This is a genomic window from Phenylobacterium sp. (genome assembly GCF_041913825.1).
Classification (GTDB): domain Bacteria; phylum Pseudomonadota; class Alphaproteobacteria; order Caulobacterales; family Caulobacteraceae; genus Phenylobacterium.
This window is the reverse complement of record NZ_JAYSEO010000006.1, coordinates 1-110,659: the sequence shown is the minus strand read 5'-3', so window position 1 is coordinate 110,659 and position 110,659 is coordinate 1. Positions and strand designations below refer to the sequence as shown.

Annotated in this window: 103 protein-coding genes, 1 tRNA gene, 1 pseudogene and 1 riboswitch (1 of these 106 cut by a window edge); of the genes and pseudogenes, 67 read left to right on the top strand and 38 right to left on the bottom strand. The window is 71.1% G+C overall.

Translation table 11 applies throughout. The features are described from left to right. The 5 genes from ACE3Q8_RS06440 to ACE3Q8_RS06420 form a co-directional block, all read left to right on the top strand. Window positions 1-333 carry the 3' portion of an SH3 domain-containing protein gene (locus ACE3Q8_RS06440; protein WP_374469428.1) on the top strand. It extends 213 nt beyond the left edge of the window, so only the last 333 of its 546 coding nucleotides appear in the window; the start codon falls outside the window, past its left edge; its stop codon occupies window positions 331-333. 86 nt (window positions 334-419) lie between these two features. Further along, a complete protein-coding gene (fabA, locus tag ACE3Q8_RS06435) occupies window positions 420-932 on the top strand; it encodes a 3-hydroxyacyl-[acyl-carrier-protein] dehydratase FabA (RefSeq protein ID WP_374469427.1) in 513 nt (170 codons plus the stop codon). A 27-nt stretch (window positions 933-959) separates the two neighbouring features. Further along, window positions 960-2,171, top strand: coding sequence for a beta-ketoacyl-ACP synthase I (gene fabB, locus ACE3Q8_RS06430; RefSeq protein ID WP_374469426.1), 1,212 nt, complete (start codon window positions 960-962; stop codon window positions 2,169-2,171). After that, window positions 2,168-2,362 (top strand): oxidoreductase-like domain-containing protein, encoded by a 195-nt coding sequence (locus tag ACE3Q8_RS06425; RefSeq protein WP_374469425.1) that lies wholly within the window; start codon window positions 2,168-2,170, stop codon window positions 2,360-2,362. Before fabB ends, ACE3Q8_RS06425 begins: the two co-directional genes overlap by 4 nt. A gap of 40 nt (window positions 2,363-2,402) precedes the next feature. After that, window positions 2,403-3,215 (top strand): enoyl-ACP reductase, encoded by an 813-nt coding sequence (locus ACE3Q8_RS06420; protein ID WP_374469424.1) that lies wholly within the window; start codon window positions 2,403-2,405, stop codon window positions 3,213-3,215. A gap of 25 nt (window positions 3,216-3,240) precedes the next feature. On the opposite strand, the gene ACE3Q8_RS06415 is transcribed toward ACE3Q8_RS06420, so the two are convergent. From ACE3Q8_RS06415 to ACE3Q8_RS06405, 3 genes are read right to left on the bottom strand one after another with little or no spacing between them, the layout of a single operon-like run. Then, window positions 3,241-3,852, bottom strand: a complete 612-nt coding sequence (locus ACE3Q8_RS06415; protein ID WP_374469423.1) for a TetR/AcrR family transcriptional regulator — start codon at window positions 3,850-3,852, stop codon at window positions 3,241-3,243. After that, window positions 3,852-5,471 (bottom strand): DHA2 family efflux MFS transporter permease subunit, encoded by a 1,620-nt coding sequence (locus ACE3Q8_RS06410; RefSeq protein WP_374469422.1) that lies wholly within the window; start codon window positions 5,469-5,471, stop codon window positions 3,852-3,854. Before ACE3Q8_RS06410 ends, ACE3Q8_RS06415 begins: the two co-directional genes overlap by 1 nt. Before the next feature lie 12 nt (window positions 5,472-5,483). Then, window positions 5,484-6,590: an HlyD family secretion protein gene (locus ACE3Q8_RS06405; protein ID WP_374469421.1), complete on the bottom strand. Its 1,107-nt coding sequence runs from the start codon at window positions 6,588-6,590 to the stop codon at window positions 5,484-5,486. 159 nt (window positions 6,591-6,749) lie between these two features. Between ACE3Q8_RS06405 and ACE3Q8_RS06400 the strand changes: the two genes are divergently transcribed. Next, window positions 6,750-8,000 carry a UbiH/UbiF/VisC/COQ6 family ubiquinone biosynthesis hydroxylase gene (locus ACE3Q8_RS06400; RefSeq protein ID WP_374469420.1) on the top strand — a complete coding sequence of 417 codons (1,251 nt, stop codon included), beginning with the start codon at window positions 6,750-6,752 and terminating at the stop codon, window positions 7,998-8,000. Window positions 8,001-8,003: 3 nt separating this feature from the next. Here ACE3Q8_RS06400 and ACE3Q8_RS06395 read toward each other — a convergent pair whose 3' ends face one another. From ACE3Q8_RS06395 to ACE3Q8_RS06380, 4 genes are all read right to left on the bottom strand, one after another. Then, window positions 8,004-8,225 (bottom strand): Trm112 family protein, encoded by a 222-nt coding sequence (locus ACE3Q8_RS06395; protein WP_374469419.1) that lies wholly within the window; start codon window positions 8,223-8,225, stop codon window positions 8,004-8,006. A gap of 9 nt (window positions 8,226-8,234) precedes the next feature. Beyond that, a complete protein-coding gene (locus tag ACE3Q8_RS06390) occupies window positions 8,235-8,897 on the bottom strand; it encodes an LON peptidase substrate-binding domain-containing protein (RefSeq protein ID WP_374469418.1) in 663 nt (220 codons plus the stop codon). Between the two features lie 17 nt (window positions 8,898-8,914). Continuing rightward, the gene (locus tag ACE3Q8_RS06385) at window positions 8,915-9,817 is read right to left on the bottom strand and encodes a tetratricopeptide repeat protein (RefSeq protein WP_374469417.1); all 903 of its coding nucleotides are present in this window, start codon (window positions 9,815-9,817) and stop codon (window positions 8,915-8,917) included. 70 nt (window positions 9,818-9,887) lie between these two features. Beyond that, window positions 9,888-10,418, bottom strand: a complete 531-nt coding sequence (locus tag ACE3Q8_RS06380) for a prolyl-tRNA synthetase associated domain-containing protein (RefSeq protein WP_374469416.1) — start codon at window positions 10,416-10,418, stop codon at window positions 9,888-9,890. A gap of 81 nt (window positions 10,419-10,499) precedes the next feature. Between ACE3Q8_RS06380 and ACE3Q8_RS06375 the strand changes: the two genes are divergently transcribed. Together ACE3Q8_RS06375 and ACE3Q8_RS06370 are read left to right on the top strand one after the other, a co-directional pair. After that, window positions 10,500-11,243 carry a DUF6065 family protein gene (locus ACE3Q8_RS06375; RefSeq protein ID WP_374469415.1) on the top strand — a complete coding sequence of 248 codons (744 nt, stop codon included), beginning with the start codon at window positions 10,500-10,502 and terminating at the stop codon, window positions 11,241-11,243. A gap of 87 nt (window positions 11,244-11,330) precedes the next feature. Further along, a tRNA-Gly gene (locus ACE3Q8_RS06370) sits at window positions 11,331-11,405 on the top strand. A 103-nt stretch (window positions 11,406-11,508) separates the two neighbouring features. Here the strand turns inward: ACE3Q8_RS06370 and ACE3Q8_RS06365 are convergent. The 3 genes from ACE3Q8_RS06365 to ACE3Q8_RS06355 all read right to left on the bottom strand — a co-directional run bounded on the left by ACE3Q8_RS06365 (window position 11,509) and on the right by ACE3Q8_RS06355 (window position 16,285). Beyond that, a complete protein-coding gene (locus ACE3Q8_RS06365; protein ID WP_374469414.1) occupies window positions 11,509-13,818 on the bottom strand; it encodes a methyl-accepting chemotaxis protein in 2,310 nt (769 codons plus the stop codon). 176 nt (window positions 13,819-13,994) lie between these two features. Next, window positions 13,995-14,459: a chemotaxis protein CheW gene (locus ACE3Q8_RS06360; protein WP_374469413.1), complete on the bottom strand. Its 465-nt coding sequence runs from the start codon at window positions 14,457-14,459 to the stop codon at window positions 13,995-13,997. Next, window positions 14,459-16,285 carry a methyl-accepting chemotaxis protein gene (locus ACE3Q8_RS06355; protein ID WP_374469412.1) on the bottom strand — a complete coding sequence of 609 codons (1,827 nt, stop codon included), beginning with the start codon at window positions 16,283-16,285 and terminating at the stop codon, window positions 14,459-14,461. Before ACE3Q8_RS06355 ends, ACE3Q8_RS06360 begins: the two co-directional genes overlap by 1 nt. A 520-nt stretch (window positions 16,286-16,805) precedes the next feature. Here ACE3Q8_RS06355 and ACE3Q8_RS06350 point away from each other — a divergent pair. Together ACE3Q8_RS06350 and ACE3Q8_RS06345 are read left to right on the top strand one after the other, a co-directional pair. Continuing rightward, window positions 16,806-18,479 carry an MFS transporter gene (locus tag ACE3Q8_RS06350; RefSeq protein ID WP_374469411.1) on the top strand — a complete coding sequence of 558 codons (1,674 nt, stop codon included), beginning with the start codon at window positions 16,806-16,808 and terminating at the stop codon, window positions 18,477-18,479. A 124-nt stretch (window positions 18,480-18,603) separates the two neighbouring features. After that, window positions 18,604-21,990: a PAS-domain containing protein gene (locus ACE3Q8_RS06345; RefSeq protein ID WP_374469410.1), complete on the top strand. Its 3,387-nt coding sequence runs from the start codon at window positions 18,604-18,606 to the stop codon at window positions 21,988-21,990. Here the strand turns inward: ACE3Q8_RS06345 and ACE3Q8_RS06340 are convergent, their stop codons facing one another. After that, window positions 21,991-22,620, bottom strand: coding sequence for a response regulator (locus tag ACE3Q8_RS06340; RefSeq protein ID WP_374469409.1), 630 nt, complete (start codon window positions 22,618-22,620; stop codon window positions 21,991-21,993). A 170-nt stretch (window positions 22,621-22,790) separates the two neighbouring features. On the opposite strand from ACE3Q8_RS06340, the gene ACE3Q8_RS06335 reads away from it, so the two are divergent. From ACE3Q8_RS06335 to ACE3Q8_RS06285, 11 genes are all read left to right on the top strand, one after another. Continuing rightward, window positions 22,791-24,116, top strand: a complete 1,326-nt coding sequence (locus ACE3Q8_RS06335) for a DcaP family trimeric outer membrane transporter (RefSeq protein WP_374469408.1) — start codon at window positions 22,791-22,793, stop codon at window positions 24,114-24,116. Between the two features lie 13 nt (window positions 24,117-24,129). Next, window positions 24,130-26,076 carry an acetate--CoA ligase gene (acs, locus tag ACE3Q8_RS06330; protein WP_374469407.1) on the top strand — a complete coding sequence of 649 codons (1,947 nt, stop codon included), beginning with the start codon at window positions 24,130-24,132 and terminating at the stop codon, window positions 26,074-26,076. Window positions 26,077-26,140: 64 nt separating this feature from the next. Then, a complete protein-coding gene (locus ACE3Q8_RS06325) occupies window positions 26,141-28,027 on the top strand; it encodes a M1 family metallopeptidase (RefSeq protein ID WP_374469406.1) in 1,887 nt (628 codons plus the stop codon). Window positions 28,028-28,355: 328 nt separating this feature from the next. Further along, on the top strand, window positions 28,356-29,972 hold the full coding sequence (locus ACE3Q8_RS06320) for an OprO/OprP family phosphate-selective porin (RefSeq protein ID WP_374469405.1): 1,617 nt from the start codon (window positions 28,356-28,358) through the stop codon (window positions 29,970-29,972). An 81-nt stretch (window positions 29,973-30,053) separates the two neighbouring features. Further along, a complete protein-coding gene (locus ACE3Q8_RS06315; protein ID WP_374469404.1) occupies window positions 30,054-30,917 on the top strand; it encodes a DMT family transporter in 864 nt (287 codons plus the stop codon). Between the two features lie 246 nt (window positions 30,918-31,163). After that, window positions 31,164-33,623 (top strand): nitrite reductase large subunit NirB, encoded by a 2,460-nt coding sequence (gene nirB / locus ACE3Q8_RS06310; RefSeq protein ID WP_374469403.1) that lies wholly within the window; start codon window positions 31,164-31,166, stop codon window positions 33,621-33,623. Continuing rightward, window positions 33,620-33,967 (top strand): nitrite reductase small subunit NirD, encoded by a 348-nt coding sequence (nirD, locus tag ACE3Q8_RS06305; RefSeq protein WP_374469402.1) that lies wholly within the window; start codon window positions 33,620-33,622, stop codon window positions 33,965-33,967. The genes nirB and nirD overlap by 4 nt, the downstream gene beginning before the upstream one ends. A 1-nt stretch (window position 33,968) precedes the next feature. After that, window positions 33,969-34,745 (top strand): uroporphyrinogen-III C-methyltransferase, encoded by a 777-nt coding sequence (gene cobA, locus ACE3Q8_RS06300; protein WP_374469401.1) that lies wholly within the window; start codon window positions 33,969-33,971, stop codon window positions 34,743-34,745. Between the two features lie 2 nt (window positions 34,746-34,747). Further along, window positions 34,748-35,581, top strand: a complete 834-nt coding sequence (locus ACE3Q8_RS06295; protein WP_374469400.1) for a formate/nitrite transporter family protein — start codon at window positions 34,748-34,750, stop codon at window positions 35,579-35,581. A gap of 103 nt (window positions 35,582-35,684) precedes the next feature. Further along, on the top strand, window positions 35,685-36,263 hold the full coding sequence (locus ACE3Q8_RS06290; protein ID WP_374469399.1) for an ANTAR domain-containing response regulator: 579 nt from the start codon (window positions 35,685-35,687) through the stop codon (window positions 36,261-36,263). Next, a complete protein-coding gene (locus ACE3Q8_RS06285) occupies window positions 36,260-37,351 on the top strand; it encodes a CmpA/NrtA family ABC transporter substrate-binding protein (RefSeq protein WP_374469398.1) in 1,092 nt (363 codons plus the stop codon). The genes ACE3Q8_RS06290 and ACE3Q8_RS06285 overlap by 4 nt, the downstream gene beginning before the upstream one ends. Window positions 37,352-37,364: 13 nt before the next feature. Here the strand turns inward: ACE3Q8_RS06285 and ACE3Q8_RS06280 are convergent, their stop codons facing one another. Both ACE3Q8_RS06280 and ACE3Q8_RS06275 read right to left on the bottom strand, forming a co-directional pair. Next, entirely contained in the window at window positions 37,365-37,949 is a 585-nt protein-coding gene (locus ACE3Q8_RS06280; protein WP_374469397.1) for a hypothetical protein, read from the bottom strand. 111 nt (window positions 37,950-38,060) lie between these two features. Next, window positions 38,061-38,462 carry an MAPEG family protein gene (locus tag ACE3Q8_RS06275; RefSeq protein ID WP_374469396.1) on the bottom strand — a complete coding sequence of 134 codons (402 nt, stop codon included), beginning with the start codon at window positions 38,460-38,462 and terminating at the stop codon, window positions 38,061-38,063. 110 nt (window positions 38,463-38,572) lie between these two features. On the opposite strand from ACE3Q8_RS06275, the gene ACE3Q8_RS06270 reads away from it, so the two are divergent. Further along, window positions 38,573-38,773 carry a KTSC domain-containing protein gene (locus ACE3Q8_RS06270; protein ID WP_374469395.1) on the top strand — a complete coding sequence of 67 codons (201 nt, stop codon included), beginning with the start codon at window positions 38,573-38,575 and terminating at the stop codon, window positions 38,771-38,773. On the opposite strand, the gene ACE3Q8_RS06265 is transcribed toward ACE3Q8_RS06270, so the two are convergent. The 3 genes from ACE3Q8_RS06265 to ACE3Q8_RS06255 form a co-directional block, all read right to left on the bottom strand. Next, complete coding sequence (locus ACE3Q8_RS06265; RefSeq protein ID WP_374469394.1) at window positions 38,770-40,002, bottom strand: argininosuccinate synthase; 1,233 nt, start codon at window positions 40,000-40,002, stop codon at window positions 38,770-38,772. The two genes, ACE3Q8_RS06270 and ACE3Q8_RS06265, sit on opposite strands and share 4 nt — an antisense overlap. A 71-nt stretch (window positions 40,003-40,073) precedes the next feature. Beyond that, on the bottom strand, window positions 40,074-40,355 hold the full coding sequence (locus ACE3Q8_RS06260; protein WP_374469393.1) for a hypothetical protein: 282 nt from the start codon (window positions 40,353-40,355) through the stop codon (window positions 40,074-40,076). A gap of 1 nt (window position 40,356) precedes the next feature. Further along, window positions 40,357-42,276 carry a potassium transporter Kup gene (locus ACE3Q8_RS06255; RefSeq protein ID WP_374469392.1) on the bottom strand — a complete coding sequence of 640 codons (1,920 nt, stop codon included), beginning with the start codon at window positions 42,274-42,276 and terminating at the stop codon, window positions 40,357-40,359. A 178-nt stretch (window positions 42,277-42,454) separates the two neighbouring features. Here ACE3Q8_RS06255 and ACE3Q8_RS06250 point away from each other — a divergent pair, with 178 nt between their 5' ends. Further along, window positions 42,455-43,255, top strand: coding sequence for an SDR family NAD(P)-dependent oxidoreductase (locus ACE3Q8_RS06250; RefSeq protein ID WP_374469391.1), 801 nt, complete (start codon window positions 42,455-42,457; stop codon window positions 43,253-43,255). Here the strand turns inward: ACE3Q8_RS06250 and ACE3Q8_RS06245 are convergent. Beyond that, complete coding sequence (locus ACE3Q8_RS06245; protein ID WP_374469390.1) at window positions 43,252-43,950, bottom strand: MarC family protein; 699 nt, start codon at window positions 43,948-43,950, stop codon at window positions 43,252-43,254. The genes ACE3Q8_RS06250 and ACE3Q8_RS06245 overlap by 4 nt on opposite strands. Window positions 43,951-44,047: 97 nt before the next feature. Between ACE3Q8_RS06245 and pyrF the strand changes: the two genes are divergently transcribed. Next, a complete protein-coding gene (gene pyrF, locus ACE3Q8_RS06240; protein ID WP_374469527.1) occupies window positions 44,048-44,737 on the top strand; it encodes an orotidine-5'-phosphate decarboxylase in 690 nt (229 codons plus the stop codon). Window positions 44,738-44,741: 4 nt separating this feature from the next. On the opposite strand, the gene ACE3Q8_RS06235 is transcribed toward pyrF, so the two are convergent. Then, a complete protein-coding gene (locus ACE3Q8_RS06235; protein ID WP_374469389.1) occupies window positions 44,742-44,936 on the bottom strand; it encodes a DUF1674 domain-containing protein in 195 nt (64 codons plus the stop codon). A gap of 87 nt (window positions 44,937-45,023) precedes the next feature. Between ACE3Q8_RS06235 and ACE3Q8_RS06230 the strand changes: the two genes are divergently transcribed. The 5 genes from ACE3Q8_RS06230 (at window position 45,024) to purH (ending at window position 50,966) form a co-directional block, all read left to right on the top strand. Next, on the top strand, window positions 45,024-45,452 hold the full coding sequence (locus tag ACE3Q8_RS06230; RefSeq protein WP_374469388.1) for a hypothetical protein: 429 nt from the start codon (window positions 45,024-45,026) through the stop codon (window positions 45,450-45,452). 18 nt (window positions 45,453-45,470) lie between these two features. Next, window positions 45,471-46,763, top strand: a complete 1,293-nt coding sequence (locus tag ACE3Q8_RS06225) for an RsmB/NOP family class I SAM-dependent RNA methyltransferase (RefSeq protein ID WP_374469387.1) — start codon at window positions 45,471-45,473, stop codon at window positions 46,761-46,763. A gap of 81 nt (window positions 46,764-46,844) precedes the next feature. Continuing rightward, window positions 46,845-47,510 (top strand): ribulose-phosphate 3-epimerase, encoded by a 666-nt coding sequence (gene rpe, locus ACE3Q8_RS06220; RefSeq protein WP_374469386.1) that lies wholly within the window; start codon window positions 46,845-46,847, stop codon window positions 47,508-47,510. A 19-nt stretch (window positions 47,511-47,529) separates the two neighbouring features. Next, a complete protein-coding gene (locus tag ACE3Q8_RS06215; RefSeq protein WP_374469385.1) occupies window positions 47,530-49,233 on the top strand; it encodes a heparinase II/III family protein in 1,704 nt (567 codons plus the stop codon). 30 nt (window positions 49,234-49,263) lie between these two features. Beyond that, window positions 49,264-49,347, top strand: a riboswitch (ZMP/ZTP riboswitch). Window positions 49,348-49,373: 26 nt separating this feature from the next. Next, window positions 49,374-50,966 (top strand): bifunctional phosphoribosylaminoimidazolecarboxamide formyltransferase/IMP cyclohydrolase, encoded by a 1,593-nt coding sequence (gene purH, locus ACE3Q8_RS06210; RefSeq protein ID WP_374469384.1) that lies wholly within the window; start codon window positions 49,374-49,376, stop codon window positions 50,964-50,966. Window positions 50,967-51,092: 126 nt separating this feature from the next. Here the strand turns inward: purH and ACE3Q8_RS06205 are convergent, their stop codons facing one another. Together ACE3Q8_RS06205 and ACE3Q8_RS06200 are read right to left on the bottom strand one after the other, a co-directional pair. Further along, window positions 51,093-55,955 carry an NAD-glutamate dehydrogenase gene (locus ACE3Q8_RS06205; RefSeq protein WP_374469383.1) on the bottom strand — a complete coding sequence of 1,621 codons (4,863 nt, stop codon included), beginning with the start codon at window positions 55,953-55,955 and terminating at the stop codon, window positions 51,093-51,095. 184 nt (window positions 55,956-56,139) lie between these two features. Next, a complete protein-coding gene (locus ACE3Q8_RS06200; protein ID WP_374469382.1) occupies window positions 56,140-57,279 on the bottom strand; it encodes an AI-2E family transporter in 1,140 nt (379 codons plus the stop codon). A gap of 221 nt (window positions 57,280-57,500) precedes the next feature. On the opposite strand from ACE3Q8_RS06200, the gene ACE3Q8_RS06195 reads away from it, so the two are divergent. Further along, complete coding sequence (locus ACE3Q8_RS06195) at window positions 57,501-58,955, top strand: helicase HerA-like domain-containing protein (RefSeq protein ID WP_374469381.1); 1,455 nt, start codon at window positions 57,501-57,503, stop codon at window positions 58,953-58,955. A 72-nt stretch (window positions 58,956-59,027) separates the two neighbouring features. Here ACE3Q8_RS06195 and ACE3Q8_RS06190 read toward each other — a convergent pair whose 3' ends face one another. Beyond that, the gene (locus tag ACE3Q8_RS06190) at window positions 59,028-59,810 is read right to left on the bottom strand and encodes an SDR family NAD(P)-dependent oxidoreductase (RefSeq protein WP_374469380.1); all 783 of its coding nucleotides are present in this window, start codon (window positions 59,808-59,810) and stop codon (window positions 59,028-59,030) included. 57 nt (window positions 59,811-59,867) lie between these two features. On the opposite strand from ACE3Q8_RS06190, the gene ACE3Q8_RS06185 reads away from it, so the two are divergent. Further along, window positions 59,868-60,287 (top strand): YkvA family protein, encoded by a 420-nt coding sequence (locus ACE3Q8_RS06185; RefSeq protein ID WP_374469379.1) that lies wholly within the window; start codon window positions 59,868-59,870, stop codon window positions 60,285-60,287. Here ACE3Q8_RS06185 and ACE3Q8_RS06180 read toward each other — a convergent pair. The 3 genes from ACE3Q8_RS06180 to ACE3Q8_RS06170 all read right to left on the bottom strand — a co-directional run bounded on the left by ACE3Q8_RS06180 (window position 60,262) and on the right by ACE3Q8_RS06170 (window position 63,148). Continuing rightward, window positions 60,262-61,194 carry a DMT family transporter gene (locus ACE3Q8_RS06180; RefSeq protein ID WP_374469378.1) on the bottom strand — a complete coding sequence of 311 codons (933 nt, stop codon included), beginning with the start codon at window positions 61,192-61,194 and terminating at the stop codon, window positions 60,262-60,264. The genes ACE3Q8_RS06185 and ACE3Q8_RS06180 overlap by 26 nt on opposite strands. Further along, window positions 61,191-62,054 carry an SDR family oxidoreductase gene (locus tag ACE3Q8_RS06175; RefSeq protein ID WP_374469377.1) on the bottom strand — a complete coding sequence of 288 codons (864 nt, stop codon included), beginning with the start codon at window positions 62,052-62,054 and terminating at the stop codon, window positions 61,191-61,193. The genes ACE3Q8_RS06180 and ACE3Q8_RS06175 overlap by 4 nt, the downstream gene beginning before the upstream one ends. A gap of 92 nt (window positions 62,055-62,146) precedes the next feature. Continuing rightward, window positions 62,147-63,148: an NADPH:quinone oxidoreductase family protein gene (locus ACE3Q8_RS06170; protein ID WP_374469376.1), complete on the bottom strand. Its 1,002-nt coding sequence runs from the start codon at window positions 63,146-63,148 to the stop codon at window positions 62,147-62,149. A gap of 138 nt (window positions 63,149-63,286) precedes the next feature. Between ACE3Q8_RS06170 and rlmN the strand changes: the two genes are divergently transcribed. The 3 genes from rlmN (at window position 63,287) to ACE3Q8_RS06155 (ending at window position 65,816) form a co-directional block, all read left to right on the top strand. Next, window positions 63,287-64,450, top strand: coding sequence for a 23S rRNA (adenine(2503)-C(2))-methyltransferase RlmN (gene rlmN / locus ACE3Q8_RS06165; protein WP_374469375.1), 1,164 nt, complete (start codon window positions 63,287-63,289; stop codon window positions 64,448-64,450). Window positions 64,451-64,552: 102 nt separating this feature from the next. Beyond that, window positions 64,553-64,981, top strand: coding sequence for a DUF350 domain-containing protein (locus ACE3Q8_RS06160; RefSeq protein ID WP_374469374.1), 429 nt, complete (start codon window positions 64,553-64,555; stop codon window positions 64,979-64,981). 1 nt (window position 64,982) lies between these two features. After that, window positions 64,983-65,816 carry a serine protease gene (locus ACE3Q8_RS06155; protein ID WP_374469373.1) on the top strand — a complete coding sequence of 278 codons (834 nt, stop codon included), beginning with the start codon at window positions 64,983-64,985 and terminating at the stop codon, window positions 65,814-65,816. Here ACE3Q8_RS06155 and ACE3Q8_RS06150 read toward each other — a convergent pair. Genes ACE3Q8_RS06150 through ACE3Q8_RS06140 form a run of 3 tightly spaced genes read right to left on the bottom strand, consistent with a single transcriptional unit; the run spans window position 65,813 to window position 69,519 of the window. Then, window positions 65,813-67,516, bottom strand: coding sequence for an MFS transporter (locus ACE3Q8_RS06150; protein WP_374469372.1), 1,704 nt, complete (start codon window positions 67,514-67,516; stop codon window positions 65,813-65,815). The two genes, ACE3Q8_RS06155 and ACE3Q8_RS06150, sit on opposite strands and share 4 nt — an antisense overlap. Window positions 67,517-67,547: 31 nt before the next feature. Further along, a complete protein-coding gene (locus ACE3Q8_RS06145; RefSeq protein ID WP_374469371.1) occupies window positions 67,548-69,086 on the bottom strand; it encodes a response regulator in 1,539 nt (512 codons plus the stop codon). A 49-nt stretch (window positions 69,087-69,135) separates the two neighbouring features. Next, a complete protein-coding gene (locus ACE3Q8_RS06140; protein ID WP_374469370.1) occupies window positions 69,136-69,519 on the bottom strand; it encodes a helix-turn-helix domain-containing protein in 384 nt (127 codons plus the stop codon). Between the two features lie 96 nt (window positions 69,520-69,615). Here ACE3Q8_RS06140 and ACE3Q8_RS06135 point away from each other — a divergent pair. From ACE3Q8_RS06135 to ACE3Q8_RS06120, 4 genes and pseudogenes are all read left to right on the top strand, one after another. Next, window positions 69,616-69,807: pseudogene (locus tag ACE3Q8_RS06135) on the top strand (response regulator transcription factor); the annotation flags it as partial. A 127-nt stretch (window positions 69,808-69,934) separates the two neighbouring features. Then, window positions 69,935-70,270 carry a hypothetical protein gene (locus ACE3Q8_RS06130; RefSeq protein ID WP_374469369.1) on the top strand — a complete coding sequence of 112 codons (336 nt, stop codon included), beginning with the start codon at window positions 69,935-69,937 and terminating at the stop codon, window positions 70,268-70,270. Window positions 70,271-70,465: 195 nt separating this feature from the next. Next, complete coding sequence (locus ACE3Q8_RS06125) at window positions 70,466-70,828, top strand: hypothetical protein (protein ID WP_374469368.1); 363 nt, start codon at window positions 70,466-70,468, stop codon at window positions 70,826-70,828. Window positions 70,829-71,085: 257 nt separating this feature from the next. Further along, a complete protein-coding gene (locus ACE3Q8_RS06120; RefSeq protein ID WP_374469367.1) occupies window positions 71,086-71,346 on the top strand; it encodes a hypothetical protein in 261 nt (86 codons plus the stop codon). Here the strand turns inward: ACE3Q8_RS06120 and ACE3Q8_RS06115 are convergent. The 5 genes from ACE3Q8_RS06115 to rsmI all read right to left on the bottom strand — a co-directional run bounded on the left by ACE3Q8_RS06115 (window position 71,315) and on the right by rsmI (window position 76,073). Beyond that, window positions 71,315-72,856, bottom strand: a complete 1,542-nt coding sequence (locus ACE3Q8_RS06115; RefSeq protein ID WP_374469366.1) for a YifB family Mg chelatase-like AAA ATPase — start codon at window positions 72,854-72,856, stop codon at window positions 71,315-71,317. The two genes, ACE3Q8_RS06120 and ACE3Q8_RS06115, sit on opposite strands and share 32 nt — an antisense overlap. Window positions 72,857-72,994: 138 nt before the next feature. Further along, window positions 72,995-73,942, bottom strand: a complete 948-nt coding sequence (gene gshB / locus ACE3Q8_RS06110; protein WP_374469365.1) for a glutathione synthase — start codon at window positions 73,940-73,942, stop codon at window positions 72,995-72,997. Between the two features lie 54 nt (window positions 73,943-73,996). Continuing rightward, on the bottom strand, window positions 73,997-74,812 hold the full coding sequence (locus tag ACE3Q8_RS06105; RefSeq protein WP_374469364.1) for a transglutaminase family protein: 816 nt from the start codon (window positions 74,810-74,812) through the stop codon (window positions 73,997-73,999). 20 nt (window positions 74,813-74,832) lie between these two features. After that, complete coding sequence (locus ACE3Q8_RS06100; RefSeq protein ID WP_374469363.1) at window positions 74,833-75,207, bottom strand: YraN family protein; 375 nt, start codon at window positions 75,205-75,207, stop codon at window positions 74,833-74,835. After that, a complete protein-coding gene (gene rsmI / locus ACE3Q8_RS06095) occupies window positions 75,204-76,073 on the bottom strand; it encodes a 16S rRNA (cytidine(1402)-2'-O)-methyltransferase (RefSeq protein WP_374469362.1) in 870 nt (289 codons plus the stop codon). Before rsmI ends, ACE3Q8_RS06100 begins: the two co-directional genes overlap by 4 nt. 78 nt (window positions 76,074-76,151) lie before the next feature. Here rsmI and ACE3Q8_RS06090 point away from each other — a divergent pair, with 78 nt between their 5' ends. Then, entirely contained in the window at window positions 76,152-77,378 is a 1,227-nt protein-coding gene (locus ACE3Q8_RS06090) for an aspartate aminotransferase family protein (RefSeq protein WP_374469361.1), read from the top strand. Here ACE3Q8_RS06090 and hemW read toward each other — a convergent pair. Both hemW and rdgB read right to left on the bottom strand, forming a co-directional pair. Next, complete coding sequence (gene hemW, locus ACE3Q8_RS06085) at window positions 77,375-78,520, bottom strand: radical SAM family heme chaperone HemW (protein ID WP_374469360.1); 1,146 nt, start codon at window positions 78,518-78,520, stop codon at window positions 77,375-77,377. The two genes, ACE3Q8_RS06090 and hemW, sit on opposite strands and share 4 nt — an antisense overlap. A gap of 27 nt (window positions 78,521-78,547) precedes the next feature. Beyond that, window positions 78,548-79,147, bottom strand: coding sequence for an RdgB/HAM1 family non-canonical purine NTP pyrophosphatase (gene rdgB, locus ACE3Q8_RS06080; protein ID WP_374469359.1), 600 nt, complete (start codon window positions 79,145-79,147; stop codon window positions 78,548-78,550). Between the two features lie 368 nt (window positions 79,148-79,515). Here rdgB and ACE3Q8_RS06075 point away from each other — a divergent pair, with 368 nt between their 5' ends. Beyond that, window positions 79,516-80,046: a DUF2975 domain-containing protein gene (locus ACE3Q8_RS06075; RefSeq protein WP_374469358.1), complete on the top strand. Its 531-nt coding sequence runs from the start codon at window positions 79,516-79,518 to the stop codon at window positions 80,044-80,046. Window positions 80,047-80,059: 13 nt separating this feature from the next. Next, a complete protein-coding gene (locus ACE3Q8_RS06070) occupies window positions 80,060-80,296 on the top strand; it encodes a helix-turn-helix domain-containing protein (protein WP_374469357.1) in 237 nt (78 codons plus the stop codon). 285 nt (window positions 80,297-80,581) lie between these two features. On the opposite strand, the gene rph is transcribed toward ACE3Q8_RS06070, so the two are convergent. Then, window positions 80,582-81,298 carry a ribonuclease PH gene (rph, locus tag ACE3Q8_RS06065; RefSeq protein WP_374469356.1) on the bottom strand — a complete coding sequence of 239 codons (717 nt, stop codon included), beginning with the start codon at window positions 81,296-81,298 and terminating at the stop codon, window positions 80,582-80,584. A 112-nt stretch (window positions 81,299-81,410) separates the two neighbouring features. On the opposite strand from rph, the gene hrcA reads away from it, so the two are divergent. From hrcA to ACE3Q8_RS06045, 4 genes are all read left to right on the top strand, one after another. Continuing rightward, entirely contained in the window at window positions 81,411-82,478 is a 1,068-nt protein-coding gene (hrcA, locus tag ACE3Q8_RS06060; RefSeq protein WP_374469355.1) for a heat-inducible transcriptional repressor HrcA, read from the top strand. A 22-nt stretch (window positions 82,479-82,500) separates the two neighbouring features. Continuing rightward, the gene (grpE, locus tag ACE3Q8_RS06055; RefSeq protein WP_374469354.1) at window positions 82,501-83,112 is read left to right on the top strand and encodes a nucleotide exchange factor GrpE; all 612 of its coding nucleotides are present in this window, start codon (window positions 82,501-82,503) and stop codon (window positions 83,110-83,112) included. Between the two features lie 181 nt (window positions 83,113-83,293). Further along, window positions 83,294-84,412 (top strand): DNA polymerase III subunit beta, encoded by a 1,119-nt coding sequence (gene dnaN, locus ACE3Q8_RS06050; RefSeq protein ID WP_374469353.1) that lies wholly within the window; start codon window positions 83,294-83,296, stop codon window positions 84,410-84,412. A 10-nt stretch (window positions 84,413-84,422) separates the two neighbouring features. Further along, the gene (locus ACE3Q8_RS06045) at window positions 84,423-84,995 is read left to right on the top strand and encodes a histidine phosphatase family protein (RefSeq protein ID WP_374469352.1); all 573 of its coding nucleotides are present in this window, start codon (window positions 84,423-84,425) and stop codon (window positions 84,993-84,995) included. Window positions 84,996-84,998: 3 nt separating this feature from the next. Here ACE3Q8_RS06045 and ACE3Q8_RS06040 read toward each other — a convergent pair whose 3' ends face one another. After that, the gene (locus ACE3Q8_RS06040; RefSeq protein WP_374469351.1) at window positions 84,999-85,304 is read right to left on the bottom strand and encodes a zinc-finger domain-containing protein; all 306 of its coding nucleotides are present in this window, start codon (window positions 85,302-85,304) and stop codon (window positions 84,999-85,001) included. An 84-nt stretch (window positions 85,305-85,388) separates the two neighbouring features. On the opposite strand from ACE3Q8_RS06040, the gene ACE3Q8_RS06035 reads away from it, so the two are divergent. Then, a complete protein-coding gene (locus ACE3Q8_RS06035) occupies window positions 85,389-86,342 on the top strand; it encodes an ABC transporter ATP-binding protein (RefSeq protein ID WP_374469350.1) in 954 nt (317 codons plus the stop codon). Window positions 86,343-86,357: 15 nt separating this feature from the next. Here the strand turns inward: ACE3Q8_RS06035 and ACE3Q8_RS06030 are convergent, their stop codons facing one another. After that, the gene (locus tag ACE3Q8_RS06030) at window positions 86,358-86,906 is read right to left on the bottom strand and encodes an N-acetyltransferase family protein (RefSeq protein ID WP_374469349.1); all 549 of its coding nucleotides are present in this window, start codon (window positions 86,904-86,906) and stop codon (window positions 86,358-86,360) included. A 79-nt stretch (window positions 86,907-86,985) separates the two neighbouring features. Here ACE3Q8_RS06030 and mutS point away from each other — a divergent pair, with 79 nt between their 5' ends. The 17 genes from mutS to trmB all read left to right on the top strand — a co-directional run bounded on the left by mutS (window position 86,986) and on the right by trmB (window position 106,153). After that, on the top strand, window positions 86,986-89,676 hold the full coding sequence (gene mutS, locus ACE3Q8_RS06025; RefSeq protein ID WP_374469348.1) for a DNA mismatch repair protein MutS: 2,691 nt from the start codon (window positions 86,986-86,988) through the stop codon (window positions 89,674-89,676). Window positions 89,677-89,743: 67 nt separating this feature from the next. Then, entirely contained in the window at window positions 89,744-92,560 is a 2,817-nt protein-coding gene (locus ACE3Q8_RS06020; RefSeq protein WP_374469347.1) for a [protein-PII] uridylyltransferase, read from the top strand. 76 nt (window positions 92,561-92,636) lie between these two features. Beyond that, entirely contained in the window at window positions 92,637-94,265 is a 1,629-nt protein-coding gene (murJ, locus tag ACE3Q8_RS06015; RefSeq protein ID WP_374469346.1) for a murein biosynthesis integral membrane protein MurJ, read from the top strand. Window positions 94,266-94,391: 126 nt separating this feature from the next. Next, a complete protein-coding gene (gene trpS / locus ACE3Q8_RS06010; protein WP_374469345.1) occupies window positions 94,392-95,426 on the top strand; it encodes a tryptophan--tRNA ligase in 1,035 nt (344 codons plus the stop codon). 37 nt (window positions 95,427-95,463) lie between these two features. Beyond that, window positions 95,464-95,943: a universal stress protein gene (locus tag ACE3Q8_RS06005; protein WP_374469344.1), complete on the top strand. Its 480-nt coding sequence runs from the start codon at window positions 95,464-95,466 to the stop codon at window positions 95,941-95,943. A 61-nt stretch (window positions 95,944-96,004) separates the two neighbouring features. Then, the gene (locus tag ACE3Q8_RS06000) at window positions 96,005-96,583 is read left to right on the top strand and encodes a NifU family protein (protein WP_374469343.1); all 579 of its coding nucleotides are present in this window, start codon (window positions 96,005-96,007) and stop codon (window positions 96,581-96,583) included. A 41-nt stretch (window positions 96,584-96,624) separates the two neighbouring features. Beyond that, a complete protein-coding gene (tsaB, locus tag ACE3Q8_RS05995) occupies window positions 96,625-97,251 on the top strand; it encodes a tRNA (adenosine(37)-N6)-threonylcarbamoyltransferase complex dimerization subunit type 1 TsaB (RefSeq protein WP_374469526.1) in 627 nt (208 codons plus the stop codon). Next, window positions 97,248-97,718 (top strand): ribosomal protein S18-alanine N-acetyltransferase, encoded by a 471-nt coding sequence (gene rimI / locus ACE3Q8_RS05990; protein ID WP_374469342.1) that lies wholly within the window; start codon window positions 97,248-97,250, stop codon window positions 97,716-97,718. The genes tsaB and rimI overlap by 4 nt, the downstream gene beginning before the upstream one ends. A 78-nt stretch (window positions 97,719-97,796) precedes the next feature. Continuing rightward, complete coding sequence (locus ACE3Q8_RS05985; RefSeq protein WP_374469525.1) at window positions 97,797-98,168, top strand: Fur family transcriptional regulator; 372 nt, start codon at window positions 97,797-97,799, stop codon at window positions 98,166-98,168. 87 nt (window positions 98,169-98,255) lie between these two features. Beyond that, window positions 98,256-99,620 carry a tRNA (N6-isopentenyl adenosine(37)-C2)-methylthiotransferase MiaB gene (gene miaB, locus ACE3Q8_RS05980; RefSeq protein ID WP_374469524.1) on the top strand — a complete coding sequence of 455 codons (1,365 nt, stop codon included), beginning with the start codon at window positions 98,256-98,258 and terminating at the stop codon, window positions 99,618-99,620. Then, window positions 99,617-100,585, top strand: a complete 969-nt coding sequence (locus tag ACE3Q8_RS05975) for a PhoH family protein (protein ID WP_374469341.1) — start codon at window positions 99,617-99,619, stop codon at window positions 100,583-100,585. Before miaB ends, ACE3Q8_RS05975 begins: the two co-directional genes overlap by 4 nt. Beyond that, window positions 100,582-101,067, top strand: a complete 486-nt coding sequence (ybeY, locus tag ACE3Q8_RS05970; protein ID WP_374469340.1) for an rRNA maturation RNase YbeY — start codon at window positions 100,582-100,584, stop codon at window positions 101,065-101,067. The genes ACE3Q8_RS05975 and ybeY overlap by 4 nt, the downstream gene beginning before the upstream one ends. Beyond that, window positions 101,054-101,956: a CBS domain-containing protein gene (locus ACE3Q8_RS05965; protein ID WP_374469339.1), complete on the top strand. Its 903-nt coding sequence runs from the start codon at window positions 101,054-101,056 to the stop codon at window positions 101,954-101,956. The genes ybeY and ACE3Q8_RS05965 overlap by 14 nt, the downstream gene beginning before the upstream one ends. Beyond that, the gene (gene lnt, locus ACE3Q8_RS05960; RefSeq protein ID WP_374469338.1) at window positions 101,953-103,527 is read left to right on the top strand and encodes an apolipoprotein N-acyltransferase; all 1,575 of its coding nucleotides are present in this window, start codon (window positions 101,953-101,955) and stop codon (window positions 103,525-103,527) included. The genes ACE3Q8_RS05965 and lnt overlap by 4 nt, the downstream gene beginning before the upstream one ends. A gap of 65 nt (window positions 103,528-103,592) precedes the next feature. Continuing rightward, entirely contained in the window at window positions 103,593-104,006 is a 414-nt protein-coding gene (locus tag ACE3Q8_RS05955; protein ID WP_374469337.1) for a helix-turn-helix domain-containing protein, read from the top strand. A gap of 126 nt (window positions 104,007-104,132) precedes the next feature. Beyond that, complete coding sequence (gene metK, locus ACE3Q8_RS05950; RefSeq protein WP_374469336.1) at window positions 104,133-105,353, top strand: methionine adenosyltransferase; 1,221 nt, start codon at window positions 104,133-104,135, stop codon at window positions 105,351-105,353. 125 nt (window positions 105,354-105,478) lie between these two features. Further along, window positions 105,479-106,153 (top strand): tRNA (guanosine(46)-N7)-methyltransferase TrmB, encoded by a 675-nt coding sequence (trmB, locus tag ACE3Q8_RS05945; protein WP_374469335.1) that lies wholly within the window; start codon window positions 105,479-105,481, stop codon window positions 106,151-106,153. Window positions 106,154-106,253: 100 nt separating this feature from the next. On the opposite strand, the gene ppa is transcribed toward trmB, so the two are convergent. Further along, window positions 106,254-106,793, bottom strand: a complete 540-nt coding sequence (ppa, locus tag ACE3Q8_RS05940) for an inorganic diphosphatase (RefSeq protein WP_374469334.1) — start codon at window positions 106,791-106,793, stop codon at window positions 106,254-106,256. Window positions 106,794-107,037: 244 nt separating this feature from the next. Between ppa and rimP the strand changes: the two genes are divergently transcribed. The 4 genes from rimP to ACE3Q8_RS05920 all read left to right on the top strand — a co-directional run. Further along, entirely contained in the window at window positions 107,038-107,583 is a 546-nt protein-coding gene (gene rimP, locus ACE3Q8_RS05935; RefSeq protein WP_374469333.1) for a ribosome maturation factor RimP, read from the top strand. A 15-nt stretch (window positions 107,584-107,598) separates the two neighbouring features. Beyond that, window positions 107,599-109,290 (top strand): transcription termination factor NusA, encoded by a 1,692-nt coding sequence (gene nusA / locus ACE3Q8_RS05930; RefSeq protein WP_374469332.1) that lies wholly within the window; start codon window positions 107,599-107,601, stop codon window positions 109,288-109,290. 148 nt (window positions 109,291-109,438) lie between these two features. Then, window positions 109,439-110,068 carry an RNA-binding protein gene (locus tag ACE3Q8_RS05925; RefSeq protein ID WP_374469331.1) on the top strand — a complete coding sequence of 210 codons (630 nt, stop codon included), beginning with the start codon at window positions 109,439-109,441 and terminating at the stop codon, window positions 110,066-110,068. Between the two features lie 84 nt (window positions 110,069-110,152). Further along, window positions 110,153-110,659: IF-2-associated domain-containing protein (locus ACE3Q8_RS05920; protein ID WP_374469330.1), on the top strand; the 507-nt coding region annotated here is incomplete at its 3' end.

Below are 110,659 nucleotides of genomic sequence, written 5' to 3'. Positions count from 1 at the left end.
CTGTGGGTCTACCGCGCACGCGGCCTGCCGGTGCAGGTGGTGGCCGAGACCAGCGAGTGGCGCAGGATCTGCGACCCGGACGGCGGCCTTGCCTGGGTGCACAAGCGCACGACGGATGGCCGGCGCAGCCTGATGAATCCCCGGCCCCGGCCGCTGGCCATCCAGCGCAGCCCCAAGCCGGGCGCCAAGGCGGTGGCCTACCTCAACGCCCGCTCGCTCGCCTCGCTCGTGCGGTGCGAGGACGGCTGGTGCAAGGTCAAGGCCGGGCGCGCCACCGGCTGGGTCCGGGAGGCCGAGGTCTGGGGGACCGCGGCGGCCCCGCAGTGCCGCTAGGCGGACCCCGCCGCCGTTCTCGGCCGTTGAGCGCCCCGGCGGGCTCTGCTACGGCCTGACCCCTTCGCAAAGCCACGGATCACAAGATGAGCGTCAAGGCCAAGGACCACTATAGCCACGAGGAGCTGCTGGCCTGCGCGCGCGGCGAGATGTTCGGGCCGGGCAACGCGCAGCTTCCGGCGCCGCCGATGCTGCTGTTCGACCGCATCATCCACATCGACGACAACGGCGGCGAACACGGCCTGGGCTATATCGAGGCCGAGTTCGACATCAATCCGAGCCTCTGGTTCTTCGACTGCCACTTCCTCGGCGACCCGGTGATGCCGGGCAGCCTGGGGCTGGACGCGCTCTGGCAGCTCGTGGGCTTCTACCTGGGCTGGATCGGCGGCAAGGGCCGCGGCCGGGCGCTGGGCTGCGGCGAGGTGAAGTTCGCCGGCGAGGTCACCCCCGACATCAAGCTCGTCACCTACAAGATCCAGATGAAGCGCGTGATCAACCGCCGCCTCGTCATGGGGATCGGCGACGGGGTGCTCGAAGCCGACGGAAAGCCCATCTACACCGCGCAGGACCTGCGCGTCGGCCTCTACCAGCGGGCGTAGATCCGCGGCGGAAACGGGGAAGGAAGAATGCGTCGCGTCGTCGTCACCGGGATGGGCATCGTCTCGTCCATCGGCAACAACACCAACGAGGTTCTGGCGTCGCTGCGCGAGGCCAAGTCCGGGATCTCGGCCTCTGCCGAGTTCAAGGAGATGGGTTTCCGCTGCCAGGTCCAGGCCGCGCCGCAGATCGACTGGGAGAGCCTGGTCGACCGCCGCGCCGCGCGGTTCCTCGCCCAGGGCACGGCCTACGGCCACATCGCCATGGAGCAGGCGATCGCCGACTCCGGCCTCGAGGAGTCCGAGATCTCGAACGAGCGCACCGGCCTGGTGGTCGGCTCCGGCGGCCCGTCCACCCGGGTGATCGTGGAAGCGGCCGAGATCACCCGCACCAAGGGTCCCAAGCGGATCGGCCCCTTCGCCGTGCCGAAGGCCATGAGCTCCGGCCCCTCGGCCACGCTCGCCACCTGGTTCAAGATCCGCGGCATCAACTATTCGATCTCGTCGGCCTGCGCGACCAGCGCCCACTGCATCGGCAACGGCTACGAGCAGATCCTGCTCGGCAACCAGGACATCGTCTTCGCCGGCGGCGTGGAGGAGCTCGACTGGACCCTGTCGAACATGTTCGACGCCATGGGCGCCATGAGCACCAACTTCAACGAGACCCCGGCCGTGGCCAGCCGCGCCTACGACCGTGACCGGGACGGCTTCGTGATCGCCGGCGGCTCCGGCATCGTGGTGCTGGAGGAGTACGAGCACGCCAAGGCGCGGGGCGCCAAGATCTATGGCGAGATCGTCGGCTATGCGGCCAATTCCGACGGCTACGACATGGTCGCCCCCTCGGGCGAGGGCGCGGTGCGCGCCATGCGCATGGCCATGAAGGGCGCCGGCGGCCGGACCATCGACTACCTGAACCCGCACGGCACCTCGACGCCGGTGGGCGACGCCAAGGAGATGGACGCGGTCCGCGAGGTGTTCGGCGACAAGGCTCCGCTGATCTCGTCCACCAAGTCGCTGACCGGCCACAGCCTGGGCGCGGCCGGGGCGCAGGAGGCGATCTACAGCCTCCTGATGCTCAACAACGGCTTCGCCTGCGAGAGCGCGCACATCGAGAACCTGGACCCGGCGTTCGAGGGCCTTCCGATCGTGCGCCAGCGCATCGACCGCGACCTGGAGACGGTGATGAGCAACTCCTTCGGCTTCGGCGGGACCAACGGCTGCCTGGTGATGAGCCGGGCGTGAGCCTGCCCCCGGGCGTCCCGCGCCGGCCCGAGCAGCCGGACGACGAGATGTGCTGCAAGCGCGGCTGCGACCCGTGCATCTTCGACTACTACGAGCGCGCCCTGGACCGCTGGGAGGCGAAGGTGCGCGCGCTCGGCCATGATCCGGCGCAGCTCGTCGCCTCCGGGTCGGGGGTGACACCGAAGGCCTGATCCGCCACAAACCGCCCACGAACCAGACGGGAGACGCCAAGTGGCCGACGACTATCAGATGCCGAAGGGCGACCTGATGAAGGGCAAGAAGGGGGTCGTCACCGGCGTGGCGAACCACCAGTCCATCGCCTGGGGCATCGCCCGCCAGCTCGCCGCCCAGGGCGCCGAGATCGCCTTCCTCCACCTGCCGGGCATGGAGCGCCGGGTGCAGCCGCTGGCCGACGAGATCGGCGTGAAGGTGCTGGCGCCGGTGGACGTTACGGACGACGCGGCCATGGACGCCGCCTTCCAGACGGTGAAGGACGCCTTCGGCGAGATCGACTTCTTCGTCCACGCCATCGCCTTCGCCAACAAGGACGAGCTGAAGGGCTCGTTCGTGGACAACACCACCCGCGAGGGCTTCCTGCGGGCGATGAACATCTCGGCGTTCAGCTTCGTGGACTGCGCGCGGCGCGCGGCGGCGATGATGCCCGAGGCCGGCGGCTCGATCATCACCCTCACCTACATGGGCTCGGAGCGGGCGATCCCGAACTACAACACAATGGGCGTGGCCAAGGCGGCGCTGGAAGCCGCCGTTCGCTACGCCGCCCGCGACCTCGGGCCGAAGGGCATCCGGGTGAACGCGCTGTCGCCAGGGGCCATGAAGACCCTCTCGCTGGCGGGCATCTCCGGCGGCCGCGGCATGCTGGCCAAGGGCCGCTCGCTCAGCGCCATGAAGGAGGACACCTCCATGGAGGGGGTGGCCGGCGCGGCGCTGTGGCTGCTGTCGGACCTCGGCAAGTCGACCACCGGCGAGTGCGTCCACGTGGACGCCGGCTTCCACATCATGGGCTTCTCGGAGGACGAGGAGTAATCCCTCATCCTCCGGCCGAGGCGGCCTACGCCGCGTAGGCCCTCAGGAACCGGCGCGCCGCCTCGCGGGCGATGAGGTCGGCCTTGGCGGTGTCGAGGCCGCGCTCGACGCCGAGCAGGGCGGCGGTCTGGTAGGAGCCGATGACCATGCCGGCGAAGAACTCGGCCGCCTGCAGCGGGTCGGGGCAGGCGAGCCGGCCGGCGCGGGTCTCGAGATCGAGGAACTCGGCGAGCTTCAGGCGCGACTGCAGCGGGCCGGCCTCGTAGACCGCCCGCGCCACCTCGGGGGCCTCCTCGGCCCCCAGGATGGCGGCCTTGAAGAAGCCCTGGCTGCGGTTCCCCTCGACCAGCTTCGCCAGCAGGATCCGCCCGAAGGCGGCGAGCGCCTGCGCCGGGTCGGCGATGCCCTCGGGCGTCTCCAGCGGCGCGGTCATCTCGTGCACGCGGCGGTCGCACAGCGCCCGCACCAGCTCGGCCTTCGAGCCGTAGTGGTTGTAGATGGTCTGCTTGGAGACGCAGGCCCGCCGCGCGATCTCCTCCATGGGGGCGGAGACCCCGCGCTCGCCCAGGACCTCGACGGCGGCGTCCAGGATGGCCTCGCTCTTGGCGAGGTCGATTTGTCCGGCGATGCGCGGCATCAGTGACCGCCCCCCGGCCCGGCCATGGACTTGCCCGGCCTGGCGAAGAAGGCCAGCACCATGGCCGCCCAGCAGCCCATGGCCAGGAAGGCGAAGGCGTCGCCGAAGCTGAGCACCGAGGCCTGCTTGTGCAGCAGCCCGCTGACCGCCTTGGCGGCCGCGCCCTCGGGGTTGGGCACGCCGTTGGCGGTCATGAGCTGGGTGATGCTCTCGAGCATGCCGCTGGTCGCCGGGTTGGCGGTGTTGGCCGCCGCCGCGATGTCGGCGTAGTGCACCGCCGTCTGGTGGCTGAGGATGGTCGATAGCAGGGCGAGGCCGATGGCGCCGCCGACGTTGCGGATCAGGTTAATCAGGCCCGAGGCGTCCTTCATCATGCTGACGGGCAGACTGGACACGCTCATCTGCTGGGCCGCGATCATCGCCACCATGGTGCCCAGGCCGCGGGCGACCTGCAGGGTGAAGAACTCGGCGAAGCCCCACTGGTCGGTGACCCTGACGCCGAGCTGGATCCCCCAGGCGGCCAGGGCGAAGCCGCCGACCATGGCGATCCGGGCGTCCACCGCCCGCACGATCCGGCCCGCCAGCGGGGCCGACAGGAACATGGTGAGGCCGGACACCAGCATGGTGTTGCCCACTTCCGCCGAGGAGAAGCCGCGGATGTTCCCGAGGAAGATCGGCATCAGGAAGGTGCCGCCGAACAGGCTGATCCCCGTGACGAAGGTCATGACGATGCCGAGCGAGAAGTTGCGGTCGAGGAAGGGCTTCAGCGAGACGATCGGCTGCCAGTAGGTGAGCTGCCGCCGGATGAACACGACGCCGGTGGTCGCGGCGGTCACCGTCAGCCACAGGATCACGTCGTCCTCGAACCAGTTCTCGCTGGCGCCCTCCTCCAGCACGTACTGCATGGAGAGCAGGAAGACGGTCATCAGGGCCAGGCCCCACCAGTCGATGCCCTTGGAGAGGCTGGGATCGCCCTTGTCGAAGTTGGCGTAGCGGCCGACCAGGAAGACCACCAGCAGGCCCACCGGCGCGTTGATGAAGAACAGCCAGCGCCAGCTGAGCTGGTCGGTGAGGTGGCCGCCGAGCGTCGGCCCGACCGTGGGCGCCAGGGTGACGATCAGGCCGACGATGACGTTGGCGGTCAGCCGCCGCTCGGGCGGGAAGACGGTCATGGCGGTGGCGAAGATCGGCGGGATCATCGCCCCGGCGAAGATCCCCTGCAGCGCGCGGAAGAAGATCATCATCGCGACGCTGGACGACAGGCCCACGGCGATGGAGGTCAGGATGAAGCCGATCACCGCGACCACGTAGAAGGACCGCGTCCCCCACATCTTGGTCAGGTAGGCCGTGAGCGGCATGATCACGACTTCTGCCAGCAGGTAGATCGTCTGAACCCAGCTGATCTCGTCGGCCGTGGCGCCGATGCCGGCCTGGATCTGGGTCAGCGAGCTGGCGACGATCTGGATGTCCAGAAGGGCCATGAACTGGCCGATGACCATCCCGCCGAAGCCGAGGAAGACCTTGGTCCAGTCGATCGCCTGGCCGTCCGCGCCCAGGTGGCTGGGCGCCGGCGCGGCGGGCGCCCGGGCGTCAGCAGGGGTGGCGGCGGCGTCGGTCACGGGCGTCGGGCCTTACTGGGCGGCGCCGCGGCGGGCGAACTGAGAGGGCATGACGCCGGCCTCGGCGAAGCTCGGGCCGGTGTTCTGGGTGACGCCCACCTTAACCTCCACCGAGAGGCCCGGCCGCAGGGCGCCGGCCAGCGGCTGGCTGCGATCGACGGCGATCTTCACCGGCAGGCGCTGGGCGATCTTGGTGAAGTTGCCGACGGCGTTCTCCACCGGGATCAGGGCGAACTCGGAGCCCGTGGCCGGGGCGAAGCTGTCGATCCGACCCTTGAGGGTCTGCTTGCCGAAGGCGTCGGCGCGGATCTCCACCGGCTGGCCGATGCGCAGGCGCGAGACCTGGGTCTCCTTGAAGTTGGCGACCACATAGGCGTCGCCGAGCGGCACCACGCTCATCAGGGCGCCGCCAGGGCGCACGTACTGGCCGATGCGGACGCCGCGGGCGCCGACCACGCCCGCCACCGGGGCGCGGATCTCGGTGCGGGAGAGGTCGATGCGGGCCTGTTCCACCGCCGCGCGGGCGGCGTCGGCCTGGGCCTGGGTCTGGGCGCGAGCCGAGCCCAGGGAGGCGGCGGTCCGGCGCTCGGCCTCGAGCGTCGCCTGGGCCTGGGCCACGGCGGCGGCGGCCTGCTGGTGGCTCGCGCGGGCGGTCTGGGCGCGCTGGGTGGAGACCCAGCCCTGCTGGGCGAGCTGGCCGTAGCGGTTGAGCTCGGCCTGCGCGAGGCCGGCCTCCGCCCGGGCGCTTTCCACGCCGGCTGCGCGCTGGGCGATCATCGCCTCCTCGAGCCGGGCCTTGTCGTCCACCTGGGCGACGGCGGCCTGCAGGGGCGCGGCGTTGGCTTCCGCCTGGGCGAGGCGGGCCTTGATGGTGGCGGGGTCGATGCGGACCAGGACCTGGCCAGCCTGCACCGGCTCATTGTCGTCCACCAGCACCTCGGCGACGTAGCCGTCCACCAGGGGCGCCACGGTCACCTTGTCGGCCTGGACGAAGGCGTTGTCGGTGGACTCGAACTTCTGCTTGTCGACCCACCACACCCCGCCGCCCACGGCCAGCGCCACGGCGGCCGCGCCGCCCGCCACGAGAGGAACCAGACGCTTCTTCGGCAGCCCCGCCATCACACACACACCTCAGGCAAGCGAAATCTGGACGCGAGAGTCCATCGTTCGCCGATCAGCTAGGCGCACGGGGTGTAAAGCGCAAGTGAAGATTGGACGAGACCGTCCAAGATTCCGCGGCGGCTGGACGCGGGCGGCCGTTCGTGGCGTATCCGCCACATGACCGAGCACGACGCCGACGTGATCATCGCAGGCGCGGGCATCGCCGGGGCGACCCTGGCGCTGTCCCTGCACCGGGCCGGGCTGAAGCCCGTGCTGATCGACCCGGTGGTGTTCGACGCCCAGCTCGCGCCCACCTTCGACGGCCGCGCCCACGCCATCGCCTTCGCCGCCTACCGCCAGTGGCGGGCGCTTGGCCTCGCGCCGGCCCTGGACCCGCACGCCCAGCGCATCGAGCAGATCCTGGTGACCGACGGCCGCTCGCCCGGCGCGGCGGCGGGCGACGGGACGCCGTTCTGGCTGCGCTTCGACGCCGCCGAGATCGCCGACCGCGCCGACGGCGAGCCCCTGGGCTACCTGCTCGAGAACCGCCACACCCGCGCCGCGCTGGCCGCGGCGATCGGCGAGGCCGGGATCGAGGTGCTGGCGCCCGCCCGGGTGGCGGCGGCGGCGTTCGGCCCGCGTGAGGCGGTCGTCACCCTGGCCGACGGCCGCCGGATCGCCGCCCCGCTGGCGGTGGGCGCCGAGGGCCGGGGCTCGACGCTCCGCGAGGCGGCGGGGATCAACACCATCGGCTGGGACTATCGACAGACGGGGGTGGTCGCGACGGTCCGCCTGGCGCGTCCGCACCGCGGCGTCGCCCACGAGTATTTCCTGCCCGAGGGGCCGTTCGCCATCCTGCCGCTCACCGGCGACCGGGCGAGCCTCGTCTGGACCGAGAGCGATCGCCGCGCCGCGGCGCTGAAGGCCGCCCGTCCGGAGGTCTTCCACGCCCACCTGCGCCGCCGGTTCGGCGACCACCTGGGCGAGGCCGAGGTGGAGGGGCCGATCTTCACCTATCCGCTCAGCCTGCAGCTCGCCGAGCGGTTCACCGGGCCTCGCGTGGCCCTGCTGGGCGACGCGGCCCATGGCGTGCACCCGATCGCCGGCCAGGGGCTGAACCTCGGGCTCAAGGGCGCCGCCGCGCTGGCCGAGGTGCTGGTCGAGGCCGCCCGACTGGGCGAGGACATCGGTTCGGAGGTGGTGCTGGAGCGCTACGCCGCCTGGCGGCGGTTCGACACCGTCACCCTCTCCGCCGGGATGGACGCCTTCGTCCACCTGTTCTCCAACGACAATCCGCTGGTGCGGCTGGCCCGCGGCGCGGGCATGGCGGCGGTCAACCGGATCGGGCCGGCGCGCCGGTTCTTCATGCACCAGGCCGGCGGCGCCGTGGGCGACCTGCCCCGGCTGCTGCGCGGCGAGGCGCTCTAGATCCTACTGATCCAGCTCACGGGCCTCTTCCGGCAGCATGATCGGCACGCCGTCTCGGATCGGGTAGGCGAGCTTCGCGCCGCGGCTCACCAGCTCGCCGCGGGCGCGGTCCAGCTCCAGCGGCCCGTGGGTCACCGGGCAGACCAGGATCTCCAGCAGGCGCGGGTCCACGTCCACCTCGACGGCGGGGGTCTCGGGCACGGCGGTGTCGGCGTGTTCGCTCATGGCTGGGCTTTACTGCACCGAGTGCCCGCCGTCATCGCCGTCCTCGAGGGCGTCGATCTCCAGCAGGGTGGTCAGAGCGTCGAACCGGCCTGAGAGGTCGGGGGCCTCCAGCAACGCCTGCTTCTCGGCAGGGTCGAACGGCAGGCCCATGGACAGGCTGTTGACCAGGGCTTCCAGCGGCGCGGCCGCCGCAGTCTCCCAGTCGATGTCGAGCTCGCGCCGGTTGAGGTAACGCTTGAGGGCGGTCGCGAACCGCTTGCGGGCGCTCTCCTCGGCCTGGGTGGCCTCGTCCTCGGCAAGATCCGCCTCGAAGCGGTCATAGACCGCGCGGACTTGGCGGTAGGGGGTCTTGAGGTTCAGCTCCGCGCCGGCCTCGAACCGGCAGATGCCGGTGAGCGTGATCAGATAGCGGCCGTCGGAGGTCTCGGCGTAGCTGGTGATCCGGCCTGCGCAGCCCACGTCGGCCAGGATCGGTCGCGTACGGTCGCCGCCCGGCTTCGTCTGGATCATGCCGACGATCCGGTCGCCCGCCATGACGTCGTCGATCATGTTGAGGTACCGGGGCTCGAAAATCTGCAGAGGCAGGTCGCCGCCGGGCAGCAGCAGGGCCCCGTCCAGCGGGAACACCGGGATCACCTGCGGCAGGTCGGCGGCGCGCCGGTAGGGCGCCATGGTCTTCCCCTTGCGCGTCAACTGAACAGGATCGCCGAGAGCCTGCGCCGGCCGCTCTTGGCGATCTCGGAGGTGGGACCGGCCGCCTCGAAGATGGTCAGGAGCTGCTTGCGGGCCGCCTGCTCGTTCCACTCCCGGTCCTTCTCGATGATCGAGAGCAGGTGATCGACGGCCTCTTCCATCTGCCCGCGGCCGGCGAGCGCCTTGGCGAGCTCCAGGCGGGCCTCGTGGTCGTCCGGGTCGGCGGCGAGGCGCTGCTCGAAGCCGGCGGTCTCGGAGTCGCCCTCGGCCGCCAGCGCCAGCGCGGCGCGCACGCCGTCCAGTTCGGGGTCCTTGGCCCCGTCCGTAACCATGTCGACGATCTCCTGGGCGCGCGCGGTGTCGCCGGAGGCGAGATAGACACGGGCGAGGCCCGCCATGGCCTTCACGTTCTCGGGGTCGTGGCGCAGCACCTCGGCGAAAGCCTGGGCCGCGCCGCCGAGGTCGCCCAGATCCATGGACTCACGGGCCATGTCGAGCAGGTCGTCCACCGGCGAGCCACCGCCGCCGCCCTGCTTCGCCAGCCGCTCGACGAACTGCTTCACCTGGCTCTCGGGCAGCGCGCCCATGAAGCCGTCCACCGGCCGGCCGCCCACGAAGGCGAACACCGCCGGGATCGACTGGACCCGGAGCTGGCCGGCGAAGGCCGGGTTCTTGTCGATGTCGATCTTCACCAGCTTCACCGCGCCCTTGGCCGCGGTGACGGCCTTCTCGAGCGCCGGGCCGAGCTGGCGGCAGGGGCCGCACCAGGTCGCCCAGAAGTCGACGATGACCGGCGTCTCCTTCGACGTCTCGATGACGTCCGCAACGAAGCTGGCGTCCGTGCCGTCCTTGATGATGTCGCCGGCCGGCTTGCCGGCGGTGTCCCCGATCAGGGTCATGTAGGTCCTACCCTCGCCTCGTCACGTCCAAAACGCCTCGCCGCCAAGATGGTCGCACGCCGACGGCGGTTCAACGCACCGGCTGAACCACGGCCATGGCCTCGAAGTCCACCACCATCGGCTCGACGCCGATCGCAGCCAGGAACCGGCGGAGGCCCTCGCGGGGCACGGTGGTGGTGGCGGTGTTGGTCAGCGGGTGGAAATTCACCTGCTCCGCCTCGGCCAGCGTGCGGTCCAGCACGAACCGTACGCGGCGTTCGCGATCGTTGACCAGGCCGAAGGCGGTGACCGAGCCCGGGGCGACGCCGAGGGTCTGGGCCATCAGCACCGGGCTGCCGAACGACAGGCGCGCCGAGCCGATCACGTGGTGGAGGCGCTTCAGGTCGATCTGCGCGTGGCCTTCGGCCGAGACGAGCCAGAGCTGGTCCTTGGCGTCCTTCAGGAACAGGTTCTTGGTGTGCGCGCCGGGTATGCGGGCCTTGATCTCCTCGCCCTCCTCCACCCGGAACACCGCCGGATGCTCGTGGGTCACGACCTCGACGCCGATCTCCGCCAGGAAGGCCAAGAGGCCGTCGCGGTCCTTCGCTCTCTCGTCCGTCATGGCCCCCTGATAGCGGAACTGGACGGGGGCGCCATCCGCGCTCTAAGGGTCGCGGCGTCACCGAACACGCGAGCCTGCCCGATGGAACTGGAGTGCTTCCCCGTCACCGACCGTCCGCCGGAGCTGGTGCCCGGCCGGCCGCAGCGGGCCTGGATGGACCAGTTCGCGGCCCGCCACCCCTACCGCTGCCTGCCGCTCTCCATGGCCAACTCCTCGGGCTGGGAGCTGCTGTGCCCCACCGGCTTCACCGCCGAGTGGAACGGCGGTCTGATGCAGACCGACATCACGCTTCGCCCCGATCACCCGCACCCGGACTTCCACAAGCTGGCGTCCAGCCACTTCAGCCACGGGGTGCTGACCTTCCACGCGGGCTATCTGTTCCGCACGCCGCCGGGCTGGTCGATGTGGGTGATGGGTCCGCCGAACCTGGTGAAGGACGGCATCCAGCCGCTGGCCGGGGTCGTGGAAACCGACTGGCTGCCCTTCCCCTTCACCATGAACTGGCTGTTCACGCGTCCCGGCCGGGTGCGGTTCGAGAAGGGCGAGCCCTTCTGCTTCATCACCCTGCTGCAGGACAAGACGCTGCACGAGATCCAGCCGGTGATCCGGCGCATGGATTCCGACCCCGAGCTCCGTCACCAGTACGACGTCTGGGAGAAGCACCGCAGCGAGTTCAACCAGAAGATCTTCCGCGGCGATCCGGAGGCCACCAAGGAGGCCTGGCAGCGCTACTACTTCAAGGGCGAGTTCCCGGAAGAGGTCGACGCGCCCGCCCCGCAGGGCCACGTGAACAAGCGCCGGCTGAAGGCGCCAAAATTCGGCTGAAGACCCGCTTGCAAAGGCCTGGGTCGTCTGCCATAAGCCGGCCTCTCGAATTTCGGGGCGGCCTTCGGGGCGGCTCCGGAACGGAGTGCGGGCGTAGCTCAGGGGTAGAGCACAACCTTGCCAAGGTTGGGGTCGGGCGTTCGAATCGCCTCGCCCGCTCCATATTCGAGAACCCCACAGACGCCGCCCTTCGGGGCGGCGTTTTGCTTTTCCGGGATTTCGCCAAGGGCGGCGAGGGCCGGCGCCACGCCGACCCTCGCCCTGATCAGAACTCCTGCCAGTCGCTCTTCGCGGCGGCGCCCGCCGCGGCGCCATAGGCGGCCACCAGGCGCTGCTGTTGCGACCTGGCGGGTGACGGCGCCGGCCTGGAAGCGGGCGTGGCGGCCGACGGCTGCGAGGCCGACGCGCCCACGTGGAACTGCTCCATCAGCTTCCTCAGCTCCTCGGCCTCACGCGCGAGCGAGTGGCTCGCGGCGGTGCTTTCCTCGACCATGGCGGCGTTCTGCTGGGTGACCTGGTCCATCTGGTTCACCGCGGTGTTCACCTGATGCAGGCCGGTGGCCTGTTCCTGGGCGGACGCGGCGATCTCCGAGACGATGGCGTTGATCTCGGCGACCTGCCCCGAGATCCTGTTCAGGGCCTCGCCGGCGTCGCCCACCAGGTGAACGCCCTCGTTCACCTGCTGGGTGGAGGTGGTGATCAGCTCCTTGATCTCCTTCGCCGCCTCGGCGGAGCGCTGCGCCAGGGCCCGGACCTCCATCGCGACCACGGCGAACCCCTTGCCGGCGTCTCCCGCCCGGGCGGCCTCGACGCCGGCGTTCAGGGCCAGCAGGTTGGTCTGGAAGGCGATCTCGTCGATGACCCCGATGATCTGGCTGATCTGCTCGGCGGACCGCTCGATCGCGTTCATGGCTTCGACCGCCCGGCGCACCACGTCGCCGCTCTGTTCGGCGTCGTCCTTGGCGGCCGTCACCACGGTCCTGGCGTGCTTCGCCGCTTCCGCCGTCTTGCCCACGGTGGCGGTGATCTCATCGAGCGCGGCCGCTGTTTCCTCGAGGCTGGCCGCCTGCTGCTCGGTCCGCTTCGAGAGGTCGTCGGCCGCCTGGCTGATCTGGTGCGTCCCGGCGCCGATTGCGCCGGTGTTGTTCAGCACTGCGGCCATGGCCTCCTGCAGCTTCGCCAGGGTGCCGTTGAAGTCGGTCCTCAGGCGTTCGTAGTCGGCGGCGAAGCTCTGGCTCACCCGGTGGGTGAGGTCGCCGCCCGACAGCCGGTCCAGGCCGTGCGCCAGGGCGTCCACCACCTTCGAGAGCTCGGCGGCCGCCTCTTCGCGGGCGAGCTCGTTGCGCCGCCGCTCCTCCTCGGCTTCGGCGCGCCGGGCCTCGGTCTCCGCTTCCAGGCGCCGCATCTCCAGGCCGTTGGTTTTGAACACCTCCACGGCGCGGGCCATCTCACCCACCTCGTCACGGCGCTCGGCGCCCACCACATCGACGGCATGGTCGCCGCCGGCCAGCCTGGCCATGACCCGGGACAGCTCGTTCAGCGGCGCGCCGACGAGTTTCCGCGTCGCCAGGAACAGCGCGGTCAGGACGGCGGCGATAATCAGCACGCCGCCGACCACGAGGCCCACCAGCAGGTTCCGTTCCGGTGCGCGCACGACGGCTTCCGGCGCATCCACGACGACCGCCCAGTTGGCGCCGGAAGCGGTCAGCGGCACCGGCGCGAGCTGCCGCGAGACAGGCTTCCCGCCCTCGCTGACACCTTGGACCACGATCGGCTTGCCCGCGCGGATGGCCTCGCGGATCTCGCCGGCGGCGGCGTCTTCGTAGGTCTTCATGAGCAGGGCCGGGTCGTAGTGAGAGACCCAGCGACCGTCGCCGGAGAGCAGCATCAGCCGGCCGGAGCCGAAGGGCCGCGTCTTCTCGAGGGTCGCGACCACGTCGCTCAGCGCGATGTCCAGGCCGGCGACGCCGATCAGCTTGCCGCCCGAGAACACGGGCGCCGTCAGCGAGGTCATGAGGATGGTCTTGTCGCCGACCTTGTATTCGTAAGGCTCCGTCACCGCCGGCTTTCCGGACTTGGCCGCGAGCTGATAGAACGGCTCGCCGAACACCTGTGTGTCTTCCGGCGGCTCGATGGTGACCTGGCCATCGACGCGCGCCCAGTAGGGTTCGAAGCTGCCGGTGGAGTTGGAGCCGAGGGCCTTCTGGCCGGCGAACTCGGCGTCCCGACCGTCGAAGGCGTTGGGCGCGGCGAAGAACCAGCTCCCCATGACAAGGCTGGAGGAATCCAGGGCGGGCTTCAGCATCGCCATGACGGTGGCCCGATCGCGGACCCCGTGCTCGTGGGCGGCGCCGACTGCGCTGGCCATCGCCGTCGCCGTATCCTGCACGCCCCGGAGCTCGCCGGCCAGCCGCATCGCCTCGGCCTGTCCCAGCGATGCGCTGTAGTTGTCCGAAAGTCCGCGGACCGTCCGGGACGACTGAAACGCCACGAGGCTGCACGCCAGCAGGAGCAGGAGGCCGATGGTCGCCCCCGCCGCCAGCATGAGCTTTGAGCTGACCGAGTTTACGCGCACGACGAGATTCCCCCAGACTTGTTCTTCCGGGGAAGTCGGGGCCAGGAACCTCAAGACACAGTTAACTCGCACAACCGGTCTAAGGAAAGCTGCGGCGGTCCCGTGGGCGGGGCTGGGGCCAGCTCGAGGGCGCGCCCGGCCAGAGTGCGGGCGCGCCACAGTCCGAGCGGGGCCGCTCAGGCGGCCATGGCGGTCTCGGGGAGGGCGCCGTCGAGGTCGAGCAGGGTGACGATGGCGTCCTCCATGGTGATGACGCCGCGCACGAAGTCGGCTTCCGGGCCGCCGCCCCCCAGTTCGGGGGCCGCCTGGATCTGGGCCGACTCCACCGTGATGATGTCGCAGACCGCGTCCACCAGCAGGCCGACGGGCCGGCCGGCGAGCTCGGCCACGACCACCACCGAAGAGGCGTCCGGGCTGCGCGGCGGCAGGCCGAGCCGGGCGGAGAGGTCCAGCACCGGCAGCACCGCGCCCCGCAGGTTGATCATCCCCAGCACATAGCCGGGTGCGTGCGGCAGGGGCGTGGACGCCGTCCAGCCGCGAATCTCGCGCACCCGCATGATGTCGAGGGCGAACAGCTGGGATCCGACCTGGATCGAGATCAGCTCACGGGCGCCGGCCGGCGCGTCGGCCGAGCCGTGCATCAGAACTCCTCCCAGTTGTCGGCGTCGGCCGTGGGCTCGGGCTTGCGGAGCGCGCCGCCGCCGCCGCCGTGGGTGGAGACGGTCTTCAGCGCCGTCGCCGTGCGAGGGGCCGGCGTCGCCTGACGCCGGGCCGGCTGGCCCGCGGCGACCGCGGCCTCGCCCACCTTGAAGCGGGAGATCAGTTGCGAGAGCGCTTCGGCGTCCTGGGCCAGGCTGTGGCTGGCGGCCGTGGACTGCTCCACCATGGCGGCGTTCTGCTGGGTCACCTGGTCCATCTGGTTCACCGCGGTGTTCACCTGATGCAGGCCGGTGGCCTGTTCCTGGGCGGACGCGGCGATCTCGGTGACGACGGTGGTGATGTCGGCCACCTGGGCGACGATCCGCTCGAGCGCCTGGCCCGTCTCGCCGACCAGCGACACCCCCTGACCGACCTGTTCGGTGGAGGTGGAGATCAGGGTCTTGATCTCCTTGGCCGCGTCGGCCGAGCGCTGTGCGAGCGCCCGCACCTCGGAGGCGACGACGGCGAAGCCCTTGCCGGCGTCGCCGGCCCGGGCCGCTTCGACCCCGGCGTTCAGGGCCAGCAGGTTGGTCTGGAAGGCGATCTCGTCGATCACCCCGATGATCTGGCCGATCTGGGCGGACGATTTCTCGATGCCGCTCATCGCCTCCACCGCCTGGCGGACCACCTCGCCCGAGCGCTCGGCGTCGCTCTTGGCGGTATTGACCACGTCGCGGGCATGGTTGGCGCCCTCGGCCGTCTTGCGGACGGTGGCCGTGATCTCGTCGAGCGCCGCCGCCGTCTCCTCCAGGCTCGCGGCCTGCTGCTCGGTGCGCTTGGACAGGTCGTCGGCCGCCTGGCTGATCTCATCGGTGCCCGAGCGCATGCCGCGCACGTTGGCCGAAACCACCTTCATGGTCTCCTGGAGCTGGTCCATGGCTCCGTTGAAGTCGGCGCGGAGCTTCTCGTACTCCTCGGCGAACGGCTGGTTCAGGCGGAACAGCAGGTCGCCCGCGGCCAGCTTCTCCAGGCCGGTGGCGATGCCGTCCACCACCATCTGCTGCTGACGGGCGGCCTCGGCCTTGGCGGCCTCCTGGCGGCGGCGCTCCTCCTCGGCGGCCTTGGCCTGCTCGGCGGTCATGCCTTCGAGGCGGAGCTTCTCGATGGCGGCGTCCTTGAAGGTCTGGACCGCGCCGGCCATCTGGCCGAGCTCGTCGCCGCGGCCGACGCCGGGAATGTCGACAGTGTTGTCGCCGTCCGCCAGCTTGCGCATCGCGCCGGTCATGTCGACCACAGGGCGGGCGACCGTACGGGCCATCAACAGGGCCATGAGCGCCGCCACGGCGAGCGCGAGCACGGCGCTCACCACCAGAAAGATGTTGGCCAGATGGACCGCGTCCTTCTGGATCTCCATCCGCTCGTTCTGGATCGCGTGCTGGGCCTTCTCGATCTCGCCGAGCGTGTCGCGCAGGTCGCGGAGCGTGCGCTTGCCGAGCATGGCCAGCGCCTCTCCTCGGGTCGCCGGGTTGCGGGCGAGTTCGAGCGGGCGTTCGGCATGCTCCACGCGCCAGGCGGCGAACTGCTGGCCGAGCTTCTGGACGCGCGCCTTCTGCTCGGGGCTGGCGGTGTTCTCCTCGAAGTGCTTCATCGCCGTGTCGACGGCGGCCTTCTGCTCCTTGTAGGTCTCATAGAAGCTCTCGTCGCCACCGGAGACCACGAAGCCGCGGATGGCGTTCTGCTGCTCCACCAAGCCGCGCAGCATTGTCTGCACGTCCATGGACAGGTCGTAGGTGCGGTCGTTCTTCTCGGCCGCAGAACGGATCGTCATCAGTTTGCTGAAGACGAGAGCGTCGCCCAGCGTCGAAACAAGGATGATCGCTGCAAACGCAACGATCAGCTTGTTTGAGATCTTCAGATTTTGCAGACGCATAGTGATTCGCCCTCCAGCTTAGACGCTCTCCAATGTTCGGAGCCATTGGGTGCTCGACGGCGATTGCAATTGTCTTACCGCGGATTTTATCATGAAGAACGTTGTTCAAGCGTGCTTGTTTGCAAATAAGCAATTTGCAATCCGGGGTAGGCGGATCGAGAGGCGACGCACTGGCGAAGGGCCTCGAGAAGCTTGAATACGCAACCGTAGATGTGCGGAGCGACGTAGTTAAACTGCGACAATCCACCGCGTTACTTGACGGAGGCCCGGCGAGCGGAAGGCGCTTTCTGGTCCGCTAGACGAAGGTCGATATCGCGCCGGCTCGGGGTGCGGTGCAGTGTTCGCGGCTGAGGGCGGAGGGGGGACCTCCGTCGGCAAGGGCGCCGTCCCGGAAGCGGGCGGGCCGCGGGAGGAACCAATGTCCAACGCCACCTACACGGCGTCGGCGACGGGGGGCGAACACGTGGTCGATCGGGACGATCGGCTGGTGATCGGCGCCTCGTCCGTCGGCACGGTCTTCGAATGGTACGATTTCTATCTGTACGGCTCGCTGGCCACCTACATCACCACCCACTTCTTCTCGGGGGTGAACGAGACCACCGGCTACATCTTCGCCCTGCTGGCCTTCGCGGCCGGCTTCGCGGTGCGCCCGTTCGGGGCCCTGGTGTTCGGCCGTCTGGGCGACCTGTGGGGCCGCAAGAACACCTTCCTGGTCACCATGCTGCTGATGGGCCTGTCGACCTTCGCGGTCGGCCTGCTGCCGTCCTATGAGCAGATCGGCGTGGCGGCGCCGGCCATCCTGATCGTCATGCGCCTGGTCCAGGGCCTGGCGCTGGGCGGCGAGTACGGCGGGGCGGCGACCTACGTCGCCGAGCACGCGCCGCACGGCAAGCGCGGCCTCTACACGAGCTGGATCCAGACCACGGCCACCATGGGGCTGTTCCTCAGCCTGGCGGTGATCCTGGTCACCCGCATCGGCATGGGCGAGGAGGCGTTCGGGGACTGGGGCTGGCGCATCCCGTTCCTGGTGTCGATCATCCTGCTGGGCGTCTCCATGTGGATCCGCCTGAAGCTGCAGGAAAGCCCGGCCTTCGCCCGCATGAAGGCCGAGGGGAAGGGCTCCACCCAGCCGCTGAAGGAAAGCTTCGCCCGCTGGGGCAACCTGAAGATCGTCATCCTGGCGCTGGTGGGCCTCACCGCCGGCCAGGCGGTGGTCTGGTACACCGGGCAGTTCTACGCGCTGTTCTTCCTCGAGAAGATGCTGAAGGTCGACGGGGCGCTGACCAACACCCTGGTGGCGGTGGCGCTGCTGATCGGCACGCCATTCTTCATCTTCTTCGGCTGGCTGTCGGACAAGATCGGCCGCAAGCGGATCATCATGGCCGGCTGCCTGCTGGCGGCGCTGACCTACTTCCCGCTGTTCAAGGCGCTGACCTGGTCGGCCAACCCCGATCTGGCCCGCGCCGCGGCCACCAGCCCGGTGACGGTGGTCGCCGACCCGAACGACTGCTCCGTGCAGTTCGACCCGGTGGGCAAGACCGTGTTCAACAAGAGCTGCGACATCGCCAAGTCCTACCTGGCCAAGGCGGGCGTCACCTACCTGAACGAGGCCGCGCCGGCCGGCTCGGTCGCCCAGGTGCGGGTCGGCGAGACGGTGATCGCCTCCTTCCCGGGCCAGACCCTGCCGAAGGCCGAGTTCGCCGCGCAGAAGAAGGCGTGGGAAACCAACATGGGCAAGGTGCTGGCCGCCGCCGGCTACCCCGCGAAGGCCGACCCCGCCAAGGTCAACAAGGTCGCCGTGGTCGGGATCCTCACCCTGCTGGTGATCTACGTGACCATGGTCTACGGCCCGATCGCGGCCATGCTGGTGGAGCTGTTCCCGACGCGGATCCGCTACACCTCGATGAGCCTGCCCTACCACATCGGCAACGGCTGGTTCGGCGGCTTCCTGCCCACCACCTCCTTCGCCATGGTGGCGGCCACGGGCAACATCTACTACGGCCTCTGGTACCCGGTGGTGGTGGCGTCGGTCACCTTCGTGATCGGCATGCTGTTCGTCCGAGAGACCAAGGACGTCGACATACACGCCTGACGCTCCACCTCCCCAAGGCGTGTGGCGGGCGGCCCCGGCGGCCGCCCGCCTTCGTTTGCGACCAAGGTCGGCTTGCCGAACGGCCCGCCGGGGCGTCTGATCCCCGGGTCGGCAGGGAGGACCCGTGAGCGCCTGGCTGGTCATTCTGGCGGTGGCCGTCTACATGGCCGCGCTCTTCAACGTGGCCTGGCGCGGCGACCGCGACGCCGCCGCCCGGACCGACGTGCGCCGCCGGGCGGTCACCTACGCCCTGTCGCTCGCCGTCTACTGCACGAGCTGGACCTACTTCGGCGCCGTGGGCACCGCCGCCCGCTCCGGTTGGGAGTACGTCACTATCTACCTGGGGCCGCTGCTGGCGGTGACCGTGATGTTCCCGCTGTGGCGGCGGGTGGCCGCGGCGGCCAAGCGCGGCAACGTGGGCTCGATCGCCGACTTCGTCGCGGCCCGATACGGCAAGAGCCGGCTGCTGGGCGGCCTCGCGGCCCTGGTCGCGGTCGCCGGCTCGCTGCCGTACATCGCCCTGCAGCTCAAGTCCCTGGCCACCGGCTGGGCGGTGATGACCCAGGGCGGCGCGGACGGCGCGCCCGCAGAGGGGACGGTGCTTGCCATCGCCATCGGCCTGGCGGGCTTCGCCATCCTGTTCGGCGCCCGGCGCGCCGACCTGACCGAGCATAACCGCGGCCTCGTCCAAGCCATCGCCTTCGAGTCCATCGTCAAGCTCGCCGCCCTGCTGGCCGCCGCCCTGCTGGCGGTGGTGCTGATCGCCGGCGCCGGGCGGCCGCTGGACGACGCGCTGGGCCCTCTGGGCGAGCCGCCGACGCTGGACGCCCGCTTCCTGGTGATGACCCTGCTGTCGGCGGCGGCGGTCTTCTGCCTGCCCCGGCAGTTCCACATGGGCTTCGTCGAGCTCGCCGACCTGGACGACGCACGCGAGGCGCGTCGAACCTTCACCCTCTACCTGATCCTCACCAGCGTGGCCGTGGTCCCGATCGTCGCCGCCGGCGCCCTGCTGCCATCGGGCTACACCAACCCGGACCTGTTCGTGCTGGGCCTGCCGCTGGAGTTCGGGGCCGCCCCGCTGACGCTATTCGTCTTCCTGGGCGGCTTCTCGGCGGCGACCGCCATGGTGATCGTCGAGACGGTGGCGCTCTCGGCCATGGTCTCCAACGAGCTGATCCTGCCGCTGGCCGCCAAGCGGCGCTGGCGGGAGGGCGCGCGGGCCGACTTCGCCCGCATGATCCTGTTCGTCCGGCGCCTGGCCATCGTCGGGGTCCTGCTGCTCGCGTGGCTCTACTTCCGGGCCATGGACCGATCGGAGGCGCTGGCCTCCATCGGCCTCACCGCCTTTGCCGCGCTGGCCCAGCTCGCGCCGGTGCTGGTGGGCGCGGTGCTCTGGAAACGGGGGACGGCGGCGGGGGCGCTGGCCGGGCTCGCCACCGGCTTCGCCGCCTGGATCTACAGCATCGCCCTGCCGCAGCTCGGCTTTATCGAGCCGCCGGGATGGATGGGCCGGGGCGACCCTCTGGTGGTCGGCGTCTTCTGGAGCCTGGCGCTGAACGTCGGCCTGTTCATCGGCGTCTCCCTGCTGACCCGGCCCAGGCTGGTGGAGCGGATCCAGGCCGCGGTGTTCGTGGAGGACGCCGAGCCCCTGGCGGAAGGGCCGAGCCACCCGCTCGGCGGCGCGGTGGGCGACTTGCGCGACCTGATGGCCCGGTTCATGGGCGAGGCCGCCGCCCGGCGGAGCTTCGCCGACCTCTCCCGGGAGCTCGGCCGGCCCCTGCGCGACCACGAGCCGGTGACGCCGGCGCTGGCGCGCGCGATCGAGCGGCGGCTGGCAGGCGCGGTGGGCGCAACCTCGGCCCGGGGCGTCATCGCCGCGGCGCTCTCGGGGGCGGCGCGTGGGCCGGACGACGTCACCCGCCTGCTCGACGAGGCGGCGCAGGCCGTCCAGTTCAACCGCGAGCTCCTGCAGGCCACGCTCGACAACATGAGCCAGGCGGTCAGCGTGGTGGACGCCGACCTGCGGCTGATCGCCTGGAACGCCGCCTACCTGAAGCTCTTCCACTTCCCGTCCGGCTTCATCCACGTCGGCAAGCCCATCGCCGAGGTGATCCGCTGGAACGCCGAGCGCGGCGAGTGCGGGCCGGGCGGGATCGACGTGCACGTGGAGCGTCGCCTGCTGCACCTGAAGCGGCGGACGCGGCACACCTTCGAGCGCCTGCGGCCCGACGGGCGGATCATCCGCTCGGCCGGTGCGCCCATGCCGGGCGGCGGCTACGTCACGACCTACACCGATATCACCGAGGACAAGCAGCGGCAGGCCTCGCTGGAGCAGGCGGCGCGGGACCTGGAGGAAGCCAACGAGCGGCTGGAGGCCCGGGTGGCCGAGCGGACCCGGGCGCTGGCCGAGGCCACGGCTCGCGCGGAGGCGGCGACGGCGTCGAAGAGCCGGTTCCTCGCGGCCGCCAGCCACGACCTGCTGCAGCCGCTGCACGCCGCGCGCCTGTTCGTCGCTGCGCTCGGCGAGGAGGTCCGCCCCGGCGACAGCGAGACCCGCGCTCTGGCCCGCGACGCCGACCTCGCCATCGCGACCGCCGACCGCCTGCTGCGCGCCCTGCTCAACCTCTCGAAGCTGGAGGCGGGCGGGGTGAAGCCGGAGCTGCGGCCGGTCTCGGTGGCCGCGCTGCTGCGCGAGCTCGAGCGCGAGTTCGCGCCCATGGCCGCCGAGAAGGGCCTGCGCCTGGCCGTCCGGCCGTCGACCGCCTGGGTGCGCTCGGATCCCGACCTGCTGCGCTCGCTGCTGCAGAACCTGGTCAGCAACGCTATCCGCTACACCGAGCGGGGCGGGGTGCTGGTGGCCGCCCGCCGGCGCGGCGCGGACCTGCGGTTCGACGTTTGGGACACCGGCCGCGGCATCCCCGACCACAGCCGCGACGCCATCTTCCGCGAGTTCCACCGGGTCGGCGGCGAGGCCGAGCCGGGCATGGGCCTGGGATTGGCCATCGTCGACCGGGTCGCCAAGCTGCTCGGGCATCCGGTGGCCGTCCGTTCGGTCCTGAAGCGCGGCAGCATGTTCAGCGTCTCCACGCCCGCCTGTCCGCCGGCCCAGACGCCCGCCGCCGCCCCGCGGCCGCGCGGCGGCGCGCTCACCGGCCTGCGCGTGCTGTGCGTCGACAACGAGCCGGCGATTCTCGACAGCCTGCGCGCCCTGCTGCGCCGTTGGGGCGCGGAGGTGGACACCGCGGTCGCGGCGGCGGCGGTCGCGGAAGGCGCCGGCCCGTGGGATGCGGCCCTGATCGACTACCACCTCGGCTCGGCCGACGACGGCCTCGCGGTGATCGCCCGCCTGGGCGACCGGCTCGGCCGCACGGCGCTCGTCACCGCCGAGAGCGACGCAACGGTGCTGGAGCGGGCGCGGCGCCTGGGCGTGACGGTGATCGGCAAGCCGGTCCAGCCGGCGGCGCTGAAGGCCTTCCTGTCGCGGGCGCGGCACGCCGCGGCGGCGGAATAGTCAGGCCGCGTCGCTGTCCAGCATCAGGGCTTCGGCGGCGATCACCGCCTGGGTGCGGTTCAGAACGCCGAGCTTGCGGAAGATGGCCGTCATGTGCGCCTTCACGGTGGCCTCGGTGACTCCGATCTCGTAGGCGATCTGCTTGTTCAGCCGGCCCCGCCGGAGCCCCACCAGGATGCGGAGCTGGGCGGGCGTGAGGGAGGCGATCCGCTCGGCCGCCGCGTCGTCCCGCTCCGGATCGGGCACGGCCGGGGCCCAGGCGTCGCCGGCAAGCACCGTCTCCAGCGCCTCGACCATGGTCTCCAGCGACGCCGACTTCGGGATGAAGCCGGACGCGCCGAAGGCGAGCGCACGGCGGACGGTCTCGTCGTCCTCGCTGGCGGAGACCACCACCACCGGAGCAGCCGGGAACTCGGCGCGCAGGGTGAGCAGGCCGGTGAAGCCGTCGCAGTCCGGCATCCGGAGGTCGAGCAGCACGAGGTCGACGGCGGGCGTCTCCCGCAGCCGGTCGAGGGCGCCGCTGAGGGTCGAGGCTTCCAGGATGCGTGCGTCGGAGCGCACCCGCCGCACGGCGGTGCTGAGCGCGGTGCGGAATAGAGGATGGTCGTCCGCAAGCAGGACGCCAGTCATCGCTTCCTCCCGGGCCGCACTTCGGCGGCCTCGACAGCAGACTGCATGTGTGTGCGTCCGGCGTCGATCACTTGCAGTCTACGACTTTCGTCTATTCTCGACCAACGGCTAATAGCGCGCGGGTCCCAGGCGCCCCGTGATCACCCCCAAACTATGTGAGGGGGAAACACATGCGTCTTCACCTGCTCTGCGGAGCGGCTGTAGCCGCCCTGTCCGTGATCCCGCAGGCCGCCTTCGCGCAGGATGCCAAGACCGCCGAACTGGAGGCGCGGGTGCGGCAGCTCGAGGAGGCCCTCGCCGCCGTCAAGGCGGAGCTCGCGGCCCGCCCGGCGCCCGCGCCCGCCGCGCCGCCGGTCATCCAGATCCCGCAAGCCCAGGCGCCCGCCGCCGCGCCGGCGCCGCCGGCCGACGGCTTCCGGATCGGCGCGCACACGGTGAAGTACGGCGGCTTCCTGAAGCTGGACGCCATGGCCACCCAGTACGAGGACGGCGACCTGCCGAACAGCGACCTCGGCCGCGACTTCCTGCTGCCGGCCACCATCCCGATCGGCGGGCCGGGCGACGAGGAGACCCACTTCAACGCCCGCCAGACGCGCCTGTGGCTGACCACCGACGGCGTCGTCGCCGGCCGCAAGGTGGGCACGCGGGTGGAGATGGACTTCCAGACCCTGCCGGGCGCGGGGGACCAGCGCACCACCAGCCCCTCCAACCTGTCCCTGCGGCGGGCCTTCATCACCGTCGACAACTGGCTGTTCGGCCAGGAGTGGTCGACCTTCCAGAACACCGCCGTCCTGCCGGAGACGGCGGACTACATCGGCCCGACCGCGGGCACGATCTTCGTGCGGCAGGCCCAGGTCCGCTACACCCGCGGGCCGTTCTCCATCGCCGTGGAGAACCCGGAGACCACCGTCACCCCGTTCCGCGGAGGCGCTCGGATCCTGGCCGACGACTCCGTCATGCCGGACATCGCCGCCAAGTTCGAGCTGAAGCGGCCGTTCGGCGACTTCGCCCTGGCCGGGCTGGTCCGCCAGCTTGCTGTCGAAGAAGGCGCCGTCGACGACAAGACGACGGGCTGGGGCGTCTCTTTCTCGGGCAAGGTGAAGGTGGGCCCGCGCGACGACCTGCGGTTCATGATCACCCACGGGGAGGGCATCGGTCGCTACGTTGGCCTGAACCTCGCCAACGACGCGGTGGTGACCGCCAGCGGAAACCTCGAGGCCATACCGCTGACCGCCGGCTTCGCCGCCTACCGGCACGTCTGGCGCGAGGGCCTGCGGTCCAACCTGATCTACGCCAACCAAGTCATCGACAACGACGGCGCGCTCACCGGCCTGGCGGTGAACGAGAGCTCGCAGAGCCTGCACTTCAACCTGATCTGGTCGCCGATCCGCGGCCTCGACGTGGGCGCCGAGGTGATGCGCGCGGAGCGGGAGCTGGAATCCGGCGTCTCCGGCGAGCTCAACCGCTTCCAGGCCTTCGCCAAGTACAGCTTCTGACCGGACGATCCCCATGAGCCACGACCAGTCCCTCCCGCCGCCGCCGGAATGGGCGGCCAACGCCCTCGTCGACCGGAGCCGCTACGAGGAGCTGGTGACGCTGGAGGCCCGTGATCCCGACGCCTTCTGGCGGCAGGTGGCCGGGCGACTGCACTGGTCGCGGCCCTTCACCCGGGTGAAGGACGTCAGCTACGACCTGAAGGACTTCCGGATCCGCTGGTTCGAGGACGGTCTGCTGAACGCGTCCTGGAACTGCATCGACCGGCACCTGCCGACACGCGGCGACCAGACGGCGATCATCTGGGAGGGGGACGACCCGGCCGCGGTGCGCCACATCACCTACGGCGAGCTGCACCGTCAGGTGTGCCGCATGGCCAATGTCCTGAAGCGGCATGGCGTACGCAAGGGCGACCGGGTGACCCTCTACCTGCCGATGATCCCCGAGGCCGCCTACGCCATGCTGGCCTGCGCCCGCATCGGGGCGATCCACTCGGTGGTGTTCGCGGGCTTCTCGCCCGACAGCCTGGCCGGGCGGATCAACGACTGCGACTCCAAGCTGGTGATCACCGCCGACGAGGCCGTCCGCGGCGGCAAGCGCATCCCGTTGAAGGCCAATGTGGACGAGGCGCTGGAGAGCGCGCCCGGCGTGGAGACGGTGCTGGTGGTGGCCCGCACCGGCGTCGCCACGGCCATGGCCGCCGGGCGGGACTTCGCCTACGAGGCCGAAGCGGCGCAGGTCTCGGACGACTGTCCGGCCGAGGAGATGGGCGCGGAGGACCCGCTGTTCATCCTCTACACCTCGGGCTCGACCGGGAAGCCGAAGGGCGTGCTGCACACCACCGGCGGCTACCTCGCCTGGGCGAGCTGGACCCACGAGATCGTCTTCGACTACCGCCCGGGCCAGGTCTACTGGTGCACGGCCGACGTGGGCTGGGTCACCGGCCACAGCTACATCGTCTACGGGCCACTGGCGAACGGGGCCACGACCCTGATGTTCGAGGGCGTGCCGAACTTCCCCTCGGTGAGCCGCTGCTGGCAGGTGATCGACCGCCACAAGGTGGAGATCTTCTACACGGCGCCCACCGCCATCCGTGCGCTCATGCGGGACGGCGAGGCGCCGGTGACGCGGACCTCGCGCCGGTCCCTGCGTCTGCTGGGCTCGGTGGGCGAGCCGATCAATCCCGAGGCCTGGCTCTGGTACCACCGGGTGGTGGGCGAGCACCGCTGCCCGATCGTGGACACCTGGTGGCAGACCGAAACCGGTGGGGTGCTGATCTCGCCGCTGCCGGGGGCCACGACGCTGAAGCCCGGCTCGGCCACCCGCCCGCTGCCGGGCGTCAAGCTCGCCCTGGTGGACGCGGAGGGCGCGCTGCTCGACGGCGCGGCGGAGGGCAACCTCTGCCTCACCGACAGTTGGCCCGGCCAGATGCGCACGGTCTGGAACGACCACGAGCGGTTCCTGCAGACCTATTTCAGCACCTATCCGGGGAAGTACTTCACGGGCGACGGATGCCGGCGGGACGCCGACGGCGACTACTGGATCACCGGGCGGGTGGACGACGTGCTGAACGTGTCCGGCCACCGGCTGGGCACCGCCGAGGTGGAGAGCGCGCTGGTCGCCCACCCGAAGGTCGCCGAGGCGGCCGTCGTCGGCTACCCGCACGAGGTGAAGGGCCAGGGCATCTGGTGCTACGTCACCCTCAAGGCCGGCGAGGCGCCGAGCCCCGCGCTCGAGAAGGCGCTGATCGACTGGGTCCGGCGCGAGATCGGCCCCATCGCCACGCCGGACGTGATCCAGTGGGCGCCCGGCCTGCCCAAGACCCGCTCGGGCAAGATCATGCGCCGCATCCTGCGCAAGATCGCCGAGGGCGACACCGCGAACCTCGGGGACACCTCGACGCTCGCCGATCCTGGCGTGGTCGACGACCTGATCCGGCACATGCGGCTGGAGCCCGCCTGACGGGACGTTTGGCGATCCGGACGCCGGCCGCTAAGCAGGCCGCGAAGGTTTCCGGAGTAACCAGATGTCCCGCTTCACCCGTCGCACGCTCCTGCTCGGCTCGGCCCTGGCGATCGCGGCGGGCCCGGCGGCCTGGGCCCAGGCGCGCCACGTGGCGCCGATCCTGACCACGCCGGACGCGGTGGACGAGCGCTCCTACGCCCGGCCGCGGGACGCCCGCGTCACCCACGTGCACCTGGACCTTGAGGCCGACTTCGCGGCCCGAACCATCGGCGGCACCGCCACCCTCGACGTGCTCGCCCGGCCCGGCGTGGACGAGATCGTGCTCGACGCCCTCGACCTGAAGGTGGACCGCGTCACCGACGCCGCCGGCCGGCCCCTGCAATGGACGATGGGTGCGAAGGACGGCGACAAGGGCTCGCCCCTCACCATCCGTCTCGGGGGCGCGCGCAAAGTCGTGATCGCCTACGCCGCGGGCGAGGGCGCCACCGCGCTCCAGTGGCTGCCGCCCGAGCTCACCGCGAGCAAGACCAAGCCGTTCCTCTACAGCCAGGGTCAGGCGATCCTGAACCGTAGCTGGTTCCCCACCCAGGACAGCCCGGGCGTGCGCCAGACCTGGAGCGCGCGCCTGGTGGTCCCGGCCGACATGGTCGCAGTGATGAGCGCCGAGCGCCTGACGCCCAAGGGCGAGCCCGCCGGCGCGGGCAAGCGGGCCTTCCGCTTCCGCATGGACCATCCGGTGCCGACCTACCTCGTCGCGCTGGGCGTCGGCGACCTTGCCTTCCGGCCGCTCGGCAAGCGGACCGGGGTCTACACCGAGCCGGCCATGCTGGACCGGGCGGCCCACGAGCTGGCCGACACCGAGAAGATGGTCGAGGCTGCCGAGCGGCTCTACGGCCCCTACCGGTGGGGCCGCTACGACGTGCTCGTCCTGCCGCCGGCCTTTCCGTACGGCGGGATGGAGAACGCCACCCTCACCTTCCTGACGCCGACCTTCATCACCGGCGACCGGGCGAACGTCAGCCTGGTGGCCCACGAGCTGGCGCACAGTTGGTCGGGCAACCTGGTGACCAACGCCACCTGGCCGGACGTCTGGCTGAACGAGGGCTTCACCAGCTACGTCGAGAACCGGATCATGGAGGCGATCTACGGCCGCGAACGGGCGGTCATGGAGGCCGATCTCGCCTGGGACACGCTCCAGTCGGACATCCGCGAGCTCGGCGGGCCGGCGGATCCACGGACGAAGCTCTACGGCGAGCCGGGCGGCCAGATCGACTACTTCAAGGGCGAGACCTTCCTCCGCACCCTGGAGACCCTGCTCGGGCGTGAGCGCTGGGACGCCTACCTGCGCGGCTATTTCGACCGCCACGCCTTCCAGCCGCAGACCACCGCCGGCTTCCTCGCCGACCTCCGGCGCGAGGTGGTGAAGGGCGACCCGGCGCTCGAGGCGAAGCTGCAGCTCGACGCCTGGGCCTATCAGGCGGGCCTGCCGGCCAACGCCGTGCACCTGCGGTCCGAGCGTCTCGAGGCTGTCGACCGTTCGGTGAAGGCCTTCACCGGGGGCGCGGCGGCCGCCAGCCTGCCGGCCAAGGCCTGGACCACCCAGGAGTGGCAGCGGTTCCTGAACAACCTTCCGCGCAAGCTGACGCCGGCCCAGCTCGCCGACCTCGACCGCGCCTTCGGCCTGTCGGCCTCGACCAACGGCTATGTCCGCTCGGCGTGGCTGGAGCTCGCCATCGCCAACCGGTACGAGCCGGCGTTGCCGTCGCTGCGCCAGTTCCTGACCACGGTCGGGCGCGGCCTGTTCGTGAACCCGCTCTACACCGGACTGCTGCGGCAGGGGGACTGGGGTCGGGCTCTGGCGCGCCAGTACTTCGCCGAGGCGCGGGCCACCTACCACCCGAGCCTGGCGGAGGGCATAGCGCGGCGCCTTGCCGCGCCCCAGGCCTGAGCCGCCGGCCGCCGGCCGCGCGAACGAAAGGCGCCGCTTGCCCGCAGGTTGCGTCCGACCGGAGTTCGACCCGGGCATACCCAACCCGGTCGGACCATGGCTCTACCAACGCGGCGCCGAGAGGAAGCGGGCCGGGTAGGGCTTCGTGCTTCCGGTAGGGCTGCGGACCGGGATCTACCTGTAAAAGTTCGATGACAACCAACAATAGTGACGATGCTGAGCAAGCTATAGATACTAAGATACTGCGGGTGTCCCATCGCTATTCTTCTGGTTAAGACCTCATTTACCAACAACGCTGAACGTCCCCTTCGAATAACGGGGGATATTCGTGCGCTCGCTCTCACTCTTCCATCGCGCCATCGGCGCCGCCGTCGCCGCGCTCGCCCTGGGCGCGGCTGCTGCGCCGGCCCAGGCGGCGATCGACTCCGACGACGCGCCGCAGGCGACCGCTCCGGCCGAAGCGCCGGCCGAGGCGCAGCCGGCGGGCGATCCGGCCCAGGCCCTGGCGGCCCGTCTCGACGCGCTGGAACAGCGTAACGCCGAACTGGAGGCGCTCGTCCGCCGCCTCGCCGAGGCCGAGGCGAAGCCAGCGGCGCCCGCGCCGAAGGCCGATCCCGCGGCGGCCAAGGTCAGCATTCCCAACGGCCGGCCGACCATCGCCAGCGGCGACGGGCGGTTCACGGCGGCCTTCCGCGGCATGATGCAGCTCGACGGCGCCCTCTTCGACCAGCGCAAGGCGGGCCCGCTTGCCACCGACTTCCGGCGCGGCTCGCTCGGCGACGCCGGCGAGGCCGACCGCGCCCGTGACCTGGCGGACGGCACCAACTTCCGGCGCGCCCGGATCGGCGTCGAAGGCAAGGCCTTCGGCGACTGGGACTACAGCTTCCTGTTCGACTTCGCCGGCACCGGCGTGGAGCAGGCCGGGACGGTGAACCAGGCCTGGATCCAGTACAGCGGCTTCAAGCCGGCCAAGCTGCGCGTCGGCGCCTTCGCGCCGCCGGCCGGCATCGACGACGCCACCTCCGCCTACGGTTCGCTGTTCCTGGAGCGGGCGGCCATCTCGGAGGTGGTCCGCGGCATGGCCGCGGCGGACGGCCGGATCGGCGCCGGCGTGCTGGCCTCCGGCGAGCGCTGGACGGCCTCGGCGGTGGTCACCGGCTCGACCATCGGGCAGCAGACCTTCGACGAGCAGCTCGGCTTCGTCGCCCGGGTCGCCGCGACCCCGATCAAGACCGACCACGCCCTCGTGCACCTGGGGGTCAACACCTCGCAGGTGATCAACCCGCCGGCCTCGGGCCCGGACGTGCCGCCGGCCGGGACGACCACCAACCTGCGCCTGCGCGAGCGCCTGGAGAACCGGGTCGAGGGCACGCGGCTGGTGGACACCGGCAACATCGACGCCGAGGGGGCCAGCGCCTGGGGCGTCGAGGCGGCCGCCCAGTACAAGGCCTTTCACGTGCAGGGCGAGTACTCCAAGATCGGCGTGGAACGCCGGACCGGCGCCCTCTCCGACCCGAAGTTCGGCGGCTGGTACGTCCAGGCGGGCTGGACCGTCACCGGGCAGCCGCGCAAGTACAACGCGGCCAACGGCGCCTTCGACGCGCCCAAGGTCGAGAAGGCCTTCGACCCGAAGGCCGGCCGCTGGGGCGTCTGGGAAGTGGGCGCCCGCTACTCCGAGCTCGACCTCGACCACCGGGCGGGCGCGCCGGGCTCGGCGGCCCCCGCCAACGCGGTGCGCGGCGGATCCCAGAAGGTCACCACGCTGGGGGTCAACTGGACGCCCAACAACACCATGCGCTTCCAGGCGAACTTCCAGGACGTGAAGGTCGATCGCCTGTCGCCGGGCGGCACGGCCTTCGGGGCCGGCGCGCTCACCCCGCCCGCGGGAGCCCAGATCGGCCAGAAGCTGCAGATCTGGAGCGTGCGGGCCCAGTACGTCTTCTAAGCGAGACGACGTCTTCTGAACGGAGACGGATTGCGTTAACGGCCTCCCGTCCAGAAGACGGGGGGCCGTATGCATTCGGGCATGAGGGCGCTGCTGCCGCTGGCGGCGTGCGTGACCGCCACGGCCGCCTTCCAGATCGGCGCAGCCATCGCCAAGGGGCTGTTCCCCGCCGTGGGGGCGCCGGGCGCGGCGGCGCTGCGCCTGCTGCTGGGCTCGGCCATGCTGCTGGCCTGGGCCAGGCCCTGGCGGGACTGGCCCGAGAAGCCCCGGCTCTCGCTGCTGCTCGGGCTGGGCGCGGCCACCGCCGGCGCCATCCTGTTCTTCTACCTGGCCATCGCCCGCCTGCCGCTCGGCATGGCCATCGCGTTGCAGTTCCTGGGACCGCTCTCGGTCGCGGTGCTGGGCTCGCGCCGGCCGAGCGACTTCGCCTGGGCGGTGCTCGCGGGGGCGGGGGTCTGGGCGCTGGTGGGATCGGGCGCGGGCGGCGCGCGGCTCGATCCGTGGGGCATCGCCGCGGCCCTCTGCGCCGCCGGCTCCTGGGCCGGCTACATCCTGATCGGCCGCCACGCGGCGGAGGCCTTCGGACGGTCCACCTCGGCGCTCTCCACCGCCGTCGCCATGCTGTTCGTGCTGCCCGTGGGGGTGGCGCACGCCGGGGCCGCGCTGCTGGACGTCTCGCTGCTGCCGCTGGCCCTGGTCGTAGCCCTGGTCTCGGTGGCGATCCCGTTCTCGCTGGAGCTCTTCGCCATGCCCAGGCTGCCGGCCCGGACATTCGCGGTGCTCACCAGCACCGAGCCGATGTTCGGCGCCCTGTTCGGCTTCCTCGTCCTGCACGAGCGGCTGGCGCCGCACCAGCTCGCGGGGGTCGCCGCCGTCATGGCCGCCGCGGCGGGCGCCGCCTGGTCCAGCACCCGCGAGCCGGTGAAGGAGGTCCCGCCCACCTAGGGGCGAGCCCGGTCGCCCAAGTTTCCGGCGCCGCGGCGCGGGAAGCTGCTCAAAAAGCCATCGCGCCTCGATTGTGCGGCCGGACTCCTCCGGCGCCGCTTTCGGCTTCGGCCGATCGAGCGCCCACCTCGAGGCACCTCGCGGGGCAACGGCGCCTCGCGCCCGGCCCCGAGCGCCGGACCCAAGGACAACGACGTCCGTGTTCAACCGCCTCCCGCCCGACGCGGAGGCGCACGGAGGTCGAGCATGGACCCGAAAGAACGTCTCGTCGTCGTCGGCAACGGCATGGCCGGCTGCCGCACCCTGGAAGAGCTGCTGAGGCGCGAGCCGGACCGCTACGAGATCACCGTCTTCGGCGCCGAGCCCCGCGTGAACTACGACCGCATCCTGCTCTCACCCGTGCTGGCCGGGGAGAAGCGCTTCGAGGACATCGTGCTCAACGACCTCGCCTGGTACGCCGCCAGCGGGATCACCCTGCATGCGGGGCGCGCGGTGACCGCCATCGACCGCGAGGCGAAGGTGGTGCTCGCCGAGGGCGGGCTTGAGGTCTCCTACGACCGCCTGCTGCTGGCGACCGGCTCCGATCCCGTCCGCCTGCCGCTTCCCGGCTCCGACCTCGCCGGCGTCGTCACCTTCCGTGACGTGGACGACGTGGAGGCCATGGCCGCCGCCGCCGAACGGGGCGGATCGGCGGTGGTGATCGGCGGCGGGCTGCTGGGGCTCGAGGCGGCCGCCGGCCTGGCCAGGCGCGGCATGGACGTCACCGTCGTCCATCTCGTCGACACCCTGATGGAGCGGCAGCTCGACAGCGCGGCGGGCTTCCTGCTGCGCCGTAACCTCGCCGAGCGGGGCGTCGAGACGCTGCTGGGCGCGAAGTCCTGGGCGATCCACGGCCGTGGCGGCCGGGTCACGGGGCTGGAGCTGGAGGACGGCCGCACGCTCGACGCCGACCTGATCGTCATGGCCGTCGGGATCCGGCCGAACGTCGGCCTGGCGCGCGCCGCCGGGCTGGCCACCGCCGGCGGCGTGGTGGTGGACGACCACATGCGCACCTCCGATCCGGCGATTCTGGCGGTGGGCGAATGTGTCGAGCACCGGGGGCAGACCTTCGGCCTCGTGGCGCCGATCTGGGAGATGTGCCGCGTGGCCGCCCGTACGCTGGCCGACGATCCGGCGGAGGGCTTCGCCGCCCCGGCCATCGGCACGCGCCTGAAGGTCACCGGCGTCGACCTGTTCTCGGCCGGCGAGTTCAACGGCGGCGAGGACTGCGAGGACCTGGTGTTCCGCGACGCCGCGCGTGGGGTCTACCGCCGGGTCGTGGTCCGGGACGGCCGCGTCGCGGGCGCGGTGCTGTTCGGCGAGGCGGGCGACGGCGCCTGGTACCTCGATCTGATGCGCTCGGGCGCCGAGGTGGCCGACATCCGCAGCACCCTGGTCTTTGGCCAGCAGATCACCGAAAGCCTGCGCGGCGCCGATCCGAGGGCCGCCGTGGCCGCCATGCCCGACGCCGCCGAGGTCTGCGGCTGCAACGGCGTCTGCAAGGGGACGATCACCGCCGCCATCGCCGAGAAGTCCCTGGACAGCCTGGACGGGGTGCGAGCGGTCACCAAGGCGTCGGCGTCCTGCGGCTCGTGCACGCCGCTGGTGGAACAGCTCCTGGCGCTGCAGCTCGGCGACCGCTTCCGAGAGGCGACCGGCCCCAAGCCCATGTGCGGCTGCACCCGCCACGGCCACGACCACGTGCGCCGCCGGATCGTCGATGGCGCGCTGAAGTCGATCCCGGAGGTGATGCAGGCGCTGGAGTGGACGACGCCAGACGGCTGCGCCGCCTGCCGGCCGGCGCTCAACTACTACCTGCTCTGCGCCTGGCCCGGCGAATACGTGGACGACCAGCAGTCGCGCTACGTGAACGAGCGGGTGCACGCCAACATCCAGAAGGACGGCACCTACAGCGTCGTGCCCCGCATGTGGGGCGGCATCACCACGCCGGCCGAGCTGCGGGCCATCGCCGACGTCGCCGAGCGGTTCTCCGTGCCGCTGATGAAGGTCACCGGCGGCCAGCGCATCGACCTGTTCGGCATCCGCAAGGAGGACCTGCCGGCGGTTTGGAAGGTGCTGAACGACGCCGGGATGGTCTCCGGCCACGCCTACGCCAAGGGCCTGCGTACGGTGAAGACCTGCGTCGGCTCCGAGTACTGCCGCTTCGGCACCCAGGACTCGACCGGCCTCGGCGTGAAGCTGGAGAAGGCGACCTGGGGGAGCTGGACGCCTCACAAGTTCAAGATGGCGGTCTCGGGCTGCCCGCGGAACTGCGCCGAGGCGACCATCAAGGACTTCGGCGTGGTGTGCGTGGAGAGCGGCTACGAGCTCCACGTGGGCGGCAACGGGGGGATCCATGTCCGGGCCACGGACCTCCTGGCCAAGGTCGCCACCGAGCAGGAGGCGATGGAGTGGTGCTTCGCCTTCATGCAGCTCTACCGGGAGGACGCCCGGTACCTGGAGCGGACCGCGCCCTGGATCGAGCGCATCGGCCTGGAGCCGGTGAAGGCCGCTCTCGACGACGCCGCCAACCGCCAGGCGCTCGCCCAGCGCTTCCTGTTCAGCCAGCGCGTGTCGCAGGTCGATCCCTGGGCCGAGCGGGTCCGGGGCGCCGAGTCCCACGAATTCCGCCCCCTCGCCAACACCAGCCGGATGGCCGCCGAATGACCGCCCAAGCCCTGATCGCCCCCGACCACGCCTGGATGGACGTCGGCTCGCCCGAGGACGTGCCGCTCCGCGGCTCGCGCTGCGTCGCTACCCCGACCGGCGATATCGCCATCTTCAAGGCCGGCGACGGGAGCCTGTTCGCGCTGCGCGACCTCTGCCCGCACAAGAAGGGCCCGCTCAGCCAGGGGATCGTGCACGGCCATTCCGTCACCTGCCCGCTGCACAACTGGGTGATCGACCTGAAGACCGGCCATCCCACCGGCGCCGACGCGGGCAAGGCCTGCACGCCCACCGTCCCGGTGCTGGTGGAGCAGGGGCGCATCTTCATCCCGGCGGAGCGCTGACATGAGCCGCGTGCTCCTGGTCAGCGCCGGCCCCGGCGCGCCCGGCCTGATGACGGTGCGGGCGGCCGAGGCGGTGCGCACGGCCGAGGCCCTGCTCTACGACGCGCTGGTCTGCGACGAGGCGGTGGCGCTCGCGCCCGAGCGCTGCATCCGAATCCGCACCGGCAAGCGGTCCGGCAAGGCCTCCATGAAGCAGGAGACCATCAACCGGCTGATGCTGCGGCTCGCCCGTCGCGGCCTGACGGTGGTGCGACTGAAGGGCGGCGACGCCTCGGTCTTCGGCCGCTCCGGCGAGGAGCGCGCTTTCCTGGAGGCGAACGGGGTCGCGGTGGAGATCGTCCCCGGCGTCACCGCCGCCAGCGCCGCGGCCGCGCAGTTCGGCTTTCCGCTGACCCATCGCGGGGAGGCCCGGCGGCTGATGCTGGCTACCGCCCGCACCCGCGACGGCGCCCTCGCGGATGGCGGCTGGCGCGAGGCGGCCGACCCCGAGACCACGGTGGCCCTCTACATGGCCGGTGCGTCCGCCGCCGCGGTGGCCGAGCGGCTGATGGCCGAGGGCCGCCGGCCGGCCACGCCGGCCCTGGCGGTGGAGAACGCCGGCCGGCCGGAGGCACGCCTGGTCCGCACCGACCTGGCAGGCCTGCCCGCCGCCGTCGCCGCCGCGGCCTTCGAGGGGCCCGTCCTGCTGCTGGTCGGCGAAGTCGCCGCCCAGGCCAAAGACCAGTCCCCGCGTACCGTCCCGATCCCCGTGGGCCGGCTCGCCGGCCAAGGAGCCTGAACATGGACTACGTCAAACCCGCCGACGTCGCCGCCGCCATGGTGGACGCCGGCCGTCGCAAGCTCTCGCTGTCGCCCAAGGACCTGCTGATCCGCGGCGTGCTGTCGGGCGCGCTCCTGGGCGTCGCAACCAGCCTCGCCTTCACCGCCAGCCAGTCCACCGGACAGCCCCTCGTCGGCGCCCTGATCTTCCCGGTGGGCCTCGTGATCATCGTCCTGCTCGGGTTGGAATTGGTCACCGGCAGCTTCGCCCTGCTGCCGCTGCCCTGGCTGGAGAAGGAAGTCCCGTTCGCCCGCGTCCTGGCGAACTGGGGCCTGGTCTTCGCAGGGAACCTCGCAGGGTCCATGCTCTACGGCCTGCTCCTGTGGGTGGTGCTGACCAACGCCGGCACGACGGACCCCGCCGGGATCGCCCCGGCTCTGGTCAAGGCGGCGGAGGCGAAGACCCTCGGCTACGCCACGCACGGCGAGGCGGGCCTGCTCACCGCCTTCGTGAAGGCCATGCTGTGCAACTGGATGGTTTGCGTTGGCGTGGTGCTGGCCATGGTCTCGTCGTCGACCCTGGGCAAGATCGCCGCCGCCTGGCTGCCGATCCTGATCTTCTTCGCCCAGGGCTTCGAGCACGCGGTGGTCAACATGTTCGTCATCCCGACGGGCATGCTGCTGGGCGCGGACATCTCGCTCGCCGACTGGTGGCTGTGGAATCAGATCCCGGTGACGCTCGGCAACCTGGTTGGCGGGTTCCTGTTCACCGGCCTGGCCCTCTGGGCGACCCACCGCGTGAAGCCGCCCGTGGCCGAGCCGGTGGCCGCCATCCCGGCCCAGCGCGCCGCATGATTGGGCGCGGGCGTCAAAAAAGCAGGCGCCGCGCCCGCTCCCCGCTCCCCATGACCTCCCGGGCGCTTGCCCCGGGCGGTCGCTCCACGCCAGCAAGGATGCGATGCGCGTCCTGGTGATCGACCCCGACGAAGCCCGCGCGGCCCTGGTCGCCGAGGGCCTCGCCGGAATCGAGCCGCTCGAGGTCCGGCGCAGCCCCCGCTACGACGAGGCCGAGGCGCAGGCCTTCGCGCCCGACGTGGTGGTGATCGCCTGCGAGAGCCCCGACCGCGACACCCTAGAGAGCCTCCGCGACGCCACCGCCGCCAATCCCCGGCCGGTGGTGATGTTCGTCGACCGGTCCGAGCCGCAGGCCGCCGAGGCGGCGGTGCATGCCGGGGTCGCGGCCTATGTGGTGGACGGGCTCGCGCCGCAGCGGGTGCGGCCGGTCCTCGACGTGGCGCTGACCCGCTTCCGCCTGATGCAGTCGCTGCGCGACGACCTCGCCAAGGCCCAGGCCGACCTCGCCGCCCGGAAGACGATCGAGCGGGCCAAGGGCCTGCTGATGAAGGAGCGCGGCCTGGACGAGGACGCCGCGTACCGGACGCTGCGCAAGCTCGCCATGGACACCAGCCGGCCCGTCGGGGCGGTGGCGGCCGACCTCCTGGCCTATGCCGACATCCTGAAAGGGCCGGGAGGATGAGCCTGGAGAAGACCGACCTCACCTTGGGGTTCATCGCGCTCGCCGACTGCGCGGCGCTGGCGGTGGCCAAGGCGCACGGCCATTTCGAGGCCGAGGGGTTGAACGTCACGCTGAGCCGCGAGCCCTCCTGGGCCAACATCCGCGACAAGGTGGCCGTGGGCGCGCTGGACGGCGCGCACATGCTGGGCCCGATGGCCATCGCCGCCAACCTCGGCCTGGGCGGCGCCGCGGCGGAGCCGCTCGCCGCCCCGTTCGCCATGAACCTCAACGGCAGCGCGGTCACCGTCTCGAATGCGCTGGCCGGCGCGCTGCGCGAGATCGATCCCGCGGCTATGGACGCCCGGCCGCGCACCGCCGCGCCCCTGGCCCGCCTTGCGGACCAGCGACGTGCGCGGGGGCTGCCCCCGCTCACGTTCGCCGTCGTGTTCCCCTACTCGGTCCACAACTACGAGCTCCGCCACTGGCTCGCCGCAGGCGGGGTCGAGCCGGACCGGGACGTGCGTCTCGTCGTGGTGCCGCCTGCCCGCATGGTGGAGAAGCTGGCGGCCGGCGAGATCGACGGCTTCTGCGTGACCGCGCCGTGGAACGCGGTGGCCCTTATCCAGGGGCTGGGCCAAGTGCTGGTCCACGCCTGCGAAATCTGGCCGCGCAGCCCGGACAAGGTGTTCGCCGTCACCGCACGGTTTGCAAAGCGCCATCCGCAGACCACCGCCGCCCTGATCCGGGCCCTGGAGCGGGCGGCCGCCTGGGCCGACCCGCCGGAGAACCGGCTGGCGCTCGGCCGGCTGCTGGCGGACCCGGCGGTGGTGGACGCGCCCGAGGCGGCCATGCGGCTCTTCCTGCTGGGCGCGGGCGCCTCGGGCGGGCACGCCTTCGACGACCCAGACTACATCATCTTCCACCGGGACGGGGCGAACCGGCCGCTGGTCGAGCATGCCGATTGGTTTTTCGACCAGATGGCCCGCTGGGGCCAACTGCCCGCAGGCGCCAGCCGTGAGGCGGCGCGCCGCGCCTACCGGCCGGAGCTCTACGACGCGGCCCTGGACGCGCAAAAGCCCTCCGGCGCGCGGCCGGAGGGCTCTTCCTGATCGGACGCGGCCCTTAGCGGGGCTGCGGGTACTGGATGCGCGGGCGGAGGTTCTCGATGACCGCCCGGGCCTCGAAGGCGCGGGGATCGTCCGCGGGCTTCGCGCCGCGGCCCATCACGACCTCGGCCGAGGCCTCGAAGCGCTCGACGGTGCGGACGTCCACGCGGTTCGCCCAGAACGGGTCGCCCCAGAACGGATCCCAGGTGCGCCAGCCATAGCCGCGACCGTAGTAGCGCCAGGACGGACGCCAGTAGCCGTAGGTCGGCCCGTACCACGGCCGGTAGAACGGATCCGGCTCCACATAGGTGCGGGCGTCGCGGTCGGTGTGGCGGTCGACGATGGAGAACCAGTCGTAGCCGTTCTGCACCGTCAGCTCGGCGGCGCGGAACAGCAGATAGGCCTCCACGGTCTCACGGGAGGTGAGGCTGTTGCCCGCGAAGGTCACGCGCCAGCGGTTCTGCTCCAGCCGCAGCTCGGAATAACCGCCCGAGGTTTGCTGGCCCGGAATGTTGGGTTGGTAGGGCGTGGCGGTTGCGCACGCCGTCAGCCCGGCCGCCAAGGCCAGAACGGCGGCGATAGCGGCGGATCTTTTTGACATTCTGCTTCTCGAACGAACGGAACGTCCCTCGATTGGGACATCTATGCCTCTGAACACGCAGCCGCAATCGCGGTTTCCACAACTGTGTTTTTGCACGTCTGGCGACGGCCGTCAGCCGATGGCCGCATAGACCCAGGCCGCCTTGCCCAGCGCGCCCAGCAGCAGCACGCCGCAGGCCAGGGCCTGGATGCCGAAGCCGAGCTCGCGGCTGCCGGGCTCCTTCATGTAGCTGACGGCGTAGACCAGCCGCCCGGCGATCCAGACGACGCCCAGGCCCGCGGCCACGAGGTCGTTCCAGTAGAACGCGAACAGCCAGAGCGACGGCAGGTAGATCGGCAGCCACTCGAGCGTGTTCTCGTGCACGCGGACCGCGCGCTCCAGGGTGGGATGACCGGTCATCTGCGGCGCGGCGATGCCGGTCTGGCGTCGCGCGCGCGCGACGCCGAGCCCGAAGGCGAAATAGACGAGCAGCGAGCAGAGGGTGACGATCGCCACCAGGGCATGGGTCTGCATGGATGTTCCTCCCCGAACAGCCAAGCTTGGCACGGACGCAGCGCGGCGGGAACCGGCGCCAGAGGCTCGCGCGTTCAGGTTGCAGGAAGAGGCAGAGGACTCATCCAGACGTGCCGTCCACCGCGATCCGGGCGATCGACTACGATGAGACGAGCCGCCGCCTGCGCGTGCGGTTCGTCAGCGGCCAGCGCTACGAGTACGTGGGCGTGCCGCCCACGGTGCACCGCTCCTTCGTGGAGGCGGGCTCAAAGGGCCGTTTCTTCCAGGCCGAGATCCGCGACCGCTATCCCTACCGTCGGCTCGACAGCTAGCCCTTGATGCGCTTGTCGCGGGTGGCCTGCACGCGCAGGCGCAGGGCGTTGAGCTTGATGAAGCCGGCCGCGTCCCGGTGGTCGTAAGCCACGGCGCCTTCCTCGAAGGTGACGAGGTCCTGGTCGTAAAGCGACCACGGGCTGGTGCGGCCGATGACGGTGACGTTCCCTTTGTAGAGCTTCACCCGCACCTGGCCGTTCACCGGAAGCTGCGAGTGGTCGATGGCCGCCTGCAGCATTTCGCGCTCGGGCGAGAACCAGAAGCCGTTGTAGATGAGCGAGGCGTACTTCGGCATCAGCTCGTCCTTGAGGTGCATGGCGCCCCGGTCCAGCGTGATGCTCTCCATGCCGCGGTGCGCGGTCAGCAGGATGGTCCCGCCCGGGGTCTCGTAGACCCCCCGCGACTTCATGCCGACGAAGCGGTTCTCCACCAGGTCCAGCCGGCCGACGCCGTTGTCATGGCCGAGCTCGTTCAGGCGGGTCAGCAGGGCGGCCGGCGACAGCTTCTGGCCGTCGATGGCGACCGGATCGCCCTTCTCGAAGTCGATGGTGATGACGGTCGGCTTGTCCGGCGCGTCCTCGGGCGCGATCGTGCGCATGTGCACGAACTCGGGCGCCTCCACCGACGGATCCTCGAGCACCTTCCCCTCGGACGAGGAGTGCAGCAGGTTGGCGTCGACGCTGAACGGGCTCTCGCCGCGCTTGTCCTTGCTGATCGGGATCTGGTGCTTCTCGGCGAAGTCGATCAGGGCTTCACGGCTGCGGAAGTTCCACTCCCGCCACGGCGCGATCACCCGGATGTCGGGCTCCAGCGCATAGTAGCCGAGCTCGAAGCGGACCTGGTCGTTCCCCTTGCCAGTGGCCCCGTGGCAGACCGCGTCGGCGCCCACCTGGCGGGCGATCTCGATCTGGCGCTTGGCGATCAGCGGCCGCGCAATGGAAGTCCCGAGCAGGTACTGGCCTTCATAGACCGTGTTCGCGCGGAACATCGGGAAGACGAAGTCGCGGACGAACTCCTCGCGCAGGTCGTCGATGAAGATGTTCTCGGGCTTGATGCCGAGCATCAGCGCCTTGTCGCGCGCCGGGCCGAGCTCCTCGCCTTGGCCGAGGTCGGCGGTGAAGGTGACCACCTCCGCGCCGTATTCGGTCTGCAGCCACTTCAGGATGATCGAGGTGTCCAGGCCGCCGGAGTAGGCGAGCACGACCTTCTTGACGGGCTTGTCGGCCATATCGGGGAGTAGCTTTCGATAAGAACGGGTGTCGCGGGCCTTAAACGGCCTAAGGCCGCGGGGTTCAAGGCCTAACCGCGTCGCTGCATCAGGCTGAGGTGCGCAATGGCCAAGGTGGAGGCGAGCAGGGCGCGAGCGCCGACCACCACGCCGGCCTGGACGGCTTCGGCCGGCCAGGTGCGGGCCAGGTAGCCGAGCGGAAAGCTCAGCAGCACCGCCAGGGCCGGCAGCGCCCAGATGCGGACGCGGCTGGCCTGCGGGTCGGCCCGGTGGATGGCCAGCGACAGGCTGAACATGATGGAGAGCGCCAGCACCGACAGCGCATCTCCCACATAGGCGAGGACCTGGACCACTCTAGACCGTCACCTGCGTGCCCATCTCGACCACCCGCCCGGGCGGGATCTTGTAGAAGTCGGTGGGGTTGGCGGCGTTCCGCATCAGGAAGATGAACAGCTTGTCCTGCCACAGCGGCATGCCGGACTGGGCCGAGGGCACCACCGAGCGCCGGCCGAGGAAGAAGCTCGTGGCCATGATGTCGAACTTCAGGCCGAGCTTGCGGCACAGCCCCAGCGCCTTGGGCACGTTGGGGCTCTCCATGAAGCCGTAGGTGATGATCACTTTCTTGAAGTCCTCGTTGAGCGGCTCGATGCGCACGCGCTTCTCGTCGTCCACGCGGGGGGTCTCGGCCGTCTCCACCGTCAGGATGATGTTCTTCTCGTGCAGCACCTTGTTGTGCTTGAGGTTGTGCATCAGCGCGACGGGCGAGGTGTCGGGATCGGAGGTCAGGAAGATCGCCGTGCCCGGCGCCCGGTAGGGCGCGCGGGCCTTGAGGATGTCGGCCAGCTCGGTCAGGGGCACGCTGTCGCGGCGCGTCTTCTCGGACAGGATCTGCGTGCCGCGGGACCAGGTCCACATGATCAGCACGAGGCCGGCGCCCAGCACCAGCGGCAGCCAGGCGCCCTGCGGGATCTTCAGCAGGTTCGATGAGATGAAAACCAGGTCGAGGAAGCCGAAGGCGGCCGTGGCCAGCGAGGCCTGCCAGACCGGCCGCTTCCACATGTAGCGGACGATGTAGAAGAACAGCAGGGTGTCCACGAACATCGCCCCGGTGACCGCGATGCCGTAGGCGGCGGCGAGGTTCGACGAGGTGCGGAACATCACCAGCAGGATCAGCACGCCCACCAGCAGGAACATGTTGACCTGCGGCACATAGATCTGGCCGGCCTGGGTCTCGCTGGTCCGGCGGATGTCGATCCGCGGGAAGAGGCCGAGCTGCACGGCCTGCTGGGTCATGGAGAAGGCGCCGGTGATCACCGCCTGAGAGGCGATCACGGTGGCCGCGATGGAGAGCAGCCAGACCGGCCAGTAGACCAGCTCCGGGATCATCTCGAAGAACGGGTTCTCCGCCGTCTCCGGATGGGCGAGCACCATGGCGCCCTGCCCGAGGTAGTTGAGCACCAGCGACGGCAGGACGAGCACCACCCAGGCCGCGCGGATCGGGCCTTTGCCGAAGTGGCCCATGTCGGCGTAGAGCGCCTCGGCGCCGGTCACCGCCAGGAACACGCTGCCCAGGATGACGAAACCCAGGAAGCCGTTGGAGATCAGGAAGGCCACGCCGTAGTGCGGCGACAGCGCCCGGAACACCGACAGGTCGTCCGAGATGTGCACCAGCCCGAGCGCGCCCAGCACCACGAACCACACCGCGGTGACCGGCCCGAACAGCTTGGCGACGTTGGCCGTGCCGCGCGACTGTACGAGGAACAGCACCACCAGGATGACCATGGTGGCGGGCAGGACGAGCGGCGCGAGCCTGGGCCCCACCCCCGGCAGCGCCTTCATGCCCTCCATCGAGCCCAGCACCGAGACGGCGGGGGTGATGATGCCGTCGGCGTAGAACAGCGCCGCGCCGAACACGCCGAGCAGGAAGATGATCATCGAGCGGCGGCCGGGACTGACCCGTTGGGCCAGGGCCATGAGCGCGAGCGTGCCGCCCTCGCCCTTGTTGTCGGCCCGCATCAGGAAGACGACGTACTTGATGGTGACGATCAGGATCAGGGCCCAGATCACCAGGGAGACCACGCCGAGCACCGCGAACTCGGCCGTGCCGCCACCGCGGCTATGGGCCAGGGCCTCGCGCATGGCGTAGAGCGGGCTGGTGCCGATGTCGCCGAAGACGACCCCAACCGAACCCAGGGCGAGCGCCCAGAACTTCTCCCTGTGGGGGTGTTGTGTCGCTTCCACCCCATCCCCCAGGGCGCCGGCCGGTTCAGCCATCCAGATTCTCCGGGGACAACAACGCTGGACGTCCCCTTGGGCGGCCCCATGCCGTCACGCGGCCGGCGCGATACACCCAAAACCATGGCCGTTCAATCTCGTAGGTCCCCCAGCCGAGGCGGGCGCTTGCAAGGCGGGCGGCGCGCCGTAGGCTCCGGCCGGTGACCGCGGAGGGCCCATGGAACGCAGACTGGCGCTGGTGACCGGCGCCTCGGCCGGGATCGGGGCGGCGTTCGCGCGCATCCTGGCCGGCCACGGCTACGACCTGGCGCTGACCGCCCGGCGGGCCGATCGGCTGGAGAAGCTGGCCGACGAGATCCGGCTCCGCTCGGGCGTGGAGACACTGGTGGTGACCGCCGACCTCGCCCAGGCGGAAGGTCCGGGGCAGATCCTCGACCACCTGGCCGCGCATGGCCGGGCGGTCGACTTCCTGGTCAATAACGCCGGCTACGGCCTGCCGGGCGTCTACGCCGAGACGAGCTGGTCCGACCAGGCGGCCTTCCTGCAGGTGATGCTGCACGCGCCCTGCGAGCTCGCCCACAAGGTGCTGCCCGGGATGGTGGCGCGCCGCTTCGGCCGGATCGTGAACGTCGCCTCCCTGGCCGGCCTCATCCCAGGCGCCGCGGGCCACACCCTCTACGGGGCCACCAAGAGCTTCCTGGTGAAGTTCTCGCAGAGTCTGCACCTCGAGAGCCGCGACGAGGGCGTCCATGTCTCGGCGCTGTGCCCGGGCTTCACCTATTCCGAGTTCCACGACGTGAACGGCACCCGGGACCGGGTGCGCGCCTCCACGCCGGCCTGGGCCTGGATGGGCGCCGACGAGGTGGCCGCAGCGGGCTACGAGGCGGTGGAGGCCAACCGCGCCGTCTGCGTGCCTGGCGCACCCAACAAGGCGGCCGCCGCCTTCGCCAAGCTGATCCCCGACGAATGGGGGCTCGCCATCCTCGCCGGCCAGAGCCAGCGCTTCCGCCAGCCCTAGTGACCGTTCTGGTAGGGCGCGGCGGCTTCCGGCTGGATGATGCCGATGGTCGAGTCCGCCAGGCCGGCGAACATGAACTGCACGGCGAGCGCGCAGAGGATCAGGCCCAGCACCCGCACGACGATGGTCAGGCCGATGCGGCCGAGGATGCGGGTGATCAGTGGCGTCGCCAGGAAGGCCAGCAGGGTCGCCACGGATACGGCGGTGATCACGCCGACGCCGATCGCCGCGCCGGCCAGTCCGTAGGCCCGCGCCTGGTCGGCGTAGATGACCACGGTGGAGATGGCGCCCGGGCCGATCAGCAGCGGCATGGCGAAGGGTACGATCATCCGCTCGAAGCGCTTGCGGGCGTAGGTCCGGCCGCCCTTCGCCGCCTCCTCCGGATCGGCGGCGTCCGCGTAGGTGGCGGTGAAGTCGTCGCGGGCCATCTCCAGGCCCAGCATGAACAGGATCACGCCGCCGGCGATGCGAAACGCCGGCTGCGAGATGCCGAAGAAGGTCAGCAGGCTGAGGCCCGAAAAGTAGAAGAACGTCAGGAAGCCGACGACGAACAGGCTGATGTAGAGCGCAATCCGCGCGCGGTCTCGACCCAGCACGCCGGCGGTGGCGGCGGCGAAGACGGGCACGTTGCCCACGGGATCCAGCAGCGCGAACAGCGCCACGAAGAAGTTGACCGCGAAGTCCCACTGGCTCATGCAAGGCTCTTAGCCCAAATCGACGCCGCCGGACCACCCATGGTCCCGCCTGCACGGAGCCTTCGTCATGGCCGCCGCCGCGCCTGCACACGCCCAGATCACGGCTGATCCGCGCCTGATCGTCCCGCTGGACCTGCCGACCGCCGACGAGGCGCGGGCGATGGTGGCGGCGCTCGGCGACGCTGTGAGCTTCTACAAGGTGGGGCTCGAGCTGTTCGCCAGCGACGGCATGGGCCTCGCCCGCGAGCTCAAGGCGGCCGGCAAGCAGGTGTTCCTGGACTGGAAGCTGCACGACATCGGCACCACGGTGCAGCGGGCCGCCGCCGTGCTGGCGCAGTCCGGCTGCGACTTCCTGACGGTGCACGGGGAGCCGCAGGTGATGGCCTCGGCGGTGCGCGGGCGCGGGGCGTCTAACCTGAAGATCCTGGCGGTGACCGTGCTCACCAGCCTGAACGACTCCGACCTCGAGGAGATGGGCTATGCCGAAAAGGCGCGCGTCCTCGTGGAGCGGCGCATCCACCAGGCCATCGCCGCCGGCTGCGACGGGGTGATCGCGAGCCCGCATGAAGCGGCGCTGGCCCGCGCCCTCGGGGGCAAGGATTTCCTGGTGGTGACGCCGGGCGTCCGGCCCGACTGGTCGGCGAAGAACGACCAGGCCCGGGCCGCCACGCCGCTTGAGGCGCTGCAGGCGGGCGCCTCGCACATCGTCTGCGGCCGCCCGATCACCGCGGCCAACGACCCGCAGGCCGCGGCGATCCGCGTGGCCGGCGAGATGGCGGGGGCCTGAGGGGCTAGAAGTCGACCGCGATCCCCTTCCGCTCCCAGTCGCCGAAGCGGGTGGGCTCGGGGCCGCGGGGGCCGCCCTGCTCGGCGGCGCGCTCGGCCTCGATGGCGGCCTGCCGGCGGGCTTCGGCCTCTTCCAGGGCCCGGCGGGCGGCGGGCGAGAGCTCCTTGCCGGGAGCGGCGTTGGGGGGCGCGTCGGTCATGGCCCCTATCTAGGGTGTGACGGCGGTCACCACCAAGCGGCGCCGGCTCGGGCAAATGCCGCCCTCCTGAAACCTAGGAGGCTAACGATGCCCCGGATCTCCACCGCCTTCTTCGCGACGGCCGTGCTCTACGCGCTCGCAGGCATGTCGCTGGGCATGTTCATGGGCGCGACGCAGGACTTCACCATGCGTCCGCTGCACGCCCACATCAACCTGCTCGGCTGGGCGACGCTGGCCCTCATGGGCGCCTTCTATGGCGTGGCGGGCGACCGCGCGCCGGTGCGGCTCGGCTGGACCGTCTTCGTCATGGCCAACCTGGGGAACCTGATGCTGCTCTCGATGCTCGCCCAGATCCTGCAAGGCAAGCCGCCGATCCTGCCGATCCTCATGGGCGGCGAGGTGCTGGTCGTGCTGGCCATGGCGTTGTTCGGCGTTGGCGTGCTGCTCGCCGGCCGACGTCCGCGCGCCGCGGTCGAGGGCGCGGGCGAAAACCAGCCCTTGCGCCGCGCGGCCTGAGCGGGCAACCCGGCGCGGGTGAACGACACCCGCACGAACGACGCGCAGGGCCTGGCGGCGCGCGCCGCCGCCCTCGACCTGCTCACCGCCGCCCTCGCCCGCCGGGCTGGCCTCGACGAGGGGCTGACGCACCCGGGCCTCAAGGCGCTGAGCCCGCGCGACCGGGCTTTCGCCCGCGCCCTCGTGATGGCCACGCTGCGGCGGCTCGGCCCGATCGACGCGGCCCTGCAGGCGCGGCTGCAGAAGCCGCCGCCGGAGCGGGTGGTGAACGTCCTGCGCCTCGGCGCGGCTCAGCTCTTCGTGCTGGAGACCCCGGCGCACGCCGCCGTGGGCGCGACCGTCGACCTCGCCGCCGCGGACAAGGCGACGCGGCCATTCAAGAACCTGGTCAATGCGGTGCTCCGCGGCCTCACCCGGGAGCCGCCGGACCTCGCGGATCCGAACCTGCTGGCGCCCACCTGGCTCTATGCCCGCTGGCGGACCGCCTATGGCGAGGACGAAGCCCGCGCCATCGCGGGCCGGATCGCCGAGGAGCCCGCCACAGACCTGACGCCGAAGGATCCCGCCGCGGCCGAGTCGCTGGCGGCCCCTCTCGAGGCGGAGGTCCTGCCCGGCGGGACCCTGCGCGTCGGCCTGAAGGGGGAGGTTTCCGCCTGGCCGGGGTTCAAGGAAGGCGCCTGGTGGGTGCAGGACGCCTCCGCCGCCGTGCCCGCCCGGCTCCTCGGCGTCCAGCCGGGTCAGACCGCGCTCGACCTCTGCTCCGCCCCCGGCGGCAAGAGCCTGCAGCTCGCCGCCGCCGGCGCCCGGGTCACCGCCGTGGACAAGTCGCCGGGCCGGCTGAAGCGCGTGAGCGAAAACCTCGACCGCACGGGGCTCGCCGCAGAGGTGGTGGCCACCGACGCGGCCGAATGGACCGACCGCCGCCGCTTCGACGCCGTCCTGCTGGACGCGCCGTGCTCGGCCACCGGCACCTTCCGCCGCCAGCCCGACGTGCTCTGGGCCGCCCGCCCGTCCGACATCGCCAGCCTCGCCGCCCTCCAGAGCCGCCTGCTGGACGCTGCCGGCCGCCGCGTGAAGCCGGGCGGGGTGCTGGTCTACTGCGTCTGCTCGCTGGAGCCTGAGGAGGGCCAGCCGCAGGTGGACGCCTTCCTCGCCCGCGCGCCGGAGTTCGCGCTCGACCCCATCGGGCCCGGCGAGGGCGGCGCGCCCGAGGCCAGCCTGACGCCCCAGGGGACGCTAAGAATCCTGCCGCACCACCGCCCCGGCGGCACGGACGGCTTCTTCATCGCCCGGCTGCGCCGCAGCGCCTGAGCCGGCCTGCGACACCTGCGCGCACCCCGTCGGGCGCCCGACACTGGCCTGGGGGCGCGCATCACATTAAGTCCGGGAGCCATGGCGGCCTCTTCGACCATCATCGCGCCCTCGATCCTGGCGTCGGACTTTTCGCGCCTGGGCGAGGAGGTGCGCGCCATCGAGGCGGCCGGCGCCGACTGGGTGCACGTGGACGTGATGGACGGCCATTTCGTGCCGAACATCACCATCGGCCCTGACGTGGTGAAGGCCCTGCGGCCGCATTCGAAGCTGCCGTTCGACGTGCACCTGATGATCGCGCCGGTGGATCCTTACCTGGAGGCGTTCCGCGCCGCCGGCGCCGACCTGATCAGCGTACATCCTGAATCCGGTCCGCACCTGAACCGGACCCTGCGGCGCATCCGCGAGCTCGGCGCGAAGGCTGGGGTGGTGTTCAACCCGTCCACCGATCCGTCGGTCATCCAGTGGATGATGGACGACGTGGACCTGGTCCTGGTCATGTCGGTCAACCCGGGCTTCGGCGGACAGAGCTTCCTGTCCTCGCAGCTCCGCAAGGTCGAGGCGCTGCGCCGGATGATCGACGCCTCGGGCAAGGACATCATCCTCGAGGTGGACGGCGGGGTGACGCCCCAGACCGCCCCCCTGTGCATCTCCGCCGGCGCCACCGCGCTGGTGGCCGGCAGCGCGGTCTTCCGTGGCGGGGCAGAGGCCTACGCCGGCAACATCGCGGCCCTCCGGGGCGGGTGAGGCGGGGAGGGCTGGGGGCATGGCCGGGCCGATCGCCAGCCTCCCCGGCCGTTTTGCCGTCGCCGCCGCCGCCGTCGCCGTTCGCCGCCAGCTCGTCGCGGAGTGGCGCGGCACGCCCCTGCACCGCTGGACCCTGGTCAATCCTCGCCCCGAGGGCCTGGGCGCCGCGCCGCGCGACCTGCGTCCGGTAGACGCCGAGAACGGCGCGCGGATCCTGGCCGGCGCCTTCGTGCTGGCGGGCGCCACCCTGACCGTCGGCCCGCGGGGGGACCCGTGGGACCGCCCGAGCCCCGATCGCGCCTTCGCCGTCGCCTTGCACCGCATGGGCTGGCTGAAGGACGTCGCCGCCGCCGGGCCGCAGGGGCCGACCGAGGCCCTGCGGCTGGTGCTGGAGTGGCGCCGCGCCTTCGGGCGCTGGAACGCGTTCTCGTGGAGCCCGGAGGTGCTGGAGCGGCGGGTCTTCAACCTCGCCTGCCAGGTCCGCAGCCTGTGCAGCCGCGCGTCCGAGGCCGAGACCGCCGATGTGGCGCTCGACCTCGCCCGGCAGGCGCGCTTCCTGCTGCAGGTCTCGGACGGGCCGGCGCGCGGATCGGAGCGCGCGGCGGCCGCGGCGGTCGCCGCCACCGCGCTCGGCGGCCGGGCGGCGGACCAGCTTCTAACCGCCGCCCTGGAGAAGCTGAAGCGCGCGCTGCCGGTCACCGTCGCCGCCGACGGCGGCCACGCCTCGCGCAGCCCGCAAGCCGCCCTGGAGCTGCTGTTCGACCTGCTGACCCTCGACGACGCCCTCGTGCAGCGCGGCGTGGCGCCGCCCGACGAGGTGATGCGGGCCATCGACCGGCTGGCTGGCGCCGTGCGGTTCTTCACCCTCGCCGACGGACGGCTCGCAGCCTTCCAGGGCGGGGAGGAGCTGCAACCCGCCTATGTGGCCGCCGCCCGGGCCCGCGACGAAGGCGAGGAACGCACCCGGCCCGCCGCCCGCAACGGCTACCACCGGTTGGAAGCCCGCTCGCTGCAGATCGTCGCCGACGCCGCGCCGCCGGCCGAAGGCCCGCTCAGCGTCTCCGCCTGCGCCCAGCCGCTGGCCATCGAGGTGCTGGTGGGCGCGAAGCGGCTCATCGTCGGCGGCGGCTGGTCCCCGGACGCCCAGGGGCCACAGGCCATGCGGCTGGTGGACGCCGCCTCCACGGTGTCGGTGGGCGACGCCTGCTGCGGTGAACCCCTGCGCGGCTTCCCGGCGCGAGTGCTGGGCCCTCGGCTGACCGGCGCGGTCGAGGCGGTGGAGGCCCGCCGGCACGAGGCGCCCGGCGCGCTCTGGCTGGAGCTGGCGCATGACGGCTGGGCCGGGCGCTTCGGCTTACGGCACGAGCGGCGGCTCTACATCGACGTGGAGGCCGACGAGCTCCGGGGCGAGGACCGGCTGATCCCGGCCGGCGGCCGCGTGCCCGGGGGGCGCAAGTTCGCGCCGTTCATGGTCCGCTTCCATCTGCATCCGCAGGTCCACGCCCTGATCGCCCGGGACCGCAAGAGCGTGCTCCTGAAGCCCGAGGGCCAGGAACAGGGCTGGTGGCTGCGGAACGACGCGCTCGAGGTCGCGCTGGAGCCCTCGGTCCATTACCAGGACGGCCAGGCCCGCCGCTCGCAGCAGATCGTCCTGCGCGGCCAGGCGAGGCTGGAGCAGGGCGCCCGCATCCGCTGGAAGCTGTCGGCCGCCGAGTCGCGTTGACGCCGGCCCCCGGCCCGCGTAGCAGGGCCGCCATCTCCGCGTGACTGGCGATGAAGGTGGGTGACCACCGGGGAGCGCGGAGGCCATATCCCGCCGCTCGCCTGGGCATCTTCCGACTGACCCCACAGCAGGAGAATGCCGTGCCCGCCGCCCCCGACTTCCCGCCCGCCCCGGACAAGATCCAGATCCGCCGCGCCCTGATCTCGGTCTCCGACAAGACCGGTCTCGTGGAGGCCGCCCGGACCCTGGCCGACATGGGCGTGGAGCTGGTCTCCACCGGCGGCACCCGTAAGGCGATCGCCGACGCCGGCCTGGCGGTGAAGGACATCTCGGAGCTGACCGGGTTCCCGGAGATGATGGACGGCCGGGTGAAGACCCTGCATCCCATCGTCCACGGTGGCCTGCTGGGCGTGCGCGACGCGCCCGAGCACAAGGCGGCCATGGACGCGCACGGCATCGGCGCCATCGACCTCGTCTACGTCAACCTCTACCCGTTCGAGAGCACCGTCGCCTCGGGGGCCGACTACGAGACGGCGGTGGAGAACATCGACATCGGCGGTCCGGCGATGATCCGCTCGGCGGCCAAGAACCACGGCTACGTCGCCGTCTGCACCGAGCCCGCCGACCTGCAGGAGGTGCTGGACGCCCTCAAGGCCGCAGGCGCCACCTCGTTCGAGCTGCGCAAGCGCCTGGCGGCCCGCGCCTACGCCCGCACGGCGGCCTATGACGCCGCGATCTCCGGCTGGTTCGCCGCCCAGCTCGGCGACGACGCCCCGCGCCGCATGAGCATCGCCGGCGAGCTTGCCCAGACCATGCGCTACGGCGAGAACCCGCACCAGAAGGCGGCCTTCTACCGCTTCCCGAACCCGCGGACCGGGGTCGCCACGGCCCGCCAGCTCCAGGGCAAGGAGCTCAGCTACAACAACATCAACGACACCGACGCCGCCTTTGAGCTGATCGCCGAGTTCGCTCCCGAGGCCGGCCCGGCCTGCGCCATCATCAAGCACGCCAATCCCTGCGGCGTGGCCACCGGGGCGTCGCTGAAGGAGGCCTACGAGCGGGCGCTCGCCTGCGACCCCACCAGCGCCTTCGGCGGCATCGTCGCCCTGAATTCGAAGCTGGACGCGGCCACCGCCGAGCAGGTGCTGGAGGTGTTCACCGAGGTGGTGATCGCCCCGGACGCCGACGAGGACGCCGTCGCCCTGTTCCGCAAGAAGAAGAACGTCCGCCTGCTGGTGACGGGCGGCCTGCCCGACCCGCTGCAGCCGGGCGTGACCTTCAAGTCGGTCTCGGGCGGCTTCCTGGTGCAGTCACGCGATGACGCGCGGCTCGCGCCCGCCGACCTGAAGGTGGTGACAAAGCGGGCCCCCACCGACGCCGAGGTGCGGGACATGCTGTTCGCCTTCACCGTCGCCAAGCACGTGAAGTCCAACGCCATCGTCTACGCCAAGGCCGGCCAGACGCTGGGCGTCGGTGCGGGCCAGATGAACCGCAAGGACTCCGCCCGGATCGCCGCGCTGCGCGCCGCCGACTTCGGCCTGGACCTGACGGGCTCGGCCTGCGCGTCCGAGGCCTTCTTCCCGTTCGCCGACGGCCTGATCCAGGCGGCCGACGCCGGCTGCACGGCCGTGATCCAGCCCGGCGGCTCGGTCCGCGACGAGGAGGTCATCGCCGCCGCGGACGAGCGGGGCCTGGCGATGGTGTTCACTGGCGTGCGGGTCTTCCGGCACTGACCACAAGATCGGCGCTCCCCCTCCCGGGGAGCTCCCGCGAGGCGGGTGAGGGGGTGTGCTCAGATGTATGAGCCGACCCCCTCCATCCCTTCGGGGCGCCCCTCCCCGGCGGGGGAGGAACTCGCCCTATCGCTTGCGCTTGCTCGCCGCCTCGGTCGCCAGCTCGCGCAGGGCGGCGTTGGCGATGGTCAGCTTGGCGAAGGTCCAGGCCCCGCCGGCCGCCTCGATCTCCTCGATGACGCGCAGCGCGCCGCGGGCCTGTTCCGGACGCAGCGCCGCCCACGAGCCCACCGCATCGCGCGCCGAGGCGGCGTCGGCGCCGGCCTGCTGGCCGCCGGCGAAGTCCATGATCGCCCGGGCGAGCTGGGCCTGCTCGGCCAGCATGTCCTCGATCAGGCGGCGCAGCGCCGTGCGTTCAAAGGCGTCGCCGACCGCGTACCCGCCCGCCGCCGCCCGCAGGCGGTCGAAGGCGAAGGCCGCCCCGGCGGCGTTGTAGATCCGTGAGACGTTCGGCAGCGGCCAGCTCGAGGCCTCGGCCAGGTCCACCAGGTCGCCGGCCGTGGTCAGCGACTGCAGGATGGCCGCCTCCCGGGCCAGCTCGGCGGGGGCGCCCAGGCCCTTGAGCTGCTCGATCCGGGCCTCGATGGCGCGGCGCTCGACCTCTGTCACCGTCTCAGGCGTCAGACCCTTCAGCGCCTTGAAGCCGGCTCCGTAGCGGCGGACGAGACCGTCCACGTCCAGCTTCTCGCGGAACGCGCGGCGGGCCAGCCAGAAGGTGGCGCCGCGCAGCGCCGCCACCGTGCGCCGGTAGAGCGCCATCTGGCCCTCCGCCGGGACCTTGCCGTCGAGGGCGTCGATGGCCTCCCAGAACGGCTCGACGCCGAGCACCGCCTTGGCCGCCTCGTACGCCGCCACGAAGGCGGTCACGTCGCAGCCGGCCGCCGCCATCAGCCGCGAGGGGAAGCTCGGGCCGCAGCGGTTGATGATGTCGTTGGCGACTACCGTGGCGATGATCTCGCGCCGCAGCCGGTGGCGGCGCATGGGCTCGGCCCACTTGCGCAGCGGCTTCGGGAAATAGCCCTCCAGGCGCCGCTCGAAGAACGGATCGTCCGGCGCCTGGCTGGCGACCATCTCCCGCTTGAGCTCCAGCTTGCCGTAGGCCAGCAGCACCGCGAGCTCCGGCCGGGTCAGTCCGACCCCCGCCGCCTGCCGCTCGGCCACGGCCGCGGCGTCGGGCAGGCCCTCCACCGCACGGTCAAGCCGTCCGGCGTGCTCCAGCTCGGTCATGAAGCGGGCGTGCGGCTCGAGCTCGCCGGCGGCGTCCATCTCCAGCAGCGACAGCGCCAGCGTCTGGTCGTAGTTGTGGGCCAGCACGTGGCCCGCCACGTCGTCCACCATCGAGCGCAGCAGGGTGTCGCGCTTCTTGCGGGTCAGCTCGCCCGTGCGCTCCAGCATGCCGGTGAGGATCTTGATGTTCACCTCGTGGTCGGAGCTGTCCACGCCGGCCGAGTTGTCGATCGCGTCGGTGTTGATCCGCCCGCCGCGGCTGGCGAACTCGATGCGCCCGGCCTGGGTGAGGCCGAGGTTCGCGCCCTCGCCGACCACCTTCACCCGCAGGTCCGCGCCGTTGATCCGGATTGGATCGTTGGCCTTGTCGCCGACTTCGGCGTTCGCCTCGTGCCGCGCCTTCACATAGGTGCCGATGCCGCCCAGGTAGAGCAGCTCGGCCGGCGCTTTCAGGATCGCGCTGATCAGCTCGGCCGGCGTCATGGTCTCGGCGCCGACGTCCAGCATCGCCCGGATCTGCGGGCTGAGCGGGATCTCCTTCTGGCTGCGCGGGAAGACGCCGCCGCCCTTGGAGATCTGCTTGCGGTCGTAGTCGTCCCACGACGAGCGCGGCAGCTCGAACATCCGTTTGCGTTCAGCCCAGGACTTCGCCGGGTCGGGGTCCGGGTCGAGGAAGATGTGCCGGTGGTCGAAGGCGGCCAGCAGCTTCGTCTGCTGCGACAGCAGCATGCCGTTGCCGAACACGTCGCCGCTCATGTCGCCGCAGCCCACGACGGTGAACGGCTCGGACTGGATGTCCTTGCCGAGCTCGCGGAAGTGGCGCTTGACCGCCTCCCAGGCGCCACGGGCGGTGATGCCCATCACCTTGTGGTCGTAGCCCGCCGAGCCCCCTGAGGCGAACGCGTCGCCCAGCCAGAAGCCATAGGATTCGGCAATGCCGTTGGCGATGTCGGAGAACGTCGCCGTGCCCTTGTCGGCCGCCACCACCAGGTACGGATCGTCGCCGTCATGGACCACCACGGCGTCTGGATGGATCACCTGGCCGTCGGGCGAGAGGTTGTCTGTGATGTCGAGCAGGCCCGAGAGGAAGGTGGTGTAGGCGCGGATCGCCTCGGCCCGCACCGCGTCCGGCGCGCCGCCCTTCGGGAGCTGCTTCGGATAGAAGCCGCCCTTGGAGCCGACGGGCACGATCACCGCGTTCTTCACCTGCTGGGCCTTCACCAGGCCCAGCACCTCTGTGCGGAAGTCGTCGCGCCGGTCGCTCCACCGCAGGCCGCCGCGGGCCACCGGCCCGAACCGGAGGTGCACGCCCTCGACGTTGACGCCCCACACGAAGATCTCGCGGTAGGGCTTCGGCAGCGGCAGGTCGGCCAGCTCGCCGCTCGCCACCTTGAACGAGATGTAGGCCTTCACCCCGCCATCGGCGGCGGGCTGGTAGTAGTTGGTCCGCTGGATCGCGCCCACAAGCAGCGCGAGGCGGCGCAGGACGCGGTCGTCGTCCAGACTCTCCACGTGCTGCAGGGCCTCGATGATGCGGGCCATGACCGCGTCCGCCTGCTCGCGACGGGCGGCCAGGTCGGCGCGGATCGCCGGGTCGAACTTCGTGCGGAAGAGGTCGAGGATCAGCCGCGCCACGCCCGGGTGGTTCGACAGCGCCTCCTCCTGCGCCCGCTGCGTCGGATCGAGGCCCGACTGCTGGCGGTAGCGGGCGAGCGCGCGGATCAGCGCCGCCTGGCGCCATGGGATCGACAGCTCGAGCACCAGACGGTTGAAGCCGTCGTTCTCGGTGAGGCCGGTCCAGACGGCGGCGACCGCATCCTCGAAGGCGTCCTTCACCTCGGCGAACACCAGGTGCTCGCCACGCGGATCCATCAGCTCGAAGTCGTGCACCCAGACGGTGCGCCGGCCCTCGCGCTGGATGGCGAAGCCGGCCTCGCCCATGGCCTTCAGGCCCATGTTCTCAAGGATCGGCAGGACCTCCGCCAGCGGAGCCGGCTCGCCCTGACGGTAGAGCTTGAAGCGGAACGCCAGCGGGCCGTCCGCGGCCGTGCGGTAGGCGCGCACGCGCACCGGCTCGTCGCCGAACGCCTCGATCTCGGCCACGTCGGCGAGCGCCTCGGCGGCGTCGAAGCGGTCGCGGTAGCCGGCCGGGAAGGCGTCGCGGTAGAGGGCCACGGTGTCGGAGACCTCTTCCGGCGCCCGCCCGCTGGCGCGGACGGCGGCGTCGAACCGGTCCTCCCACGTCCGCGCGGCCTCGGCGATCTCGGCCTCGAGCGCGCGCAGGTCCGGCCAGGCGTGCTGCCCGGGCGTCACGCCGATGATGTAGTGTACGCGCGCCAGGGGCGCGTCGGGGAAGGCCGGGTAGTAGGCCGACAGCCGTCCGCCGTAGGCCTTGGCGATGATCGCGCCCGCGCGCCGCCGCAGGTCGGAGTCGTAGCGGTCGCGCGGCACGAACAGCAGCACCGAGGCGAAGCGGTCGAACGGGTCCCGCCGCTCGAACAGCCGCACGCGCGGTCGGTCGTAAAGATGCAGGACGCCCAGCGCTTGGTCGAGGAGGTCGTCCTCGCTCATCTGGAAGAGCTCGTCGCGCGGGTGGTTCTCGACGATGTTCTTCAGCCGCTTGGCGTTGTGGCTGCCGGGGACCGCCCCGGCGCGCTCCAGCACCCGGGCCACCTTGGCGCGGATCAGCGGAACGTTCGCCGCCGGCTGGTCGTAGGCGTCGGCGGTGAACAGGCCGACGAAGCGGACCTCGCCCTGCGGGCGGCCGTCGGTGTCGTAGCGCTTGATGCCGACGTAATCCATGTAGCCCCGGCGGTGCACCAGGCTGCGGACGTTGGACTTGGCGACGGTCAGCGCGGGCTCCACGTCGAGCCGGTCCTTCACCTGGCTCATCAGCAGGGCGGGCTCGTGCGCGCGCCGCAGCACGGTGCGGGCCGGGTCACGCAGCACGCCCAGGCCGTCGGTGGGCTGGTAGACCGGCTCCTCCGGCGCATAGTCGCCGTTCGGCAGGCGCGGGTAGGCATAGACGCGGGCGCCGAGGAACACGAAGTGCTCCTTGTGCAGCCAGGAGAGGAACGCCAGGTCCTCCTCCGTGGCCTTGGCCGGGTTCTCGCCCAGTTCGGCGAGCGTCCGCTCCATCAGCTCGAGCATGGCGGGGAAGTCGTCCACCGCCGCGCGCACGTCGGCCAGGGTGTCCTTGACCCCCTTCACCAGCGCCGCCTCGCGGTCGGGGCCGATGGGGTCGAGGATCACCTGGATCATGGATTCCCGGCGCGCCGCGCCGGTCTCGCCGCGCACGCCTGCGCGGTCCCGCTGGACGGTGACGATGGGGTGGAACATCGCCCGCACGGAGAGCCCCTGGTCGGAGATCTCGCCCATGATCGAGTCCACCAGGAACGGCGCGTCGTCCTGCACGATCTCCAGCCGGTCGAGACCGGCGTGGCGGGCGCCGTCCACCGGCGTGATGCGGATGGAGGGTCCGCGCCCGCGGCGGCGTTCGCCGAAGCGCCAGAAGTCGGCCAGGTTGGCGGCCACCTCGGTCGCCGACAGCTCGGGCAGCTCGTCGGTGAGCGCGTCGGAGGCGGCCTGCTCGGCGAAGGCGCGGGCGGCTTCCATCTGCGGCTCGTCGCCGATCGCGGCCAGCACCGCGCGGACGAGGCGACGGTTCGGCTGCAAGGCGGCCGGCTTCACGGGTCGGTTCATCGGGCGATCCCCATTGCGGACACGAGGACGCCGCCGGAGGAGAGAATCCGGCGGCGTGTGGCTCCGCCGTGGGGGGGCGGCGGAACGCTCAGTGCTCGCTGCGCCCGTTGGCTTGGGGGTCGGGCGCATCCGCCGAGGGCTTGGCGTCCTCGGCCCACCATAGATAGGAACTGCAAGCTCACGTTTAAGTCCTCTCGGAGCGTTTCCGTCGCCGGGCGGTCGGTTCGGACGCGATGGCCTTGTCGAGGGCCTCGGGGGTGTTGTTCTGCTGGCTCCGCAGCCGCAGCGGATCGCCGTCCTCGCTGATCAGCACCGCGATCCAGCGGGAGCTGGGGAACTGCGCGAGGATCACCATGGCCATGACGGTGAGCGGCGTGGAGAGGAAGGCGCCGGTCAGGCCCCAGATCGCCGTCCAGAAGGCGAGTGACAGGAGCACCATCACCGGATCGAGGTTCAGGCTGCGGCCCTGCATGCGCGGGTAGATGACGTTGCCGACCACCAGGGTCACGGTCTGCAGCACCACGAACAGCACGATGGCCTGCCAAAGCGACTCGAACTGCACCAGCGCCATCACCGGCGGCGCCGCCACCCCCACGATCCCGCCGATCACCGGGATGTAGGAGGCGATGAAGATCAGGAAGGTCCAGAAGACCGCATTGTCGAGGCCGACGGCCACCATCGCCGCCCACGACGCGGCGGCGATCATCAGGCCGGTGATGGTCTGAACCCAAAGGTACTGTTCGACGCCGTCGCGGATGCGCAGAAAGATGCCCATGGCCTCCTGCCGCTCCTCCCGCTGCGGGAACAGGTTCACAACCTTGCGCTCCCAGCCCCGGCGTGAGGCGATAATGAAGCCGAGGTAGACGAGCACGAAGCCGGCTGTGGCGGCGAAGTCCTGCAGGCTGCGGGCGATCTGCCCAAGGAAGCGGGTCGGGTTCAGTTGCTGGACGAGCTGGGCGACGGTGGGCGGCACCTCCAGCCCGACCATGCCGGCGAAGCGGGCGAGCAGGCCGTCCAGCTTCGGGGCGTAGCTGGTGAGCTGGCCGGCGAAGGCATAGGCGTTGTCGGCGACGACGTAGGCCGCCCCGCCGAACAGGAGGATCGAGATCACCACGGCCAGCGGCACCGCCGCCCGGCGGCTGACGCCCGGCAGCCGGTGGTGCAGCACCCGGGCGAAGCCGTCGATCATCACCGCCAGGAACATGGCCAGGGCCAGGGGCGTGAGGATGCCGGCGAGCCACTTGAGCGCAGCACCCGCGGCGATCACGGCCAGGATGGCGAGGGAAGCGCGGATCAGCGGCGACTCGGCGGCGCGGGCGGTCATCGAATGGCTTTCGCGGGACGGGGGCGGTGACTGTCCCCGGCCGGGGCGCCGCCGTCAATGCAGGAGACCCCTACCCGGCTTTGCCGTGGTTTGGGAGTGATTTTACCCCTGCTGTTGCAATTTCCAGCACGAACGTGGCTTCGCCTCTCGGGGAAAGAGGCCCTGGCGCGCCTTTCCGGCGGTCGCTAGCCTGCGCTCCCTTTCAGCGCGAGGAGACCCGCATGGCCGAGAATGGCGTCCTGATCGGCATGGCCGACCATCCGCAGCTCCTGCGGCTGGACCGCGCGAACCGCCACGGCCTCGTAGCGGGCGCTACCGGCACGGGCAAGACGGTGACGCTGCAGGTCCTGGCCCAGGGCCTCTCCGACGCCGGCGTCCCGGTGTTCGCAGCGGACGTGAAGGGCGACCTTTCCGGCGTCTCCCAGCCGGGGCAGCCGTCCGAGAAGATGCTGGCCCGCGCGCAGGCCATGGGCCTGGAACTGCGGCCGGCGGGCGCGCCGACCGTCTTCTGGGACCTGTTCGGCGAGCAGGGTCATCCGATCCGCGCCACCGTCACCGAGATGGGCCCGCTGTTGATCGCCCGCATGCTCGAGCTCAACGAGGTTCAGGAGGGCGTGCTGACGGTGGTCTTCCGCGCCGCCGACGACGAGGGGCTGCTGCTTCTCGACCTGAAGGACCTGCAGGCGGCGCTCACCTACGCCTCGGAGAACGCCAAGGCGCTCGGCGCGCGCTACGGGAACATCTCGGCGGCGACGGTGGCGACCATCCAGCGCAAGCTGCTGATGCTGGAGGAGCAGGGCGGGGCCAACCTGTTCGGCGAGCCGGCCCTGCAGCTTTCCGACCTGATGCGCACCGACGGCTCGGGCCGCGGCTATGTGAACCTGCTCGCCGCCGACCGGCTGATCGCCGCGCCACGCCTCTACGCCACCTTCCTGCTGTGGCTGCTGAGCGAGCTCTTCGAGGAGCTGCCGGAGGTCGGCGATCCCGAGAAGCCCCGGCTCGCCTTCTTCTTCGACGAGGCGCACCTGCTTTTCCGCGACGCGCCCAAGGCCCTGCTGGAGAAGGTTGAGCAGGTGGTCCGGCTGATCCGCTCCAAGGGCGTCGGCGTCTACTTCGTCACCCAGAACCCCGCCGACATCCCCGAAACGGTGCTGGGCCAGCTTGGCAACCGGGTGCAGCACGCGCTGCGCGCCTACACGCCGGTGGAGCAGCGCGGGCTGCGGGCGGCGGCGGCCAGCTTCCGGGCCAACCCCGCCTTCGACACCGCCGAGACGATCCAGCACCTGGGCGTCGGCGAGGCGCTGGTCTCGGTGCTGGACGAGAAGGGCGCCCCCACGGTGGTGGCTAAGACCACGGTGCGCCCGCCGGTCTCGCGCCTGGGCCCGGTGACGCCGGCCGAGCGCCAGGCCGTCATGGCGCAGAGTCCCGTCCGCGGGCTCTACGACGAGGTCCGCGACCGCGAGAGCGCCTACGAGATGCTGCAGAAGAAGACGGCGGCCACCGCGGCGGCGCCCGAAGCGCCTGTGGCCAGGCCCAAGGCCGCCGCGCGGGAGAAGCCGTCCGAGCTGCAGTCCATGGGATCGGCCTTCGCCAAGTCCATGCTGCGCACCATCGGCAACCAGGTCGGGCGCGAGATCATGCGCGGCCTGCTGGGCGGCGTCCGCCGCCGTCGCTAGCGGCGCGGCATGAGAAAGGCCGCAGGCGTTTCCGCCTGCGGCCCTCTCATGCCTCAGGGCCGGTGGCTGCGCTTAGCGCGGCGCCATCCGGATCGCGCCGTCGAGGCGGACGTCCTCGCCGTTGAAGTAGCCGCACTCGATCATGGTCAGCGCGAGCTGGGCGTACTCCTGCGGCTTGCCGAGGCGCTTGGGGAACGGCACCGAGGCCGCCAGCCCCTGCTTCACCGCTTCCGGCGCGAACTGCATCAGCGGGGTGTCGAAGATGCCTGGCAGGATGGTGTTCACCCGGATGCCCTCGCCCGACAGGTCGCGGGCGATCGGCAGGGTCATGCCGACCACACCGCCCTTGGACGCGGAATAGGCCGCCTGGCCCATCTGGCCGTCCTCGGCCGCCACCGAGGCGGTGTTGATCACCACGCCGCGCTCGCCGTCTTCCATGGGCTCGAGATCCAGCATGCCCTTCGCCGACTTGGCGATGCAGCGGAAGGTGCCGACCAGGTTGATCTGGATGATGAAGTTGAAGGCGTCGAGCGGGAAGTGCTTGGTCTCGCCCGTGTTCTTGTCGCGGCTGACGGTCTTGATGGCGTTCCCGGTGCCGGCGCAGTTCACCAGGATCCGCTCCTGGCCGTGGGCCTCGCGGGCCTTGGCGAAGGCGGCGTCCACGTCCTCGTCGGAGGTGACGTTGCACTTGCAGAACACGCCGCCCACGTCCTGGGCCACCTTCTGGCCCTTCTCTTCGTTCATGTCGAAGATGGCGACCTTGACGCCCTTGGCCGCGAGCGCGCGGACCGTGGCCTCGCCGAGGCCGGACGCTCCGCCCGTGACGACCGCGGCGACAGATGAATTGAGTTCCATGGACGCTTTGCTCCCGCTCCCGTTAGATGGCGCTACTGGACTGAAGGCATTAGCCCGATGAGCGCAGGCGCAAAAGACTCACCCAACGTCACCGGCTTCGATCCGCGTACGCCGATCGATCCCAGCCGCGCGCTGGTGCCCTCGGTCGTGAAGCTGAACGAGGAGCGGGTGAACCGCGGCTTCTGGCCGAAGATCCGCCGGACCGTCGCCAAGGTCCCCTTCGCCGCCGAGGCGCTGAGCGTCTGGTACTGCGCGAAGGACGAGGAGACGCCTACGGCCGCCAAGGGGATGATGCTCGCGGCCCTGGCCTATTTCGTCCTGCCGGCCGACGTGATCCCCGACTTCATCGCCGGCCTCGGCTACACCGACGACGCGGCCGTCTTCGCGACGCTGATGACCCTCGTCGGCCGCAACCTGAAGCCCCGCCACCGCGAGGCGGCCCGACGCTCGATCAAGCGCCTGCGGGACGAGACCTGACCTTCGAGAGCTGGTGCTCGCGCCAGGTGATGAGGAGGGTCGAGGCGACCACCACCGCTGCGCCCGACAGCGTCCAAACCGTCGGGACTTCGTGGAAGAGGACGAAGCCGGCCAGGGCGGTGAACACCAGCCGGATGTAGTCGATGGGCGCCATGGCCGCCGCGTCGCCCACCTGCATGCCCTTGATGTAGCAGGCCTGGGTGACCGTCCCGAGAACGCCCATGATGCAGAGGAGCGCCAGGTCGACAGGCTCCGGCCAGCGCCAGGTGAGGAAGGCGCCCGGCAGGCTGAAGATGAGCCCAAGAGTCATGGCCCAGACCAGCAGGACGGTGGGCGAATGGTCCCGCGTCATCACCTTCATGCCGGTGATGGTCAGGGCGAACAGAAATGACGCGGCCAGCATGGCGAGCGCCGGGACGCCCAGGGCGAAGTCTCCGCCCGCCCCTGGGCGCAGCATCAGCAGCACCCCGCCGAAGCCGACCCCTGCGGCAGCGACGCGCAGCGGCCCCACCTTCTCCCGCACCACGAAGGCGGCTAGCGGCACGAGCCACAGAGTGCGGGTGAAGGACAGCGCGTTCGCATCGGCCAGCGGCATCTTCTGGAAGGCGTAGAAAGACAGGATCATGGCGATCGTCCCCGCCGCCGAGCGGAAGAACAGGATGCCGGGCCGGGTGGTGGCGAACGCCGCCCGCCCCTGCCGCAAGATCACCGGCAGCAGCACCGCGAAGCCCGCCGCCTGCCGGTAGAAGGTCTGCAGCGCCGCCGGATAGTCGTCGCCCAGGAACTTGATGAGCGTCGTCATGGCCGTGAAGCCCAGCGCGGAGGCCAGCATCCACAGCGCGCCCCGGACATTGGGCGTCAGGCCGCGATGGGCCTCCGGCTCGACGAGTCCCGGCTCGTCAGTCATTGCCCCTGGGCGGTCGGCGGCGCGAAGCTGTCCCCGAACATCTCGGCGAAGGGATTGGGCGCGCTCACGTCCCAGGCGTGCCGGCTCCCCACGGTGATGCCGCCGTCGACCACCAGGTGCGTGCCGGTGACGAAGGCCGAGGCGTCGGAGGCGAGGTAGAGGGCGGCCTGGGCGATGTCGTCCGGCATGCCCGCCTTGGGGACCGGCTGCACCTTCGCCGCATGCGCGGCCACGAGGGCGGCGAGCTGATCGGCGCCTTCGCGGGGCATGCCGAGCGAGGCGCCGAAGATCGAGGTGGCGATCAGGCCGGGGCAGATGGCGTTCACCCGGATGTTCTGCGGCGAGAGCTGGGCCGCGGCGACCCGGCTCATGTGGATCACCGCCGCCTTGGCCGAGGAGTAGGCGATCGGGCCCCAGCCCGCCTGCAGGCCGGCGATGGACGCGGTGTTGACGATCGCGCCGCCGCCCCGCTCGAGCATCAGCGGCACGGCGTGTTTCATGCCGAGCGCCGGGCCGCGCACCAGGACGTTGTAGATCCAGGTCCAGGTCTCGGCCTCGATCTCCGGGATCGAGCGCATGGCGTCCGAGATGCCGGCATTGTTGAACAGGATGTCCAGCCCGCCGAATTCGCTCTTCGCAAGCTGCACCGCTGCGGCGATCTCCACCTCCGCGGTCACGTCGCAGTGGGCGTAGCGAACCCGGCCGGGGAAGCGCTGCTCCAGCATCTTCCCCTTCTCGTCCTGGATGTCGGCGGCGACGACCTGGGCGCCCTCGGCGACGAACAGCTCCACCGTGCCCAGGCCGATCCCCGAGACGCCGCCGGTGATCACGGCGACCTTGCCTTCCAGACGTCCGGCCATGACGACCCTCCCCGACTTGTTTGTTATCGCTGATCAGTAGAGACCCGCGCGGCGTCGCTTGCAACGCCGTTCGCGGGCCTGCAGAGCGCGGCTCAGTCGATCGTCACCACGACCTTGCCCATGGCCTTGCGGCTGGCGAGGTGGCGGATGGCGTCGGCGGCGCGCTCCAGCGGGAAGCGCTCGGAGACGTACGGCTTGATCTTGCCGTCCGCGTACATCTGCAGCAGCTCCTGGACGCTCTCCTGGTGCCGCTTGGGGTTCTTGCCGACCCAGGCGCCCCAGAACACGCCGACGATGTCGCAGCCCTTCAGGAGCGCGAGGTTCAGCGGGATCTTCGGGATGTCGCCGGCGGCAAAGCCCACCACCAGGTACTTGCCCTCCCAGGCGATGGAGCGCAGCGCGGGCTCGGCGTAGTCGCCGCCGATGGCGTCGTAGATCACGTCCGCGCCGTTCGGGCCCGTCGCGTCCTTGAAGATCTGTGCAAGCTGCTTCTGGCCGTCCCGGTCGAACGGGCCGCGGCCGTAGACCACGCCGCCGTCCGCCCCGTGCTTCTTGCAGAGCTCGACCTTCTCCTCGGACGACGCGGCTGCGATCACCTTCGCGCCCATCACCTTGCCGAGCTCGACGGCGGCGAGACCCACGCCGCCCGCGGCGCCCAGCACCAGCAGGCTCTGGCCCGGCTGGAGCTGCGCGCGGTCCTTCAGCGCGTGATAGCTGGTGCCGTAGGTCATGATGAAGGCCGCGGCGTCGTCGAACGGCATGCTGTCGGGAATCTTCACCAGCCGGGCGGCTTCCAGCGCCAGTTCCTCGGCCATGCCGCCCCAGCCGGTGTTGCCCAGCACCCGGTCGCCCGGCTTCACGTGGGTGACGCCCTCGCCGACGCTCTTGACGATCCCGGCGATCTCGCCGCCCGGGGAGAACGGCCGCTGCGGCTTGAACTGGTACTTGTCCTCGATGATCAACACGTCGGGGAAGTTCACGCCGACCGCCTTCACCTCGACCACCGCGAAGCCCGGCTTGGCGTCCGGGGAGGGCATGTCCTCCAGCACGAGGCTGTCGGGTCCGCCGACTTCCTTGCTGAGCAGCGCTTTCATGGGACATCCCTCTCCGATTGTGTTGCGGCGGCGACGCTAGCCCAGCCGAACGCTTGTTTGAAGTCTCGGCGTGTCAGGGATTTGGAAGGCAGGCCGGCGTCACCTATATTCCACGGCCTCTCTGGAAGGACCTGCCACTTGGGCGTGACCCTCGACCTCAGCCGCGCGCCGGCCCAGCCGCTCGCGCCCGTGAAGCCGAACCTCTCGGGCCTGACCCGCGGGGAGCTGCAGGCCGTCCTGGTCGAGGCAGGCGTGGTGCGGCCGGAAAAGGCCCGCATGCGCGCCAGCCAGCTCTGGCGCTGGATCCACCACTACGGCGTGACCGACTTCCAGGCGATGAGCGACGTGGCCAAGGAGACGCGCGCGGCGCTGACCGAGGCCTTCACGCTCTCCCGCCCCGAGGTGGTCGAGCGCCAGGTGTCGAAGGACGGCACCCGCAAGTGGCTGATCCGCATGGCCCCGGGCATCGAGGTGGAGACCGTCTACATCCCCGACGTGGGCCGCGCCGGCGCGCTCTGCGTGTCGAGCCAGGTGGGCTGCACGCTGAACTGCACCTTCTGCCACACCGGCACCCAGGCGCTGGTCCGCAACCTGACCGCCGCGGAGATCGTCGCGCAGGTGCAGGTGGCCCGCGACGACCTGGGCGAATGGCCCTCCCCGAAGGAGGACCGTCGGCTCTCGAACGTCGTGTTCATGGGCATGGGCGAGCCGCTCTACAACCTGGACCACGTGGCGGCGGCCATCGACATCATCGCCGATAACGAGGGCATCGCCATCTCCCGCCGGCGGATCACCGTCTCGACCTCGGGCGTGGTCCCGCAGTTGCCGGCGCTGGGCGACCGCACCCAGGCGATGCTGGCCATCTCGCTGCACGCCACCAATGATGCGCTGCGCGACAAGCTGGTGCCGCTCAACAAGAAGTACCCGATCGCCGAGCTGATGGCCGGCATCCGCGCCTATCCCGGCCTCTCGAACTCCAAGCGCGTCACCTTCGAGTACGTGATGCTGAAGGGCGTCAACGACAGCCCGGCGGAGGCCAAGGCGCTCGTCCAGCTCCTCAAGGGCATTCCGGCCAAGATCAACCTGATTCCGTTCAACAAGTGGCCGGGCTCGGAGTACGAGTGCTCCGACTGGAAGACTATCGAGGCCTTCGCCGCCATCCTCAACCGCGCGGGCTACGCCTCGCCGATCCGCACGCCCCGCGGCCGCGACATCCTCGCCGCCTGCGGCCAGCTCAAGAGCGAGAGCGAGAAGCTGCGCGCCAGCGCCCGCAGGAAGGTCGCCGCCGACCCGGCGTCCTGACGCCGTCAGGACGCCACCCGGCCTGTCGGGCGGCGCGTCAGGTGTGGATTAACCGCACCCGTGCTATGGGAGCGCCGAGTATCCGAGGGGCCGGCGTCACCCATGCCTACACAGATCCAGTCGCCTGAAATCCAGGCGTTCGCACAGGGCTTCCCGATCACCCTGCTGCACGCGGGCGTGACGGTGCTGATGCTGTTCGCCGCCGCCACGCTCTACGTCCTGCTCACCCCGCACCGCGAGATCAGCCTGATCCGCGACGGGAACACCGCCGCGGCGGTCTCTCTGGGCGGCGTGCTGATCGGCCTCGCCATCCCGCTGTCCGTCTCCCTGAACGCGTCCACCAACCTGATCGAGATCGGGCTCTGGGGCGTGGCCACGGTGGTCGTCCAGTTGCTGGTCTTCCGCCTGGTGGACATCGTCCTGCGCGGCCTGCCCAAGCGTATCCAGGAAGGCGAGATGAGCGCCGCCGCCATGTTGGTGGGCGCCAAGCTCGCTACCGCCATCATCATCGGAGCCGCCGTCTCCGGCTGACATGCACTTCCCCCGGCTCCCGGACTGGCTGATCTACGCCTGCGTGGTGGTGGCGCTGCTGATCGCCGCCATCGGCCGGCAGGAGCGCGCCGACGCGCCCGAGCCGCCGCCGCCTGCGCCCGAGGTGGAGGGCGAGGTTCTGGGGCCCGCCTCGCCGTTCGACCCCTCCGTGGTGGTGGATGTGCCCGACCAGGTGGACCCGGCCACCGGCACGGCCTTCTCCATCGCCGAGTCCGGCGTCTGGCTCACGGCGCGTCACGTGGTGGACGGCTGCCGCACCGCTGCGGTGGTGGTCGGTAACGGCCAGGGCGTCGCCGCCCGGGTGACCATCGATCCGCGCGGCGAGGCGGCCATCCTGACCACCGACGGCGGAGCGCCCGCCCTGCCGCTGGCGCTTTCGGAGAGCCTGCGCCGCGGCGAGCGGGCCTATCATCCGGGCTTCCCGCAAGGCGAGCCCGGCGAGGCCACCTCCAAGCTGATCGGCCGCGAGACCCTGGTGGTGCGCGGCCGCGGCGAGCGCAGTGAGCCGGTGCTCGTGTGGGCGGAGACCGGCCGGACAGAGGGCCTCGAGGGGACGCTGGGCGGCCTCTCCGGGGCTCCGGCGCTGGACGCCCAGGGGCGCGTGATCGGGGTCACCATCGCCGAGAGCCCGCGCCGGGGGCGGATCTACACCACCGCGCCGGAGACGGTGCAGGCGACGCTGGCCTCCACGCGCCGCCGCTATACGGCGCCGCCCCTGGGATCGGCGCCGATCACGCCCGAGAACTACTTCCGGGTCGCCGACGGGCTGCGCCGCGACCTGCGGGTCGCGCAGGTGGTGTGCCTGACGAGCTAGGTCTCGGCCGCCGTCGCGGGCTTCGGCTGCCGCGCGGCGACCACGAAGGCGAGCACGATGGCGGCCACGCCGATCAGCGCCGAATAGAGGAAGAACACCACATACCCCGCGCCCAGGGCCGCGGGCGTCACCGCCGACTTGGCCGCGCCCTCAGCATAGGCCTCCGGCGGCAGGCCGGCGAAGAAGGCCTTCAGCGAGGCGAAGGCGCCGCCGGCGTCCGCGCCGGCCGCCGAGCTCTCGACGATGCGGCCCGACTGCGAGGCGATCAGCTTGCCGGGCAGGGCGTAGAGCGAGGAGAACAGGGCGTATTGGGTCGCGGTGAAGCCCGCCGAGGTCAGGCTCGACATGTAGGCGATCAGGCAGGTGCCGGAGAAGCCGGACGCCACATTGTCCACGCCGATGGCGATGAACAGGGCCGGCAGGTCGGCGCCCTGCATGGCGAGCCAGGCGAACACAAGATTCGAGAGCGGGCCCGCGAAGGCGCCCACGACCAGCGCCCGCATGAGGCCGAGCTGAGCCACGGCCCAGCCGCCCAGGCCCACGCCGACCACGGTCATGACGACGCCGAACACCTTCCGCACCTCGGCGATCTCGGTCTTGGTGAAGCCGAGATCGGCGTAGAACGGGTTCATGATGTTCAGCACGAAGTCCGAAAGCCGGTAGACGCAGATCAGCGCCAGGATCAGCGCGGCGACGCCCCGGTAGCGCACGAAGAAGTCGCGCAGCGGCTCGCCGAGCGCCGCGCTCAGATAGACGCCGGGGCGCGTGCGGACGCCCGGGATCGGGCAGGCGGCGAGCACGATCACGCCCAGGCCGGCGATCACCGCCGCGAGCTGGGCGTAGACGCCCTGCGGCTTGGCCTCCCAGAGCGCCGTCAGCCCTTCGGCCGCGCCAGGCAGACCGAGGCCCTTCAGGGCGGACGCGAGCAGGGAGGCGTTGGCGGCGAGGCCCGAGCCCAGCACCAGGGCGCCCGTCGCGAACAGGGCGAGGCGGGCCAGCCACTCCGGAATTTCCACGGCCGGGCGCGACGGCGTCCCTTCCGCGTGGATCGGACGGATGACGTGCTCCTTCTCCTTCGGCGCCGCGAGCGCGCCGCCGACGCCCACCGCCATCAGGGCGGCCATGGCGGCGTAGGAGACGTTCCAGTTGAACTGGTCGGCGAGCACCAGGGGCGCGGCGCCGGCCGTGATCATCGCGATCCGGTAGCCCCACTGGTAGGCGGCGGCCATGGCGCCCTGCTTCTCGACGGCCGCGGCCTCGATCCGCCAGGCGTCGATGACGATGTCCTGCGTGGCGGCCGTGAAGCCCACGAACACCGCAAAGGCCGCCATCAGGCCCAGGCTGGCGGCCGGGTTGGTCCCGGAGATCAGCCACAGCCCCAGCATCACCAGGAGCTGGGTGGCGATCATCCACGAGCGCCGGTGGCCGAGCCAGCGGGTCAGCAGCGGCACGCGGGTTCGGTCCACCAGCGGCGCCCAGAGGAACTTCATCGAGTAGGCCAGCGTCGCCAGGGCGAAAACGGAGATGACGCTGAGAGACAGGCCGGCGTCGCGCAGCCACAGCGACAGTGTGTCGAAGATCAGCAGGTTCGGCAGGCCGGAGGCGAACCCCAGGGCCAGCATCACCAGGGCGCGTCGCTCGAAGAAGACCCGGACGCCCGCCAGGGCTCCGCGTCTCGGCTCGGCGGCGTCGGCGCTCATTCAGGTCTCCGGTGTTCGGCGCGCCCCCGCGCTAGCGGACCTTGGCGCGCGCCGCGAATTCCGTCCAGTCGCCGCGGGTCCACCGCGTCAAGGCGGCGCGGAGGGCGTCCGGCGACAGCGGCTTGACCAGGAAATCGTCCATGCCGGCCGCCAGGCACGCCTGCCGGTCGTCCTCGAAGGCGTTGGCGGTGAGCGCCACGATCGGCGTCCGGAGGCCCTCGGCGCGAAGGGCGCGGGCGGTGTCCTCGCCCGACAGGCCGGGCATCCGCATGTCCATCAGGATGAGGTCGTAGGCGGCCACCTTGACCGCGGCGATGGCCTCGCCGCCGTCGTTGGCGTGGTCCACCTCGCAGCCCTCACGGGTCAGCAGGGCCTTGGCCAGCAGGGCGTTGATCGGATTGTCCTCGACGAGCAGCACGCGGGCGCCCGGCGCGGCTGCGGCGGCGATGCGTTCGTCTTCGGGCGCCACGTCCGTCTCGGCGCTGGCGCCGGCGGCGATCAGCACACGCTCGGCGAGCGAGGCGCGGCGCAGCGGCTTGATCAGATAGCCCGCGAAGCCGGCGCGCTTGTAGCGCTCCATGCGGTCGCGTTCCTCGGGCGCCAGCAGGATGATCGAGGGGCGCTTGTCGCCCTTGCGGACGATCCCGCCTTCGACGGCCAGCGCGTGGTCGAGCAGCAGGACGTCGCCCGGATCGGTTCGGCTCAACACGCCGTCGAGGTCGGCGGCGGTGACGGTGCGCCCACCGCAGGCCTGGACCTGTCGGCGCGCGGCGTCGCGGATGATGGCGCTGGGGGACGCAATGCCAACGGTGCGGCCTTCCAACGGCAGGTCGGACGGGGCGGCGGCGACGCGCGGGAAGGCCGCCTCGAACCAGAACAGCGCGCCGCCGGTGCGGGCCGCCTCGACGCCGACATCGCCGTTCATCGCCTGGGCGAGCCGTCGCGCGATGGCGAGGCCGAGCCCCGCGCCGCCAACGTCGGCGTGGCCCACCTCCGTCTGGGCGAAGGCCTCGAAGATCCGCTCGCGATCCGGGGCGGGGACGCCGGGTCCGGTGTCTTCGACGGTGAAGCGCAGCCGGCCGGTGTCGGTCTCGGCGACGCTCAGCACGACCCCGCCCGCGACGGTGAACTTCACGGCGTTGCCGGCGAAATTGAGCAGCACCTGGCGCAGCCGGCTCTCGTCGGCCCGGATGCGCCCTGGGTTCGCCGGCGCGGCCCAGGCGATCTCGAGACCCTTCTCGCGGGCGCGGGGCGACAGCAGTTCGCACACGCCCTGCAGCAGGCTTTCCACGTCCACGGGCTGCGGATGCAGGTCCACCGCGCCTTCGCCGAGCTTCGCGAAATCCAGCACGTCGTTCACCAGGTTGAGCAGGTGCTCGCCGCTCTCCCGCAGCGCGGCCGCATACGCACGCTGCTCGGCGGTGAGCTGGGTGCCTTCCAACAGGCGCGCCATGCCGAGCACGCCGTTGAGGGGCGTGCGGAACTCGTGGCTCAGCGAGGCGAGTTGCTCGGCGCTGATGTGCGTCCGCTTGGGACGTCGGGTCGACAGGGGACGGAGCGGTCGGCGCATGGGGGGCGGATCATCGTCCAAACCCTTTAACGTGAGGTCAAACGCCGCATCAGCGCCCGCCCGACATCTCCCGGGCGAGCGCCACGAGGGCGGCGCGGGTCCTCGCGTCGGCGATCCCGTCGAAGGCGCGCAGCAGCTCCAGCGCCCCCGGCTTGGCCAGGGCGCGGAAGATCTCGTCGTCGTCTCCACGGACGCCGGACTCCTCTCCGACCAGGGCGGCGACGGTAGTGTCGAGCGCCTGCGCGGCGGCCAACAGGGTCGAGGCCGCCACGCGGTTGGCGCCGCGCTCGTACTTCTGAACCTGCTGAAACGAGACGCCGAGCTTCTCGGCCAGATCCGACTGCGACAGCCCGAGCTGCCGCCGCCGTGTGCGGATCCGCGCGCCGATGGCCAGCTCGACAGCGGCGTAGGGCCCGGCGTCCTTGGGTTGCATCGGAAGGCCTCCCCTCGCGGGAGAATAACCTTAACGGAAAAAACCTTTCGCCCTAAAGTAGACGCGGGGATCAACAGCTCGTTTACTGCCTTCGTCATGCCGCCGCGCGCCGACCTCGTCCGGGACCCCGTCGAGCTGCTCACGCAGCGCGAGCGCGAATGCCTACGGCTCGTTGACCAGCATCTCAGCTCGAAGCAGATCGCCCGCGAGCTGGGCATGTCCAAGACGTCGGTGGACACCTACTGCGACCGTGCCCGGCGCAAGCTGGGCGTGCCCGACCGCTACGAGGCCGCCCGCCTGCTCCGCACGCGGGACGTGGATCCTGTCCTGATCGGATCAGGACACGACGCGATCAGGACAGACGACCGACCGGAAGCTTGGCTCGATGAGCCGGCAACTCGGGAGGACTTGTTCCATGGGCGACTGGCAGAACTTCGACAACCGCGCGGTGATCGGCAGGGCGCTCCGCCTCCGCCGGGAGATCGACGACTTCGAGGCGCGCTGGCCGATCCCGACGCAGCGCGAGGAGGGGATCCCGGCTTTCACCTGGGATCAGCTCGAGCGGCAACTGGTGGATTTGGCGGCGACGCCCCAGCAGGCTTCGATGGCCCGGCACCTGGTTTCCGCGACCCGGAAGCTGGCGCCTTTCAAGCCTTCGGAGATGGTCCTGCGGGAAATCCTCTGCATGACCTGGGTGCTGCTCGACGAGAACTTCAAGCCCGATCCGGATGGCTCGGCCGAAATGATCTGAGCCCCGTCGCCCGGCTTGGGGCGATCGTGGGGGTCGCGGTCATCACCGCCCTGGCGTTCGGGGCGATGCTGGCCGGCCTCCATGCGCTCCAGGACCTGGCGCGGAATATCGCCGGGGCCTGAACGGTCCTGCAATCATAACCCTGTTATCGATTAGGGCGGGCGGCGCACAGAATCCGCCTGCAGGAGAGATCCCATGCTCAAGCAACGCCGTATGGTGGCGGAACAAATCGCGGGCGCGCTGTTCGAGGCCGAGGCGGCCATCGACGCGGCGATCGCCAAGACCGCGACGCTCACGGGCGTCATGCCCTCCCTTCGCCGGGAAGCCGGCGCATCCGCCCTGATCGGCCAGGACGCGGTGGAGCGCGCCAGCCAGGCGATCATGGCTCTCGCCGAGGCCCGCCGGGCCATCGTCGAGACCCACAAGGAACTCAGCGTCGCGAAGGATCAGATTGGCCTTGGCGCCATCATGGTTGACACCGGTGGCGACAAGCCGCCGGTCACGGCCTCCATTCGTGGCCGTCGCCTGAGGGCGGTGGCGAACGAGCGGGTTGCATAGTCCCGCCGACACAGAGGTTTTCGGAGCGCTCCGGCTGAGGCAAGCTGGAGCGCTTTCGCTTTTGGGGACCTCCGCTGGCCACGCTCGCACTTCCCGCCTGGGTCGGGATCGCCATCGGCTGGCTCGTCTCCGGGGCGGCGCTTTGGAAAGGCGGCTGGTCTGAGCGCGCCGTCGCTGCCGGATTCATCTGGACGTGGATCGGCACTGCGCTGACGCGGGATCGCACCTGGGCGAATCTACAGGTCGGTCCTCTGTTCATGGACGTCTCGCTCCTTGTGGTCGTCGTGGTGGTGGCGATGCGTAGCAGCCGCTACTGGCCAATCTTCGCGGCCGCCTTCCAGTTGCTCGCCGTGATTACGCACGCCGCTCATCTTCTCGACCCCGGCGTCGGAGACTGGGCGTATGTCACAGCCGGGGTGATCTGGACGTACCTACTGCTGCTCGCTCTGGCCCTGGGCACATGGAATCGCTGGCGCGAATTCGAGATCAGGCCCGGGCGGCAAGGGCTGCGCCCGTGAGCCCCGTCGAACCCACCCGCCGGTAGATCAGCGCCTCGGCCACGTGGACCCGGCGCACGGCGTCGGAGCCCTCCAGGTCGGCGATGGTGCGGGCGAGCCGGAGCGTGCGGGTCCAACCGCGCGCGGTGAGGCCGCTCGCCTCAGCCGCCCGGGCCAGGAGCGCGCGGGCGTCGGGCGCGAGGGCGGCGATGGTCTCCAGCCAGTCGCCGTCGGCCTGGGCGTTCAGCACCGGGGCCTCCGTCCCCGCCGCGCGCTCGGCCTGTCGCTCGCGGGCGCGCAAGACCCGGGCGGCGGCCTCGGTTGTCCCTTCCGCCGGCGCGGGAAGGGCCAGGTCGGCGGGCGTCACAGGCGGAACCTCCACCTGCAGGTCGATGCGGTCCATCAGCGGGCCGGAGACCTTCATCTGGTAATCGGTCTGGCAGCGGGGCGCGCGCCCGCAGGCGCCCCGGCCGGCTCCGCCGTGACCGCATTTGCACGGGTTCATGGCCGCCACGAGCTGCACCCGAGCCGGATAGCGCACGTGGGCGTTGGCGCGGGCGACGATGACCTCGCCGGTCTCCAGCGGCTGTCGCAGGCTGTCCAGCGCCTGGGCCCCGAACTCTGGCAGTTCGTCAAGGAACAGCACGCCGTTGTGGGCCAGCGACACCTCGCCGGGCTTGGCCTTGTGCCCGCCGCCGGTCAGCGCGGCCATGCTGGCGGAGTGGTGCGGCGCCCGGAACGGCCGCGCGCGCCGGAGCTCGCCCTTGGCGATCAGCCCGGCCACCGAGTGCACCATGGAGGTCTCGAGCAGCTCCTCGGAGGTGAGCGGCGGCAGGATGCCGGGCAGGCGCTGCGCCATCATCGACTTGCCCGAGCCGGGCGGGCCCACGAACAGCAGGTTGTGGCCGCCGGCGGCGGCGATCTCGAGCGCCCGCTTGGCGTTCTCCTGGCCCTTCACCTCGCGCAGGTCAGGGACTCGCTCCCCGTCCAGCATCGGGCCGGGCTTCGGCGGCGAGAGCATCTGCATGCCGCGGAAGTGGTTCACGAGCGCGATGAGCGAGGGCGCGGCCAGAACGCGCGTACCGCCGGCCCAGGCCGCCTCCGCCCCGCAGGCTTCCGGGCAGATCAGACCGAGCCCCATGCCTCCGGCCGCCACGGCGGCGGGCAGGGCGCCGGCCACGGCCGTGATCCGGCCGTCCAGCGACAGCTCGCCCACTGCGGCCCAGTCCGCCAGGGCGTCGGGCGGGATCACGCCCATGCCGGCCATGACGGCAAGCGCGATGGGCAGGTCGTAGTGGCTGCCCTCCTTGGGCAGGTCGGCCGGCGCCAGGTTGGCGATGATCCGGCGGGCGGGCAGCGCCAGCCCCAGGCCCGCGAAGGCGGCGCGGACGCGCTCACGGCTCTCCGAGATCGCCTTGTCGCCCATGCCGACGAGGAAGAACTTCTGCTCGCCCCCGGTGAACTGCACCTGCACGTCGACGCGCACCGCCTCGACACCCCGGAACGCCACCGTCACCACGCGTGCGGACATGCTCAAGCCCTTGTTGCATGACGAGGTTTATCCACAAGGGCTCGCACATGGCGAAGCCTGGATCAAGAACAATTGCGGAACATAGCGGGAAAGGATGACGGCGGCATGATGTCCCGCGGCAGAAGTTATCCCCACAAGCTAGGCTGTGCGCCGAAGATCCTCGATCCGTGCCCAGAGCGCCTCGGTCGCGTCGATCCCGGTGAACGCCTTCAGCGCCACGGCGCCGGTGGGCGACGTCACGTTGATCTCGGTCAGCCACTCGCCGATCACGTCGATGCCCACGAACAGCAGGCCACGGGCCTTCAACTCGGGGCCGATGGTGGCGCAGATTTCGAGATCCCGGTCGGTGAGCTCGACGGCCTCGGCCTTTCCGCCCACGGCGAGGTTCGAGCGGATCTGGCCCTTGGCCGGCACGCGGTTGATCGCGCCCACCGGCTCGCCGTCGACCAGCAGGATGCGCTTGTCGCCCTTCACCACGCCGGGGAGGAACTTCTGGACGATCACCGGCTCGCGGTCGATCTGAGCGTGCAGCTCCAGCATGGCGTCGATGTTCGGGTCGTCCGCCAGGTGGCGGGTCACGCCCGAGCCGCCGCGGCCGTTCAGCGGCTTCATGACGATATCCCCGTGCCGCGCCCGGAAGTCGTAGATCGCGTCGCGGTCGGCGGTGATCAGGGTCGGCGGCTGCAGGCCGGGGAACTTGGTCACGAACAGCTTCTCCGGCGCGTTGCGGACCTCGCGCGGGTTGTTCACCACCAGCGTCCCGGGATGCACGGCCTCGAGGAAGAAGGTCGTGTCGATGTAGTGCATGTCGAAGGGCGGGTCCTGGCGGAGCAGGACCACGTCGAACGCCGCGAGCTCGGCCTTGCGATAATCTGAGAGCGTGGCGTGGCCGCCCTTCACCCGCTGCACGACCACGTCCCGGCCGCGGACGAAGACGCGGCCGTCCTCCATGGCCAGGGTGTCGGTGGTGTAGACGAAGAGACTGTGCCCGCGGGCCTGGGCGCTCTCCATCATCAGGAAGGTGGTGTCGCCCTCGATGTTGATCCCCTCGATGGGATCCATCTGCACCGCGACCTTCAGCGCCATCCGCCTGCTCCCGACTGCTCAGGCCAGCGACATAGGCCCTGCGGCGGGCCGACGCTAGTTCAGCCGCAGCCTGACCCGCTCACGCTGGGCCCGCGCCGCGAGCGCCGCGCCGCCGTCGAGGGTGGTGGCCCGCGCCAGGGCTTCCAGCGCGCCGGCCAGCGCCCCCTGCCCTTCGCGAGCCGCGGCGACATCCAGCCAAGGGCGGTGGTCGGTGGGATCCAGTACAGCGCGTCGGAGCGCAGCGCGCTCGGCGCGCGGGAAGTCGCGGACCGCCGAGGCCCGGGCATAGATGGTGTTCTGCAGACGGACGAGCACGGCGCGGTCGCTGACCGGCGCCATCAGCCGGTCGAGCCGGTCGGCGACGTTGGGCGTGAGGCCGGCGTGCAGCGCGCGGCGGGTGAGCTCCGAGGGCAGCACCACCCGGCCCTCCGAGAACGGATCCAGCGCCAGCGGCCCTTCCTCGGTCTCGATGCGCAGCAGGAAGTGGCCGGGGAAGTCGACGCCCTGGACGGTCAGGCCGCACTTGCGCGCCACGTGCAGGTAGTAGACGCCGAGCGCCACGGCGATGCCCTTCCGCCGCTCGGCGAGCGACAGGACGTCGGCGTTGTCGGGGTTCTCGTAGGTGAAGAGGTCGCCGGCCAGTCGCAGGTCGCCGGCCATGGCTTCGGCGAGCGCCTCCTCGGCGCTCTCGCGCTTCATGCGCTGCGACAGCCGCTCGACACCGGCGGCGCCCAAGTCGCGGGCCGGCTGCGGGTCGCGGCTGGGGTCCTCGTGGATGGCGCAGGCGATCGCCGCTTCCAGAAGCGGGAACTCGCCGTCCGTGGCCGACCCGGCCTCCAGCAGGAAATCCTCGGCGTCCTCGCGCGTCATCTCGGCCCCATGGAGCGCCTCTAGGCGCCCTTCCAAGCGTCCGGAATATGCACAGGAAGCCGGCGAGGTGCGAGCGCCACCAGGTCGAGACGAACCGTCGCATCCTTCAGCGCGGGACGGCCGGCGGCGACCAGTGCGCCCGCACGTCGCAGGCGGTCGCGCTGGTCGAGGGTAACCGTCTCAAGAGCGTCGGCCAGGTTCGCCCGCCGCTTCACCTCGACCACGGCCAAGGTCCGTCCACGGAGCGCCAAGAGGTCGATCTCCGCGATCCTCGTCCGCAGACGGAAGCCGAGGATCCGGTAGCCCTTCAGCATCAGCCAGACCGCGGCGACCACCTCGCTCCGCCGGCCGGAGAGCCGGGCGGCCGCGCCGCGGGCGGAGCGGGCGCCGCTCACCGGCCCGACCTCATCTCCATGGCGCGGCGGTAGAGGTCGCGTCGGGAAAGGCCGAGCGCCTTGGCCACCTCGGCCGCGGCCTCCGCGGGCTTCAGGCGCTTGAGCGCGTCGGCCAGCGCGGCGTCCACATCGGCGGCGCTCGCTTCGGCCTCGCGGCCGGGACCCACCAGCACGACCAGCTCGCCCTTTGGCGCTTCGAACTGGGGGTCGGCGGCGAGTTCCGAGAGACTTCCGCGCGTCACGGTCTCGTAGAGCTTGGTGAGTTCCCGGCAGACCACAGCCTCACGGTCGCCCAGTACGGCAGCCATGTCGCCGAGGCTGCCGGCCAGCCGCGATCCGCCTTCGAAGAACACCAGGGTGGCGCGCACGCCCGCCAGCTCCTCCAGAAACGTTCGCCGCGCGGCGCTCTTCGCCGGCGGAAAGCCCGCGAACAGGAACCGGTCTGTGGGCAGGCCCGCCGCCGACAGCCCCGCCAGAAGCGCCGAGGCCCCGGGGATCGGGAACACCGGGTGGCCGGCCTGGGCCGCCTCCCGCACCAGGCGATATCCGGGATCGGACACCAGGGGGGTGCCGGCGTCCGAGACCAGCGCCACTCGCTGCCCCTCCGCCAGGGCCGCCATGGCGCGGGGGCGGGTCTGCTCGGCGCCGTGCTCGTCGTAGCGGGCGAGCTTGGCGGAAAGGCCGTAGGCGGACAGCAGCTTGCCGGCCACCCGAGTGTCCTCGGCCAGCACCAGGTCGGCGGCGTTCAGAACGTCCAGGGCCCGCAGGGTGATGTCGCGCAGGTTCCCTATCGGGGTCGCCACCACATACAGGCCCGGCGCCAGCGGCGCGTCGTCGAGGGCGGGGGTGGGGATCAGCCGGGCCATGGCCGAGGGTTCGCCGCTCGCGCGCGGAAACGCAAGGCGCCAAGATCGCCGGCAAAAGAACGACCAAGGGAGGATGGGATGCGCAGACCCCTGCCGGAGCCCGGCCGCGACTGGCCGGCGGTGAAGGCCGAGATGCTGGCCTATGCCGAGGGTGACGTCCGCTGGCGCGAGGGCAGGACCGCAGTCTACGTCTTCAACGCCGGCCCGGAGGTGGAGCAGGTCCAGAAAGAGGCCTACGCCCTCTTCATGGCGGAAAACGGCCTCGGGCCGTCGGCCTTTCCCAGCCTGAAGCGCATGGAGGAGGAGGTGGTCGGCTTCGGCCTTTCGCTGCTGAACGGGCCGGAGGGCGCGCGCGGGACCATGACCTCCGGCGGCACCGACTCCGTCACCATGGCCATCAAGGCGGCCCGGGACCACGCGCGGAAGGTCCGCGGTGTGAGCGGGCCGCTGAACGTGGTCCTTCCGCGCTCCGCCCACCCGGCTTTCGACAAGGCCTGCGCGGTCATGGAGATCGAGGTCCGCCGCACGCCCCTGCAGGACTTGCTGGCCGACCCCGCGGCCATGGACGCGGCCGCCGACGCCTCCACGGTGATGATCGTCGGCTCGGCGCCCAACTTCCCCTACGGCCTAATCGACCCGATCGCCGCGCTGTCGGACCTAGCGATGGCGCGGGACCTCTGGCTGCACGTGGACGCCTGCGTCGGAGGCTACATCGCCCCCTTCGTCCGGATGAACGGCGGCGATATCCCGCCCTTCGACTTCGAGCTGCCCGGCGTCCGATCCATCTCCGCCGACCTGCACAAGTACGGCTACTGCGCCAAGGGCGCGTCCACCGTCTTCTTCCGGTCGGAGGAGCTGCACCGGCTCATGGCCTTCGACTTCAAGGACTGGCCGGGCGGGCGAATGACCACGCCGACCCTTGCCGGCACGCGGCCGGGGGGCGCCATCGCCTCGGCCTGGGCGGTGATGAACGTCCTGGGCGTCGAGGGCTACCGGCGCAAGCACGCCCAGGTCACCGGGGCCCGCGAGCGGATCGCCGCCGGCGCGGAGGCCCTGGGTTTCCGGGTGCTCGGCCGGCCCCAACTTGGCCTGCTGGCCTTCACCCGCGACGACGTGGACTGCGTGGCGCTTTGGGCGAAGCTGCGCGAGCGGGGCTGGTTCACCGGCGTCACCACCGAGCCCAAGAGCCTGCACCTGATGCTGTCGCCGATCCACGCGCAGGTGGCGGACGCCTATCTGGCCGACCTCGAATGGGCGCTGGGTGCGGTCGGCGGCTCTGCGGGGGTCGAGGCCCGCTACGCTTAGGTGAGCAACTCGCGGGTGACGGCGTCCAGCACCAGCCGGCCTCGCCGGGTGGCGCGGACCCGCTCGGCGTCGTCTGCGAGCAGGCCCAGCTCGGTCAGGTGCGCGATGCGCGCCGGGTCGAGCGCCAGCGCCGCCAGCTCGGTCCGCGCCACCCCGTCGTCGATGCGCAACCCCGACAGCAGCCGCTCCTCCGCAGCTTCGAGGGGGCTCAGCGTCTCGCGGCTCTCGAAACCGAAGCCCGTCTCGGCCACCGCGCCCAGGTAGTCGGCGGGGCGGGCGGCGGCCACGGTGGCCTCCCGGCCCGCCGCGGTGGTGATCCGGCCGTGCGCGCCCGGTCCCGCGCCCACGTAGTCGTGGCCCCGCCAGTAGACGAGGTTGTGCCGCGAGCGGGCCGCCTCGCCCCGAGCGTGGTTCGAGACCTCGTAGGCGTCGAATCCGCAGGCCTCGAGCACGGCCTGGGTGGTCTCGAAGAGGGCCGCCCCGGCGTCTTCGTCGGCCGGCACGATCCGGCCTCGGCGCACGGCCCGATCGAACGCCGTCCCCGCCTCCACGGTGAGCTGGTAGGGGGACACATGCTCCGCCCCGAGCTCGATGGCGCGGGCGAGCTCGTCGGCCCATGCCTGCGGCGTCTGGCCCGGGCGGGCGTAGATCAGGTCCACCGACAGGCGCGGGAACGCGCGCGCCGCCGTCTGCGCCGCCCGGATCGCCTGGGCCGCGTCGTGGTTGCGGCCGAGGAAGGCCAGGGCGTCGTCCTCGAGCGCCTGCAGACCGAGCGACAGCCGGTTCACGCCCGCGTGCGCGAAACCGTCGAACCGCGCAGCCTCGGCATCGGTGGGGTTGGCCTCGAGGCTGACCTCCAGGTCGGCGCTCGGCGTCCAGAGCCGCGTCGCCGCCGCGACGATCTCCGCCGCCCAGGCCGGATCCATGAGGGAGGGCGTGCCGCCCCCGAAGAACACCGAGACGAGCGTGCGCGGACCGGTCAGCGCCGCCTGGGCTTCCAGGTCGGCGACGATGGCGCGGGCCAGCGCCGCCTGCTCCTCGGCCCGCCCGCGGTCGCGGTAGACGTTGAAGTCGCAGTAGGGGCAGATCCGCGCGCAGTACGGCCAGTGGACGTAGACACCGATCGGCGACAGGTCAGTCATCGCGCGCGAGGTGGGGAGCGATCGGGCTCAGAGCAACGCCGCCTTCAGCTTGGCGAACGCCCGCGCCCGGTGGCTCATGCCGTCCTTCTGCGCCGGCGCCATCTCCCCGAAGGTCTCGGCGTGGCCCTCGGGCAGGAAGATCGGATCGTAGCCGAAGCCGCGGTCGCCGCGCGGCGGGAAGGTCAGCGTGCCGTCGATGCGGCCCTCCACGACGACCGCCGGCCCGTTCGGCCAGGCCACCGCCAGCGCGCTGGTGAACCAGGCGGAGAAGTCCTCGGCGCCAGCCTCCTCCAGCCGCGCCTCCACCTTCTTCATGGCCACCGAGAAGTCCTTTCCCGGACCCGCCCAGCGCGCGGAGTAGATGCCGGGCTGTCCGTCCAGCGCCGCCACCGAGAGCCCCGAGTCGTCGGCGATAGCCACGAGGCCGGTGGCGTCCGCCGCCGCCCTGGCCTTCAGCAGGGCGTTGCCCACGAAGGTCGATTCGGTCTCCTCAGGCTCGCCCAGGCCCAGTTCGCCCGCCGTGACCAGATCGAAGCGATTCTCCAGGATCTCGGCCAACTCGCGGGCCTTGCCCGGATTGTGAGTGGCGACCACCAGCCGCGCGCCGGACTCGAGGGTCAGGGCCATTGGGCTCTCCTTCGTTCAGGCGCGGGACCATAGCGCCGGCCGCGCGTGTTGCATTGCGAAAGTTTAATATCGTTACTCGATATTCATTTGATCGACTTTCGATGCGGGCATATCGTTTCTCACATCGGGGCCGGCCAACGCCCCACCCACCTCGCTGCACCGCAGCAAAGCAAGGAGATGTGAGATGTCCGCTTCGATGATTTCCGTGCTGGACCGTTTCGCCCTGACCTTCTTCATGGTCCTGGCCGCCACCCCGCTCGCGGCGGTCGCCGCCGGCGCGGCGATCTAATAGGCTCCGCGTCGTGGGGTTCGCCCGACCCGCGCCGGTCCAGATGGGCCGGCCGGGTCCAGGCGCCGGAGGGGTGAAGATGCGCGCGCTCGGTCCAGGCTCGGTTTCCAGCTTCCTGAAGATCATCCTCGACGTGGTGTACGCGGCGCTCTGGATCGGGCTGGCCATCGTGGTCGTGCTCACGCTGCTCTCGCTCCTGATGGGCTTCAACCCCGAGTTCCTGCAGGGCCTCCGCCTGTCCGGCGACTACGGCGAGATCGAGGATCCCGTGCCGGTCGTGGCCGGAGGGCTGGCCGCCGGGGCGCTCTATCTGAGCGGGATCCTGGCTATCGTCTGGTCCCTCCGCCGGATCTTCGCCACGCTCACCGCCGGCGATCCCTTCCATCCGGACAACGTCCAGCGCCTGCGCTTCATCGGCCTGATCCTGGCCGGCCTCGAGCTCGGCCGTTACGCCGTCTGGGGCGTTTCCCAGTGGCTGCTGGCCGACGTCATCCGCAACGAACCCAATTTCAGCCTGACGGCCTGGTTCTCGGTCCTGGTCGTCTTCGTGCTCGCCGAGGTCTTCCGCGAAGGCGCGCGTCTGCGCCGCGAAGCCGAGCTGACGATCTGAAAGCCCGCCCTGAATGCCGATCCGCGTCCACCTCGACCGCGTCCTCCTGGAGCGGCGCATGTCGCTCACGGAACTCGCCGACCGCGTCGGCGTGACCATCGCCAACCTGTCGATCCTCAAGACCGGCAAGGCCCGGGCGGTGCGCTTCTCCACGCTCGCCGCCCTCTGTCGCGAGCTCGACTGCCAGCCCGGCGACCTCCTGCTCTACGAGCCGGGTCCCGACGACACGGCCGGTGACGACGAAGCCTAGCCTTCAGAATGTTGCGCTGCACACACAGGGCTGCGCCATAGTGACGCCACACCCCCGCTCGGGGCGTTCAATTCCTTGATCGGTGAAATGGCGGCTCCTATATGCGCTGCAGCAAGGCGATGTTCGCGCTTGCAGCAAAGGAGTGTCGAGCCATGATGCGTGCGATCGAACGCTTCCTCGACGCCATGTTCGCGCCGCTCGCGCGCGAGCTCGGCCGTCTCCCGCCCCAGGCTGTCCGCGGCCTGTTCGGCGGCTTCTAAGAGGAATGCCGGGCGGGCGGCTGGATCAGCCGCCCGTCGCCGCTCTCTGCATCTCGCACAGCTCGCGAATGCCTTTGCGGGCCAAGGAGAACAGGGCCTCGAACTCGGCCTCGGAGAAGCCGCGCTTCTCGCCGGTGGCCTGGATCTCGACGATGTCGCCCTTGCCGGTCAGCACGAAGTTGGAGTCCGCCTCGGCGGTGGAGTCCTCCTCGTAGTCGAGGTCGAGCACCGGCGTGCCCGAGAACACCCCGCAACTGATGGCCGCCACCTGGTCGAGGATCGGGTCCGTGGCGATGACGCCCTCCTCCAGGAGGTAGCGGGTCGCCAGCCGCAGCGCGACCCAGGCGCCGGTGATCGCCGCCGTGCGCGTGCCGCCGTCGGCCTGGACCACGTCGCAGTCGAGGGTGATCTGCCGCTCGCCCAGCGCCTTCAGGTCGACCACCGCCCGCAGGGAGCGGCCGATCAGCCGCTGAATCTCCTGCGTCCGGCCCGACTGCTTGCCCTGCGCCGCCTCGCGTCGCCCGCGGGTGTGGGTCGCCCGCGGCAGCATGCCGTATTCCGCGGTCACCCAGCCCTGGCCGCGGCCGCGCAGGAAGGGCGGAACGCTCTCCTCGACGCTGGCCGTGATCAGCACCTTGGTGTGGCCGAAGCTCGCCAGGCAGGAGCCCTCGGCGTAGCGGTTGACGCCGGTCTCCAGGGTGACCGGGCGCAGCAGGTCGGGGGCGCGTTCGGACGGGCGCATGGCTTGGGAACTCCTCGGGCCGCATGGGCGTCTTGCGCCTGCGAAGGTCGCGCTTATCCTAGATCGGCAAGGTCCAGTCCATGGGCGCAGTCAGAGCACAGCACAGAGCCCAGTGAGCAGTCCCTTCCTCGCCCGCGGCCCGTCCCTGGTCGAACTCGACGAACGCGCGAGGGACATCTTCCGCCGTATCGTCGAAAGCTATCTCGAGACAGGCGAGCCGGTGGGCTCGCGCACGCTCTCGAAGAGCGGCATCACCCTCTCTCCCGCCTCCATCCGCAACACCATGCAGGACCTGACCCAGCTCGGCCTGCTGGGCGCCCCGCACGTCAGCGCCGGACGGCTGCCGACGCACGCGGGCCTGCGCCTGTTCGTGGACGGCCTGCTGGAGATCGGCGACATCGCCGAGGAGGAGCGCCGCTCGATCGACGCGCGCCTGCGGGCCCACGGCCGCAACTTTGAGGAGGCGCTGAACGAGGCGTCGGCCATTCTCTCCGGACTGGCCGGCGGGGCGGGTGTCGTGGTCACGCCGATCCGCGACGCGGGAGTCAAGCACGTGGAGTTCGTCTCGCTCGGGGTCGAGCGGACGCTGGCCATCATGGTCTTCGAGGACGGCACGGTGGAGAACCGGCTGATCCGGCTGCCGGCCGGCGTGACCCCGTCGGCGCTGACCGAGGCCGCCAACTTCCTGAACGCCCGCCTGCGCGGCCGCACCCTCGCCGAGGCCCGCGCCGACCTGCGCACGGATCTCGACCGCGCCCGCCGCGAGCTCGACGAGACCGCCGCGCGGCTGGTGGAGGACGGCCTGGCCGCCTGGGGCGGCGGGGAGGGGGACGAGCGCGCCCTGATCGTCCGCGGTCGCGCCAACCTGCTGGAGGCCAGCGAGGCGGTGGAGGACCTGGAGCGGGTCCGGTCCCTGTTCGAGGATCTCGAGCACAAGGAGCAGCTCATCCAGCTCCTCGACGGGGTGCGCGAGGGCGAGGGCGTGCGCATCTTCATCGGTGCGGAGACTCGTCTGTTCTCGCTTTCGGGTTCCGCCGTCATCGCCGCACCCTATATGACGGGCTCGCAGCGGGTGCTGGGCGCCATCGGCGTCATCGGCCCCGCGCGACTGAACTATGCCCGGGTCATTCCGTTGGTGGACTACACCGCCCGCGTGCTTGGCCAGGTGATGAACGCTTAAGACGACGAAAGCCAAAGGGACCATGTCCGAAGACAAGACGCCCGCCGAAGAAGCGGAAGCGCTGGCCGCCGACGCCGCGGTGGACCAGATCGAGCAGCTCAAGGCGGAAGCCGCCGGCCTGCGCGAACAGGTGCTGCGCTATGCGGCCGACATGGAGAACACGCGCCGCCGCGCCGAGCGAGAGGCCAACGACGCCCGCGCCTACGCCATCCAGAAGTTCGCCAAGGACCTGCTCGCCGCCGCCGACTACCTGGCGATGGCTACCCAACACGCCCCGGCCGACCACGCCGACCCGGCCGTGAAGAACTTCGTGGTCGGCGTGCAGATGACCGAGAAGGAGCTGCAGGCCGCCTTCGAGCGCAACGGGCTGAAGAAGATCGCGCCGAAGCCCGGCGACCGGTTCGACCCCCACCAGCACCAGGCCATGTCCGAGCAGCCGGCCGAGGGCGGCGTGGCGCCCGGCGCCGTGCTCCAGCTCATGCAGCCTGGCTACGAGCTGCTGGGCCGCCTCGTGCGCCCGGCCACCGTGGTCGTCGCCGCCAAGGGCGCGGGCGCGGGCCCGGCCGCCTCCGGCCCCTACGCCGCCAACGACGAGCAGCCGCAGGGCGGCGGCTCAGTGGACACCCGGGCCTAGCCCTCATCATCCCTCCCCGCTGCGGGAGGGATGATCCCATGTGGAGCAGAACGCGAAGAGCGCCTTCGCCTTACGTTCCCCCTCTTCCCCGCCGAGGGAAAATGGCTAATGTCGCAGGTCCCTTCCTGTCGGGGGCGCGGGGCGATGGTTCGCCCGCGCGAATGAGGTCCGGGACTAAGGCATGAAGCTGACGATCGAGCGCGCGGCGCTCCTGAAGGCGCTGGGGCACGTGCAGAGCGCCGTCGAGCGGCGCAACACCATTCCGATCCTGTCGAACGTCCTGCTGTCGGCCGAACGCGACCGGCTGACCTTCTCGGCCACCGATCTCGACATGGAGATCATCGACGAGGCCATGGCCCAGGTGGACCAGCCGGGCCAGATCACCGCGCCCGCCCACACCCTCTACGAAATCGTCCGGAAACTGCCCGAGGGCGCCGACGTGGTGCTCTCGTTCACCGGCGAGGATCCGCGCCTGACGGTGGCGGCCGGCCGCTCGCGCTTCAACCTGCCGGTCCTGCCGGCCGGCGACTTCCCGGTGATGAGCTCCGAAGGCCTCTCCGGCCAGATGAGCGTCGACGTCACCGACCTCATCCGCCTGATCGACAAGACGCGCTTCGCCATCTCGGCGGAGGAGACCCGCTACTATCTGAACGGCCTCTACCTTCACACGGTGTCCGAGGGCGGGGCGCAGAAGCTGCGCGCCGTGGCCACCGACGGTTCGCGGCTGGCGCTCGCCGAGATGCCGGCCCCCGAAGGCGCCGCGGGCGTCCCGGGCGTGATCGTGCCCCGCAAGACGGTGGGCGAGGCGCGGCGCCTGCTGGACGACGCCGGCGAGAACGTCGAGCTGCAGATCAGCCCCCAGAAGATCCGCTTCGAGCTGAACGGCGCGGCGCTGACCTCCAAGGTGATCGACGGCAACTTCCCGGACTACATGCGGGTCATCCCCAAGGGGAACGACCGGATCGTCGTGGTCGACGCCAAGCTGTTCGCCCAGGCGGTGGACCGGGTGGCCACCATTTCGGCCGAGAAGAGCCGCTCGGTCCGGATGGCCATCGAGCCCGGCCGCGTGGTGCTGACGGTCCGCAACATGGAAGCCGGCCAGGCGGTCGAGGAGCTGGAGATCGAGTACGACGGCGAGCCCTTCGAGCTCTCCTTCAACGCCCGCTACCTGCTGGACATCACCGACCAGATCTCGGGCGAGACCGCGGAGCTGCGGTTCGGCGGCCCGAACGACCCGGCCCTCGTGCTCGACCCGGCCGACGCCGATGTCCAGTACATCCTGATGCCGCTGCGCGTCTGAGGACCCGAGGGTGGCGACCGTCTTCGTCGTCACCCACCCCGAGGTGGTGATCGACCCGGCGAAGCCCGTCCCGCATTGGGGCCTGTCGGAAGTCGGCGCGGACCGGATGCAGACCTTCGCGGGCTCGCCGGCCGTGGCGAGGCTGCGCGCGATCTGGAGCAGCGGCGAGACCAAGGCCCTGGAGTCCGCCGGCATCCTAGCGGCCGCGCTCGCCCTCACCACCCGTGTCGAGGCCGACCTGCACGAGAACGACCGCAGCGCCACCGGTTACCTGGCTGAGGCCGAGTTCCAGCAGACGGCGGACGCCTTCTTCGCCGAGCCGGACCGGAGCGTGCGCGGCTGGGAGCGGGCGGTCGACGCCCAGGCCCGCGCGGCGGCGGCGGTGGACCGCTGCCTGGCTGCCTCGCCGCCCGGGGACGTGGCCATCGTCGGCCACGGCGGGGTGAGCGCTCTGCTGCTCTGCAAACTGCTGCGCGAGCCGATCAGTCGGACGCGCGACCAGCCGTTCGCCGGCTGCTACTGGACCTTCGACCGCGAGACGCGTGAGGTCACCTCGACCTGGAAGCCGATCGCGCCCCGCTAGGGATCAGTGCCCGTGCGGGCCTTCGTAGACGCCGGGGGCCAGGCGCTCGTCCTCGACGCCTTCGCCGGCGTCCTTCGCCAGCACGAAGCGGCGGTCGCAGTACGGGCATTCCACGAAGGTGGCTTCGCCCATCTCCAGCCAGACTCGCGGGTGGCCGAGCGCGCCGCCGACCCCGTCGCAGGCCACGCGGCCGGAGCGGACGGTGATCACCTCCGGCGCCGGCAGGTCGGGCGTGAGCGCCGGGCGGGCAGGGGCCGGCTCGGGACGGGCCTGGGCTTCGACACCCTTGTTGCGGACGCGGCGGGCCATGGACGGGAACCTCTTCATTGCCGCTGAGGCGGCGCGCGCCTAGGTATGCGACCACGGCTTTCGCCGTCAACGACTGGACGGGGCATGGACCTACCCGAGTACGCGATCGAGGCGAAGGGCCTCGTGAAGACCTACGCCGCGACGAAGACGACGCCCGAGATGCGCGCGATCCGCGGCATCGACCTGGCCATCCCGCGAGGGTCGATCTTCGGCCTGCTCGGGCCGAACGGGGCGGGGAAGTCCACCTTCATCAACATCCTCGCCGGCCTGACCAAGAAGACCGCGGGCACGGTGAAGATCTGGGGTCGCGACATCGACGAGCGCCCGCGCGACGCCCGCGCAGCCATCGGCGTCGTGCCCCAGGAGATCGCCGCCGATCCCTTCTTCACCCCCCGGGAGGCGCTGGAGGTGGCCGCCGGGATGTACGCCGTGCCGCCGAAGGAGCGCCGCACCACGGAGCTGCTCACCGCGCTGGGCCTCGGCGACAAGGAGAAGGCCTACGTCCGCCAACTCTCCGGCGGCATGAAGCGCCGGCTGATGGTGGCCAAGGCCATGGTCCACAACCCGCCGGTGCTGATCCTCGACGAGCCGACCGCCGGGGTGGATGTGGAGCTCCGGCGCCAGCTCTGGAACTACGTGGTCGACCTGAATCGCAAGGGCGTGACCATCGTGCTCACGACCCACTACCTGGAAGAGGCCCAGGAGCTCTGCGACCAGATCGCCATCGTCAACCGCGGCCAAGTGGTGGCCTGCGAACCAACGCCGAAGCTGCTGGCCCGGATGGACACCCGGAACGTTCTGGTGACGCCTGAGGAGCCGCTGGCGGCGGCGCCCGCGCTTCCCGGGTTCGAGACCAAGCTCCTGAAGTCGGGCGGCTTCTCGGTCTCCTACCGCACCGGCCAGTCGTCGGTGGAGCAGGTGCTGGCGGCGATCCGCGCCTCCGGCCTGCACATCAAGGACATCTCCACCGAGGACCCGGACCTCGAGGACGTCTTCGTCAGCCTGACCTATGCGGCGCCGGAGGCGGCTGAGATCTGAGGGCGCGGGTAGCGCCTACCCCGTCACGCGCCGGATATCCGGCCACCGGTAGGCGACCTCCCACAGCATCGACCCGCCGGGGCCGGGCTCGCGCCGGGCCGGCTCGGCCACGCCGCCGAGATGCTCGTAGAAGCCGCGGGCGTGGAAGTTCTCGCGCAGCACCGAGATGACGAGCGACTGGAAGCCCTGGTCGCGCAGCGCCCGCGCCGTGCGGGTCAGGAGCTCGCGGCCCACGCCGCGGCCCTGCGACGCCTGCAGGACGTAGAGCACGGCGATCTCCGCCTCGCCGGCCACGCCGCGACGGGAAGGGCCGCCGCTCGCGTAGCCGACCACGCCGAACCGATCCGCGGCGGCCAGGGTGAGCGGTCCGTTGAGCCGCGTGAGCTCGCGGGCGAACCGCCGGGCGAACCCGGGCTGGCTCATCCGGGCGAGGAAGGCGTCGGGAAGCAGGCCCTTGTAGGTCTCGCGCCAGCTCGTCACGTGCACGTGGGCCAGGCCCTCCGCATCGGCGGGGCCGGGCGGGAAGATGACGACGGCGGACGACGCTCCACGGGCCTGGGACATCCATCCACAGCTTGGGGCCTTAGGGCGCAGGTTCAAGGGCTCCCTCGAAGCGATTCGTTAAGATAGCGTCGCCCGTTCCATGAACGCGCCGTCGCCCACCGCCACCCCCGATCCTGCCGCCGGCGCGTCGCCGGTCATGGCGCAGTTCTTCGAGGCCAAGGCCCGCCAGCCGGACGCCTTGATCTTCTTCCGCATGGGCGACTTCTACGAACTGTTCTTCGAGGACGCCCAGAAGGGGGCGGCCGCCCTCGGCATCACGCTCACCGCCCGCGGCCAGCACCTGGGCCAGCCGATTCCCATGGCCGGCGTTCCCGTGCACGCCGCCGAGGCCTACATGGCCAAGCTCGTCCGCGCCGGCTTCAAGGTGGCGCTCTGCGAGCAGATGGAGGATCCCGCCGAGGCCAAGAAGCGCGGCTCCAAGTCGGTGGTGCGCCGCGAGATCGTGCGCGTGGTGACGCCGGGCACCCTCACCGAAGACGGGCTGCTGGACGCGCGCGGGGCCAATCGCCTGGCCGCGGTCGCCGTGCGCGCGGGCGCCGCCGCGGTGGCTTCCGTCGAGCTCTCCACCGGCGACGTCGAGGTGCTGCAGACTTCCGTCTCTGGCCTCGCCTCGGCGCTGGCGGCCCTCGGCCCCTCCGAGGTGCTGGTCCCCGACCGGCTGTTCTCGGACGAGGCGGTGAGCGCCGCCCTCAAGGTGTCGGGCGGTTTCGTCCAGCCGCTGCCCTCCGCCCTCGCCGAGCCCTCGGCGTCCGAGGCGCGGCTGAAGCGGCTCTACGGCGTGGACACCCTGGACGGCTTCGGTCAGCTCGCCGGCGCTGAGGTGGCGGCCCTCGGCCTCATCGCCGCCCATCTGGAAACAACGCAGGCTGGCAAGCTGCCGGCCCTATCCGCGCCCCGTCGCGCGGGTGAGGCCGACGTCATGGCCATCGACCCGGCGACCCGCGCGAGCCTGGAGATCGACAAGGCCCAATCCGGCGCCCGCGACGGCTCGCTGCTGGCCGCTATCGATCGCACGGTCACCGCGCCCGGCGCGCGCCTGCTCGCCGCCCGCCTGGCCAGGCCGTTGCTCGACCCGGCGGCCATCGACGCCCGCCTGGACGCGGTGGCCTGGTTCTGCGAGCACCGGGGCCAGCGGCAGCGCCTGCGCGACCAGCTTAAGGCCATGGGCGACATGGCGCGCGCCCTGTCCCGGCTGGCGCTCGGCCGCGGCGGGCCGCGCGACCTCGGCTGCCTGCGCGACGGCCTGGTGGGCGCCGAGGGGATCGTCGCCCTGTTCGCCCAGACGCGCGACCCGCTGGTCAATCCGCCGGTCGAGATCGCCAGCGCGCTCGCCGCCCTGAATCCCGACCTGCACGCCGAGCTGCTGGCGTTCCGCGACCTGCTGGCCACCGGCCTCGGGCCGGACCTCCCGGCGCTGGCCCGGGACGGCGGCTATGTGGCGCAAGGCGTGCGCCCCGAGCTCGACCAGGCCCGGACCCTGCGCGACGATAGCCGCCGCGTCGTCGCCCAGCTCGAGGCGCGCCTGGCCGAAGAGAGCGGCGTGGCGCTCAAGGTCCGCCATAACGCCGTGCTCGGCTACTTCGTGGAGTGCACCGCCAAGGCGGCCGAGCCGCTGATGCAGGCGCCGCTCAACGCCACCTTCATCCACCGCCAGACGCTCGCCAATCAGGTCCGCTTCACCACCGTGGAACTCGCCGAACTGGACGCGAAGATCGCCCAGGCCGCCGAGCGCGCGCTGGCCATCGAGGTGGAGACCTTCGAGGCTTGGCGCGACGCCGCGTGCGGCGTGGCCGCCCTGGTGCAGGCCGCGGCCGAGGCGGCCGCCCGCCTGGACGTGGCGTCCGCCGTCGCCGAGTGGGCCGACGACGTGGGCGCCACGCGCCCGGTGGTCGACCGCTCCACCGCCTTTGAGGCCGAGGCCGCGCGCCACCCGGTGGTCGAGATGGCCGTGCGCCGGGCCGGCGAGCCCTTTACGCCCAACGACTGCCGTCTGGACGGCGCCGGCGCGGTGGCGCCCCGGCTGTCGATCGTCACCGGTCCGAACATGGCCGGTAAGTCGACCTTCCTGCGCCAGAACGCGATCCTGGCCGTGCTCGCGCAGGCGGGCTGTTTCGTGCCGGCGAAGAAGCTGCGGCTCGGCGTCGTCGATCGCCTGTTCAGCCGTGTGGGGGCCGGCGACGACCTCGCCCGCGGGCGCTCGACCTTCATGCTGGAGATGGTGGAGACCGCCGCCATCCTCACCCAGGCCACGCCGCGCAGCCTGGTCATTCTCGACGAGATCGGCCGGGGCACAGCCACCTACGACGGCCTGGCGATCGCCTGGGCCTGCGCCGAGGCCCTGCACGAAACCAACCGCTGCCGGGCGCTGTTCGCCACCCACTACCACGAGCTCGCCGTGCTGGAGGGCCGGCTGGCCTATGTCGCCAACCTCAGCCTGAAGGCCAAGGAGTGGAACGGCGACCTGATCTTCCTGCACGAGGCCGGGCCGGGTCCCGCCGACCGCTCCTACGGCGTCCAGGTGGCCAAGCTCGCCGGCGTTCCGCCGACGGTGGTCGCCCGCGCCAAGGACGTGCTGGAGCGGCTGGAGCGCGAGGCCGCCGGGCCCGCCAAGCTCGACGACCTGCCCCTGTTCGCCGCCGTCGCCGAGGCCGAGACCGCGGGCCTGCGCGGCCCGTCCGAAGTTGAGGAGGCGCTGAAGGTTCTCGACTTGGACGGCATGAGCCCCCGCGAGGCCATGGACGCCCTCTACCGCCTGAAGGGCATGCTCTGAGCGACCTCTCCTGGGAGAGAGGCGTTCCGTGAGCGAAATCGCAACGCCCGTCCTATATGGTCGGACCATGCCGCCCCGCCTGCGCCCGACCCGCATCGAGTACGTCGTCGACGGCGTGAAGCTGCGTTCGCAGCTCTCCACCGCGGCCCTGGAGCACCTCGGCAACGAGGCGGCCCAGCGCAAGGCGGCGCTGGAGATCCTTAAGGCGGCCCTATTCCGCGGCCGGATGATCGCCAAGGAGCGGCTGGAGAACGGGGCCGGCGGGATCGAGACCGCCCGCCTGCTATCCAGCGTCACCGACGAGGTGATCACCGCGCTGTGGGACTTCACGACGGTCCACGTGTTCCGCGCCCGCAATCCCACCGAGGGCGAGCGGCTGGCGCTGATGGCGGTGGGCGGCTACGGCCGCGGCACGCTTGCGCCCTTCTCCGACATCGATCTGCTGTTCGTCCGCCCGTACAAGCAGACGGCGCACGCCGAGAGCGTGATCGAGTACATGCTCTACGCCCTTTGGGACCTCGGCTTCAAAGTGGGCCATGCGTCCCGCACCATCGAGGAGTGCGTGAAGCTCGCCCGCGAGGATTTCACGATCCGCACCTCGATCCTGGAGGCCCGACGGCTCGCCGGGGACGAGCCGCTCGCCGCCGAGCTGATCCGCCGCTTCCAGGCCGACGTGGTCAAGGGCACCGGCGCCGAGTTCGTCGCCGCCAAGCTGAAGGAGCGCGACGACCGCCACGCCCGCGCCGGCGCGAGCCGCTACATGGTCGAGCCGAACGTGAAGGAGGGGAAGGGCGGGCTCCGGGACCTCAACACCCTGTTCTGGATCGCCCAGTATCTGCACCCCGGTGAGAACATCGAGCGGGTCCTGCAGCTCGAGATGTTCGAGGGTCGCGACGTGCGCACCTTCGTCCGCGCCTTCGACTTCCTGTGGGCGGTGCGATGCCACATGCATTTCGCCACGGGCCGGCCGGAGGAGCGGCTGACCTTCGACCTGCAGCCGGAGCTGGCGCGTCGCATGGGCTACGGCGACCGCGCCGACAACCCGGCCGTCGAGCGGTTCATGCGGCGCTACTTCCTGATCGCCAAGGAGGTGGGGGCGCTCACCCGGGTCTTTGCCGCCAAGCTGGAGGCCGAGAAGGTCAAGAGCCGCCCCACCGGCATCTCGCGCCTGCTTCCCAACCGTCAGCCGAAGCGCAAGCCGCTGGACGAGCCCGGCTTCCACGAGATCGGCGGCCGGCTCGCCGTGGACGGGCCGCAGACCTTCGAGGAGGACCCGGTCAACCTGCTACGGCTGTTCCGCATCGCCGACCAGCGCAACCTCGACCTGCATCCCGACGCCTTCACCGCCGCGTCGCGCTGCTCAGGACTGATCACCTCCGCCGTGCGCCGGGACCGGCACGCCGCCAAGGTGTTCCTCGACATCCTGGCCCGCGGTCGCGACCCGCAGCGCACGCTCGGCCTGATGACCGAGGCCGCGGTGCTCGGGCGGTTCATTCCCGAGTTCGGGCGGATCGTCGCCCAGATGCAGTTCAACATGTACCACTCGTACACGGTGGACGAGCACACCCTTCGCGCCGTCGGCGTCATCGCCGACATCGCCGCCGGGCGCCTGGCGCAGGACCATCCCCTCTCGGCGCAGATCATGCCGCTGATCGACGACCGCGAAGCCCTGTTCCTGGCCATGCTGCTGCACGACACCGGCAAGGGCGGGGTGGGCGGCCAGGAGAAGGCCGGCGCCCGCGCCGCGCGCCAGGCCTGCGAGCGCCTGGGGCTGGAGCGATCGAAGATCGAGCTGGTGGCCTGGCTCGTCGAGCACCACCTGGTCATGAGTGATTACGCCCAGAAGCGCGACGTCTCCGATCCGCGCACCGTGGCCGATTTCGCCCGCATCGTGGAAACGCCGGAGCGCCTGCGCCTGCTGCTGGTGCTCACCGTCGCCGACATCCGTGCGGTGGGGCCCGGCGTCTGGAACGGCTGGAAGGGCCAGCTCATGCGCGAGCTCTACGCCGCCACCGAGGCGGTCTTCCGGGGCGGCCGCGGTTCGGACGCGGCGGCGGCGCTCAAGCGCCATTACGAGAACGCCGCCTACGACGCCCGCGTGGCGCTGGCCCGCACGGACCCACAGGCGGAGCCCTGGTCCGACGCCATGGAGGACGCCTACTTCTCGGCCTTCTCCACGGAAGAGGTCCGGGCCCACGCCGCGCTGGCCCGCCGGGCCGCGGACGGCGCCGCGGCCGAGGGCCGGGTCAGCATCGAGCGAAACGCCGCCGAACTGGTGGTCGCCGCCGCCGACCGCCCGCGCCTGTTCGTCGACCTCGCCGAGGCGATCACCGCCGCCGGCGGCAACGTGGTGGGCGCCAGGGTCTTCACCTCGCGCACGGGCCAGGCGCTCGACGTCTTCTACATCCAGGACGTCACCGGCCAGCCGTTCGGCGACCAGAACCCCCGCGCGCTCGCCCGCCTGGCCGAGGCGCTGGAGGCCGCCGCCCGCGGCGAGCCGGTCCGCCGCGAGGCCGCCCGAAAGGCGGACCTCGGGCGCACGGCGGCCTTCGCCATCACGCCCACGGTGATGCTCGACAATGATGCGTCGGAGACGTCGACGGTGGTGGAGGCCTCGGGGCGGGACCGCCCTGGCCTGCTGGCGGCGCTCGCCCGGACCCTGTCGGACGCCGGCCTCTCCATCCTGTCGGCGCACATCGACAGCTATGGCGAACGCGCCGTCGACGCCTTCTACGTGGTCGACGCCGAGGGCCGGAAGCTCGCCGACGCCCGCAGGCGCAACGCCCTGAAGACCGCCCTCCTCGCCGCCCTCACCGCGGGTGAGGAGGAGACGGTGGCCCGCCGCGCCCACCTGCAGCGCGCCCGGGCGAGCGTGGCGCGGTAGGCCCACACCCCGCGCGGGGTGGCCCGCGGCGCCTGGGCCGCTTGACGGCGGGCGCGGCTCGGAAGACTGAGGCGAGGTGACCGACAATCCCGCCACCAATCCCACTCCGAAACGCGGCGGGCTGATCCGGTCTTCGGCCATCTTCGCGGGGCTGACCCTGGTCAGCCGGGTGATGGGCCTGGCTCGGGACCTCGTCATCACCGCCCGCCTGGGCGCCAGCCAGACCATCGCGGCCGACGCGTACTATACGGCGCTCGCCTTCCCGAACCTGTTCCGGCGGATTTTCGCCGAGGGCGCTTTCGCGGCCGCCTTCGTACCCGGCTACTCGCGCAAGCTCGCCGCCGATGGCGAGGCCGAGGCCGACCGCTACGCCGCCGACGCCCTGGCCACCGTCGCCGCCGCCACCGTCGCGCTGACCATTCTCTGCCAGCTTGCGATGCCGTGGCTGATGTACGTCATCAACCCCGGCTTCGCGGACGATCCGGCCAAGTTCAAGCTGGCCATCATCCTCACCCAGATCACCATGCCCTACCTGCCGTGCATGGCGATCGCGGCCCTGTTCTCCGGCGTGCTGAACGCCCATGGGCGGTTCATCGTCTCGGGCTTCTATCCCACGATCCTCAATGTGGTGATGCTGGCGGTGGTGATCCCGCAGACGGATCCGGTGCGGGCGGCCTACGCCGCCTCGTTCGGGGTGATCGTCGCAGGGATCGGCCAGGCGGCGCTCTGCTGGTGGGGCGCCAACCGGACCGGCGGCCGCATCCGCCTTGTGCGACCGAGGCTGACGCCAGAGATGAAGGCGATGATCCGGCTGGCCATCCCGGCCGCGATCGCCAACAGCGCCACGCAGATCAACATCTTCATCTCCGGCATCCTGGCCTCCCAGGTGGACGGGCTACGGGTCTGGATGAACGTCGCCGACCGGCTCTACCAGCTCCCCATGAGCCTGGTGGGGGTGGCCATCGGCGTGGCCCTGCTGCCGAGGCTCTCGGCCGCCCTCCAGAAGGACGATCACGGCGACGCCCAGGCCGCCATGGACCAGGGCCTCGTCTGGGCGCTGGCGCTGAGCCTGCCGGCCGCCGCCGCGCTCATGGCCATGCCGGTGTATCTGATCGACGGCTTCTTCACCCGGGCCGAATTCGTCCGCGCCGACGCGGTCGCCACCGGGACCTTGCTCTTCCACTACGGCTGGGGTGTGCCGGCTTTCGTCCTGCTTCGCGTGCTTCAGCCCGCCTTCTTTGCGCGCCAGGACACAAAGACCCCGATGCGCTTTTCGCTCATCAGCGTCGGGGTGAACATCGTCCTCGGCGTCCTGCTGTTCCACACCGTCGGCTTCTGGGGCATCGCGGCGGCGACGTCGATCGCCGCCTGGATCAGCGTCGCCCAGATGTGGGCGGCCCTTCACCGCCGCGGCGTCTGGCGCCCGTCGGCCACGGCGCTGTTCAAGATCGGTCGCGTGGCCGCCGCCAGCGCAATCCTGGGCGTCATGCTCGCGGTGGCGGTCCACTTCCGGCCGGAGCTGGAGGCGCCGATCGCCGCCGCGGGCCTGCCGGCGAAGGAGATCGTCGTCCTCGCGCTCAGCGCGATCGGACTCGGCCTGTACCCCGTCCTGTTGTTCGCCTTCGGCGGCGTCACCCCGGCCGAGGCCAAGGCCCTGCTCCGCCGCCGGAAGGGCGACCCCGCTCCCCCCGCCGACTTGCTCTAGCGGCGGCGGGGCTCTATCCACGGGTCATGGCGAAGAACACCTGGCGATGGCGCTGACCCGCTGACCCGCTGAACCCGGCGCGCCCCCTTGCGCCCGCACGTCCCTTCCGTTCAGAAGCCTCCGATCATGACCGACCAGACCCCGGCCCCTTACGCGGGCCCCCAGCGCGTGCTCTCCGGCGTTCAGCCGTCCGGCGACCTGCACCTCGGCAACTATCTTGGCGCGCTGGTGAAGTTCGCCAGGCTGCAGCACGAGGCGCCCACCTTCATCTTCGTCGCCGACCAGCACGCCATCACCGTCTGGCAGGACCCGAAGAAGCTGAAGGACCAGGTCCGGGAGATCGCCGCCGCCTACCTGGCCACCGGCCTCGACCCCAAGGTCGCCACCATCTTCCCGCAGTCGGCGGTGCCCGAGCACGCCGAGCTGGCCTGGGTCTTCAACTGCGTCGCCCGCCTCGGCTGGCTCGACCGCATGACCCAGTTCAAGGAGAAGAGCGGCAAGCACAAGGAGCGCGCCAGCGTCGGGCTCTACACCTACCCGGTGCTCCAGGCCGCCGACATCCTGATCTACAAGGCGACGCACGTGCCGGTGGGCGACGACCAGAAGCAGCACCTCGAGCTCACCCGCGACATCGCCGGCAAGTTCAACCACGACTACGAGGCGCCCGGCTTCTTCCCCTTGCCCGAGCCGCTGACCCAGGGGCCCGGCGCGCGCGTCATGAGCCTGCGGGACGGCCAGGCGAAGATGTCGAAATCCGATCCGTCGGACAATTCTCGCATCAATCTGACGGACGACGCCGACGCCATCGCCCAGAAGATCCGCAAGGCCAAGACCGATCCCGAGCCGCTGCCGGACAGCCTGGAAGGGCTGGAGGGCCGGCCCGAGGCCAAGAACCTGGTGGGCATTTACGCCGCCCTGGCCGGCCGCACGGAGGCCGAGGTGCTGGGCGAGTTCGCCGGCCAGGGCTTCGGCGCCTTCAAGCCGAAGCTGGCCGATCTGGCCGTCTCGGTGATGGGGCCGATCGGCGGCGAGATGCGCCGCCTGCTGGCCGACCCCGCCGAGATCGACCGGATCCTGGCGGAGGGCGCGCGCCGCGCGCGGGAGATCGCGGTCCCGGTGATGGCCGAGGTTCGGTCGCTGGTGGGCTTCTGGGCGGGCTGAGCTTGCGCGCCGCCCGGCTTCGCCGCACCGTCCGCCCATGAGCACCAGCCAGCGCAAGTTTCTGGTCGTCTCCGACGACACGCCGGAGTTCCAGGCGGCGCTGAAGTTCGCCTGCCGCCGCGCCCGCTCCACCGGAGGTCACGTGGCGATCCTGCGGGTGATCGAGCCGGCGCTGTTCGAGCACTGGAGCGGCGTGCGCGAGGAGATCGAGCGCCAGACGCGCGACGAGGCCGAGGCCGTGCTGCAGGAGGTGGCCGGATTCGTGCAGCAGGAGACCGGCTTTCCGCCGGAGTTCCTGATCGTCAACGCCGACAGCGCCCGCGCCGCCCTGAAGAAGGCCATCGCCGAGGACCCGGACATCAAGATCCTGGTGCTCGCCGCCGCCGTCGGCGGACGCGGTCCCGGCCCGCTGGTGGCCTCGCTCGCCAAGGAAGGGGTGAAGTGGGGCGCCCGGAAGGTCCCCGTCACCCTGGTTCCCGGCGACCTCACCGACGCCGAGATCGCTGACCTGGCGTAGCGCCGCCTTCAGGCGAGCGCGCGAACTTGCGCCGCACCCTCCGAAGCGCCACATCTCGCCCATGTTCATTCAGACCGAGCCGACCCCGAACCCCGAGGTCCTGAAGTTCCTGCCCGGCCGCGCGGTCATGGGCGAGGGCACGCGCGACTTCCGCGACGCGGACGAGGCGGCCGCCTCGCCGCTGGCGGCGGATCTCTTCGACCTCGAGGGCGTCGCCCGGGTGTTCTTCGGCCCGGACTTCGTCACGGTGGGCAAGCACCCGTCCTACGACTGGCCGCACCTCAAGGCGCCGATCCTCGCCGCCATCATGGACCACTTCACCGCCGGCCGGCCGCTGTTCGCCGACACCGGCGACGCCCAGTCCGGCGGCCATGACGAAGGGGTCTACGAAGGCGAGACGGCCCAGATTGTCGCCGAGATCAAGGACCTGCTCGACACCCGCATCCGCCCGGCCGTGGCGCAGGACGGCGGCGACATCCTGTTTAGCCGCTTCGACGTCGACACCGGCGTGGTCTGGCTCAACATGCGCGGCGCCTGCTCGGGCTGCCCATCCTCCACCGCCACCCTGAAGGCGGGCGTGGAGAACATGCTCAAGCACTATGTGCCCGAGGTGACCCGCGTCGAGCAGACGCTCGGCTGACCCTTTCCGCGGCGTCCCCAATCGTCTAACGCCGCCTCGTGATCACGCTCGGCCTCGACACCTGTCTGAACGCCTGCTCTGTCGCCGTGCTGCGCGGCGACGAGGTGCTGGCCCATGCCTCCGAGGTCATGGCGCGCGGCCACCAGGAGCGGCTGGCCCCCATGGTCGAGCGGGTCATGGGCGACGCTGGCCTCGCCTTCGACCGCCTGGACCGCGTCGGCGTCACCGTCGGCCCGGGCTCGTTCACCGGGCTGAGAGTCGGGGTGGCGTTCGCCAAGGGGCTCGCGTCGGCGCTCGGCGTCCCCGCAGTCGGGGTGGGCGCGCTGGACGCCCTGGCGGCCGAGGCCGATGGCCTGGTCTTCGCCGCCATCGACGCCCGCCGCGACCAGCTCTACCTGCAGGGCTTCGAAGCCGGTCGACCGCTGATGGCCCCCGACGCACTGGCCATCCCCACGGCGGCCGCCCGGCTCGTGGAGCTCGCCGGGGGACGTCCCTTGACCCTCGTGGGCTCCGGCGCGTCGCTGCTGGCCGACGTGGCCCCCGGCGCCCGGGTGGTCGCGGCCGAGGGCGCCGACGCCCGGCACGTCGCCCGGCTCGCGGCCGCCAAGCCGCCAACGCCGGTCCGCCCCCTCTACCTCCGCGCGCCGGACGCGCGGCTTCCCACGTGAGCGGCGAGCTGCAGCTCGGCTGGGCGACGGCGGACGACGCCGCCGCGCTGGCCCAGGTCCATGCCGAGGGCTTCCCGCAACCATGGGACGCCGCGGCCATCCATCGGCTGTTCGCCGGCCCCGGCGTGTTCGGCCTGCTGGCGCGCGCGGGCGAGCGGCCGGTGGGAATGGCCCTGTGCCGCGTCGCGGCCGGAGAGATGGAGGTGCTGACCATCGCGGTGGATCCCACCGTCCGCCGCCGCGGTGTCGCGCGGAGCCTGATGGCCACGGCGCTCGGGGCGGCCCGCGAGGCGGGCGCCGAGGCCGCCTTCCTCGAGGTCGCCGACGACAACGCGCCGGCCGCCGCCCTCTACGCCTCCCTGGGCTTTCGGCGGGCAGGGCTGCGCCGCAACTACTACGATCGCGGCGACGAAGGACGTGTGGACGCCCTCGTGATGCGCCTCGACCTTACATCCCAGCCCTCTTAGACCTATCCTCAGAAACTGAAGGAGCCTGGAGCCTTGGCCGTGCCGGACCGCATCGAGAAGCTGTGCATCGAAAAAGGGATGCGCATGACCGAGCAGCGCCGGGTGATCGCGCGCGTGCTTTCCGAGGCCCACGACCATCCCGACGTGGAGGAGCTGCACCGGCGGGCTCACGCGGTCGATCCGCACATCTCCATCGCCACCGTCTACCGGACCGTGCGACTGTTCGAGGAAGCCGGCATCATCCAGCGCCACGACTTCCGCGACGGCCGCTCCCGCTACGAGGAGCACCAGGACGAGCACCACGACCACCTGATCGACATGAAGACGGGCAAGGTCGTGGAGTTCATGGACCCTGAGATCGAGGCCCTGCAGGAAGCCATCGCCCGCAAGCTCGGCTACAAGCTCGTCGACCACCGTCTCGAGCTCTACGGCATGCCCATCGAGGACTAGTCGGCGCGGCCCTCCGGCCTTGCCCGCCTCCCGTAGACGTCGGGAGAGGAGTTGCGCGTGCGCCCCGCCGTCCCCATAACGCGGGCCATGTCCGAGACCGCGCCCCTCAAGCGCCTCTACATCAAGACCTACGGCTGTCAGATGAACGTCTACGACAGCGAGCGCATGGCCGACGTGCTGGCGCCGCTGGGCTATGGCGTCACGGACGATCCGGAGGGCGCGGACCTCGTGGTGCTGAACACCTGCCACATCCGCGAGAAGGCCACCGAGAAGGTCTATTCCGAGCTCGGCCAGATCAAGCGCCTGAAGCAGGAGAAGGCCAGCGCCGGCGGCCAGATGACCATCGCCGTCGCCGGCTGCGTGGCCCAGGCCGAAGGCGAGGAGATCATGCGCCGCCAGCCGGCGGTCGACCTCGTGGTCGGCCCGCAAGCCTACCATCAGCTCCCCGAGCTGATCGCGCGCGCGCACCGGGCCCGCGGCGAGCGACTGGCCGCCGACTTCGCGCCCGACGAGAAGTTCGATGCGCTGACCACAGCCCGCCGGCCGACCGGCGTCACGGCATTTCTCACGGTGCAGGAGGGCTGCGACAAGTTCTGCACCTTCTGCGTGGTGCCCTACACCCGCGGCGGCGAGTGGAGCCGCCCGGCGTCCGCGATCGAGGCCGAAGCTCGTGCGCTGGCCGAGAAGGGCGTGCGCGAGGTCACCCTGCTCGGCCAGAACGTCAACGCCTACGCCGATCCCGAGGGCGCGGAAGGCGGGCTTGCGGGTCTCGTGAAGCGGCTGGCCCGCATCGAGGGCCTGGACCGCATCCGCTACACCACCAGCCATCCGCGTGACATGGACGACGCGCTGATCGCCGCTCACGGCGAGGTGGAAGCCCTGATGCCCTACCTGCACCTGCCGGTGCAGGCGGGGTCGGACAAGGTGCTGAAGGCCATGAACCGGGCCCACACCGCCGAGAGCTACGTGCGCCTGATCGAGCGCATCCGCGCCGCCCGGCCCGACATCGCCATCAGCGGCGATTTCATCGTCGGCTTCCCCGGCGAGCGTGACGCCGACTTCGAGGCGACCCTGCAGCTCGTGCGCGAGGTGGGCTACGCCAGCGCGTTCTCGTTCAAGTACTCCCGCCGTCCGGGCACGCCGGCGGCCGCCATGGCGGGCCAGGTGGCCGAAGAGGTGAAGGACGAGCGGCTTGCTCGCCTACAGGCCCTGCTCGAGGAACAGCAGCGCGCGTTCAACGCTGCGCAGTCCGGCCGTGAGCTGCCGATCCTGTTCGAGAAGAAGGGCCGCCATCCCGGCCAGCTTATCGGCCGCAGCCCCTATCTGCAGGCGGTCCACGCCGAGGCTCCGGATCGTCTGCTCGGCCAGATCGTTACGGTGAAGATCGGGGACGCCGGCCGCAACAGCCTGGCGGGTGTCCTGGCGACCACTGGGGAACTGGAGCCCGTTTGAGCCGCGCGCCTGAATTCATCACCCTGTCCGACGCCGCCGCCCGTGCGGTCGCCGGCGCCAACTCGCGTCACGCCGCCCTGATCGAGGACGCCTTCGGCGTGCTCGTGGAGACCCCCGGCGGCGGGGTCAGCCTGTCGGGCGACTCCAAGGCCCGGGCCCAGGCGAAGAAGGCAGTGCAGGCCATCGCCGACCGGGCCGACCAGGGGCTGGAGATCTCCGAGGCCGACGTGCGCGTGGCCATTGGCCAGGCGCGCACCGGCGCCGGCGGCGCGCCGGGCTCGCTGCCGGTCGGCCGCCGCGGGCAGGTCGCGCCCAAGACCGCCACCCAGGCCGAGTACCTGCAGGCGCTGGCAGGCTGCGAGCTGGTCTTCGGCCTCGGTCCGGCCGGCACCGGCAAGACATTCCTGGCCGTGGCCCACGGCGCGGGGCTGCTGCTGCGCGGCGAGGTGGACCGCCTGATCGTCTCCCGCCCGGCCGTGGAGGCCGGCGAGCGCCTGGGCTTCCTGCCCGGCGACATGAACGAGAAGGTCGATCCCTACATGGCGCCCGTCTGGGAGGCGCTGACCGACATCCTGGGCGCCGACCAGCTCCGCCGCCGCCGCGAGAAGGGAGAGATCGAGGTCGCCCCCATCGCCTTCCTGCGCGGGCGCACGCTCAGCCATGCCTATGTCATCGTCGACGAGGCGCAGAACGCCACAAGGCTGCAGATGAAGATGGTGCTGACCCGCCTTGGCGAGGGCGCGCGCATGGTCGTCACCGGCGACCCCAGCCAGGTGGACCTGGTGAACGCCCGGGACTCCGGCCTCGCCCACGCCGTGGGCCTGCTGGAGGGCGTGAAGGGCATCGGCGTCACCCGCTTCTCCACCGCCGACGTGGTCCGCCACCCGCTGGTGGAGCGGATCGTGCGGGCCTACGATGCCGACGCCGCGCGCAGCCGCGGCGACAAGGGCCCGGATGACCGGTGAATGACCGACCGGTGATCGACATCGAGATCGAGGACCCCGCCTGGACGGGGGCCCAGCCGGACGCGGAGGCGCTCGTGCGCCGCGCCGCCGAGGCGGTGCTGCTGTCCGAGGGCGCGGACGGCGAGCACGTCACCCTGCTGCTCACCGACGACACGGCCGTGCGCGAGCTGAACGCCCGGTTCCGCGACCGCGACGCGCCCACCAACGTGCTCAGCTTTCCGGCGCCGCCGAACCCGGAGAAGCACCTCGGCGACGTGGCCCTGGCCTACGGCGTCTGCGCACGCGAGGCTGCCGAGCAGGGCAAGCCGCTCGCGCACCATCTGCAGCATCTGGTGGCGCACGGGGTGCTGCACCTACTAGGATACGACCACATGACCGATGAGGAGGCCGAAGCAATGGAAGGCCTCGAACGCATCGTCCTGGCCGGACTGGGGATCCCCGATCCCTACGCGGCCGGCGAGGGAGACCATGACCGACCCTGACCCTCCGAGTAGTCCCGAGCCCGGCCGCCGCGGGCTGTTCGGGCTGTTCAACCTGTTCCGCAAGCCGGAGCCCGCCGCCGACCCTGTGCCTGAGCCCGTGGCTCAGGCCACCGGCGAGCTGGTCAGCCAGGCCCGCGCCTTCCAGGACCTGCGCGTCGAGGACGTGATGAAGCCCCGGGCCGACATCATCGCCATCGACCGCTCGTCCACCTTCGGTGAGGTGGTCGCCCGCTTCGTCGAGGCCGAGCACAGCCGGATGCCGGTCTACAAGGATACGCTGGACGAGCCGGTGGGCGTCGTCCACGTGAAGGACATCTTCAAGCTGCTGGCTCGCAAGACCCGCAAGCCTAAGCCCGAGGACCAGATCCTCATGGGCCGCTACAACCTCATCCGCCCCGCCCTCTACGTGCCCGCGTCGATGCGGGCGGCCGAGCTGCTGACCATGATGCGCGCGCGGCACAGCCACATGGCGCTCGTCATCGACGAGTTCGGCGGCACCGACGGCCTCGTCACTCTGGAAGACCTGCTGGAGACCCTGGTCGGCCAAATCGAGGACGAGCACGACGAGGAGGGCGACGAAGGCTGGTCGCCGATCGTCCACGACGAGCAGGGTTGGGTCGTCGACGCCCGCACCCCGCTGGAGGAACTCGAACTCGCCATGGGCGAGGGGGTCGACCTGGCGCCCGAGGAGGTGGACGAGGAGATCGACACCGTCGCGGGACTGCTGAACACGCTGACCGGACGGGTGCCGCAGCGCGGCGAGCGCATCGAACACCCCGGCGGCTTCGTCATCGACGTGCTGTCGGCCGATCCGCGCCGGGTCCGCCGCCTGCGCGTGCGGCCGGCTGCCGCCGGTCCCGTCGCTGCCGCCGAGACGCCGGCTCCGTGATCGCGCGGCTGTCGCCGTGGGCGGTGCGGCTTTGGGCTCTGAGCGCCGGCCTCGCCGCCGGCTTGGCCCACCCGCCGTTCGGGGTTCTGCCAGGCCTGCTCGGCTACGCGGCTCTTCTGGCGCTGCTGGACGCGCCGGCCTCCCGGCCCTATCGATCGGCCTTCCTGCGCGGCTGGCTGGCCGGCCTCGGCTATTTCGCGATCAGCGTCTGGTGGGTCGTGGAGGCCTTCCTGGTCGACGTCGCCGCCCACGGCTGGATGGCGCCCTTCGCGCTCGTCTTCCTGGCCGGCGGTCTCGCGCTGTTCTGGGGGCTGGCGGGGGTGCTCTACCGCTGGGCCGCGCCGGCCGGGTTCGCCCGCGTGCTGGTGTTCGCGGGGGCCTTCGCCCTGCTGGAGTGGATTCGCGGGCACATCTTCACCGGCTTCCCCTGGAACCTGCCCGGCGAGACCTGGGCCGCCGGTTCCGCGCCGTCCCAGGCCGCAGCGGTGGTCGGCTCCTATGGCCTGACCTGGATCACCCTGGCCCTCGCCGCCGGCCCCGCCGTGCTGTTCGACCGCACCGGCCGGCCGGCCCGCGCGCTCGCCGCGGCCGTTCTCGTGGGCGGGCTCGCCAGCCTCTACGCCTTCGGACTCGGGCGCCTGTCGCATGCCGCCGCCCCGGCGGCCGGCGCGCCCACGGTGCGGATCGTGCAGGCGATGATCGACCAGAAGGAGAAGTGGCGGCCCGAGAACCTGCGGCTGATCTTCCAGACCTACGTCGGCCTTTCGCAGCGACCCGCCACCCGGCCGCCGCAGATCGTCATCTGGCCCGAGGGCGCCCTGCCGGCGGTGATCGACGAGCTGCTCGCCCCGGAGTCCCCCTACGGTCCGGCGTTCGTCGCCGCCTTCACCGAGGGCCAGACCCTGCTGATGGGCGCCAACCGCGTGGAGGTCGAGCCCTCTGGCGACGCCCGTTACTTCAACAGCCTCGTGGCGCTGCGCCGGGAGGCCGAGGGCCTGCGCGTCACCGGCGTCTACGACAAGCACCGGCTGGTGCCGTTCGGCGAGTTCCTGCCGTTCGGCGAGGTGGCCACCAAGATCGGGGTCCGCAGCCTGGTGCACATGCCGGAGGACTTCACGGCCGGTCCGCCGCCGGCGTCGGTGGCCCCGTGGGGCGTGCCGGCCCTGCAGCCGCTGATCTGCTACGAGGCCCTGTTCCCAGGCTTCACACGACAGGCGGTGAAGCGCACCGGCATCCGCCCGGCCTGGATCCTCAACATCTCCAACGACGCCTGGTTCGGCCAGACCAGCGGGCCCCTGCAGCATCTCAATCTCGCCAGCTACCGGGCCATCGAGGAAGGCCTCCCGATGGTGCGATCCACGCCCACGGGCGTCTCGGCGGTGATCGACGCCTACGGCCGTGTGCTGCCCGACGCGCGGCTCGGGCTCGGCAAGTTCGGGGTCATCGACGCGCCCCTGCCGCCGGCCTTGAAACCAACCGCGTACGGAAGGGTTGGAGACTTGCCTTTCGCCCTCCTGTTGCTAGCCTCCGCCGTACCAGTTGTCGCTCGCCGCGTTCGCCGAGTTCGTTGAAGCCGCGTCCGCGTCCGCGTCCCCCCTGTTTTTCCAGACACACCCACTCGCGATGTGGAGCTTTGATGAACAAGCTCGCTGACCTCGACTCCGGCCCGAACCCGATCGACCGGCACGTTGGCCTGCGAATCCGGATGCGGCGCAAGGAGCTGGGCGTCAGCCAGGAGCGGCTCGCCGAGTCGATCGGGCTCACCTTCCAGCAGGTCCAGAAATATGAGCGCGCCGCCAACCGCGTGAGCGCCTCCAAGCTCTGGGAGATGGCGCGGGCGCTGAACACCTCCGTGGCCTACTTCTACGAGGGCCTCGGCGCGACCGAGCCGCATGGCTCGAACCTGCCCAAGCAGACCATGCAGGACTTCCTGCTCACCGCCGAGGGCCTGGAGCTCGCGGCTGCCTTCCCACGGATCCGCGAACCTCGCGTCCGCCGCAAGATCCTCGAGCTGGTCCGGGCCATGGGCGGCGACGAGCCCGCGCTCTGAGCCGCCGGCGCCCCCGCGCCGCCACGCCGCGCTTGCGGGATATAAAGATTTCTTTATAGGCTTTCGGACCTTCTAGCCGGGCGCTCGCCGGGGGGCGGCGCCCTACAGTTCCATCCGGAGCCCGCCTTGAGCCGTTCCAACTACATCTTCACCTCCGAAAGCGTGTCCGAGGGCCATCCGGACAAGGTCGCCGACCGGATCTCCGACACGGTCGTCGACGCCTTCCTGAGCGTGGAGCCGGAAGCCCGCGTGGCCTGCGAGACCCTGGTCACCACCAACCGGATCGTGCTCGCCGGCGAAGTCCGCGCCGGCCGCCCCGGCGGGTCGAAGGTCGAGAACAAGGCGCTCACCAAGGAGATCGTCCGCAGCCTCGAGCCCAAGGTGCGCGCGGCGGTGAAGGACATCGGCTACGAGCAGAAGGGCTTCCACTGGGACAAGGCGAAGTTCGCCTGCTTCCTGCACGAGCAGTCCGCCCACATCGCCCAGGGCGTCGACGCCTCCGATAAGAAGGACGAGGGGGCGGGCGACCAGGGCATCATGTTCGGCTACGCCTGCGACGAGACGCCGGAGCTGATGCCGGCCACCCTGCAGTTCTCGCACGACATCCTGCGGCGGCTGGCCGAGGTGCGGAAGTCCGGCGAGTGCGCCGTGCTCGAGCCCGACGCCAAGAGCCAGGTCACCCTGCGCTACGAGAACGGCCGCCCGGTCGAGGTGCTGAAGATCGTCGTCTCCACCCAGCACAAGAAGCGCATCGGGGTGCAGTCGGCCACGCCCAAGCGCGTGCAGGAAGTCATCAAGCCTTACATCGACAGCGTCTTCCCGGACGGTCTGTTGACCAAGAAGACCAAGTACCTGGTCAACCCGACCGGCCGCTTCGAGATCGGCGGTCCGGACGGCGACGCGGGCCTCACCGGCCGCAAGATCATCGTCGACACCTACGGCGGCGCTGCCCCGCACGGCGGCGGCGCCTTTTCGGGCAAGGATCCCACCAAGGTGGACCGGTCGGCCGCGTACGCCTGCCGCTACCTGGCGAAGAACGTGGTCGCCGCCGGCCTTGCCCGCCGCTGCACCATTCAGATCAGCTACGCCATCGGCGTGGCTGAGCCGCTGAGCTTCTACGTCGACCTGCACGAGACCGGCCAGGTCGATCCGGCCAAGCTGGAGCTCGCCCTGCCCGAGCTGATCGGGGGCGCCACCCCGCGCGCGATCCGCGAGCACCTCGGCCTCAACAAGCCGATCTACGCCCGCACCGCCGCCTACGGCCACTTCGGCCGCACGCCCGACAACGAGGGCGGCTTCTCCTGGGAGCGCACCGACCTGGTGGACGAGCTCAAGAAGCTGGTCTGATCGGTCTTCCGCCCGATCGATCCCCGGTCTTCCGCCGGGGATCGATGATGGCGGGCTGGCCTCCAGCGGCCTTGGAGTTCACGGGTGGCCGGGACAATCCCGGTCACGACGGCTAGTTGTTGAAGATGTCCGACGCCCACCCGCCGCTCCGCTCCTACGGCCGCATCAAGTCGCGCGTGATCAAGCCGCGGCAGGCCGCGCTGATGGACACCCTGCTGCCGCAGGTCCGCGTCCCGGCCGAGCCGTTCGATCCACGCGCCCTGAAGCCCGACGCCCATGAGGTGTGGGTGGAGATCGGCTTCGGCGGCGGCGAGCACATGGCCGCCCAGGCAGCCCGCCATCCCGACATCCTGATCCTGGGCGCCGAGCCGTTCCAGAACGGCGTGGCCAGCGCGCTCCGGCACCTCGACGAGCAGGTGCTGGGGAATGTGCGGGTGAAGGACGGCGACGCCCGCGAGATGCTGTCGCACCTGCCCGACGCCAGTGTGGCGCGGGTCTTCATCCTGTTTCCGGATCCTTGGCCCAAGGCCCGGCACCACAAGCGCCGCTTGGTGCAGGCGGATCTGGTCGCCGAACTGGCGCGCGTGCTGAAGCCGGGCGGTCGCCTGCGCTTCGCCTCGGACTGGGCCGACTATGTGGACTGGAGCCTGGAGCGGCTGACCGCCAGCCCGGCCTTTCGCTGGGTCGCCGAACGGGCCGACGATTGGCGCGTGCCGCCGGCCGACCACGTCACCACGCGCTATGAGGAGAAGCGCCTCGGCGACTGCGCCCCGGTGTTTCTGGATTTCGTCCGCGTCTAGCTCCCGCACCGTGGGGCGGTGGAGGGGGTCGCGCCGACGACGAACGACCCCCTCAGTCGGCTGCGCCGACGGCTCCCCCTGAAGGGGAGCGACGTTCCGCTCAACCCGCCTGCTTGGCGGCGTAGGCCTCGATCGAGGTCTTGATCAGCTCGGCCGCCTCGGCGGCGTCGGCCCAGCGGACGATCTCGACGCTCTTGCCCTTTTCCAGGTCCTTGTAGTGCTTGAAGAAGTGGGCGATCTGCTCGGTCAGGATGGTGGGCAGCGCCCGCCAACTGTCGACCCCGACGTAGAACGGGTGGAGCTTGTCCACCGGCACGGCGAGGATCTTCTCGTCGCCACCGGCCTCGTCGCGCATGATCAGGGCGCCCACCGGACGGGCCCGGATGATGGCGCCCGGCACCACCGGGGTCGGACCGACCACGATGATGTCCATCGGGTCGCCGTCGTCGGCGAGGGTGTGCGGGATGAAGCCATAGTTGCCGGGATAGAACATCGCCGTGTGCAGGAAGCGGTCGACGAAGATCGCGCCGGACTCCTTGTCCAGCTCGTACTTCACCGGCTCGCCGCCCTGCGGGATCTCGATGACGGCGTTGACGTCGTACGGCGGGTTCTCGCCGACGGGGATCTTGGAGAGGTCCATGGGGAGGTCTTTCAGGGACACACAGAAGTGAGGGGCGCTCTGTGCGGCATGGCCAGCCGGGAGTAAAGGCCCCCGCGTCGCGCCGGGTCGGCGGCAGGTCGGGCAAGGGGGCGGGCGGGGGGCTGACAAACCCCTGATCGCCCGCTATATTCCCCTACAACATCGCTGATAGCGCTGGATGGCGCTCTCAAGCGGCGGGCTCCGGCCCGGCCGCTTTTTTGTTTGCCGGAGGAACGGCCGAGACATGCGCGGGAAGACCGCTGAAGACGCCAGGCTCCTGGAGCTGCTCGATCCCGTGGCCGAGGCCGCGGGCTATGAGATCGTCCGTCTTCGCCTGATGAGCGGCAAGGAGCAGCGCAGGCTCCAGATCATGGCCGAGCGGCCGTCGGACGGCGATATGAACGTCGAGGACTGCGCCCGGCTCTCGCGCGCCGTGTCCGAGGTCATGGACGCCGCCGACCCGATCGCCGGCGAATACCTGCTGGAGGTCTCCTCCCCCGGCGTCGACCGCCCGCTCACCCGGCTGCGCGACTTCGAGACCTTCGAGGGCTACGAGGCTCGCCTGGAGCTCGACCGGCTGGCCGAGGGCCGCAAGCGCTTCCGCGGCGTGCTGGCCGGCGTGGAGGGCGACAATGTCGCCATCGACCTCGACGGCGAGGAGGAGACGGCGCTCGTCCCCTTCGCCTGGATCACCGAAGCGAAGCTCGTCCTCAGCGACGAACTGATGAAGCGGGGCGCGGAGATCCGCGCCGCCCGCGTCGCCGCCGAACAACAACAGTCTTCCGAGTAGAAGGACTCTCAGGGAATGAGCCTCACCGGCATCTCCGCCAACCGGCTTGAACTCCTCCAGATCGCCGAAGCGGTCGCCCGCGAGAAGGCGATCGACAAGGAGGTGGTCATCGAAGCCATCGAGGAGGCGATCCAGAAGGGCGCCCGCGCACGCTACGGCGCCGAGCACGACATCCGCGTCCGGATCGACCCGAAGACCGGCGAGACCACCGTCAAGCGCGTGGTCACCGTGGTCGCCGACGACGCCACCTTCGGCGTCACCGAGGCCGAGGACGGGACCGAGGTTCCCGCCGAGGAGCCGGCCGGCATCGTCCGCCTCTCGGACGCGCTGCGCACCGACAAGGACGCCTTCGTGGGCAAGACCTACGAGGAGATCCTGCCGCCCTTCGAGTTCGGCCGGGTGCAGACCCAGATGGCCCGCCAGGTGGTGACCGGAAAGGTCCGCGAGGCCGAGCGCGAGCGCCAGTACGAGGAGTACAAGGACCGCGTCGGCGAGATCGTCAACGGCACGGTCAAGCGCGTGGAATACGGCAACGTGGTCGTCGACCTCGGCCGCGGCGAAGGCATCATGCGCCGCGACCAGTCGATCCCGCGCGAGAATTTCAACATCGGCGACCGGATCCGCTGCTACATCTACGACGTCCGGCGTGAGACCAAGGGCCCGCAGATCCTGCTGTCCCGCGCCCACGGCGGCTTCATGGCCAAGCTGTTCGCGCAGGAAGTGCCGGAGGTCTACGACGGCGTGATCGAGATCCGCGCCGTGGCGCGGGACCCGGGCAGCCGCGCCAAGATGGCGGTGGTCTCGAACGACAGCTCCATCGATCCCGTCGGCGCCTGCGTCGGCATGCGCGGCAGCCGCGTCCAGGCCGTGGTCGCCGAGCTGCAGGGCGAGAAGATCGACATCATCCAGTGGAGCCCGGACGAGGCGACGTTCATCGTGAACGCGCTGGCCCCCGCCGAAGTGTCCAAGGTCGTCATGGACGAGGAGGACGAGCGCGTCGAAGTCGTGGTGCCGGATGAGCAGCTCTCGCTGGCCATCGGCCGCCGCGGCCAGAACGTCCGCCTCGCCTCCCAGCTCACCGGCTGGCAGATCGACATCATGACCGAGAGCCAGGAGAGCGAGCGCCGCCAGCGCGAGTTCACCGAGCGTACGGCGCTGTTCCAGGAAGCCCTGGACGTGGACGAGGTCATCGCCCAACTGCTGGTCACCGAGGGCTTCGCCACCGTCGAGGACGTGGCCTACGTGGACTCCTCCGAAGTGGCCGCCATCGAAGGCTTCGACGAGGACACCGCCGAGGAGATCCAGGCCCGCGCCCGCGACTACCTCGAGAAGGAAGCCGCCGAGTACGACGCCAAGCGGCGTGAGCTCGGCGTCGACGATGCGGTGCTCGAGATCGAAGGCGTCACCCTGCCGATGGCCGTGGCGCTCGGCGAGGGCGGCATCAAGACCGTCGAGGACTTCGCCGGCCTGGTGCCCGACGACCTGCGCGGCTGGTTCGAGACCCGAGACGGCGAGCGTGTGCGCGAGCCGGGCATCCTCGAGAACTTCGGCCTGGACGCCCAGGACGCCGAAACCCTGATCATGCGCGCCCGCATCGCCATGGGCTGGGTCGAGGCCCCGCCGGAGCCCGAGGTCGAGGAAGAGCCGATCGAGGACACCGAGGCCTTCGCCGAGGCGGAGATGGCCGGCGAGTCCCGCGACGCCTGACCGCCCGCCGCGGAGCGGCATGGAATGAGAACCACGGACGACACGGAAAGCACGGAAGGCGTGGAGGTCCCGGCAGGCAGCGTCAGGGCCGCCCCCTTCCGTGGGGTCCGCGTCGCCTGTGGTTCCTTCCCGATCGGCGGAGCCGGTCATGAGTGAAGCCAGGACCCACGCCGAGGCCTCCCGCGAGCGGCGGGACATCGTCTCCGGCGAGGTGATGGACGAGGCGCGCCTCGTCCGTTTCGTCGCCGGCCCCGATGGGCTCGTGGTGCCAGACCTTGCCCGCAAGCTGCCGGGGCGCGGCCTGTGGGTCGCCGCCGACCGGGCGTCGGTGGCCGCCGCCGCCAAGAAGGGCCTGTTCTCGCGGGCCGCCAAGGCGAAGCTCCAGGCGCCGCCGGATCTTGCCGACCAGGTCGAAAACCTGCTGCGGCGACGGGTTTTGTCGTCTCTGGGCCTTGCACGGAAGGCCGGCGATCTTACCTCGGGCTACGAAAAGGTCCTCGCCGCGATCACCGCCGGCAAGGCCGCCTGGTTGATCGAGGCGTCGGACGGCGCCGCCGACGGCCGGCGCAAGATCTGGGCGCAAGCCCGCAAGCAGTCTCCTCCGCCCGGCCTGGTCGGCCTCTACACGTCGGCCGAATTGGGTTTGGCCTTGGGGCTGGAGAATGTGATACACACCGCCTTCCTTGCGGGGCGAGCCGCCGATCGTTGGGCGCAGGACGTCCACCGGCTGGCGGGTTTCAGTCCGCTCCTTCCTGAGAGTTGGCGCGAGGAGCCTTGAGGTGAACGGGGCCGAAACGCCCCGCGCGCCTCTATTCGATTATCCGATGGGCCGGATCCGCCGGCCGGTGAGTAAAGCGAGCGCATGAGCGACGATAACAACAACGGCCGACCCTCCGCCCCGGGCGGACGCCAGCCCCTGACCCTCAAGCCCCGTGGGGCCGGATCGGTCAGCGCCGGCACGGTGAAGCAGAGCTTCAGCCACGGCCGTTCCAAGACGGTGGTCGTCGAGACCAAGCGCCCGCGCACCCATGCGCCGGGCGGCGGCAACCTCGCCGCGCCGTCTTCCGCTGAGAAGCGGGTGTTCGACAACCGCGGCCCGCAGGGCGGCGGTGGCGGCGCCCCGCGCCAGCAAGGTCCGGCCGGCGGGGCCGGTGACGGCCTGTCGCCCGAGGAACGCGCCGCTCGCGCCCGCGCCATCGAGCTCGCCCGCCAGCAGCAGGCCCGCCAGGAAGCGGAGCGCCGGGCCCGTGAAGAACGCGCGCGCGCCGAGGCCGAGGCCGCCGCTCGCGCCCGCGCCGCCGAACAGGCCGCTGCGGCCCAGGCCGCCCAGCAGGCCGCCGCCCAGGCTGCGCCGCCGCCGGTCCAGGCC

Excerpts from the sequence above, each read along its gene's own strand:
- ACE3Q8_RS06180 (WP_374469378.1), bottom strand. The coding sequence starts at position 61,194 with ATGACTGACGAGCCGGGACTCGTCGAGCCGGAGGCCCATCGCGGCCTG.
- ACE3Q8_RS06195 (WP_374469381.1), top strand. The coding sequence starts at position 57,501 with ATGGCCGAGAATGGCGTCCTGATCGGCATGGCCGACCATCCGCAGCTC.
- ACE3Q8_RS06190 (WP_374469380.1), bottom strand. The coding sequence starts at position 59,810 with ATGGAACTCAATTCATCTGTCGCCGCGGTCGTCACGGGCGGAGCGTCC.
- fabA (WP_374469427.1), top strand. The coding sequence starts at position 420 with ATGAGCGTCAAGGCCAAGGACCACTATAGCCACGAGGAGCTGCTGGCC.
- miaB (WP_374469524.1), top strand. The coding sequence starts at position 98,256 with ATGTCCGAGACCGCGCCCCTCAAGCGCCTCTACATCAAGACCTACGGC.
- hemW (WP_374469360.1), bottom strand. The coding sequence starts at position 78,520 with ATGACTGACCTGTCGCCGATCGGTGTCTACGTCCACTGGCCGTACTGC.
- acs (WP_374469407.1), top strand. The coding sequence starts at position 24,130 with ATGAGCCACGACCAGTCCCTCCCGCCGCCGCCGGAATGGGCGGCCAAC.
- ACE3Q8_RS05925 (WP_374469331.1), top strand. The coding sequence starts at position 109,439 with ATGAGTGAAGCCAGGACCCACGCCGAGGCCTCCCGCGAGCGGCGGGAC.
- ACE3Q8_RS06280 (WP_374469397.1), bottom strand. The coding sequence starts at position 37,949 with ATGTCAAAAAGATCCGCCGCTATCGCCGCCGTTCTGGCCTTGGCGGCC.
- ppa (WP_374469334.1), bottom strand. The coding sequence starts at position 106,793 with ATGGACCTCTCCAAGATCCCCGTCGGCGAGAACCCGCCGTACGACGTC.
- ACE3Q8_RS06125 (WP_374469368.1), top strand. The coding sequence starts at position 70,466 with ATGCTCAAGCAACGCCGTATGGTGGCGGAACAAATCGCGGGCGCGCTG.
- trmB (WP_374469335.1), top strand. The coding sequence starts at position 105,479 with ATGTCCGACGCCCACCCGCCGCTCCGCTCCTACGGCCGCATCAAGTCG.
- ACE3Q8_RS06170 (WP_374469376.1), bottom strand. The coding sequence starts at position 63,148 with ATGAAAGCGCTGCTCAGCAAGGAAGTCGGCGGACCCGACAGCCTCGTG.
- ACE3Q8_RS06075 (WP_374469358.1), top strand. The coding sequence starts at position 79,516 with ATGCGCGCGCTCGGTCCAGGCTCGGTTTCCAGCTTCCTGAAGATCATC.
- grpE (WP_374469354.1), top strand. The coding sequence starts at position 82,501 with ATGTCCGAAGACAAGACGCCCGCCGAAGAAGCGGAAGCGCTGGCCGCC.
- ACE3Q8_RS06215 (WP_374469385.1), top strand. The coding sequence starts at position 47,530 with ATGGCCGGGCCGATCGCCAGCCTCCCCGGCCGTTTTGCCGTCGCCGCC.
- ACE3Q8_RS06235 (WP_374469389.1), bottom strand. The coding sequence starts at position 44,936 with ATGACCGACGCGCCCCCCAACGCCGCTCCCGGCAAGGAGCTCTCGCCC.
- ACE3Q8_RS06295 (WP_374469400.1), top strand. The coding sequence starts at position 34,748 with ATGGACTACGTCAAACCCGCCGACGTCGCCGCCGCCATGGTGGACGCC.
- ACE3Q8_RS06265 (WP_374469394.1), bottom strand. The coding sequence starts at position 40,002 with ATGGCCGACAAGCCCGTCAAGAAGGTCGTGCTCGCCTACTCCGGCGGC.
- rpe (WP_374469386.1), top strand. The coding sequence starts at position 46,845 with ATGGCGGCCTCTTCGACCATCATCGCGCCCTCGATCCTGGCGTCGGAC.
- ACE3Q8_RS05985 (WP_374469525.1), top strand. The coding sequence starts at position 97,797 with ATGCGCATGACCGAGCAGCGCCGGGTGATCGCGCGCGTGCTTTCCGAG.
- ACE3Q8_RS06230 (WP_374469388.1), top strand. The coding sequence starts at position 45,024 with ATGCCCCGGATCTCCACCGCCTTCTTCGCGACGGCCGTGCTCTACGCG.
- ACE3Q8_RS06205 (WP_374469383.1), bottom strand. The coding sequence starts at position 55,955 with ATGAACCGACCCGTGAAGCCGGCCGCCTTGCAGCCGAACCGTCGCCTC.
- gshB (WP_374469365.1), bottom strand. The coding sequence starts at position 73,942 with ATGGCGCTGAAGGTCGCGGTGCAGATGGATCCCATCGAGGGGATCAAC.
- ACE3Q8_RS06340 (WP_374469409.1), bottom strand. The coding sequence starts at position 22,620 with ATGACTGGCGTCCTGCTTGCGGACGACCATCCTCTATTCCGCACCGCG.
- ACE3Q8_RS06090 (WP_374469361.1), top strand. The coding sequence starts at position 76,152 with ATGCGCAGACCCCTGCCGGAGCCCGGCCGCGACTGGCCGGCGGTGAAG.
- ACE3Q8_RS06040 (WP_374469351.1), bottom strand. The coding sequence starts at position 85,304 with ATGGCCCGCCGCGTCCGCAACAAGGGTGTCGAAGCCCAGGCCCGTCCC.
- ACE3Q8_RS06115 (WP_374469366.1), bottom strand. The coding sequence starts at position 72,856 with ATGTCCGCACGCGTGGTGACGGTGGCGTTCCGGGGTGTCGAGGCGGTG.
- ACE3Q8_RS06350 (WP_374469411.1), top strand. The coding sequence starts at position 16,806 with ATGTCCAACGCCACCTACACGGCGTCGGCGACGGGGGGCGAACACGTG.
- ACE3Q8_RS06315 (WP_374469404.1), top strand. The coding sequence starts at position 30,054 with ATGAGGGCGCTGCTGCCGCTGGCGGCGTGCGTGACCGCCACGGCCGCC.
- rimP (WP_374469333.1), top strand. The coding sequence starts at position 107,038 with ATGCGCGGGAAGACCGCTGAAGACGCCAGGCTCCTGGAGCTGCTCGAT.
- mutS (WP_374469348.1), top strand. The coding sequence starts at position 86,986 with ATGAACGCGCCGTCGCCCACCGCCACCCCCGATCCTGCCGCCGGCGCG.
- ACE3Q8_RS06415 (WP_374469423.1), bottom strand. The coding sequence starts at position 3,852 with ATGCCGCGCATCGCCGGACAAATCGACCTCGCCAAGAGCGAGGCCATC.
- ACE3Q8_RS06105 (WP_374469364.1), bottom strand. The coding sequence starts at position 74,812 with ATGACGCGCGAGGACGCCGAGGATTTCCTGCTGGAGGCCGGGTCGGCC.
- nusA (WP_374469332.1), top strand. The coding sequence starts at position 107,599 with ATGAGCCTCACCGGCATCTCCGCCAACCGGCTTGAACTCCTCCAGATC.
- ACE3Q8_RS06130 (WP_374469369.1), top strand. The coding sequence starts at position 69,935 with ATGGGCGACTGGCAGAACTTCGACAACCGCGCGGTGATCGGCAGGGCG.
- trpS (WP_374469345.1), top strand. The coding sequence starts at position 94,392 with ATGACCGACCAGACCCCGGCCCCTTACGCGGGCCCCCAGCGCGTGCTC.
- rdgB (WP_374469359.1), bottom strand. The coding sequence starts at position 79,147 with ATGGCCCTGACCCTCGAGTCCGGCGCGCGGCTGGTGGTCGCCACTCAC.
- fabB (WP_374469426.1), top strand. The coding sequence starts at position 960 with ATGCGTCGCGTCGTCGTCACCGGGATGGGCATCGTCTCGTCCATCGGC.
- ACE3Q8_RS06400 (WP_374469420.1), top strand. The coding sequence starts at position 6,750 with ATGACCGAGCACGACGCCGACGTGATCATCGCAGGCGCGGGCATCGCC.
- ACE3Q8_RS05955 (WP_374469337.1), top strand. The coding sequence starts at position 103,593 with ATGAACAAGCTCGCTGACCTCGACTCCGGCCCGAACCCGATCGACCGG.
- ACE3Q8_RS06120 (WP_374469367.1), top strand. The coding sequence starts at position 71,086 with ATGGACGTCTCGCTCCTTGTGGTCGTCGTGGTGGTGGCGATGCGTAGC.
- ACE3Q8_RS06185 (WP_374469379.1), top strand. The coding sequence starts at position 59,868 with ATGAGCGCAGGCGCAAAAGACTCACCCAACGTCACCGGCTTCGATCCG.
- ACE3Q8_RS06245 (WP_374469390.1), bottom strand. The coding sequence starts at position 43,950 with ATGAGCCAGTGGGACTTCGCGGTCAACTTCTTCGTGGCGCTGTTCGCG.
- ACE3Q8_RS06250 (WP_374469391.1), top strand. The coding sequence starts at position 42,455 with ATGGAACGCAGACTGGCGCTGGTGACCGGCGCCTCGGCCGGGATCGGG.
- ACE3Q8_RS06375 (WP_374469415.1), top strand. The coding sequence starts at position 10,500 with ATGGAACTGGAGTGCTTCCCCGTCACCGACCGTCCGCCGGAGCTGGTG.
- ACE3Q8_RS06360 (WP_374469413.1), bottom strand. The coding sequence starts at position 14,459 with ATGCACGGCTCGGCCGACGCGCCGGCCGGCGCCCGTGAGCTGATCTCG.
- ACE3Q8_RS06175 (WP_374469377.1), bottom strand. The coding sequence starts at position 62,054 with ATGGCCGGACGTCTGGAAGGCAAGGTCGCCGTGATCACCGGCGGCGTC.
- ACE3Q8_RS06390 (WP_374469418.1), bottom strand. The coding sequence starts at position 8,897 with ATGGCGCCCTACCGGCGCGCCGCCGACCTGCCGCAGGTGATCCCGGTG.
- ACE3Q8_RS06030 (WP_374469349.1), bottom strand. The coding sequence starts at position 86,906 with ATGTCCCAGGCCCGTGGAGCGTCGTCCGCCGTCGTCATCTTCCCGCCC.
- ACE3Q8_RS06355 (WP_374469412.1), bottom strand. The coding sequence starts at position 16,285 with ATGACGATCCGTTCTGCGGCCGAGAAGAACGACCGCACCTACGACCTG.
- ACE3Q8_RS06200 (WP_374469382.1), bottom strand. The coding sequence starts at position 57,279 with ATGACCGCCCGCGCCGCCGAGTCGCCGCTGATCCGCGCTTCCCTCGCC.
- ACE3Q8_RS06005 (WP_374469344.1), top strand. The coding sequence starts at position 95,464 with ATGAGCACCAGCCAGCGCAAGTTTCTGGTCGTCTCCGACGACACGCCG.
- ACE3Q8_RS06385 (WP_374469417.1), bottom strand. The coding sequence starts at position 9,817 with ATGACCCTGATCGGGGACACCGCCGGCAAGCCGGCCGGCGACATCATC.
- rph (WP_374469356.1), bottom strand. The coding sequence starts at position 81,298 with ATGCGCCCGTCCGAACGCGCCCCCGACCTGCTGCGCCCGGTCACCCTG.
- cobA (WP_374469401.1), top strand. The coding sequence starts at position 33,969 with ATGAGCCGCGTGCTCCTGGTCAGCGCCGGCCCCGGCGCGCCCGGCCTG.
- ACE3Q8_RS06160 (WP_374469374.1), top strand. The coding sequence starts at position 64,553 with ATGCCTACACAGATCCAGTCGCCTGAAATCCAGGCGTTCGCACAGGGC.
- ACE3Q8_RS06275 (WP_374469396.1), bottom strand. The coding sequence starts at position 38,462 with ATGCAGACCCATGCCCTGGTGGCGATCGTCACCCTCTGCTCGCTGCTC.
- ACE3Q8_RS06405 (WP_374469421.1), bottom strand. The coding sequence starts at position 6,590 with ATGGCGGGGCTGCCGAAGAAGCGTCTGGTTCCTCTCGTGGCGGGCGGC.
- ACE3Q8_RS06380 (WP_374469416.1), bottom strand. The coding sequence starts at position 10,418 with ATGACGGACGAGAGAGCGAAGGACCGCGACGGCCTCTTGGCCTTCCTG.
- dnaN (WP_374469353.1), top strand. The coding sequence starts at position 83,294 with ATGAAGCTGACGATCGAGCGCGCGGCGCTCCTGAAGGCGCTGGGGCAC.
- ACE3Q8_RS06335 (WP_374469408.1), top strand. The coding sequence starts at position 22,791 with ATGCGTCTTCACCTGCTCTGCGGAGCGGCTGTAGCCGCCCTGTCCGTG.
- ACE3Q8_RS06035 (WP_374469350.1), top strand. The coding sequence starts at position 85,389 with ATGGACCTACCCGAGTACGCGATCGAGGCGAAGGGCCTCGTGAAGACC.
- ACE3Q8_RS06150 (WP_374469372.1), bottom strand. The coding sequence starts at position 67,516 with ATGAGCGCCGACGCCGCCGAGCCGAGACGCGGAGCCCTGGCGGGCGTC.
- ACE3Q8_RS05965 (WP_374469339.1), top strand. The coding sequence starts at position 101,054 with ATGACCGACCCTGACCCTCCGAGTAGTCCCGAGCCCGGCCGCCGCGGG.
- ACE3Q8_RS06145 (WP_374469371.1), bottom strand. The coding sequence starts at position 69,086 with ATGCGCCGACCGCTCCGTCCCCTGTCGACCCGACGTCCCAAGCGGACG.
- ACE3Q8_RS06255 (WP_374469392.1), bottom strand. The coding sequence starts at position 42,276 with ATGGCTGAACCGGCCGGCGCCCTGGGGGATGGGGTGGAAGCGACACAA.
- ACE3Q8_RS06290 (WP_374469399.1), top strand. The coding sequence starts at position 35,685 with ATGCGCGTCCTGGTGATCGACCCCGACGAAGCCCGCGCGGCCCTGGTC.
- nirD (WP_374469402.1), top strand. The coding sequence starts at position 33,620 with ATGACCGCCCAAGCCCTGATCGCCCCCGACCACGCCTGGATGGACGTC.
- ACE3Q8_RS06140 (WP_374469370.1), bottom strand. The coding sequence starts at position 69,519 with ATGCAACCCAAGGACGCCGGGCCCTACGCCGCTGTCGAGCTGGCCATC.
- ACE3Q8_RS06070 (WP_374469357.1), top strand. The coding sequence starts at position 80,060 with ATGCCGATCCGCGTCCACCTCGACCGCGTCCTCCTGGAGCGGCGCATG.
- ACE3Q8_RS06395 (WP_374469419.1), bottom strand. The coding sequence starts at position 8,225 with ATGAGCGAACACGCCGACACCGCCGTGCCCGAGACCCCCGCCGTCGAG.
- ACE3Q8_RS06155 (WP_374469373.1), top strand. The coding sequence starts at position 64,983 with ATGCACTTCCCCCGGCTCCCGGACTGGCTGATCTACGCCTGCGTGGTG.
- ACE3Q8_RS06285 (WP_374469398.1), top strand. The coding sequence starts at position 36,260 with ATGAGCCTGGAGAAGACCGACCTCACCTTGGGGTTCATCGCGCTCGCC.
- nirB (WP_374469403.1), top strand. The coding sequence starts at position 31,164 with ATGGACCCGAAAGAACGTCTCGTCGTCGTCGGCAACGGCATGGCCGGC.
- ACE3Q8_RS06000 (WP_374469343.1), top strand. The coding sequence starts at position 96,005 with ATGTTCATTCAGACCGAGCCGACCCCGAACCCCGAGGTCCTGAAGTTC.
- rsmI (WP_374469362.1), bottom strand. The coding sequence starts at position 76,073 with ATGGCCCGGCTGATCCCCACCCCCGCCCTCGACGACGCGCCGCTGGCG.
- ACE3Q8_RS06325 (WP_374469406.1), top strand. The coding sequence starts at position 26,141 with ATGTCCCGCTTCACCCGTCGCACGCTCCTGCTCGGCTCGGCCCTGGCG.
- ACE3Q8_RS06020 (WP_374469347.1), top strand. The coding sequence starts at position 89,744 with ATGCCGCCCCGCCTGCGCCCGACCCGCATCGAGTACGTCGTCGACGGC.